At 40.1% G+C, this 115,343-nt stretch carries 115 protein-coding genes and 1 pseudogene (2 of these 116 cut by a window edge); 30 read left to right on the top strand and 86 right to left on the bottom strand.

Annotated elements, in window-relative coordinates; translation table 11 throughout:
- From CIL03_RS13535 to CIL03_RS13515, 5 genes are all read left to right on the top strand, one after another.
- A protein-coding gene (locus CIL03_RS13535; protein ID WP_094886470.1) for a GNAT family N-acetyltransferase crosses the window boundary here: on the top strand, positions 1–590 show its 3' portion. It extends 97 nt beyond the left edge of the window; 590 of the gene's 687 nt are visible here — the last part of the coding sequence; its start codon lies beyond the left edge, outside the window; its stop codon occupies positions 588–590.
- 3 nt (positions 591–593) lie between these two features.
- The gene (locus tag CIL03_RS13530) at positions 594–950 is read left to right on the top strand and encodes an EamA family transporter (protein ID WP_094886397.1); all 357 of its coding nucleotides are present in this window, start codon (positions 594–596) and stop codon (positions 948–950) included.
- A gap of 5 nt (positions 951–955) precedes the next feature.
- The gene (rffA, locus tag CIL03_RS13525; protein WP_094886396.1) at positions 956–2,089 is read left to right on the top strand and encodes a dTDP-4-amino-4,6-dideoxygalactose transaminase; all 1,134 of its coding nucleotides are present in this window, start codon (positions 956–958) and stop codon (positions 2,087–2,089) included.
- The gene (locus CIL03_RS13520) at positions 2,052–3,743 is read left to right on the top strand and encodes a DUF6044 family protein (protein ID WP_094886395.1); all 1,692 of its coding nucleotides are present in this window, start codon (positions 2,052–2,054) and stop codon (positions 3,741–3,743) included. Before rffA ends, CIL03_RS13520 begins: the two co-directional genes overlap by 38 nt.
- A gap of 99 nt (positions 3,744–3,842) precedes the next feature.
- Positions 3,843–4,121: a hypothetical protein gene (locus CIL03_RS13515; protein WP_094886394.1), complete on the top strand. Its 279-nt coding sequence runs from the start codon at positions 3,843–3,845 to the stop codon at positions 4,119–4,121.
- A 93-nt stretch (positions 4,122–4,214) separates the two neighbouring features.
- On the opposite strand, the gene ilvA is transcribed toward CIL03_RS13515, so the two are convergent.
- The 9 genes from ilvA to ilvD form a co-directional block, all read right to left on the bottom strand.
- On the bottom strand, positions 4,215–5,162 hold the full coding sequence (gene ilvA, locus CIL03_RS13510; protein WP_094886393.1) for a threonine ammonia-lyase: 948 nt from the start codon (positions 5,160–5,162) through the stop codon (positions 4,215–4,217).
- Between the two features lie 354 nt (positions 5,163–5,516).
- Complete coding sequence (gene leuD / locus CIL03_RS13505; protein WP_094886392.1) at positions 5,517–6,098, bottom strand: 3-isopropylmalate dehydratase small subunit; 582 nt, start codon at positions 6,096–6,098, stop codon at positions 5,517–5,519.
- A 12-nt stretch (positions 6,099–6,110) separates the two neighbouring features.
- A complete protein-coding gene (gene leuC, locus CIL03_RS13500; RefSeq protein WP_094886391.1) occupies positions 6,111–7,517 on the bottom strand; it encodes a 3-isopropylmalate dehydratase large subunit in 1,407 nt (468 codons plus the stop codon).
- Positions 7,518–7,532: 15 nt separating this feature from the next.
- Positions 7,533–8,639: a 3-isopropylmalate dehydrogenase gene (leuB, locus tag CIL03_RS13495; RefSeq protein ID WP_094886390.1), complete on the bottom strand. Its 1,107-nt coding sequence runs from the start codon at positions 8,637–8,639 to the stop codon at positions 7,533–7,535.
- Between the two features lie 244 nt (positions 8,640–8,883).
- Positions 8,884–10,431: a 2-isopropylmalate synthase gene (locus tag CIL03_RS13490; protein WP_094886389.1), complete on the bottom strand. Its 1,548-nt coding sequence runs from the start codon at positions 10,429–10,431 to the stop codon at positions 8,884–8,886.
- Positions 10,418–11,461 (bottom strand): ketol-acid reductoisomerase, encoded by a 1,044-nt coding sequence (gene ilvC, locus CIL03_RS13485; RefSeq protein ID WP_094886388.1) that lies wholly within the window; start codon positions 11,459–11,461, stop codon positions 10,418–10,420. The genes CIL03_RS13490 and ilvC overlap by 14 nt, the downstream gene beginning before the upstream one ends.
- A 64-nt stretch (positions 11,462–11,525) precedes the next feature.
- Entirely contained in the window at positions 11,526–12,047 is a 522-nt protein-coding gene (ilvN, locus tag CIL03_RS13480; protein ID WP_094886387.1) for an acetolactate synthase small subunit, read from the bottom strand.
- Entirely contained in the window at positions 12,044–13,765 is a 1,722-nt protein-coding gene (ilvB, locus tag CIL03_RS13475; RefSeq protein ID WP_094886386.1) for a biosynthetic-type acetolactate synthase large subunit, read from the bottom strand. The genes ilvN and ilvB overlap by 4 nt, the downstream gene beginning before the upstream one ends.
- A gap of 677 nt (positions 13,766–14,442) precedes the next feature.
- A complete protein-coding gene (gene ilvD / locus CIL03_RS13470; protein ID WP_094886385.1) occupies positions 14,443–16,128 on the bottom strand; it encodes a dihydroxy-acid dehydratase in 1,686 nt (561 codons plus the stop codon).
- 199 nt (positions 16,129–16,327) lie between these two features.
- Between ilvD and CIL03_RS13465 the strand changes: the two genes are divergently transcribed.
- The 3 genes from CIL03_RS13465 to hemQ all read left to right on the top strand — a co-directional run bounded on the left by CIL03_RS13465 (position 16,328) and on the right by hemQ (position 18,841).
- Positions 16,328–17,419, top strand: a complete 1,092-nt coding sequence (locus tag CIL03_RS13465) for a branched-chain amino acid aminotransferase (RefSeq protein WP_094886384.1) — start codon at positions 16,328–16,330, stop codon at positions 17,417–17,419.
- Positions 17,420–17,733: 314 nt separating this feature from the next.
- Positions 17,734–17,946, top strand: coding sequence for a hypothetical protein (locus CIL03_RS13460; RefSeq protein WP_094886383.1), 213 nt, complete (start codon positions 17,734–17,736; stop codon positions 17,944–17,946).
- A 151-nt stretch (positions 17,947–18,097) separates the two neighbouring features.
- Positions 18,098–18,841 carry a hydrogen peroxide-dependent heme synthase gene (hemQ, locus tag CIL03_RS13455; RefSeq protein WP_094886382.1) on the top strand — a complete coding sequence of 248 codons (744 nt, stop codon included), beginning with the start codon at positions 18,098–18,100 and terminating at the stop codon, positions 18,839–18,841.
- 81 nt (positions 18,842–18,922) lie between these two features.
- Here the strand turns inward: hemQ and CIL03_RS13450 are convergent, their stop codons facing one another.
- Complete coding sequence (locus CIL03_RS13450; protein ID WP_240508081.1) at positions 18,923–20,338, bottom strand: leucyl aminopeptidase family protein; 1,416 nt, start codon at positions 20,336–20,338, stop codon at positions 18,923–18,925.
- Between the two features lie 84 nt (positions 20,339–20,422).
- Positions 20,423–21,250 carry an aldo/keto reductase gene (locus CIL03_RS13445; protein WP_094886380.1) on the bottom strand — a complete coding sequence of 276 codons (828 nt, stop codon included), beginning with the start codon at positions 21,248–21,250 and terminating at the stop codon, positions 20,423–20,425.
- 174 nt (positions 21,251–21,424) lie between these two features.
- Between CIL03_RS13445 and CIL03_RS13440 the strand changes: the two genes are divergently transcribed.
- Positions 21,425–22,648, top strand: coding sequence for an MFS transporter (locus CIL03_RS13440; RefSeq protein WP_094886379.1), 1,224 nt, complete (start codon positions 21,425–21,427; stop codon positions 22,646–22,648).
- Between the two features lie 107 nt (positions 22,649–22,755).
- On the opposite strand, the gene CIL03_RS13435 is transcribed toward CIL03_RS13440, so the two are convergent.
- On the bottom strand, positions 22,756–22,959 hold the full coding sequence (locus CIL03_RS13435; RefSeq protein ID WP_094886378.1) for an alpha/beta-type small acid-soluble spore protein: 204 nt from the start codon (positions 22,957–22,959) through the stop codon (positions 22,756–22,758).
- A 198-nt stretch (positions 22,960–23,157) separates the two neighbouring features.
- Between CIL03_RS13435 and CIL03_RS13430 the strand changes: the two genes are divergently transcribed.
- Complete coding sequence (locus tag CIL03_RS13430) at positions 23,158–24,027, top strand: YitT family protein (RefSeq protein WP_094886377.1); 870 nt, start codon at positions 23,158–23,160, stop codon at positions 24,025–24,027.
- A gap of 67 nt (positions 24,028–24,094) precedes the next feature.
- Here the strand turns inward: CIL03_RS13430 and CIL03_RS13425 are convergent, their stop codons facing one another.
- A complete protein-coding gene (locus tag CIL03_RS13425) occupies positions 24,095–24,925 on the bottom strand; it encodes an aldo/keto reductase (protein WP_094886376.1) in 831 nt (276 codons plus the stop codon).
- Between the two features lie 16 nt (positions 24,926–24,941).
- Entirely contained in the window at positions 24,942–25,241 is a 300-nt protein-coding gene (locus tag CIL03_RS13420; protein ID WP_094886375.1) for a heme biosynthesis protein HemY, read from the bottom strand.
- Between the two features lie 717 nt (positions 25,242–25,958).
- Between CIL03_RS13420 and CIL03_RS13415 the strand changes: the two genes are divergently transcribed.
- Positions 25,959–26,414 carry an SRPBCC family protein gene (locus tag CIL03_RS13415; protein ID WP_094886374.1) on the top strand — a complete coding sequence of 152 codons (456 nt, stop codon included), beginning with the start codon at positions 25,959–25,961 and terminating at the stop codon, positions 26,412–26,414.
- Positions 26,415–26,469: 55 nt separating this feature from the next.
- Here the strand turns inward: CIL03_RS13415 and CIL03_RS13410 are convergent, their stop codons facing one another.
- From CIL03_RS13410 to CIL03_RS13330, 17 genes are all read right to left on the bottom strand, one after another.
- Positions 26,470–27,228 carry an IclR family transcriptional regulator gene (locus CIL03_RS13410; RefSeq protein ID WP_094886373.1) on the bottom strand — a complete coding sequence of 253 codons (759 nt, stop codon included), beginning with the start codon at positions 27,226–27,228 and terminating at the stop codon, positions 26,470–26,472.
- Between the two features lie 101 nt (positions 27,229–27,329).
- Positions 27,330–28,325 (bottom strand): NAD(P)-dependent oxidoreductase, encoded by a 996-nt coding sequence (locus CIL03_RS13405; protein WP_240508080.1) that lies wholly within the window; start codon positions 28,323–28,325, stop codon positions 27,330–27,332.
- 66 nt (positions 28,326–28,391) lie between these two features.
- Entirely contained in the window at positions 28,392–29,579 is a 1,188-nt protein-coding gene (locus CIL03_RS13400) for a thiolase family protein (protein WP_094886372.1), read from the bottom strand.
- 2 nt (positions 29,580–29,581) lie between these two features.
- Positions 29,582–30,742, bottom strand: coding sequence for an acyl-CoA dehydrogenase family protein (locus CIL03_RS13395; protein ID WP_094886468.1), 1,161 nt, complete (start codon positions 30,740–30,742; stop codon positions 29,582–29,584).
- A gap of 19 nt (positions 30,743–30,761) precedes the next feature.
- Complete coding sequence (locus CIL03_RS13390; RefSeq protein ID WP_240508079.1) at positions 30,762–31,547, bottom strand: enoyl-CoA hydratase/isomerase family protein; 786 nt, start codon at positions 31,545–31,547, stop codon at positions 30,762–30,764.
- A 6-nt stretch (positions 31,548–31,553) separates the two neighbouring features.
- On the bottom strand, positions 31,554–32,399 hold the full coding sequence (locus CIL03_RS13385) for a 3-hydroxyacyl-CoA dehydrogenase (RefSeq protein WP_094886370.1): 846 nt from the start codon (positions 32,397–32,399) through the stop codon (positions 31,554–31,556).
- A 12-nt stretch (positions 32,400–32,411) separates the two neighbouring features.
- Complete coding sequence (locus tag CIL03_RS13380; protein ID WP_094886369.1) at positions 32,412–33,065, bottom strand: 3-oxoacid CoA-transferase subunit B; 654 nt, start codon at positions 33,063–33,065, stop codon at positions 32,412–32,414.
- Positions 33,062–33,739, bottom strand: coding sequence for a CoA transferase subunit A (locus CIL03_RS13375; protein WP_108721254.1), 678 nt, complete (start codon positions 33,737–33,739; stop codon positions 33,062–33,064). Before CIL03_RS13375 ends, CIL03_RS13380 begins: the two co-directional genes overlap by 4 nt.
- 253 nt (positions 33,740–33,992) lie before the next feature.
- Complete coding sequence (locus tag CIL03_RS13370; protein WP_094886368.1) at positions 33,993–35,543, bottom strand: Na+/H+ antiporter NhaC family protein; 1,551 nt, start codon at positions 35,541–35,543, stop codon at positions 33,993–33,995.
- 45 nt (positions 35,544–35,588) lie between these two features.
- The gene (alr, locus tag CIL03_RS13365) at positions 35,589–36,719 is read right to left on the bottom strand and encodes an alanine racemase (RefSeq protein WP_240508078.1); all 1,131 of its coding nucleotides are present in this window, start codon (positions 36,717–36,719) and stop codon (positions 35,589–35,591) included.
- Between the two features lie 38 nt (positions 36,720–36,757).
- Entirely contained in the window at positions 36,758–37,612 is an 855-nt protein-coding gene (gene dat / locus CIL03_RS13360; protein ID WP_094886366.1) for a D-amino-acid transaminase, read from the bottom strand.
- A 27-nt stretch (positions 37,613–37,639) separates the two neighbouring features.
- Positions 37,640–38,617 carry a pyridoxal-phosphate dependent enzyme gene (locus CIL03_RS13355; RefSeq protein WP_094886365.1) on the bottom strand — a complete coding sequence of 326 codons (978 nt, stop codon included), beginning with the start codon at positions 38,615–38,617 and terminating at the stop codon, positions 37,640–37,642.
- A 123-nt stretch (positions 38,618–38,740) separates the two neighbouring features.
- Complete coding sequence (locus tag CIL03_RS13350; RefSeq protein WP_094886467.1) at positions 38,741–39,943, bottom strand: M20 metallopeptidase family protein; 1,203 nt, start codon at positions 39,941–39,943, stop codon at positions 38,741–38,743.
- A gap of 79 nt (positions 39,944–40,022) precedes the next feature.
- Positions 40,023–40,406, bottom strand: a complete 384-nt coding sequence (locus CIL03_RS13345; RefSeq protein ID WP_094886364.1) for a RidA family protein — start codon at positions 40,404–40,406, stop codon at positions 40,023–40,025.
- A gap of 21 nt (positions 40,407–40,427) precedes the next feature.
- Positions 40,428–41,873 (bottom strand): NAD-dependent succinate-semialdehyde dehydrogenase, encoded by a 1,446-nt coding sequence (locus CIL03_RS13340; RefSeq protein WP_165767962.1) that lies wholly within the window; start codon positions 41,871–41,873, stop codon positions 40,428–40,430.
- A 60-nt stretch (positions 41,874–41,933) separates the two neighbouring features.
- On the bottom strand, positions 41,934–43,286 hold the full coding sequence (gene gabT, locus CIL03_RS13335) for a 4-aminobutyrate--2-oxoglutarate transaminase (protein ID WP_094886363.1): 1,353 nt from the start codon (positions 43,284–43,286) through the stop codon (positions 41,934–41,936).
- A gap of 3 nt (positions 43,287–43,289) precedes the next feature.
- Positions 43,290–43,970 (bottom strand): GntR family transcriptional regulator, encoded by a 681-nt coding sequence (locus CIL03_RS13330; RefSeq protein ID WP_094886362.1) that lies wholly within the window; start codon positions 43,968–43,970, stop codon positions 43,290–43,292.
- A 624-nt stretch (positions 43,971–44,594) separates the two neighbouring features.
- On the opposite strand from CIL03_RS13330, the gene CIL03_RS13325 reads away from it, so the two are divergent.
- Positions 44,595–45,569, top strand: a complete 975-nt coding sequence (locus tag CIL03_RS13325; RefSeq protein ID WP_094886361.1) for a 2-hydroxyacid dehydrogenase — start codon at positions 44,595–44,597, stop codon at positions 45,567–45,569.
- A gap of 39 nt (positions 45,570–45,608) precedes the next feature.
- On the opposite strand, the gene ehuA is transcribed toward CIL03_RS13325, so the two are convergent.
- The 7 genes from ehuA to CIL03_RS13290 form a co-directional block, all read right to left on the bottom strand.
- Positions 45,609–46,379: an ectoine/hydroxyectoine ABC transporter ATP-binding protein EhuA gene (gene ehuA / locus CIL03_RS13320; RefSeq protein ID WP_094886360.1), complete on the bottom strand. Its 771-nt coding sequence runs from the start codon at positions 46,377–46,379 to the stop codon at positions 45,609–45,611.
- A complete protein-coding gene (gene ehuD / locus CIL03_RS13315) occupies positions 46,379–47,092 on the bottom strand; it encodes an ectoine/hydroxyectoine ABC transporter permease subunit EhuD (protein ID WP_094886359.1) in 714 nt (237 codons plus the stop codon). Before ehuD ends, ehuA begins: the two co-directional genes overlap by 1 nt.
- Positions 47,089–47,751 carry an ectoine/hydroxyectoine ABC transporter permease subunit EhuC gene (ehuC, locus tag CIL03_RS13310; protein ID WP_108721256.1) on the bottom strand — a complete coding sequence of 221 codons (663 nt, stop codon included), beginning with the start codon at positions 47,749–47,751 and terminating at the stop codon, positions 47,089–47,091. Before ehuC ends, ehuD begins: the two co-directional genes overlap by 4 nt.
- 106 nt (positions 47,752–47,857) lie before the next feature.
- Complete coding sequence (ehuB, locus tag CIL03_RS13305; protein ID WP_206207702.1) at positions 47,858–48,763, bottom strand: ectoine/hydroxyectoine ABC transporter substrate-binding protein EhuB; 906 nt, start codon at positions 48,761–48,763, stop codon at positions 47,858–47,860.
- A gap of 162 nt (positions 48,764–48,925) precedes the next feature.
- Positions 48,926–50,113, bottom strand: coding sequence for a M24 family metallopeptidase (locus CIL03_RS13300; protein ID WP_094886357.1), 1,188 nt, complete (start codon positions 50,111–50,113; stop codon positions 48,926–48,928).
- A gap of 372 nt (positions 50,114–50,485) precedes the next feature.
- The gene (nagA, locus tag CIL03_RS13295) at positions 50,486–51,658 is read right to left on the bottom strand and encodes an N-acetylglucosamine-6-phosphate deacetylase (protein ID WP_094886356.1); all 1,173 of its coding nucleotides are present in this window, start codon (positions 51,656–51,658) and stop codon (positions 50,486–50,488) included.
- Between the two features lie 169 nt (positions 51,659–51,827).
- Complete coding sequence (locus CIL03_RS13290) at positions 51,828–52,031, bottom strand: hypothetical protein (RefSeq protein ID WP_094886355.1); 204 nt, start codon at positions 52,029–52,031, stop codon at positions 51,828–51,830.
- A 198-nt stretch (positions 52,032–52,229) separates the two neighbouring features.
- Between CIL03_RS13290 and CIL03_RS13285 the strand changes: the two genes are divergently transcribed.
- A complete protein-coding gene (locus CIL03_RS13285) occupies positions 52,230–52,967 on the top strand; it encodes a YqjF family protein (RefSeq protein WP_165767961.1) in 738 nt (245 codons plus the stop codon).
- A 52-nt stretch (positions 52,968–53,019) separates the two neighbouring features.
- On the opposite strand, the gene CIL03_RS13280 is transcribed toward CIL03_RS13285, so the two are convergent.
- The 10 genes from CIL03_RS13280 to CIL03_RS13235 form a co-directional block, all read right to left on the bottom strand.
- The gene (locus CIL03_RS13280; protein ID WP_094886353.1) at positions 53,020–54,000 is read right to left on the bottom strand and encodes a Gfo/Idh/MocA family protein; all 981 of its coding nucleotides are present in this window, start codon (positions 53,998–54,000) and stop codon (positions 53,020–53,022) included.
- Between the two features lie 21 nt (positions 54,001–54,021).
- The gene (hxlA, locus tag CIL03_RS13275; RefSeq protein WP_338061890.1) at positions 54,022–54,645 is read right to left on the bottom strand and encodes a 3-hexulose-6-phosphate synthase; all 624 of its coding nucleotides are present in this window, start codon (positions 54,643–54,645) and stop codon (positions 54,022–54,024) included.
- A 58-nt stretch (positions 54,646–54,703) separates the two neighbouring features.
- The gene (locus tag CIL03_RS13270; protein ID WP_094886352.1) at positions 54,704–55,654 is read right to left on the bottom strand and encodes a sugar kinase; all 951 of its coding nucleotides are present in this window, start codon (positions 55,652–55,654) and stop codon (positions 54,704–54,706) included.
- Positions 55,655–55,702: 48 nt separating this feature from the next.
- Entirely contained in the window at positions 55,703–56,380 is a 678-nt protein-coding gene (gene rpiA, locus CIL03_RS13265; RefSeq protein ID WP_094886351.1) for a ribose-5-phosphate isomerase RpiA, read from the bottom strand.
- 27 nt (positions 56,381–56,407) lie between these two features.
- The gene (locus CIL03_RS13260) at positions 56,408–57,694 is read right to left on the bottom strand and encodes a TRAP transporter large permease (RefSeq protein WP_094886350.1); all 1,287 of its coding nucleotides are present in this window, start codon (positions 57,692–57,694) and stop codon (positions 56,408–56,410) included.
- Positions 57,694–58,179: a TRAP transporter small permease gene (locus CIL03_RS13255; RefSeq protein WP_240508077.1), complete on the bottom strand. Its 486-nt coding sequence runs from the start codon at positions 58,177–58,179 to the stop codon at positions 57,694–57,696. The genes CIL03_RS13260 and CIL03_RS13255 overlap by 1 nt, the downstream gene beginning before the upstream one ends.
- Positions 58,180–58,270: 91 nt before the next feature.
- Positions 58,271–59,302, bottom strand: a complete 1,032-nt coding sequence (locus CIL03_RS13250) for a TRAP transporter substrate-binding protein (protein WP_094886348.1) — start codon at positions 59,300–59,302, stop codon at positions 58,271–58,273.
- A 32-nt stretch (positions 59,303–59,334) separates the two neighbouring features.
- The gene (locus tag CIL03_RS13245; protein ID WP_094886347.1) at positions 59,335–59,973 is read right to left on the bottom strand and encodes a bifunctional 4-hydroxy-2-oxoglutarate aldolase/2-dehydro-3-deoxy-phosphogluconate aldolase; all 639 of its coding nucleotides are present in this window, start codon (positions 59,971–59,973) and stop codon (positions 59,335–59,337) included.
- A 15-nt stretch (positions 59,974–59,988) separates the two neighbouring features.
- The gene (gene hxlB, locus CIL03_RS13240) at positions 59,989–60,543 is read right to left on the bottom strand and encodes a 6-phospho-3-hexuloisomerase (RefSeq protein ID WP_094886463.1); all 555 of its coding nucleotides are present in this window, start codon (positions 60,541–60,543) and stop codon (positions 59,989–59,991) included.
- 41 nt (positions 60,544–60,584) lie between these two features.
- Entirely contained in the window at positions 60,585–61,589 is a 1,005-nt protein-coding gene (locus tag CIL03_RS13235) for a LacI family DNA-binding transcriptional regulator (RefSeq protein WP_165767960.1), read from the bottom strand.
- A 255-nt stretch (positions 61,590–61,844) separates the two neighbouring features.
- Here CIL03_RS13235 and CIL03_RS13230 point away from each other — a divergent pair, with 255 nt between their 5' ends.
- Positions 61,845–62,279 (top strand): YkvA family protein, encoded by a 435-nt coding sequence (locus tag CIL03_RS13230; RefSeq protein WP_094886345.1) that lies wholly within the window; start codon positions 61,845–61,847, stop codon positions 62,277–62,279.
- Positions 62,280–62,585: 306 nt separating this feature from the next.
- Here the strand turns inward: CIL03_RS13230 and CIL03_RS13225 are convergent, their stop codons facing one another.
- Both CIL03_RS13225 and CIL03_RS13220 read right to left on the bottom strand, forming a co-directional pair.
- Positions 62,586–64,097 carry a sodium:solute symporter family protein gene (locus CIL03_RS13225; protein WP_094886344.1) on the bottom strand — a complete coding sequence of 504 codons (1,512 nt, stop codon included), beginning with the start codon at positions 64,095–64,097 and terminating at the stop codon, positions 62,586–62,588.
- A 423-nt stretch (positions 64,098–64,520) separates the two neighbouring features.
- Positions 64,521–65,390: an N-acetylneuraminate lyase gene (locus CIL03_RS13220; RefSeq protein ID WP_094886343.1), complete on the bottom strand. Its 870-nt coding sequence runs from the start codon at positions 65,388–65,390 to the stop codon at positions 64,521–64,523.
- Between the two features lie 183 nt (positions 65,391–65,573).
- Here CIL03_RS13220 and CIL03_RS13215 point away from each other — a divergent pair, with 183 nt between their 5' ends.
- From CIL03_RS13215 to CIL03_RS13200, 4 genes are all read left to right on the top strand, one after another.
- Positions 65,574–66,266, top strand: coding sequence for a FadR/GntR family transcriptional regulator (locus CIL03_RS13215; protein WP_094886342.1), 693 nt, complete (start codon positions 65,574–65,576; stop codon positions 66,264–66,266).
- Between the two features lie 2 nt (positions 66,267–66,268).
- Positions 66,269–66,940, top strand: coding sequence for a FadR/GntR family transcriptional regulator (locus tag CIL03_RS13210; protein WP_094886462.1), 672 nt, complete (start codon positions 66,269–66,271; stop codon positions 66,938–66,940).
- A gap of 12 nt (positions 66,941–66,952) precedes the next feature.
- A complete protein-coding gene (locus CIL03_RS13205) occupies positions 66,953–67,831 on the top strand; it encodes an ROK family protein (protein ID WP_094886341.1) in 879 nt (292 codons plus the stop codon).
- Between the two features lie 555 nt (positions 67,832–68,386).
- Positions 68,387–69,064, top strand: coding sequence for an N-acetylmannosamine-6-phosphate 2-epimerase (locus CIL03_RS13200; protein ID WP_094886340.1), 678 nt, complete (start codon positions 68,387–68,389; stop codon positions 69,062–69,064).
- A 128-nt stretch (positions 69,065–69,192) separates the two neighbouring features.
- Here CIL03_RS13200 and CIL03_RS13195 read toward each other — a convergent pair whose 3' ends face one another.
- From CIL03_RS13195 to CIL03_RS13180, 4 genes are read right to left on the bottom strand one after another with little or no spacing between them, the layout of a single operon-like run.
- Positions 69,193–70,056: an ROK family protein gene (locus CIL03_RS13195; RefSeq protein WP_094886339.1), complete on the bottom strand. Its 864-nt coding sequence runs from the start codon at positions 70,054–70,056 to the stop codon at positions 69,193–69,195.
- A 12-nt stretch (positions 70,057–70,068) separates the two neighbouring features.
- Positions 70,069–71,025, bottom strand: a complete 957-nt coding sequence (gene manA / locus CIL03_RS13190; RefSeq protein WP_094886338.1) for a mannose-6-phosphate isomerase, class I — start codon at positions 71,023–71,025, stop codon at positions 70,069–70,071.
- A gap of 46 nt (positions 71,026–71,071) precedes the next feature.
- Entirely contained in the window at positions 71,072–72,238 is a 1,167-nt protein-coding gene (locus CIL03_RS13185; RefSeq protein WP_094886337.1) for a toxic anion resistance protein, read from the bottom strand.
- Positions 72,222–72,875: a 5-bromo-4-chloroindolyl phosphate hydrolysis family protein gene (locus tag CIL03_RS13180; protein ID WP_094886336.1), complete on the bottom strand. Its 654-nt coding sequence runs from the start codon at positions 72,873–72,875 to the stop codon at positions 72,222–72,224. The genes CIL03_RS13185 and CIL03_RS13180 overlap by 17 nt, the downstream gene beginning before the upstream one ends.
- A 213-nt stretch (positions 72,876–73,088) precedes the next feature.
- On the opposite strand from CIL03_RS13180, the gene CIL03_RS13175 reads away from it, so the two are divergent.
- On the top strand, positions 73,089–73,610 hold the full coding sequence (locus CIL03_RS13175) for a GNAT family N-acetyltransferase (RefSeq protein WP_094886335.1): 522 nt from the start codon (positions 73,089–73,091) through the stop codon (positions 73,608–73,610).
- A gap of 99 nt (positions 73,611–73,709) precedes the next feature.
- Here CIL03_RS13175 and CIL03_RS20270 read toward each other — a convergent pair whose 3' ends face one another.
- The 3 genes from CIL03_RS20270 to CIL03_RS13165 all read right to left on the bottom strand — a co-directional run bounded on the left by CIL03_RS20270 (position 73,710) and on the right by CIL03_RS13165 (position 75,429).
- A complete protein-coding gene (locus CIL03_RS20270; protein WP_276282951.1) occupies positions 73,710–73,844 on the bottom strand; it encodes a hypothetical protein in 135 nt (44 codons plus the stop codon).
- Positions 73,845–74,126: 282 nt separating this feature from the next.
- Positions 74,127–74,918: a DUF4367 domain-containing protein gene (locus tag CIL03_RS13170; RefSeq protein WP_094886334.1), complete on the bottom strand. Its 792-nt coding sequence runs from the start codon at positions 74,916–74,918 to the stop codon at positions 74,127–74,129.
- On the bottom strand, positions 74,902–75,429 hold the full coding sequence (locus tag CIL03_RS13165) for an RNA polymerase sigma factor (RefSeq protein WP_094886333.1): 528 nt from the start codon (positions 75,427–75,429) through the stop codon (positions 74,902–74,904). The genes CIL03_RS13170 and CIL03_RS13165 overlap by 17 nt, the downstream gene beginning before the upstream one ends.
- Before the next feature lie 376 nt (positions 75,430–75,805).
- Between CIL03_RS13165 and CIL03_RS13160 the strand changes: the two genes are divergently transcribed.
- Positions 75,806–76,567, top strand: a complete 762-nt coding sequence (locus CIL03_RS13160; RefSeq protein WP_133087834.1) for a hypothetical protein — start codon at positions 75,806–75,808, stop codon at positions 76,565–76,567.
- A 234-nt stretch (positions 76,568–76,801) separates the two neighbouring features.
- Here the strand turns inward: CIL03_RS13160 and CIL03_RS13155 are convergent, their stop codons facing one another.
- Entirely contained in the window at positions 76,802–78,760 is a 1,959-nt protein-coding gene (locus CIL03_RS13155) for a PTS fructose transporter subunit IIABC (RefSeq protein ID WP_094886331.1), read from the bottom strand.
- Positions 78,761–78,994: 234 nt separating this feature from the next.
- Between CIL03_RS13155 and CIL03_RS13150 the strand changes: the two genes are divergently transcribed.
- The 7 genes from CIL03_RS13150 (at position 78,995) to CIL03_RS13120 (ending at position 84,375) form a co-directional block, all read left to right on the top strand.
- Entirely contained in the window at positions 78,995–79,240 is a 246-nt protein-coding gene (locus CIL03_RS13150; protein WP_094886330.1) for a hypothetical protein, read from the top strand.
- 148 nt (positions 79,241–79,388) lie between these two features.
- Positions 79,389–79,865, top strand: a complete 477-nt coding sequence (locus CIL03_RS13145) for a hypothetical protein (RefSeq protein WP_094886329.1) — start codon at positions 79,389–79,391, stop codon at positions 79,863–79,865.
- A 203-nt stretch (positions 79,866–80,068) separates the two neighbouring features.
- The gene (locus tag CIL03_RS13140; protein ID WP_094886328.1) at positions 80,069–81,574 is read left to right on the top strand and encodes a nitrate/nitrite transporter; all 1,506 of its coding nucleotides are present in this window, start codon (positions 80,069–80,071) and stop codon (positions 81,572–81,574) included.
- A 277-nt stretch (positions 81,575–81,851) separates the two neighbouring features.
- On the top strand, positions 81,852–82,352 hold the full coding sequence (locus CIL03_RS13135) for a DoxX family protein (RefSeq protein ID WP_094886327.1): 501 nt from the start codon (positions 81,852–81,854) through the stop codon (positions 82,350–82,352).
- A 53-nt stretch (positions 82,353–82,405) separates the two neighbouring features.
- Positions 82,406–82,726 carry a cupin domain-containing protein gene (locus tag CIL03_RS13130; RefSeq protein ID WP_094886326.1) on the top strand — a complete coding sequence of 107 codons (321 nt, stop codon included), beginning with the start codon at positions 82,406–82,408 and terminating at the stop codon, positions 82,724–82,726.
- 520 nt (positions 82,727–83,246) lie between these two features.
- Positions 83,247–83,375: a hypothetical protein gene (locus CIL03_RS20265; protein WP_276282950.1), complete on the top strand. Its 129-nt coding sequence runs from the start codon at positions 83,247–83,249 to the stop codon at positions 83,373–83,375.
- Between the two features lie 373 nt (positions 83,376–83,748).
- Positions 83,749–84,375: a metal-dependent hydrolase gene (locus tag CIL03_RS13120; RefSeq protein ID WP_094886324.1), complete on the top strand. Its 627-nt coding sequence runs from the start codon at positions 83,749–83,751 to the stop codon at positions 84,373–84,375.
- 236 nt (positions 84,376–84,611) lie between these two features.
- Here CIL03_RS13120 and CIL03_RS13115 read toward each other — a convergent pair whose 3' ends face one another.
- A complete protein-coding gene (locus tag CIL03_RS13115) occupies positions 84,612–85,967 on the bottom strand; it encodes a hypothetical protein (protein WP_094886323.1) in 1,356 nt (451 codons plus the stop codon).
- 143 nt (positions 85,968–86,110) lie between these two features.
- On the opposite strand from CIL03_RS13115, the gene CIL03_RS13110 reads away from it, so the two are divergent.
- Positions 86,111–86,563 (top strand): hemerythrin domain-containing protein, encoded by a 453-nt coding sequence (locus tag CIL03_RS13110; protein ID WP_094886322.1) that lies wholly within the window; start codon positions 86,111–86,113, stop codon positions 86,561–86,563.
- A gap of 76 nt (positions 86,564–86,639) precedes the next feature.
- Here CIL03_RS13110 and CIL03_RS13105 read toward each other — a convergent pair whose 3' ends face one another.
- The 7 genes from CIL03_RS13105 to CIL03_RS13080 all read right to left on the bottom strand — a co-directional run bounded on the left by CIL03_RS13105 (position 86,640) and on the right by CIL03_RS13080 (position 90,542).
- A complete protein-coding gene (locus CIL03_RS13105) occupies positions 86,640–87,242 on the bottom strand; it encodes a Uma2 family endonuclease (protein WP_094886321.1) in 603 nt (200 codons plus the stop codon).
- Between the two features lie 130 nt (positions 87,243–87,372).
- On the bottom strand, positions 87,373–87,750 hold the full coding sequence (locus CIL03_RS13100; protein WP_094886320.1) for a VanZ family protein: 378 nt from the start codon (positions 87,748–87,750) through the stop codon (positions 87,373–87,375).
- Positions 87,751–87,973: 223 nt separating this feature from the next.
- Positions 87,974–88,180 carry a hypothetical protein gene (locus tag CIL03_RS13095; protein WP_094886319.1) on the bottom strand — a complete coding sequence of 69 codons (207 nt, stop codon included), beginning with the start codon at positions 88,178–88,180 and terminating at the stop codon, positions 87,974–87,976.
- 173 nt (positions 88,181–88,353) lie between these two features.
- Positions 88,354–88,530, bottom strand: coding sequence for a type II toxin-antitoxin system RelE/ParE family toxin (locus CIL03_RS19630; protein WP_108721253.1), 177 nt, complete (start codon positions 88,528–88,530; stop codon positions 88,354–88,356).
- Complete coding sequence (locus tag CIL03_RS13090) at positions 88,517–88,783, bottom strand: type II toxin-antitoxin system prevent-host-death family antitoxin (protein ID WP_094886318.1); 267 nt, start codon at positions 88,781–88,783, stop codon at positions 88,517–88,519. Before CIL03_RS13090 ends, CIL03_RS19630 begins: the two co-directional genes overlap by 14 nt.
- Before the next feature lie 129 nt (positions 88,784–88,912).
- Positions 88,913–89,830, bottom strand: a complete 918-nt coding sequence (locus CIL03_RS13085; RefSeq protein WP_240508076.1) for an LCP family glycopolymer transferase — start codon at positions 89,828–89,830, stop codon at positions 88,913–88,915.
- Positions 89,831–90,050: 220 nt separating this feature from the next.
- Positions 90,051–90,542 (bottom strand): sigma-70 RNA polymerase sigma factor region 4 domain-containing protein, encoded by a 492-nt coding sequence (locus CIL03_RS13080; protein ID WP_094886316.1) that lies wholly within the window; start codon positions 90,540–90,542, stop codon positions 90,051–90,053.
- 556 nt (positions 90,543–91,098) lie between these two features.
- Here CIL03_RS13080 and CIL03_RS13075 point away from each other — a divergent pair.
- Positions 91,099–92,013, top strand: a complete 915-nt coding sequence (locus CIL03_RS13075; protein WP_094886315.1) for a ketopantoate reductase family protein — start codon at positions 91,099–91,101, stop codon at positions 92,011–92,013.
- A gap of 223 nt (positions 92,014–92,236) precedes the next feature.
- Here CIL03_RS13075 and wecB read toward each other — a convergent pair whose 3' ends face one another.
- The 10 genes and pseudogenes from wecB to CIL03_RS13030 form a co-directional block, all read right to left on the bottom strand.
- Positions 92,237–93,334, bottom strand: a complete 1,098-nt coding sequence (gene wecB, locus CIL03_RS13070; protein ID WP_094886314.1) for a non-hydrolyzing UDP-N-acetylglucosamine 2-epimerase — start codon at positions 93,332–93,334, stop codon at positions 92,237–92,239.
- Between the two features lie 301 nt (positions 93,335–93,635).
- On the bottom strand, positions 93,636–93,773 hold the full coding sequence (locus CIL03_RS19860; protein ID WP_165767959.1) for a hypothetical protein: 138 nt from the start codon (positions 93,771–93,773) through the stop codon (positions 93,636–93,638).
- Between the two features lie 494 nt (positions 93,774–94,267).
- A complete protein-coding gene (rpiB, locus tag CIL03_RS13065; RefSeq protein WP_094886313.1) occupies positions 94,268–94,717 on the bottom strand; it encodes a ribose 5-phosphate isomerase B in 450 nt (149 codons plus the stop codon).
- A gap of 30 nt (positions 94,718–94,747) precedes the next feature.
- Positions 94,748–96,022: a TRAP transporter large permease gene (locus CIL03_RS13060; RefSeq protein WP_094886312.1), complete on the bottom strand. Its 1,275-nt coding sequence runs from the start codon at positions 96,020–96,022 to the stop codon at positions 94,748–94,750.
- Positions 96,023–96,054: 32 nt separating this feature from the next.
- A complete protein-coding gene (locus tag CIL03_RS13055) occupies positions 96,055–96,540 on the bottom strand; it encodes a TRAP transporter small permease (protein ID WP_094886311.1) in 486 nt (161 codons plus the stop codon).
- Between the two features lie 46 nt (positions 96,541–96,586).
- Positions 96,587–97,585, bottom strand: a complete 999-nt coding sequence (locus CIL03_RS13050; protein ID WP_094886310.1) for a TRAP transporter substrate-binding protein — start codon at positions 97,583–97,585, stop codon at positions 96,587–96,589.
- Entirely contained in the window at positions 97,582–98,508 is a 927-nt protein-coding gene (gene rbsK / locus CIL03_RS13045; protein WP_094886309.1) for a ribokinase, read from the bottom strand. The genes CIL03_RS13050 and rbsK overlap by 4 nt, the downstream gene beginning before the upstream one ends.
- Positions 98,501–99,499: a LacI family DNA-binding transcriptional regulator gene (locus CIL03_RS13040; RefSeq protein WP_094886461.1), complete on the bottom strand. Its 999-nt coding sequence runs from the start codon at positions 99,497–99,499 to the stop codon at positions 98,501–98,503. Before CIL03_RS13040 ends, rbsK begins: the two co-directional genes overlap by 8 nt.
- A 249-nt stretch (positions 99,500–99,748) precedes the next feature.
- Positions 99,749–101,161, bottom strand: coding sequence for a hypothetical protein (locus tag CIL03_RS13035; RefSeq protein WP_094886308.1), 1,413 nt, complete (start codon positions 101,159–101,161; stop codon positions 99,749–99,751).
- Between the two features lie 310 nt (positions 101,162–101,471).
- Positions 101,472–101,657 (bottom strand): annotated as a pseudogene (locus tag CIL03_RS13030) (hypothetical protein); the annotation flags it as partial.
- 123 nt (positions 101,658–101,780) lie between these two features.
- Here CIL03_RS13030 and CIL03_RS13025 point away from each other — a divergent pair.
- Complete coding sequence (locus CIL03_RS13025) at positions 101,781–102,782, top strand: Gfo/Idh/MocA family protein (protein WP_094886307.1); 1,002 nt, start codon at positions 101,781–101,783, stop codon at positions 102,780–102,782.
- 108 nt (positions 102,783–102,890) lie between these two features.
- On the opposite strand, the gene CIL03_RS13020 is transcribed toward CIL03_RS13025, so the two are convergent.
- From CIL03_RS13020 to CIL03_RS12975, 10 genes are all read right to left on the bottom strand, one after another.
- Positions 102,891–103,598 (bottom strand): LutC/YkgG family protein, encoded by a 708-nt coding sequence (locus CIL03_RS13020; RefSeq protein ID WP_094886306.1) that lies wholly within the window; start codon positions 103,596–103,598, stop codon positions 102,891–102,893.
- A 15-nt stretch (positions 103,599–103,613) separates the two neighbouring features.
- Entirely contained in the window at positions 103,614–105,026 is a 1,413-nt protein-coding gene (locus CIL03_RS13015) for a LutB/LldF family L-lactate oxidation iron-sulfur protein (RefSeq protein ID WP_094886305.1), read from the bottom strand.
- Positions 105,027–105,058: 32 nt separating this feature from the next.
- Entirely contained in the window at positions 105,059–105,775 is a 717-nt protein-coding gene (locus tag CIL03_RS13010; RefSeq protein WP_094886304.1) for a (Fe-S)-binding protein, read from the bottom strand.
- 155 nt (positions 105,776–105,930) lie between these two features.
- A complete protein-coding gene (locus tag CIL03_RS13005) occupies positions 105,931–106,692 on the bottom strand; it encodes a DeoR/GlpR family DNA-binding transcription regulator (protein ID WP_094886303.1) in 762 nt (253 codons plus the stop codon).
- A gap of 87 nt (positions 106,693–106,779) precedes the next feature.
- Positions 106,780–108,846, bottom strand: coding sequence for a bifunctional aldolase/short-chain dehydrogenase (locus CIL03_RS13000; protein ID WP_094886302.1), 2,067 nt, complete (start codon positions 108,844–108,846; stop codon positions 106,780–106,782).
- Between the two features lie 108 nt (positions 108,847–108,954).
- Positions 108,955–110,622, bottom strand: a complete 1,668-nt coding sequence (locus CIL03_RS12995; RefSeq protein ID WP_094886301.1) for a ribulokinase — start codon at positions 110,620–110,622, stop codon at positions 108,955–108,957.
- A 69-nt stretch (positions 110,623–110,691) separates the two neighbouring features.
- Positions 110,692–112,458, bottom strand: a complete 1,767-nt coding sequence (locus tag CIL03_RS12990) for an L-fucose isomerase (RefSeq protein ID WP_094886300.1) — start codon at positions 112,456–112,458, stop codon at positions 110,692–110,694.
- A gap of 143 nt (positions 112,459–112,601) precedes the next feature.
- Positions 112,602–113,699 carry a substrate-binding domain-containing protein gene (locus tag CIL03_RS12985; protein ID WP_206207701.1) on the bottom strand — a complete coding sequence of 366 codons (1,098 nt, stop codon included), beginning with the start codon at positions 113,697–113,699 and terminating at the stop codon, positions 112,602–112,604.
- Positions 113,700–113,747: 48 nt separating this feature from the next.
- Entirely contained in the window at positions 113,748–114,722 is a 975-nt protein-coding gene (locus CIL03_RS12980; protein WP_206207700.1) for an ABC transporter permease, read from the bottom strand.
- Positions 114,715–115,343 carry the 3' portion of a sugar ABC transporter ATP-binding protein gene (locus CIL03_RS12975; RefSeq protein WP_206207704.1) on the bottom strand. It continues 862 nt past the right edge of the window, so the window shows 629 of its 1,491 coding nt (coding positions 863–1,491); its start codon lies off the right edge, out of view; it ends in the stop codon at positions 114,715–114,717. Before CIL03_RS12975 ends, CIL03_RS12980 begins: the two co-directional genes overlap by 8 nt.

Here is a 115,343-nt window from a genome sequence, read left to right as displayed (position 1 = left end):
CAAATGAGGTGGAGGGCCACTTCACATTAAAGGTAGACCCCTTTGACAATACTGAATTGCTGAAGAAATATGGTTTTTATTATGTGGACACTTTAACAGAGCCTGTTTGCAAAAAAGAAAACCTGCAAGTTTTTTCAAGGGAAGGAATAAGCCTGTCACAGGATTTTGATCATGATGAAATAATTCAGATTGCGGAGGAGGCATTTTCTACAGGACGGTTTCACCGTGATTTTAATATCCCTTCATTTATGGCCGATAGACGGTATATGAATTGGGTAGGTGATCTGATTGAAAAAGATTTGATTGTTGCCCTGAATTATGAAGGAAAACTGGCAGGTTTTTTTGCCCATGAAGATGATAAAATTCTATTGCTTGGCATGAATAAGGAATACAGAAGCAAAGGGCTGGCAAAAGCTTTCACCAGTCACTGCGTCGAGGAACAATTCAAGCAAGGATATGATGAATTAAGAACATCGATTTCCCCATCGAATGTAGCTTCACTCAACTTATTTATTTCTCTCGGGTTTCGATTAAAAAGCACCATCGATGTTTATCATAAATTAAATGGTTCCCTTCCGGTTGGAGTGTAATAGATGGGATATTTTTATATTTTCGGAACAATATTTTTTACCGTTTACGGTCAATTAATTTTAAAATGGAAAATCGATCAATATGGTGCATTGCCGGATACCTGGATTGAAAAATTCACATTTCTTCTCCAGCTGCTGTTGAATCCATGGATCATTTCCGGCTTTCTTGCAGCATTCCTGGCAGCACTCTCCTGGATGGCAGCCATGACGAAATTTGATATCAGCTATGCCTATCCATTCATGAGCCTGTCGTTTGTGCTTGTGTTTGTACTTTCGGCATTTTTATTTGGTGAGCCGGTTTCCACGCAAAAAGTTATCGGCTTTTCACTGATTGTATTAGGAATTATTGTGATGAGGTGATAAATTTGATTCCTTTTAATAAACCCTGTGTTATTGGGGAGGAAGCAAAGGCAATCGAAAAGGTGATTACAGGACAGAATAAGCATTCCGGGAATGGTCCTTTTGGGAAAAAATGCACAAAATGGCTGGAGGATAATCTCAATTGCAAAAAGGCTCTACTCACCCCATCATGTACTGCAGCACTCGAAATGACTGCATTATTAATCGATCTAGTTCCTGGTGATGAGGTGATTCTGCCATCCTATACCTTTGTTTCCACAGCCAATGCCTATGCACTTCGCGGTGCGGCATTGCGTTTTGTTGATGTGAATCCGGATACGATGAATATTGATCCTGTTCAAATCGAAGCGGCTGTAACCGAAAATACAAAAGCTGTTGTCATTGTTCATTATGCAGGAATCTCCTGTGATATGGATGAAATCATGAAAATTGCAGTAGAAAATAATATATGGGTTATTGAGGATGCGGCTCAAGGGTTGATGAGCACCTATAAGGACCAGCCGCTTGGTACGATTGGCCATTTTGGCACAATCAGTTTTCATGAAACAAAAAATTATTCCTGTGGTGAAGGAGGAGCACTTCTGATTAATGACAAGGATTCCATTGAACGTGCGGAAATATTGCAGGAAAAAGGAACGAACCGATCCCAGTTCATCCGTGGCAGGGTCGATAAATACACCTGGCGCGATATTGGTTCCTCTTATTTATTAAGCGAAATCAACGCTGCATATCTTTTTGTTCAGCTAAGGTATGCAGATGAAATAAATGAAGATCGTTTGAGCACCTGGAAACTTTACCAAGAAGGGCTCAAAGACTTAGTGGGTGCTGGGAAAATTTCCGGGCCTTCTGTTCCAGATGAATGCATACACAATGGTCATATGTTTTATATAAAGACAAAGGATGAGGAAGAACGTTCTGGGCTGCTCGATTTCCTTGATGAAAATGGGATTATGGCAGTATCACATTATGTGCCGCTTCATTCCGCTTATGCAGGAAGAAAATTTGGAAAGTTTTCGGGCAGTGACCGGTTTACAACCGTTGGAAGTAAAAGAATTGTTCGTTTGCCAATATATTACCGAATAGGAGAAGAGGCAGTCCATCATGTGGTCAATACGATACACAAATTTTATGAAGCATAAATACTTTTTCTTGGGATTTCTTGTTCTTATCGGGTATTTGCTTCCCTATTATATCCTTGGTGAGAACACACATATCCGCGTTCATGACAATCTCGATTCCAATATTGTCTGGTATAAGCTGCTTGTTGAAAGTGGACAGATTTTCGCCCTGACAGATACAGCACTCCCGAATGTGATTAATGGTCTGCCCAGAAGTGCGCTAGCCTCTGGACTTGATGCAATGGTTTGGCTTTACATCATGTATGAGCCAATGACTGCCTATATAATCGGGCAGACAATCATGCGCATTGCGGCTCTTTTCGGGATGTATTTATTATTGAAAAATTTTATCCTGCCAACAGAAAAACCTGACTGGATTCCTGCCGGAGCAGCACTTGCATTCGCCATGCTCCCTTTTTGGCCATCAGGTATGCTGTCAATCGCCGGCCTGCCTTTGATTCTTTTTGTCTTTTTAACAATCCGGAAGTTTGGGAGGCAAACCCCAAAAGGATACTGGGCAGTACTGACTATCTTCCCTTTTTTCTCCAATTTTGTACTGACAATGGTTTTCTTTCTTGGAGTAATGGGTGTACTTTGGATCATTGACTGGATAAGGAAAAAAATGAGCAACTGGACATTTTTTACAAGTCTGGCTTTAATGACGACCATATATATAATCAAAAATTATTTGCTTATCTCTTCGATGTTTTTTGACTCAGGCTTTACATCACATCGGGAGGAACTGAGCCTAGGTCACAAGGATCTTGCGGGGACATTTGATTTATTTGTGCATAATTTTGTGAATGGACATACCCACGATATGGCTGTACATACAACGGTTATACTCCCTGTGGTCGGGATCGCCTTTCTGGTTGCTGCCTATCGGAATTTAAAACCAAAAATGCTGCTTGTTTTTTTCCTTGCAAATGCAGTGCTTTCATTGTGGTATGCTTTTTGGTACTGGGAAGGCTTGCGGGTGATCAAGGATCAGATTATGGTTGTCAATACATTCAATTTCAGCAGGGTTCACTTTTTTGATCCAGCTATCTGGTATATCTGCTTTGCCTTGGCATTGTTGGTCTTCTGGAAACATCTGCGGTTTGGGAAAGTTCTTGCAATTGCATTAATCGTAATGCAATGCTTCCATGTATTTGTATTAAATGAAGAAAATAAATACAGTCAAATAGGTACACCAACCTTTAAAGAATTTTATGCAGAAGAGCTCTTTGAAGAAATTGAGGAATCTATTGACAAGGATCAATCCGATTACCGTATAGTCAGTATTGGCATGCATCCAACAATTGCCCAGTACAATGGATTTCACACACTGGATACGTATAATAACTCCTTCCCATTGGAATATAAGCATAAGTTCAGAGAGATTGTCGCACCAGAGCTGGAGAAAAATTCCGAGATTAAAAGCTACTTTGATACATGGGGCGGCAGATTATACATGTACACTGACGAACTTGGCAAAAATTATATGTTCACGAAAAACAGTGATAAGGCGATTGAAAACCTAAATATTGATACCGAAGCACTAAAGGATTTGGGCGGGGATTATATTTTTTCAGCGGTTCCTATCGAAAATTATAAGGAGAACGGCCTTGAATTTGAAGAAAGTTTTGTAAAAGAAGATTTGCCTTGGAAGATTTGGGTTTATCGGGTGGGATGACAGCATAAATTGTTTTATGCTGTCCCGCCTTTTATTTAATCAGCACTTTCATTATTTAAAATTATAGCTTATAATTGCTTGTACAGGAGGTGAAAAAATATGGAACAAACAGAACTGCAGGCTATACTTGGTGCACTTAATGACTTTTCTAAAAAAATCGATGAGAAGTTCGAGAAAATTGATGAGAAGTTTGAGAAAATCGATCAGCGATTTGAGAATCTGGAAAATCGGATGGATGAACGGTTTGATCGCCTTGAAATTAAGCTTGATGCTAAAACTGTGGAACTGCGGGAAACACAGGAAACGGTCGACTTTCTTTCAAGTAAAACGCTTCAGCATGAGAAAAAGCTCCGCGAATTATACTCTCAGCGAACATAATATCTGCAGCTTAGCTTCATACTTCAAAAACGGCCGGAATACATGCTGACAAACGCATGAATTCCGGCCGTCTTCTTCTATCAATTGAGAATGTTATGCCGTGTGGTTCAGTCTTTCAGCCATTCTTTGTATCTTCGTCATGGTACCAATATCCATATTTCCGCCACTGATGATAACACCACAATGCCTGGATTTAATTTGTTTATGATGGGCGAACAGTGCGGCAATTGCTGCTGCACCCGCACCTTCGATTAATGTTTTGTTTCGCTCAAGCATGTAGATAATAGCTGAAGCAATTTCCTCATCTGTTACGGTTATTATGTCATCAACATATTCCCGAATTATAGGCAGAGTTTTTTTACCTGGCTGCTTAACAGCAATACCTTCCGCAATCGTGTCTACTTCCTTCAGGTTTTTCACCCTGTCGCTTTTATAACTTTGATACATGGCAGACGCTCCCTCTGCCTGAACGCCAATCACTTTCATTTTACGATTCACATATTTTGCAGCAACAGCAATACCACTGATCAGTCCGCCACCGCCAATTGGAACAAGAATCGTGTCAATACGGTCTTCCTGTCTCAACAGTTCCATAGCAATTGTACCCTGGCCTGCCATCACATCAAAATCATCAAATGGGTGAATGTAGACAGCTCCAGTCTGCATTTGCCTTTTAAGTGAAGCTTCATATGCTTCCTGGAATGTCTCACCTGTTAAGACAACCTCTGCCCCATAATTTAGGGTAGCATTTACCTTGGCAAGTGGTGTTTTCTCTGCCATAAATATCGTTGCTTTAGCACCAAGCTTCGCAGCTGCATGTGCGACTCCTTGCGCATGGTTTCCAGCAGAAGCAGTGATTACGCCTCTTTTCAGCTCTTCTTTGGACAGCTGCATGAGTTTGAACGATGCACCCCTGAATTTAAATGCACCTGTCTTCTGCTGGTTTTCCATTTTAAAATATACCTGTTTCCCAACCAAATTATTGGTCGTTTCCGATGTTAATAGTGGTGTACGGTGAACGATGGAAGAAATTCTCTCCATCGCAGTATGAACTTTTTCACCAGTTAAGCCGCAATCCCCAATGGATCCACTCTCCTTGATATGTGTAATTAATTAAGTTCTTTTGTTCTTGAATAGGAAATTATAAAATTTTTGACCTGTGGATAAATAAACAACCAAATCAGCCACGTCCGGCTCCAGCGCCCAGCGACTAGCGAACTTCCCTCACCTCCGTACGATAAAGAAGACTTGCCGATTGGTGGAACCAGAGGCTTAGTCGCACTTATACCCTTGTGGTGAAAGTCAACATCGGCTTCCTACGGTCGCCGTGTTTCCTTTATCTCCTGCGGTTCAGTCCAGTCCGTACGTCGCTAAACGGGCGCTTGCGCCTTTGTTCTATCTGGCTGCTTCATAGGCTGAAATTTTCGCTTCCTGATGCAATGTCAAATCAATGTCATCCCAGCCATTCAGCAGTTTTTCTTTATGATACTCTGGAATATCAAAATGTATCTCCTTGCCATTTCCATCCGTGATGCTTTGGTTTTCCAGATTCACATCCAATACCAATTGTGAATCTTCAGCTGCCTTCATCCATTCATCTAGCTCCGATTCAGCAATTTTGATAGGAATAATCCCGTTTTTTAATGAGTTATTGTAAAAAATATCAGCAAAGCTTGGTGCGATGATTACCCTGAATCCATAGTCCGCAAGTGCCCACGGTGCATGCTCTCTAGAAGAACCGCAGCCAAAGTTTTCACCTGCCAGAAGAATGGATGCACCCTGATATTCAGCGTTATTTAAACTGAAATCACTGCGCTTATTTCCATCATCATCAAAACGCCAGTGATAAAATAAAAATTGGCCAAACCCCGTCCGTTCAATTCGTTTTAAAAATTGCTTTGGTATAATCTGGTCTGTATCAATATTTGTTCGGTTTAATGGGTAAACCAAACCTTTATGTGTATTAATTGCTTCCATTGCTTCAGCCTCCTAACCAACCAATTCTGCATATTTTCGGACGTCTACAAAATGTCCTTCGATTGCAGCTGCTGCCGCCATTTCCGGGCTTACCAGATGTGTACGGGCACCATTTCCCTGTCTTCCTTCAAAGTTCCTGTTTGAGGTTGATGCACATCTGCCGCCTATTGGAACAACATCATCATTCATGGCCAGACACATGCTGCAGCCGGCTTCTCGCCATTCAAAACCAGCGTCTTTAAAAATAGTATCAAGGCCTTCCTTTTCAGCCTGCAGTTTAATGCTGAATGAACCAGGAACGACAATTGCTCTTACGCCTGATTTTACCTGCTTGCCCTTAACGATTGCTGCTGCTTTTTGCAGATCACTCAAGCGGGAATTCGTACAGGAGCCGATAAATACATGGTCAATTTCAATCGAAGTAATCGGCTGATTTTGTTCAAGTCCCATATATTCAAGCGCACGCTCTACGTCTTCCCTGTAGTCCACCTCATTCAGATCAGGAGTGGTTCCATTTACAGGTACACACATACCAGGATTCGTTCCCCAGGATACCTGTGGTTCAATTTCCTCGGCATTAATCGTGACTGTTTTATCATATACAGCATCATGATCTGTAGCCAGCTGAAGCCATTCTTCCGCTAATTCGTCAAAAGCTTCACCCTCTGGAACATATTCTTTTCCCTTCAAAAATTCTACTGTTGTTTCATCAGGACTGATCAATCCTGCTCTAGCTCCTGCCTCGATTGACATATTGCAGACCGTCATACGTCCTTCCATAGACAGATTCCGGACAGCCTCACCAGTATATTCAAGTACATAGCCAGTTCCAAATCGAACACCGAATTTAGAGATGATTGCCAGGATTAAATCTTTTGCTGTTACTCCTGGTCCAAGGTCACCTTCCACTTTTACCTGCATTGTTTTCGGTCTTTCCTGCCAAATCGTTTGTGTTGCCAGTACATGCTCCACTTCACTTGTGCCAATCCCAAATGCCAGTGCACCAAATGCTCCATGTGTTGATGTATGACTGTCACCACACACAATTGTTTTTCCAGGCTGTGTCAATCCTAGCTGTGGGCCGATTACATGCACAATTCCCTGATCCGGATGGTACATATCAGCTAATTTGATTCCGTTGTCCTCACAGTTCTTTTTTAATGTTTCCATCTGATTTTGAGCAACCTGATCTTTGATGACATCCCGATTTTTTGTAGGCACATTGTGATCCATCGTAGCATACGTTAAATCGGGCCGGCGAACTTTTCTGTTATTAATCCTTAAGCCCTCAAAAGCCTGAGGGGACGTTACTTCATGGACCAGATGAAGGTCTATATAAAGTAAGTCCGGACGCCCCTCTTCCTTATGCACCTCATGTTTTTTCCAAATTTTATCAACAATGGTTTCCGGTTTCCCCATTTTCTCCACCTCACTTTATGCATACATACTGCAAATACTGTTGGAAACACTTTTCGTCGTCAGGTTTTCCACTACAATTTCTGTCATTTCTGTTGTACTTACTTTTTTGCCGCCCTTGATATCCAAATCCTCGGTATGAAAGCCTTGCTCAAGTGTTTCATGAACGGCTTCTTCCACCTCTGCCGCTTCCTCTTCCATCCCAAAGGAATACTTCAGCATCATGGCAGCTGACAAGATCATGCCAAGTGGATTGGCAATCCCTTTACCGGCAATATCTGGCGCCGAGCCATGAACAGGCTCATAAAGCCCAACTCCGTCACGTCGAATGCTTGCTGATGGCAGCATTCCGAGAGATCCCGTAAGAACAGAGGCTTCGTCACTTAAAATATCCCCAAATAAGTTTTCCGTAACAATGACATCAAACTGATTAGGACGAGTGATCAGCTTCATAGCTGCTGCATCTACAAGCAGATGATCAACGACTACATCCGGATACTCCTTGCTTTTTTCATTTACAATTTCACGCCACATTCTGCTTGATTCCAAGACATTTGCTTTATCAACGGATGTTAAATGTTTGTTTCTGATTCGTGCACTCTGGAATCCTTTATCAATAATCCGCTCCATTTCTTCGCGAGTGTAATACAGGGTATCCACGACCGTCTTCCCGTTATCCCGACGTTCACTTGGCTGACCGAAATAAAGTCCGCCTGTCAATTCGCGGATGATTAAAATATCACTTCCGTTAATGACTTCCTCTTTTAATGGAGATGCATGAAGCAATGGCGAAAAGCCCTGTACCGGGCGCAAATTGGCAAACAAGCCTAATTTTTTGCGAATTCCCAGCAATCCTTTTTCAGGTCTCATATGCCCTGGAAGGGAGTCCCATTTCTTACCCCCAACAGCACCAAGCAATACCGCATCAGCCTGCTGACATGCATTAATGGTATCTTCCGGTAATGGTGTGCCAAAGTTATCAATAGCGTCACCACCAATGGCATGCTGATGAAATGTAAAGTTATGTTCATATTCACTTGCGACAACATTTAAAACCAGTTTTGCTGATTCCATTATTTCCTTTCCTACACCGTCACCTGGAAGTAGAATAATTTGCTTATTCATAAACTCCCCTCCTCATTTTAGTTATTAATATCAGATTGTTCTGAGTTTTTATTGGAAGTTGAGAGATAGCTCCGTCGGGTTGAGAGATATTCCGGCAGAGTTGGGAGATAACTTGATCATTCACCGGTTTCTCTTAACTTTTAAGGATTGTCTCTCAACTATGGGTATTTTCTCTCAACTTTTATCGACTGTCTCTCAACTTTTCATGCAACTCTCTCAACCTCAGAGCAACTTCACTTAATCGTTATGATTTAACCGCCTGCTTTAATACAGATGAATTTTTCTGTATAATATAGCGGTTAACTGCATTAATAAATGCATTTGCCGATGCTTCGATGACATCCTGTGCTGTTCCCCTGCCGTTCACCGGCTCGCCATTTACAAAAAGCTGAACTCGTGACTCGGCAAGTGCATCTTTTCCACCGCCGACAGAACTAATTTGATAATCTACCAGTTTCAGATCTTCTTCAATCAAATTATCCAATGTGCGATATAATGCTTCAACACTTCCCTGGCCGGTAGAAGCTGCTTCCACCTTTTCGCCAGATGGTTTTTTCAGAGCCACTGTGGCAGTCGGAATATTTGCAGTTCCATACTGCACCTGGAACATTTCCAGCTTATATTTATTTACTGCTGATGTATCTGTTTGAATTTCCATTAGGATTGTAAATAAATCATCATCTGTCACTTCTTTTTTACGATCGGTTAATTTTTTAAAAGAATCAAAAGCTTCCTTCAATTTTTCTTCCGATAATTGGTAGCCTAGTTCTTTAACTTTATCTTTAAACGCATGCTTTCCTGAATGTTTTCCAAGGAATAATGTGTTAGAGTTTACCCCAACCATTTCCGGTGTGATAATTTCATAGGTTGAGGCGTTTTTAAGCACACCGTCCTGATGGATTCCGGATTCATGGGAAAATGCATTTCTGCCAATTACAGCCTTATTTGCCTGAACATGCATGCCAGTAAGTTTGGCAATCAGGTCACTTGTGCGTTTAATCTCTTTTAACTGAAGACCTGTTTCATACGGGTAAAAATCAGAACGTATTTTCAAGGCTACTGCAATTTCCTCAAGTGCTGCATTCCCTGCACGCTCTCCAATGCCATTGATTGTTCCTTCCACCTGTGTCGCTCCATTTTCGACTGCCGCAATCGAGTTTGCAACAGCCATACCCAGGTCATTATGGCAATGACAGGATAGGCTGACACGATCAATATTTGGAACAGTTTCCCTGATATATCGGAAAAGCCTTCCATATTCATCTGGTGTCGTATAGCCAACCGTGTCTGGCAAGTTTATAACTGTTGCTCCCGCATCAATTACACGCTCAATGATTTGGGCCAGGAAATTCCAGTCAGATCTGGTTGCATCCTCTGCAGACCACTCAATGGTTGAAAATTTCTGCTTCGCATATGTGACCATATCAACTGCCGTGTCGATTACCTGTTCCGGCGTCTTCTTCAGTTTATAAGTCATATGAATAGGGGAAGTAGCCAGGAATAGGTGCACACTTGGTTCAGCTGCTCCTTTCAATGCTTCCCAGGCAGCATCCACATCGGATTTCACTGTTCTTGCCAGTGCGATAACTGAGGTATCCTTGATGTTATCAGCAATTGCTTTTACTGCATTGAACTCTCCTTTGGAGGAAGCAGGAAAACCTGCCTCCATTCTGTCTACTCCAAAGCGTTCCAGCTGTTTTGCAATTTCCAATTTTTCAAGCTGATTCAGATTGACCCCTGGCGACTGCTCCCCATCTCGCAAAGTTGTATCGAAAATCTTAATTCGTGACATGTTCTTTCACATCCTTTTGCTTGTTTTGTTTTCCATGCAGTGGGTTTTTTACAAAAGGCATTAAATCACGTAACTCCCTTCCGACAGTTTCGATCAGGTGTTTATTTTCCTGTGTATTGATTGCGTTGAATTGTGGACGACCTGCTTGGTTTTCAAGAATCCATCCTTTAGCGAATTTTCCTTTTTGAATATCTGAAAGAATTTCTTTCATTCTAGCTTTTGTTTCATCATTAACGACACGAGGTCCGGAAACAAAGTCACCCCATTGTGCTGTATCGGAAATCGAATAACGCATATTTTCAAGACCGCCCTCGTACAGCAAATCCACAATTAATTTCATTTCGTGCATACATTCGAAGTAAGCAACCTCTGGCTGGTAACCGGCTTCCGTTAATGTTTCAAAGCCTGCTTTGATTAAGCTTGTTACTCCTCCGCATAGTACTGCCTGCTCACCAAACAGATCTGTTTCCGTTTCTTCCTGGAAGGTAGTTTCAAGAACCCCGGCTCTGGCTGCTCCAATACCTTGTGAGTATGCAAGGGCTAATTCCTTGGCTTTTCCAGTAACGTCCTGATACACTCCGTAAAGTGCAGGTACTCCAGCTCCTTCTTCATATGTGCGGCGTACCAAATGACCAGGTCCTTTTGGTGCTACAAGAAATACATCAACATCCAATGGTGGAACTACTTGTGTGAAATGAATATTAAAGCCATGTGCAAAAGCAATTGCACTTCCTGGTTTCAGATTAGCTTGAATGCTTTCGTAATATACTTTTGGCTGTTGTTCATCCGGCAAAAGCACCATAACAACGTCTGATGCTTTAACTGCGTCCGCAACGGATAATACTTCGAAGCCATCCTGTTCTGCTTTTTCCTGTGACTTCCCTGGGCGAAGTCCAACAACTACATCATAGCCACTGTCCCGGAGGTTTTGTGCATGTGCATGACCTTGTGATCCGTATCCTACTACCGCAACTTTCTTTTCCTGTAATACCTCTTTTTGAATATCTTTTTCGTATAGTACTTTTGCCATTATTAATCTCCCTCTCCATTTATAAATTAGCTGCTTTTCCCTTGATTATTATAGATTTCCGGATTTAAACCGGAAATGAATTCACTTCAACTACTTGCTGGGATGACTGCTGCCCTCTTAGCAAAGCCGTTACACCTGTTCTCGATATTTCTTTAATTCCATAAGGTTTCAACAAAGAAATGAGCGCATCCACCTTATCTGATTTTCCGGTTACCTGAATTGTCAGGGTATCCTTGCTTACGTCAATAACTGTACCGCGGAATGGTGTAATAATTCCTTGAATTTCCGCACGGGACTGATTCCCTGCATTTACCTTAACTAGTGCCAGTTCCCTTGCAACAATTGCTTTATCTGTAATATCAGATACTTTGATTACATCAATTTGCTTGTTTAATTGTTTTGTCAGCTGTTCAAGTTTTTGGTCATCGCTGATTTCGACGACAAATGTCATTTTGGATAATCCTTCAATTTCAGATACGCCGACTGTAATACTTTCAATATTGAACTGCCGTTTGTAAAACATTCCGGTAATGCGGTTTAATACACCGCCCCGGTCCTGGACTGTACAGGTTATAATGCGTTTCATCTTGTCACCCCTATCATTTCATTGATTCCTTTGCCTGGTGCAATCATTGGAAATACTTTTTCCTTCCAGCTGATTCTGCAATCAACTACAACAGGCCCATCATAGGAGAAGATATCTTCAAGTACTGCTGGAACATCCTTCTCTTTATCCACTTTGATTCCTCTTATCCCATAACCCTCGGCAATTTTCAGGAAGTCAGGGTTTTTTGTAAGCAATGAACTGGAATATCTTTCCCCATGGAATTTTTCCTGCCATTGTCTAACCATGCCTAATGCTTCATTATTTACGATAAAAACTTTAACTGGAAGATTTAAATCATTCATAACCGCCAGCTCCTGGATGGTCATCTGTACACCGCCATCACCAAGGATTGAAATTACCGTATCATCTGGTCTTCCGATTTGTGCACCGATTGCTGCCGGCAGGCCAAAGCCCATTGTTCCGAGCCCTCCAGATGTAATCCAATTATGCGGTTTATTAAAATGATAAAATTGCGCCGCCCACATCTGGTGCTGGCCAACATCTGTGGCAACAATCGCTTCCCCTTTAGAAGCCTGGTGGATTTGTTCAATCAGCCATTGTGGTGAAATCAATTCATCGGAATGGTCATACCATAATGGATATTCCTTTTTATTTGCTTCCAATTTTTCCAGCCATTCCTTATTATCCGGTCCATTCAGTTCACCGTTCAGCAATGCCAGCAATGCCCGCTTCGCATCTGCTACAACCGGAATTTCGGTTGTAATGTTTTTACCGATTTCTGCAGGATCAATATCAATATGAGCTACCTTTGCTTCTGGAGCAAAACTGGAGATTTTTCCTGTCAGCCGATCATCAAATCTTGCACCAATGTTAATCAGCAGGTCTGCCTCATAGATCGCCATGTTTGCTGTATAAGTTCCATGCATTCCGCCCATTCCCAAGGATAGTGGATGACTTCCTGGAAAGCTTCCAAGCCCAAGCAGTGTATTGACTACTGGAAGCTGATATTTTTCTGCAAATGCAGTCAGTTCATCAGAAGCATCAGCAATCGTTACACCTGCTCCTGCTAAAAGTACCGGCTTTTTTGACTGACTCAGTGCATTTGCCAGTTTTCTGATTTGCATTGGGTTCGGATTTACCGTTGGCTGATAGCCTGGCACTTCAAAGCTATTATCATATTCCCCATCAGTTGCTCCAGCCGATATGTTTTTCGGGATATCGATCAGCACCGGTCCCGGCCGTCCGGTTGTTGCTATATGAAAAGCTTCATTTACGATTCTTGGCAGATCTGCGATATTCTGCACCTGATAATTGTATTTTGTAATAGGTGTTGTTAATCCCATCACATCCGCTTCCTGGAAGGCATCTGTTCCAATCACACTTTGACCAACCTGACCCGTAAAAATCACAAGCGGCAGTGAATCCATCATTGCATCCGTTATTCCGGTAATCAGGTTTGTTGCTCCCGGTCCTGAAGTAGCAATGACAACACCGGGCTTTCCTGTAACTCTTGCATACCCTTCAGCAGCATGAATCGTTCCTTGTTCATGACGGAAAAGAATATGTTCAAAAGGGAATTCATGACGGAACATGGCATCATAGATTGGTAAAACGGCTCCTCCTGGATATCCAAAAACTTTTTCAACCTTCGCGTCCACCAAAGCTTTAATTAATAAATCTGCCCCGGTCCCCAATTCCTCCTTCAGTTGCACTTCCTGTTTAGCCACAGCTTTCACTGCTACATACCTCCTTTAAATTTACAAACTTTTCAGAACAAATTTGTTACACTTTTCTGACACCATAAACAAAAAAGACCCTTCTCTCCCCATAAAATCTGCGTAAATCCAGAATTATTGGGGAGAAAAGCGTCATCTTTTCACGGTACCACCCAGGTTTACAGCATCCTTGCGAATACTGCCTCATTAGCTGTTGTCAGCCATCATGGATAACAGGTGCAGCGAAAAAGCACCTGGCCAAGTCTAATTAGAATCAACTGTTCAACTCAGCACTCAGGGATGATGTCAGAACAATATGTATTTCCGGGCTTCCAGCAACCCCGGATCTCTGCAAATACATGGGACATGTTCTTTTTTTCCCGTCATCGAATTACTATTATTAAATTTTTTTCGTTAGTCAGACAATTTTTTATACATTTTAAGTTGTTACTTTTGTGATTTATCAAATTGATATATTGCGGATAATCATATAATGATTTTACGAAAAGGTCAACAGGTTTATGAAAGTTTTTTAAAAGTATTTTGACACTTTAGATTTATCGGATAATTTGAATCCGCTTACATCGTTGATAGAATGAGGGAATTATTGCGATATATTGAATATTACAAATATATTACATTTTGATTTTTGAAAGTAAAATGACTCCAGCAGCAGACCGGAGTCATTTATAAGCAAGCTATTTTGTTAAAAAGTCAGTTACTGCTCCTTTGGAAGAGCAGGAGACATTATGTGCATATTTTCCTAAAATACCTTTTTTGTAAAGTTCCGGTGCTTTCCAGCCCTTACGGCGATTTTCCAATTCTTCATCGGAAACGTCCATGGAAATAACTTTTTCATCGGAATCGATTGTTACAAGATCTCCTTCTTTCAGGAAGGCAATTGGACCACCGTCCTGTGCTTCCGGAGAAATATGTCCCACAACAAGGCCATGGGTACCACCAGAAAATCTTCCGTCTGTTAATAAAGCAACTTTTTCGCCTAACCCTTTCCCTACAAGAATACTGGAAATAGAAAGCATCTCAGGCATACCTGGTCCGCCCTTAGGTCCAACATAGCGGATTACCAATACATCCCCTTCGTTAATCTCATTTGCCATAACAGCAGCAGTAGCTTCTTTTTCCGTATCATATACACGTGCAGGTCCAGTATGGCGGCTTACTTTTACTCCGGAAACCTTTGCAACTGCACCGGTTGGAGATAAATTCCCTTTTAAAACAATCAACGGTCCATCTTTTCGTTTCGGCTGATCCACTGGCATGATAACATCCTGTCCTTCTTTCAAGGACGGTGCATCAGCCAGATTCTCTGCAACAGTTTTTCCCGTTACGGTCATACAGTCTCCATGTAAATAGCCTTCTTCATATAGATATTTCATAACGGCTTGTACACCGCCAACCCGGTGCAGATCCTGCATTACATATCTTCCGCTTGGTTTTAAATCAGCAAGATGTGGAACTTTTTCCTGCATTCGGTTGAAATCCTCAATTTTCAAATCAACTTCAATGGCATGTGCGATTGAAAGCAGATGCAGAATTGCGTTAGTAGACCCGCCAAGTGCCATAACAACAGTAATCGCATTTTCAAACGCTTCTTTTGTCATAATGTCTTTTGGGAAAATTCCTTTTTCAAGCAAGTGGTAAACAGCATCTCCTGCAGCAGCACAGTCCTTCGCTTTTTCCCCGGACTCAGCAGGATTAGATGAGCTTCCAGGGAGACTCATTCCCATCGCTTCCATTGCTGAAGCCATTGTGTTTGCAGTATACATCCCGCCGCATGAACCAGCTCCAGGGCAGGCACTGCACTCGATTGAACGTAATTCATTATCATCGATATCCCCATTATTATGCTTCCCTACACCCTCAAATACAGAAACAAGATCAATATCTTTTCCATTGAGGTTTCCAGGTGCAATTGTACCACCATAAACGAAAACTGCTGGAACTTCAGAATTCGCAATTGCGATCATACATCCAGGAATATTTTTATCACAGCCTCCAATCGCAACAAGGCCATCCAAGTTTTCAGCTCCGACAACTGTTTCTATCGAATCTGCAATAACATCACGGCTCGGAAGTGAGTAGCGCATCCCTTGGGTCCCCATGGAAATACCATCTGAAACTGTGATTGTATTGAAAATCAACGGAACACCACCTGCTTCTCTGGCAGCTTTTTTAGCACTGATGGCGAGATCATCAATATGTATATTGCATGGCGTCACCTCACTCCATGTGCTGGCAATACCAATCATCGGTTTCTTAAAATCCTCATCGGTTACACCAACAGCGCGAAGCATTGCACGGTTAGGTGCCCTCATCGTACCATCACTGAACACCTGACTTTTTATACGCAAATCTTTATCCATATAAATTCACACCTTTCTTTCGGATTATTATATGCTTAATTTTTCTATAGTTCAATATATTAATTTTTTTCGAACTTGAAAATCAGTGGAATGCCATACTGGATATGGCATCCCGAAAAATCTAAATAATTTAACTCTTGCGTTAATATAAAAAATACTTTATGATAGATAGAACTTTTTACAACAAGGAGACAATGCCATGGAACAGACCATTCGTGTGGAGTTAAGTACAACTAAGAAAGAAAAGCCAAAAACGGATCAGCTGGAATTTGGAAGAACCTTTACGGATCATATGTTTGTCATGGAATATTCGGATCCATTGGGGTGGCATAATGCGGAAATTTTACCATATCAGCCGTTAATGGTTGATCCATCATCCATGATCTTTCATTATGGGCAATCAGTATTTGAAGGATTAAAGGCATATCTTACACCCGATGGCGATGCACAATTGTTCCGTCCGGAAAGAAACCTGCAACGGCTTAACCGTTCAAACGACCGGCTTTGTATTCCGCCGATCGATGAGAAATTTGCTTTAAAAGCAATCAAGCAGCTTGTAGCATTGGAAAAAGACTGGATTCCAAGTACGGAAGGAACATCTTTGTATATACGGCCATTTATTATTTCTACGGAACCTTATTTAGGCGTTGCACCATCACGCCATTATAAATTTATCGTTATTTTATCCCCTGTAGGTGCGTATTACAAAGAAGGAATTAATCCTGTAAAAATTGCTGTGGAAAATCAGTATGTCCGCGCAGTAGTTGGCGGAACCGGTGAAGCTAAAACAGGCGGAAACTATGCATCAAGCCTTAAAGCGCAAGAAGTCAGTGCAAAAGAAGGCTACGCTCAAGTTTTATGGCTGGACGGTGTTGAGAAGAAATATATTGAAGAAGTTGGCAGCATGAATGTGTTCTTTAAAATTAATGGAGAAGTAGTAACTCCTGCTTTGAATGGAAGTATTTTGGAAGGTGTTACAAGAAATTCAGTGATTCAGCTGTTAAAGCATTGGAATATCCCGGTAGTTGAAAGAAAGATTAGCATTGATGAACTGCATCAGGCCTATAAGGATGGATTGCTGGAAGAAGCATTTGGTGCAGGGACTGCTGCAGTTATTTCCCCAATTGGTCAGTTAACCTGGAATCTGGAACACCTGGTGATCAATAATGGAAACACTGGTGAATTATCTAAAAACATTTATGATACACTAACAAATATTCAGTACGGAAAAGAAAAAGATCCATTTAATTGGATTGAAAAAGTGAATGAACCAGTAAGAGTGAAGCGTTAATGCAATTAAACAAACATTAACCCCCTGTACTTCAATGAGGAAGTACCCAGGGGGTTATATTTTTTACATTAAAATATAGTGCAGTTTCCTGCCGAGGACTTTTCTTCATTTCCCACTTACATTTCCTGGGTTCCCTCAAAATCCTGTACTGCTATTCTCTCCATTTTCTATCATTGTCTTTTTTCCTATCATATCGAACGCTGGTAGTCGATTACCTGAGGACAATCATATATTTCCTTCATAATTGATATTCTTGTCTATTCATTGATGTTCACGTTGCATATTTTATAGTAAACCTGCAAAGGAGGGATTTAATGGGTTGTTATAAAAGACAAAACAATGACGTAATGGGCACTCGCGATCGCAGACGAGTTATCGAAGTAGATGACCTGGTTATTATTGCGGACAATGTAAAAGTAGTTGAAAGTGAAGAGGATAACAGGCATGATCACTGCGGAAATGTAGCAGGCGAAAGGGACAATCGAAAAAGAGGAAATCGTGGCAGCAGAAATCGTTTCAGCTGCTAGTATCGTGATTAAAAGCAGTCTTGCCGCATCAGGCAGGCTGTTTTTCTTTTTTTTATTTAATACCTGTGACATTCATCACATCCTATCACTAATTAAAAGTTTATCATGAACACTATAAACACCATTAATAAAGTACTTAGGAGTGATTGGCATGGCAGAAACTGTACAAACCTATGATGGCTGGTATTCATTGCATGATTTTAGAACAATCGATTGGGAAAAATGGCAAAAGACTAATGAAGCTGAACGCAAACAGGCTCTTGAAGAATTCCAATCACTAATCTCAGATTGGGAAACAGTGGAAAAAGAAAAACAAGGCAGTCATGCATTATTTTCAATCGTAGGACAAAAAGCGGATCTTATGTTTATGACACTTAGGCCAACAATGAAGGATCTGAACATGCTTGAAAATAAGCTAAATAAAACGGCTTTGGCCCACTATATGAAACCAGCGTATTCTTATGTATCCATTATCGAAAAAAGTTCGTATACAAAACCACAAACTGATCCATATGAGGATCCTGTAATGCTAAGTAAGCTATTTCCAAAAATATTTGATACAGAATATATGTGTTTTTATCCGATGAGTAAACTGCGCGGGGAAACTGATAATTGGTTTACATTGCCTAAAGATGAACGCGGCCGCATGATGTTCGATCACATAAAAACAGCAAAGCCTTTCACTGAACAGGTAAAGCGAATCGTTACAGGTTCTATTGGACTTGATGATTATGAATGGGGAGTAACATTATTTTGTAATGACCCTCTGCAATTTAAAAAGCTGATCTATGATACCAGATTTGACGAAGTAAGTGCAAAATATGGTATTTTTGGCTCGTTTTACATTGGAAACCGCCTGCCAAGAAGTGAAGTTAATGATTATTTTTCTATATAATTATCAAGAGCGTAAATAAGGGAAACTCTATTTACGCTCTTTTCATGTCTGCTAATCATAAAATGCCCAGATATTGTTCACCTATTTCGAAATATGCTGTGTAAAGTCAGCTAATAATCTGGCGCCGAAGCCAGTGGCAGACTTGGTGTAATAGCCACTTTCCTGGCTGCTCATTACACCTGCCATATCTACATGCAGCCATTTACATGTTTCTGGTACGAAGCGGCGCAGGAACAAGGCCGCCACAATAGAACTTGCTTCTGTTTTTGAGTTTGTATTATTAAAGTCAGCATAATCACTTGCTAAATAACTATCATATGCATCGACTAAAGGCATCGGCCAATTAAAATCACCATTCTCGTTACCGATATTTTTTATTTCAGCCGAAAGATGTTCATCGCCGAAAACACCTGCAAGTTTAGAACCAAGTGCACTCCATATCGCACCGGTTAATGTTGCAATATCAATAATATATTCAGCCTGCAATTCCCCCGCCCGAATCAGCCCGTCAGCCAGGATGAGACGACCTTCTGCATCTGTGTTGCCTGCCTGCACAGTAAGTCCATTCTTATAACGAATAACATCCCCCGGAATAACGGATGTGTTATCAGGCATATTTTCCACAATAGGAATAAGAGCAGTAACATTAACTTTCGCCTTTGATTTTTCCAGCAGCTTCATTGCACCTGCAACAGCAGCGGCTCCTCCCATGTCCATCCGCATATTGCTCAGATCTTTTCCCTTTTTTAAACTAATTCCGCCTGTATCAAATGTTACCCCTTTACCAACAAGTGCAACAAGTGGCTTTGTTTTATCACCACGATATTCAAGTTCCGCAAAAGCTGGTGCATGAACGCTTCCCCGTCCAACCGTCAGCACACCATTCATCTGTCTTTTCTCAAGCTCTTCTTTGTCAAAAATAGTCACTTCAATAGCTGTACCCGCAAACTCCCTCTCTAAAATAGCTGGAAATGTTTTCGGATTCAGCACACTCGGAATTTCATTCATCAAATCACGTGAAAATGCGGTAGCTTCTGCACGGTTTTTGCCATTCTCAACGAAAGCTAGTGTGTTTTTACTGCCATCAACTTGCAGATCAGTTTGAAAATAATCTTCTTTAGACTTATACGTTAAAAACTTGTACGACCCTAGATACCAACCTTCAACAAATGCCGTCACCACAGCTCCGGTTTGTAATTTATGAAATGCTTTCGAAAGTGCCTCTTCATTTATTGAAGACTTCTCCACTTTGTAATTTCCTAACTCACGTGCGATGGAACCAGCAGTCATTCTTACCTTTTCATATGTCTGACTTTTTTCTTCCGGCACTTTTACAACAACAAATAACTCACCATCATTGTATAATGTACTGTAGGGCTTTGAACTGTTCTGCACGAATTTTTTCAATGGTTCATTTGCCTCAATACGTTCATCAATTTCAAATAAGATAGTTGCCTGATTGCTCATGTTTCCCTTATCCCCTTTCTTTTTCTGCATTTGATTTTACTTCGACATACGAATTAATAAATCCTGCTGAAATGAAATAAATTTAAGTGGTCCCAGGCACTATTTGCCCCTGACCTAAACAAAGGTATCGGGGTTTGGTCCGCATCTATCATTTAAATTCAGTTTATCAATTTTTTCCATTTCTTCTTCTGTTAACGAAAAATCAAAGATATCAGCGTTCTCTTTGATTCGATGTTCTTTTGTTGATTTTGGTATGGTGATGACATTATGTTGCAGATCCCATCGCAAAATCACTTGAGCCGATGACTTTTGGTGTTTTTCTGCAATTTCTTTAATTGCAGCCTCATTTAAAAGACCACCACTTTTAAGTGGAGACCATGCTTCAAGCTGAATATTTCCCTTTGCACAAAAATCACGCAGCTCCAACTGTGTGAGATGTGGATGAAATTCTACTTGGTTAATCATTGGTCTAACCTGGCAATCTGACAAAAGCTCTTGCAGATGATGAACATGGAAGTTACAAACCCCAATTGCACGAACTTTACCATCTGTATAAAGCTTTTCCATAGCCTTCCAGGTTTCTTTATATATTCCTGTGACCGGCCAGTGGATTAAGTAGAGATCGAGATAATCCAGTTCAAGTTTATCCAGACTTGATTCAAATGCCTGTAATGTACTTTCGTAGCCCTGCTCATCATTCCACACTTTCGTAGTAACAAAGATCTCCTCTCTTGGAATTCCGGACTCCTTAATGGCCTGTCCAACTCCTTTTTCATTCTGATAGAAAGAAGCTGTATCAACACTTCTATATCCGTTATTAATTGCTGCCTTCACTGCTTCTATTAAAATATCCCCTTCTTCAACTTGAAAAACACCAAGGCCCATACGAGGCATTCTCACACCATTATGTAATGTGACGGTATCTTGCAGACTATTAATCATGTTAAACCTCCAATTATCAATTTATATAATTTCTATTGTATACCATCTCTGCTGATAATTTAAAACCCAACACTTCCTGGTTCTATTCGGGCAACTTTAATAATTTGAGATAATAGGCTATGATACTAGCATACACACAAATATATTCTGAGCAAATAGAAGAAAGGAAACAAAATGGGAAGTACCTCGACAAAATCAAACATGCAAAAAAATAATCAAACAGTCTACTCCATTTTATTCATTATTGGAATATGCCATCTGCTGAATGATTCTTTGCAGGCTGTTATCCCCGCGATGTTTCCTATTCTGGAAAAATCACTGGGGCTTACCTTTACACAACTGGGTTTGATCGCATTTACACTGAATATGGTCGCATCCGTAATGCAGCCTCTAGTAGGACTATACACAGATAAACGCCCAATGCCCTATGCGCTGCCAGTTGGCTTAACAAGCAGCATGGTTGGAATGCTTGGATTGGCACTAGCACCAAATTTTTGGATGATCCTATTAAGTGTCTTGTTTATTGGATTAGGTTCAGCCGTATTCCATCCGGAAGGTTCACGGGTTGCCTATCTTGCTGCAGGCAATCGCAGAGGACTTGCTCAGTCAATTTATCAAGTCGGTGGAAACTCCGGACAGGCACTTGCACCTGTTATAACGGCCCTAGTGCTTGTACCACTTGGCCAGTTTGGAGCTATCTGGTTTACATTAATTGCAGGGCTGGCTGTATTTTTCCTGATACATATCTCAAAATGGTATGCTGTACAAATTAAATTTTTTTACGGTGATACAAAAAAACAGTCAGAGAAAAAGCCTGACAAAGGATTATCTAAAGCTATTAAAGGTGCTCTCGTCGTTCTTGTTTTTCTTGTGTTTGCCCGTTCCTGGTATGCTGCAGCTATTTCTAATTTCTATGCTTTTTATACGATTGAAAACTATGGACTCACAATTGCACAATCGCAAGTTTATATTTTCACCTTTTTATTTATGGGGGCAGTCGGAACCTTCCTGGGTGGACCTTTAGCAGACCGGTTTGGCAAGCGAAATGTCATTCTTCTCTCTTTACTGGCACCAGCCCCGCTAGCGCTGATTTTACCTTATGTCGGACCCATCAGTTCGATTATTTTGCTTGCATTTATTGGCCTTTTATTAATGTCCAGCTTCTCTGTATCTGTGGTGTATGCACAGGAGCTCATCCCTGGGAAAATCGGCACGATGTCAGGGCTTATCGTGGGCCTTGCATTTGGAATGGGGGCCATCGGTTCGGTAGCGTTGGGATCACTGATTGATATTTTCGGCTTAACAATAACGATGATTGCAATTTCAGTATTGCCATTGCTCGGGCTTTTAACATATCTGCTGCCATCTGATGAAAAAGTCAGTCAGTGGTATGCATAAGCATCCCTAAATCTTTTTTAAAAAATGGTGTCCCAAATTACCTTTGGAACACCATTTTTCGTATCACTGGTCATTGCCTGAATTGGCATTCACCAGCTTCATTCTGGCTATTTGTTTCTGCCAGTCATGCTTTCCTCAGCGATTTTGATCATTCGTTTGACCATTTCGCCTCCCACCGAACCGTTCTCACGTGCAGTCGTGTCAGCTCCAAGCTCAACATTGAATTCAGCTGCAATTTCCTCTTTCATCTTGTCCACCGCATTTTCCGCACCAGGCACTAACAATTCATTTCTGTTATTGTCATCAGCCATTTTGATCACTCCTCGGGGAATTTGAACAGTGTTATTCTGTTCAGGCTTAGAATATGGATAAACAATTTAATTTATACTTTACGATCAGAGCTTAAAAGTGTGCAAACAAGCATTGTTTTTTGCTATATCACATTTACGACCTGCTCTGTATGATGATAAGATAGTAGAAGCGCTTAACTGGAAAGGAATAAAACAGTCATGAAATTTTCACAAAACCTTAATAAAACAACAATAGATTGCCTCTATATTATTTTTGGTGCTACACTTGTTGGTTTGTCCTATAACATTTTCCTGCTTCCTGCAAAACTTGCAGCAGGTGGGATCTCCGGCGTCAGTACCATTTTATTTGAAATGTTTGGTACAAGTCCTGCGATTACCCAGTTTCTTATTAATATCCCGATTTTTATTATTGGCTGGATTGCAATGGGTTCAGATTTCAGCTGGAAAACATTACTTGGAACATTTTGGGTGCCATTTATTATTTTCCTTTCCGCCGATATTCCCTACACGATAACCAACCCGCTATTAGGTGCCATTTACGGGGGAATTGTACTTGGTGCTGGGCTTGGGATTGTATATAAAGGCAATGGTTCTACCGGAGGAACAGCTGCAATTGCACAGATCGTAAAGAAATTCACTGGACTTTCCAGCGGGTATTCCCAGCTGATTGTCGATGGTTTTGTTGTCGTGTCTTCCATTATCGTTTTCAATCTGGAGCTGACTTTATTTGCTTTAATGTGTATTTACATTACTAGTAAAGCAATTGATATTGTACAGCTGAGAACATCTGCAACAAAGCTGATTTTAGTCATTACAGAAGAAGAGGAAAAAATCCAGACCATCATTCGTGAGAGGATTGACCGCGGATTAACAAAAGTACGTTCGGTCGGCGGATATTCAAACCAGGACAAAACGATGATTCTTTGTGTTACCGAACAGCAGGAAGCAGTTCAGCTTAAAAAAATCCTGCAAAAAGAAGAACCGTCAACATTCGTCATTTTTATCAATGCATCCGAAATTTTAGGACGAGGGTTCTCGTTGGATAAATATTATGGACAAAAATTGTAATGAATTTTATAAATCCATCCCATTTCGAATCACATATTGTGACGAAGAATGAGATGGCTTTTTATCATCATTCATCAAAGGAATCCGGGTTTGTGCCACTCCTGTCATTTATATTTAAATCGTTTATCCAATTCATTTCATTTGCTGGTAACCCAAAATCGAATATGTCCGCATTTTCGATAATTCGATGTTCCGTAATAGATTTAGGAATTGTAATCACGTTATTTTGCAAATCCCATTTTAAAATTATTTGTGCTGGGGTCTTTTGATGCCTTTTTGCAATTTTATTTATAGTTGGGTCGTTCAAAAGTTGCCCACGCTTTAATGGAGACCATGCCTCAACTTGTATGTTTTCCTTTTCACAGAAATCACGAAGCTCAACCTGTGTCAGGTGTGGATGAAATTCAACTTGATTAATAACAGGTTTCACTTTGCAATCTGCTAAAAGATCTCTTAAGTGTTGAATATGAAAATTGCTTACACCAATCGCACGTACTTTTCCATCTGCATAAAGCTTTTCCATTGCTTTCCATGTATCTTTATACATCCCTTTTACCGGCCAGTGGATTAAATAAAGATCCAGATATTCTAAGTCAAGCCGCTTCAAGCTGTTCTCAAATGCTTGTAACGTGCTTTCATAACCCTGCTCATCATTCCAGACTTTTGATGTAACAAAGATTTCTTCCCGTGGAACGCCGGATTCTTTAATTCCCTGTCCTACACCTTCTTCATTTTTATAGAAGGAAGCTGTATCGATGCTTCTATAACCGTTTTTCAGAGCAGTTTTCACTGAATTAATGACGACATTTCTATCTTCAACCTTATATACACCCAAACCAAATCCCGGCATTTTTACACCGTTGTTTAATGTAACAGTATCCTGCAAATTTGTGATCATATGATTTCTCCCCCTATTAATGTCTATGACTGCCTTTCGATGAATTCGTTATGACAAATCCTTCATCATTTACATAGAAATACTGAACCCAGATTCCGTCAAGAAAGTCCTCCCGTTTATCAAGAATGATATCAATATCCTTATCTGTTTTTACAATTTCGTCATCTTCTGTTGGTGTGTCAAGCTTGATTCCATAATGTGCATGATCGCCATGCAGATGTGTCACATAGACACGAATCATTTTTCCTTCCGCTTCTTCCGTTTGAAGCATTTTCTTCAGCTCTTTCGCAGCATTTCGATTAATTTTACATTTCATGTTTTTAGGCTCCCATCTTGTTTTCTAATCAATATTATCCCACGCTTTATAACGAATTAAAAATAATTCGCTTTTTCTATAGGCTGCGACGTAACTGCCCTGTTGATTTCAACTTCGGACGGATGTTTCGCGAGTTGAATGGATTATCAGGAATTGGAGTACTTCTCTGAGCCCAAATAGTCTGAAACAAGTTGCTACCAGGAACATAGAGCGCTTCTCTAAGCCCAAACAACACGATATAAGTAGACACCAGGCATATAGAGCGCCTCTCTAAGCCCAAACAACAAGAAATAAGTAGGCACCAGGCACACAGAGCGCTTCTCTAAGCCCAAACAACACGATATAAGTAGACACCGGGCACATAGAGTACTTCTCTAAACCCAAACAGCTAGAAACAAGTAGCCACTGGTCACAGAGAGGATATTTCGGTGGATAGCTGATATGATTCTGGAAGTGTGGTTATATTTCCTGTGCGGACGTTGGAATTCTCATCGTTGAATTTAGTTCGCACTTTACATCAACTGCGGAATTTATAGACATACTCCAAACAAAAATACTCTGACATAACAAACTGATCTGAAACATATCTTCTATAGGATGCCAGAAATTCACTAACAATTTTATCCATATACTTAAATGCTGCACTTTGTTAAAATAAATACAATGATAGTTTGCTAGAAAAAAGGGTACTTACCAGATAAAGGAGGGCTACTGTAAATGCCAAAAGGAATTCACCGCAAAGATGTGAACATTCCAATAGATAATGTTTGGAATTTTGTTAGTGACATGAACAATTGGGCTCCTCTGGTTCCGGGTTATATCGACCATAAAATCTTAAACGAAAAACAATCTACCTGGAAATTCAAAGGAGATACAGGGATTGTTCAAAAAACAATAAAAATGAGAATAGATATTACAAAATGGCAGGAACCGACGAAGGTCACCTTTGATTTAAAAGGGTTAAGTGATAACTTCAAAGGAGATGGTTATTTTGAAGCTGAGGCTCTCAGTGGAACATCCACAAAAATAACAGGCTGTCTGAACATTTCAGGAAAAGGCATGATGGGACCAATGATGAACACTGTCCTGAAGTCCCTGGTTCCAAAAACTGCGAAAGAATTGACGGAAGCAGTTGCTGAGAAAATAAAAGAGGAACGAGCAGTTATGAGATAATATATAAAAAACACGGTATACCACTAGTTGGCAGACCGTGTTTTAATTTTTTACATTACCCTTTATACCCCAGCTCATGCCAGATATTTTCCGCAGTCTGTTTTAAGTTCTGCAGAATGACAGGTTTTCGTTCATTGGTATAGTCACTGATTGGGATACTTACACCTAATGCCGCTACTGTTTTTCCACTATAATCATAGATTGGATAGGAAAATCCAATCGTATCTTTATAATGTTCGGAATGACTGAAAGCATAGCCTTTTGTTTTAATTTCCTCAATTTCTTTTTTTAAATCATCGATATTATCAATCGTATTTACCGTAAATTTCTTTAGTTCCAAATGGCTTAAATAGCTGTCCAGCTGCAAGTTATCCATTCCTGCCAGCAGAACCTTTGGAGCAGATCCTGCATAAAGCGGGGATCTTCCCCCAACCTCAACAACCAGGCGGACAGGCTTTGTACTATCAATTTTCTCGACATATACTGCTTCATTTCCTTCCAAAACAACCATATGAACCAATTCATTTATTTCCTCATTTAACTTTTTCATATGGGGAAATGCTGCTTTTTTATACTCCAATTGTTCACTTACATGGTTGCCTAGTGCGAGCAGTTTTAGGCTAATTCTGTATTTAACATCATGGCTTGTATTTTTCACTTTTACAAGCAGTCCGCCTTCTTCCAATGAAGAGACGAGACGGAATACGGTTGTTTTTGGATAACCAGATAGATCGGCTAATTCTATCAGGGATAATTCCTGTTTTTTCATGAAGCAGTCTAATAATTTTATCGCTTTTAACACACTTTGACTCATTGTTTTACACCTCTGCTGAAGCTCGTTTGTCTAAACTATTTTAACAAATATTGATTCAAGTTTGCTGCTTATTTAACTATTTCATAGCAAGCCTGCTCCAATCATTTTATATTAGTAAGTTCCTTCCTGTTAGCAATCGTCTCCAGCTCTTCTCCATTTATTGCTTTTGCCAGGTTTTCAGCAGTAATCATGGACATTGCCCTTGCCGCTTCCAAACTAATACCGCCAACATGCGGAGTAAAGACAATTTCGTCCAGATCAAAAAATGGGTGATCCTTTGCTGGTGGTTCATTATCGAAAACATCGATTCCAGCACGATGAATCTGTTTATTCTTCAATGCACTAACAAGGTCATCCTCATTAATTACCCCGCCACGTGCTGTATTTATAAGAACAGCTGATGGTTTCATCATTTTAAAATACTTGCGGTCAATCAACTCTTTTGTCTTATTATTTAACGGGATATGCAAACTCACGATATCACTTTTCTGGAACACTTCATCCATGGACATCGTTAGTTCGACATCCAGTGATTCTGCAATCCTTTTTCTTTCCTCATGAATGGTCCGGACATATACAATAATATCCATATCAAATCCATATTTCATAATTTTGGCTACTTTTTGTGCAATCGAGCCAAATCCAATTAACCCTAGCTTTTTCTGATAAAGCTCCCTTGTAAAATTCCCATCACGGTAACCGAAATTCCCTTGTTTGGTTTCATTATGGAATAGAGGAATATCCTTCATAGCAGCAAGAATCAGACTTACGGCATGCTCAGCTGTTGCCTGGCTGTTTACTTTTGGTGCATGCAGCACTCGAATCCCCTTCTTCGTTGCATAGGCAACATCAATATTATCAAGCCCAACCCCCGCTCCTGAAATTGCCTTTACATCCTTACAGGCATCCAGAATTGCAGGTGTAATCTTTGCAGGAGCCCGAAGTATTATTCCATCCACTTTATTTTTAGATAAAAAATCAATAATTTCCTGTTCATTAAATGTTTCAAACTTTGTAACATGTGCGATCTTATTTAAAATAGCTTCCCCGTCTGGATGATACATGGGAAGAATTTGGACAATATGAAGATCCTTCAATTAACTTTCCTCCTTTTTATTTAATTTTTTTTAGAAGAAAAAGCCGGATTTAACCGGCTTCCATTTCTATTGGAGGTACTCTATAATTGTAGAAATACCTTGCCCTCCACCAATGCAAAGTGTAACAAGGCCATATTTCTCTTTTCTTCGTTCCATTTCATGAAGCAGCTTTGTCATCAGTACTGCACCTGTAGCTCCTATCGGGTGTCCTAACGCAATCGCTCCCCCGTTTACATTCACTCGATTTATATCCATTTTTGCTTCTCTGATAACAGACAGTGCCTGCGCTGCGAATGCTTCATTCAATTCAATTAAACCAATATCATCAATGGATAAGCCACATTGCTTTAATGCTTTGGCGGTAGATTCTACCGGCCCGATTCCCATAATATCCGGGGATACACCACTTGCAGCCTGCGCAATGATTTTAGCTTTTGGCTTCAAACCATATTCCTTTATTTTTTCCTCGTTCATCATTAACACAGCTGCTGCTCCATCGTTTCTTCCACTTGCATTTCCAGCAGTTACCGTTCCATTTTCCTTAAATACCGCCCGGAGTTTCTTGAGCTGCTCTAGTGTGGATAGGCGAGGATGTTCATCCACTTTGAATGCAGTTGTCTTCTTACGTTCCTTTACTTCAAAGGGAACGATTTCTTCTTCAAAACGACCTTCTTCAATTGCAGCTGCTGCAAGTTCCTGGCTGCGTCTGGCAAACTGATCCTGCTCTTCTCGGGAAATATTATATTTTTCCGCAAGGTTTTCTGCGGTCAGCCCCATTGTCAGGTTTCCATATGTCTCAGAAGGCTGGGAGCATGGCTGACTTTCCGTATTTGGATCGAGCAAAAGCCCATTACCAGCTTTTAGGCCATATCTTGCATTTCGGATATAATATGGAGCGGTACTCATGCTTTCCGCACCACCTGCAACAACAACATCAGACAATCCAAGTTTTATCTGCATATCCGCATTATTTATCGCCTGCAAGCCAGATCCACACTGACGATGAACTGTATAGCCGGGGACGTCAACTGGCAAATCGGCACGTAATGCGGCAAGCCTCGCCAAGTTGGAGGTATCTGCACTCTGCTTCGCCTGTCCGAGAATCACTTCATCTACTTTTACATCTGCATCTGAACGCTTTAAAACTTCCCGGATGACCGCTTCACCTAAATGATCCACGGTTACACCTTTTAGCGTTCCACCCATTTTTCCAACTGCTGTTCTGACAGATCCGACAATAAAGGAATCCTTCATGCTTAGCCCTCCTTCTTCTTAAGCTCGCGGATTAATTCACCCGCAATAATATTTCGTTGAATTTCAGATGTTCCTTCATAGATTTTCGTTATTCGTGCATCACGGAAATAGCGCTCGATTGGATAATCTTTCATGTAGCCGATTCCTCCATGGATTTGAACTGCCAGATCCGCCACTTTATTGTATACTTCAGAACCGAATAACTTGGCAATTGCAGCCTCTTTGACAACTCTCATCTTTTGATCAGACATCCAGGCAACCCTGTAGGTTAATGCCCGCAATGTTTCAATTTGCATACTTATATCTGCCAGCATATGCTGAACTGCCTGCACTTCGAGGATTGGATTGCCAAATTGCTCCCGCTCTTTCGCATAGGACAATGAATGTTCCAGCAGTTTTTCGCTGGAACCAAGATTTCTTGCAGCAAGTCCGGCGCGGCCATTTGCCAATATTTTCAAGGCATTGACGTAGCCCCTTCCCTCTTCGCCAAGGACATTTTCAGCCGGAACCTCCATGTCCTCGAAAAATAGTTCTGCAGAGTGAGAACCCCGAAGTCCCATTTTCTGTTCCACACTGCCCAGTACGAATCCAGGGAAATCTTTTTCCACTATAAATGATGTGATTCCTTTTGCTCCTTTAGAGCTGTCTGTAACAGCCATTACCGTAAAAACATGACCATCAACTGCATTTGTGATGTAATGCTTAGAGCCATTTAATATATATTTATCCCCTTTTTTGACTGCCGTTGTTTTCAGATTCGCAGCATTTGAACCAGCACTAGGCTCCGTCAGTGCAAAGGCACCAATCCATTCCCCTGTCGCCATTTTCGGCAAATACTTTTGCTTCTGCTCCTCCGTTCCAAGCTCCACAATTCCAACAGTGCCAATTCCAGTGTGTGCTCCAATTAATGTTGTGTAGCCATTATGTGTTTTTCCGAGTTCCTCATAAATGGCACATTTTCCGACCATATCCAGTCCAAGTCCGCCATATTCCTCCGGGATACTTAAGCTGAATAAACCCATTTCCTTTGATTTTTCAACAATATCTTCCGGAATATGGTCGTTTTCCTCGATTTCCATGGCACGTGGTTCCACTTCATCTTTGACAAACTTTCGCACATTTGAACGTAAAAATTCAATATCTTCCGAGAAACTAAAATCCATAATCACATCACCCTGTCCTTTATCTATTTTTAAATTGTGCTTTTCTCTTTTCAATAAATGCTTTCGTACCTTCATCCTTATCTTCTGTTCCAAAAGCGACAGCCTGAGATAATTTTTCAATCCACATTGCAGTACCTTCATCAATGTCATAGCCCTTATGAACAGCGAATTTTGCAAGCTGAATTGCAACCGGTCCTTTTTTCAAAATATCTCCAGCAATTGATTCTATTTTTCTGGTAAGGTCATCCTCCGTTACAAAATGTGTAACAAGTCCGATTCGTTCTGCTTCCTCCCCATCAATTATTTTTCCTGTTAATATCATATCAAGGGCCCGGCCTTTCCCAATAATACGAGTGAGGCGCTGTGTGCCGCCTGCACCTGGAATAATACCAAGATTCAGCTCTGGCAATCCTAATTTTGCTTTGTTGCTTGCAATTCGGATATCACAGGCTAACGCCAGCTCACAGCCACCGCCAAGCGCATAGCCATTGACTGCTGCAATCGTAACCTTCGTGGAATCTTCAATTTTATTATAAAGTCCCTGCATACCTGGAATAAGTGCCTCCAGTGGTTTGCGGGTATTCAACTGCTTGATATCTGCTCCTGCAGCAAATGATTTTCCACCTGCTCCCTGCACAACAATTACTCGGACTTCATCATTGGTTTCAGCTTCAGTGAAAGCTGCATCTATTTCGGCCAGCATCTTTGCATCAAGGGCATTTCTAGCTTCCGGACGATTCAACGTAAGCCAGAAAATACCTTCCTCTATCTTCACACTCACACTTTCAAATGGCGCCACACTCATTCCTCCTTATGTATATTCATAAAAACCGCTGCCACTTTTTTTGCCAAGTCTCCCTGCTTTTACATATTTTACAAGTAATGGACACGGACGGTATTTTTCACCCAGTGTTTCGTATAAATATTCCATATTTCGAAGACGGGTATCGAGTCCGACAAGATCAGATAGTTCAAGCGGGCCCATTGGATGGTTTAGTCCGAGCTTCATCGCTTTATCAATGTCCTCAGCACTCGCGACTCCTTCCATCAGCATATTCATTGCTTCATTTCCTATCAGACAATTCATTCTTGAGGTTACAAATCCCGGGAATTCATTAACTTCCACAGCCTGCTTACTCATTTCTTCGCTAACCTGTTTAACATAGCTCACTGTTTCATCAGATGTTTCCAGTCCGCGAATTACTTCAATTAACTTCATCTTATGAACCGGATTGAAGAAATGCATGGCAACTACCTTTTCAGGACGAGACGTCTGTGCACCGATTTCAGTCGGACTCATTGTCGAGGTGTTTGTGGCCAGAATTGTATCTTCCGGACAAATTTCATCAAGCTTTTTAAAAATAGCAATCTTTAAATCTATCTTTTCAAGAACCGCCTCTATCACAAGATCGGAATCCTTTGCCGCCTCTTCCAGATTTGCTTCATAATGTAAGTTTTCCTTTGCATTGGTGTATGCTTCTTCTTTTAAAAAGCCTTTTTCAAAACTGCCATCAAGTAAATGATCAATTGCGGTTTTCGCCTTCCCTAGGATTTCGTCATTCAAATCATTTAAATAAACTTTAAATCCCGAAATTGCACAGGCGTAGGCAATTCCTTTGCCCATAACGCCTGAGCCAACAACTGTTACCTGTTTCATGAAACCATCTCCTCAGCTTTCACTTTTACTTAATTGTGTCGAATACAAGAATTCTGCACCAGTAATTTCCTTTAATTCATTAACGGTAAGATCGGATAAAATTTCGATCAGTTCCGTACCTTTTTCTGTAAATTTAAAAACAGCATGCTCTGTTATCAGCATATCGGCCTTTCTTACGCCACTGCTTGGGAAAGTCAGTTCTTTCACAAGCTTAGGACTGCCGTCTTTTGCAAGATGCCTGGATGCAATAATTATTCGCTTTGCTCCTGCGACAAGATCCATGGCACCACCAACTCCCAGTATCGTCTTTCCAGGAACAGCCCAATTGGCAATTTCCCCATACTGATCAACCTGGAGTGCTCCCATTACTGCTAAATCCACATGTCCGCCGCGGATCATGACAAAGGAGTCGGAACTGTCAAAAAGAGATGCTCCCGTATCCATAGTGATTGGTTTTTTACTGGCACTGATCAGATCCATATTAATATTTTCTTCGTCCGGAGTAGGTCCCATGCCCAGCAATCCATTCTCTGATTGCAAATAAACTTTTTTATCACCAAGATAATCCGGAATCAATGTCGGAATTCCAACCCCGAGATTAATTACTTCACCATCTGAAAGTTCCTGGGCTACACGTTTGGCAATTTTAATTCGCTCAAGACTCAACGTATTTTCCTCCTTTTTTTCACATATTTATTTTTCACAATATAATCTACATAAAGATGTGGTGTGACGATTTCCAGTGGGTCAAGCTCTCCTGCTTCAACAATCTCATCGACTTCAGCGATGACGATCTTACCAGCGGTCGCCATGACTGCATTGAAGTTTCTGCCAGTATGGTCGTAAACAAGATTCCCGAGTGTATCCGCTTTCAAAGCTTTGATTAAAGAAACATCTCCTTTGATGGCTCTCTCTAAAATATATGTCTCCCCATCGAACACCTTTTCTTCTTTACCTTCAGCAACCTTTGTACCCACAGCGGTTTTTGTATAAAACCCTCCGATACCTGCACCACCACAGCGTACGGCTTCAGCGAGTGTCCCTTGGGGAATGAGTTCAATTTCCAGTTTTCCATCACTCCATGCCTGAACTGCATCACGATTTGTTGTGAAATAGGAACCTTTTGCTTTTTTCAGGCAGCCGGACAGCAGCAGCTTTCCAAGTCCTCTACCTTCTTCTCCCAGATTGTTGCTGACAATCGTCAAGTCTTTCTTATCAGAAGCCGCTAATTCATCAATTAAGGTAAGTGGAGTTCCTGATAGACCAAACCCGCCGACAAGCAATGTGTCCCCATTGTTGATGAAGTTTAAAATATCACTTCGTTCGATTAACTTTTCCAATACTCTCCCTCCAATGGTGTAAAGTAGCTATTTTAGCAATAACTCATTATTCCGTATAATGGAATGATTGTTTTATTTTTGTATCAGTTATATTGTAATCGAAAAAACAAGTAAATACAATAGTGAAATGTAAATATTCTGAAATATGGGTGTTGTTTTTGAAAATTAAAAAGCCTTTCACTCAAAATACATAGGTTCTGAGTGAAGGCTTTAAGTATAAATTTATTTAGGAGTTAAATGCTTAACTTACCATTTATGCACCAATCTTTTTCTCCGCTTTCATATGTTTCTTCTCGTGCCTGTTCCCCAAATACCGGAGCAGGAAGAACTGAACTACAATACCAGCAATCAATAAAACATACCCATTTCCAATCAATGAATACGACAGGTATAACACTCCAGCTATTCCCGCGGGTACCATTGCGTACGGGATTTGTGTATTAACATGGGCAATGTGATCAGATTCAGCAAATATGGATGCCATTACGGTTGTATCCGAGATTGGTGAAACATGATCCCCGAAAATTGCTCCTGCAAAAATTGCTCCAATAATGATGGGGATTAAATCTTCTCCTCCCATTGTATATGCAAGCGGGATTGCGATCGGTGTAAGAATGGACATAGTGCCCCATGAAGTACCCGTAGCAAAAGAAATAAACATGCCAATAACGAAAACTAGGAATGGCAACAATGCTGCTGTCATCCAGCCTTCTGTTACACTGACTACATATTCTGCGGTACCCAGCACAGAAGTTACGGTCCCTATCGACCATGCGAGAATGATTATGATAAGTGCAGGAAGCATCGTTCTAATCCCGCCAAGCAAGGTTTCCTCAATCTTTTTAAAATCCATGCCTTGAATGAGGGCAAGTATAATGCCTACCAATGTCATTGCAAAGGCACCCCAAGTCAAGGCGATCGAAACATCGGTAGCAGCGAGTGCGTCCATTATGGAAATCCCTTCAGCTCCGCCACCTGTATACCATAACCCCCAGATGCTAACCGTAATGAGTGTTACCAATGGAAGAATAAAGTTCCAGATACTCCCATCTTTCTTATGGGGTTCACCTAAATCCTGGTCTACAGAAGATAATGGTGTTGATCCATCGGGTATTAATTTGCCTGTTGTTTTTGCACGGTGTTCTGCTTTTGCCATCGGACCAAAATCCTTGCCAAGTATTATCATCGGAACGGCCAGCAGACAAAGTATCGCATAAAAGTTCCAAGGAATCGATTGCAGAAAAGCGAAGTAAGGTTCGAATCCAATTATGCTTATACTCGCAAAGGCTGCAGCAATCAGAGATACCTGAAATCCAATCCAGTCTGATACAGGGCCGATAGTTGCAATTGGAGCAGCAGTTGAGTCAATTACGTAGGATAGCTTCTCTCTTGAAACCTTATGTTTAGCGGTGATGTCTTTTGTTGCATTTCCAACTATTACGGAGTTCACATAATCATTGAAGAAAACGATGATTCCTAAGAAGTATGCCAGAAGCTGTACTCTTTTCCCTGAAGTCAATTTACTTTCCAAAACTCTTATTAATCCATCAGAGCCACCTGTTTTAAACATAAATGCAGCCCCAATTCCAAGCAATGCAGTCATAACAAGAAATCGCGCATTCCATGGATCAATCATAACATCCTTCATCCATGTGAATGTTAAGCCGACTGCTTCGAATGGATTACCTCCGGCAGCAATCAGACCGCCTACCCAAATACTTATAAAAAGTGAAATCAGAACTCTTTTTGTAAATATTGCCAGTAATACTGCAACCAGTGGTGGAACAACAGACAAAAAATCCATAAGTAACCTCCTATTTCATAATACTGTTTAAATATGTTTCTTACATTACACATACACCCGCCTTACTCTTTCCATCAAACCCGCCAGCACTTCATCAACAATACTGTCCATCCAGCCTGCAATGTCTCGTGCGGAAATCATCTCGTCACCCTGGCTTCCCAGCAATACAACCTCATCGCCTACCTTGACATTTGGAATATTTGTAATATCAATTAGGGTCTGATCGAGGGAAATCGTACCAATAATTTTTGCCCGTTTTCCACCAACAAGCATTTCCCCTTTATTTGACAGGGCTCGCTGATAACCATCGCCATGACCAATCGGAACTACAGCAATTTTTTTGGTTGTTTCCGTAACATACTCTCCACCATATCCAACTGGTGTTTTCGGAGGAAGCTCTTTGATATGAAGAATCTTTGATTTCAGCTTCATGACTGGCTTTACTGAAATTATTTTCTCCTGGCGGGCGTCTGGCTGATAACCAAATAACGCGATGCCAGGTCTTACTATATCCAGATGCATATCACTTCTTTCAATTGTAATAGTTGAACCGCCAACATGATAAATTGGAAAGAAAAATCCCTGATCTGCTAATTTAGAAACAGTCCTCATAAATAATTTATACTGTTTTTCCGTTGTTTCCCAATCCGCTTCATCTGCACTGGAAAAATGAGTATAAATCCCTTCCCAATGAAGGTTTGGTAAATGATAACAGCTTTGGCAAAATGCAATTGCTTCATCTGGTTCAATGCCAAACCTGTGCAGACCTGTATCTATTTTCAAGTGAACTGAAATACTATTTCCTTTTTTTACAGCTGCCCTGCTCAAGGCCACCGCTAATTCCTTGGAAGAAACCGATGCTGTGAGGTTTTTTGCTGCAATTTCATCTGCCTGCTCCGGCATCACTGCACTTAAGAGATGGACCGGAACAGAGATGTCATTTTCACGAAGCAAAGCACCTTCTTTCACCGTTGTGACACCAAGGCGTTCTGCTCCGGCTTCAACAGCTGCTAGGCCGATTGGTACAACCCCATGTCCATAGGCATTTGTTTTAATAACAGCGAGGAGCATACTCTTTTTGGCAGTCAGTTTTAATGTTTTTACGTTTTCCTTAAAGGCAGATAAGTCTATTTCTGCTATTGTAGGACCCTGTGAACTGATTTCTGATCTCTGCAAGATAGGCTCCCCCTGTCTTTTAAATTATTCGCTTTTAATTATGAGCTTTTTTCAGCATGCTGCTGATACAAACTGCGAAATTCCTGGACAACTTTTTTAGTTATTTCACCAGGTTTTCCACTTCCAATAATCTTGTCATCAATTTTCAAAATAGGAATAATATCTGATTTTGTAGCTGTAATAAATACTTCGTCAGCCTTAAATAGTTCCGTAACTGTATACGTTTTCTCGTTCACCTTCAAATTTAGATCATCACAAATTTGCAAAACTTTTCGTCTTGTAATGCCATTCAAAATATAGTTATTTGCGGGGTGCGTATAAAGCTCACCGTCTTTTACGATAAATACATTCGACGCACTTGCTTCCGTTACAGTATCACCACGGTGAAGTATTGCTTCAACCGCATTATTTTCAACAGCCTTTTGTTTTGCAAGCACATTTGGCAAAAGGTTCAGTGTCTTAATATCGCAGCGAAGCCAGCGAATATCCTCTGTCAGAACAGCATTCGCACCCTGGTCCTCCACATCACTCATACGTTCTTCCTCTCTGGTATAAGCAACAGTTACAGGCATAACATCAAGTCCCGGAAACTCATGCCATCTTGGTGAAGTTCCGCGTGATACCTGCATATAAATAATTCCCTCATTCAATTTATTGGCTGCAACCAGTTCCAGAAGCTTAACTTTAAGCTCATTTATTGAAGCTGGGAGTTTCAGCTGAACTTCATCAGCACTTCTTTCCAGACGTTCCATATGCTCATCCAGCATGAGCGGAGTTCCATCGTAAACACCGATAACTTCATAGATTCCATCCCCAAATTGGTAGGCGCGGTCCTCTATATCTATCAAATTCTCCCGATCCATAATTTGGTCATTAAACAGCATTTTAGTCATGCTAAAACCTCCTAGTCATTTCCAATTTCACAAATAAAATTGCTCATTTGCTAAATCCAATAGAACTGACGTATCCACACTTGATCCACTTATTACAATTACAACTTGTGAGCCAAGCTGGACTTTATTTGTTAATATGGCACCAATTCCTGACGCAGCTGCACCCTCGATTATCATACGATGCTTATCCAGCATGAATACCATTCCATCAGCAATTGCCGATTCTTCGAGCAAAATAATTTTATCAACATAGTGCTGGACCATTTCAAACGTGTATTGGTTATTTATCCCAATCCCGCCCAGCAGACTATCAGCTAGCGTGTCTTGTTCTTTGACAATAACCGGTTTCCCTGCCCGAATACTTTCATACATGGCTGCACCACGAGCCGTTGATATTCCAACTACCTGAATTTCAGGATCGTTCTCTTTTAGAGCGACTCCAAGTCCAGAATGAAGACCTCCACCGGATAAGCCGCCGATTACTGTATCTGCTTCTGGCAGATCCTCTAATATTTCCAGACCTATTGTCCCCTGACCTGCAATAACATGTGGATCATCAAATGGATGGATGACCGTGAGTCCTTCTTTTTCAAGCTCATAGCACCGCTTTTCTGCATCATCCTGGGATTCGCCATGGATTTCTATCTGTGCACCTGACCGCTCCAATACTTCTACCTTTGCTTTTGGTACGCGTTTGGAAATGCAGACCGTTGCATTGATTCCTAGTTTATTAGAAATATAAGCAACACTCATCCCAAAATTCCCAGTGGAAAATGTTGTGACACCCTTTTGTTGTTCCTCCGGGGTTAAGCTTAAAATTTTATTGGCTGCACCCCTGATTTTAAATGATCCGCTGGGGTTAAGGTTTTCCAGTTTTAGATAAACAGAGCTTCCTGTAATCTCGGATAATTTTTCAGAGTAAAGAAGTGGGGATTTCGGAACAAAAGGCGCTATTCTTTTTTTCGCCTTCCAGATATCACGCAGGACAACAGGCTTTTCTGACATTTTATACCCCCCTTTTGAATTTATGAGTTTATTAGTTTTGACTCTTGGAAGAACCAATATCAAAAATATTCGTTAGGGACCTAAGCTTATCCGTTCTTCACTCATTCCACCGCAGCCATACGCTTAATCACCACTTAAAAATCTTCGCACTGCTTCCGCCATAATTGCCACACCGACAGGCAAAACCTTTTCATCAATATCGAAATGGGGTGTATGGAGGTCTCGGTTCAGTTCATCATCAATAGCGCATCCGAGGAAAAACATTGCCCCTGGTACGGTATTGGTCATGTGTGCAAAATCCTCGCCTCCTAAACCAAATGGCTCATCCACTATAGTAAAGTCAGGATACAGATTATTAATTGTGCGCTTTATCAGTTGATTCACGGCAGGATCATTTTTAAGTGATGGGTCTTCTGGCGTTATCTTTAAATCATAGGCTCCATCAAATACCTGAACGAGTGAAAATGCCTTTTCAAGCTCGGTATGCAGTAATTTTCGAACGTCCGGCAGATAGCTTCGAATGGTTCCTTTTAATTCCACCTCGGATGGGATGACATTGCTGGCTGACCCACCTTGGATGCTTCCAACACTGATCACTGCTGAATCAAGCGGCGAGACACGACGTGCTGCAATACCATGCAATGCCTGCAGCACCGGCCCTAGCATCCAAATCGGATCTGTTCCAAGATGAGGATATGCCCCATGCCCGCCTGTAGCAAAAATCTTTGCTTCAAACACATCGACATTAGCCATGCTGTAGCCATCATGAACCTTAACTTCACCAAGCTGGTTTTCCGGACTCATATGCAGTGCAATAACACGGTCAACTCCATCTAATGCACCTGCCTTAATCATATACGGAGCACCGGTTGACCCAAGCTCATCTGCCATCTCCTCAGCAGGCTGAAATAAAAATTTGACTGTTCCCTGAAGCTCTCCTCTTTGAAAGGACTCTCCCAAAATACGTGCAGCACCGAGGGCGATAGCAGTGTGTGCATCATGACCACATGCATGCATAATTCCTTCATTCTGAGATTTATAGTTCTTTTCATTTTCCTCCTGAATCGGTAATGCATCCATGTCCGCACGAATAGCAATGGAACGGCCGCTGCCGGATGATAGCGTCCCGATAACCGCTGTGGGATAACCTGCACCAGTTTCCACTTTCATACCGGGGATTTTTTCTAACGTTTGTGCCACAAACTTTGCTGTCGCCATTTCCTGAAAGCTCAATTCAGGAAATTTATGCAGTCTGCGCCGCCAGGAAACAAGCTGTTCTGTTTGCTTTTCGGCACGAGCCAATATCGATTTGTTTTTTGTAACCAATCCCCATCCCTTCTTTCCTGGTTTAATTGCTTCAAAAGAGTTAAGAAAGAGGGAGTCCAAAGGCGCCCCCTCCTGCTGGTCAATTTACCGCTGCAACCGCACTGATTTCTACGTTAACGCCAAGTAATTGACTCCCAACCGTAATTCGCGCTGGTTTTATTTCTACCTCTTTAAAATAAGCCTCATAAACATGGTTGAATTCTGCAACTGTTTCTTCATTTAATTCTGATAGATGGCATGTCATGTAAACAATATCTGATAAACCTGCACCTGCATCAGTAAGAATATTTTTGATATTTTCCAGACTCGCCTCTGTCTGTGCAGCAATCGAATCCCCTACTGAAGCTCCGTTTGGCTGAACACCATCCTGGCCTGAGACAAAGATCAGATTTCCTGCTTTAACTCCCTGAGAATAGGGACCACTTGGCTGTGGTGCATTCAGTGATTGTATAAGCTTTTTCAATATCTACCACTCTCCCTGAATTCATTCCATACCAATCGAAACATACTGTGATTCTACAAAAGCATCGATTCCTTCATGACCGCCTTCTCTGCCGATCCCACTTTCCTTCATGCCGCCAAAAGGAACTTGTGCAGCTGATGGTGCTCCGTCATTCCAGCCAACAATACCAAAATTAAGCTGTTCAATCAGTCGTGTTCCTTTGGCAACATTTTCCGTGAAGACATAGGCCGCCAGCCCATATGGCGTATCGTTTGCAAAAGCAGCTGCTTCCTCAAGTGATTCTATTTTTTGGATTGGTGCTACAGGACCGAATGTTTCCTCTTGCATGACCACCATTGATTGGTCAACATCTTTGATTACTGTTGGCTGATAAAAAACGCCCCTATCTTCCGTAATCGATTTTCCACCAGTTACAACAGAGGCTCCTTTATTGACTGCATCATCCACATGATGATTCACCTTATCCAGACCAGCCTGGTTTATTAACGGTCCGATATCAACCGATTCATTCATTCCATTACCTACTTTTAATTCTTCAACAGCCTTCGAAAATTTTTCCACAAACGCATCGTAGATACCTGACTGTACATAAATTCGATTTGCACAAATACACGTTTGACCAGCATTCCTGAATTTGGAAGCCATTACCCCTTTAACCGCAACGTCAACATTTGCATCATCCAGCACGATTAGCGGAGCATGCCCACCGAGCTCCAGTGACAGTCTTTTTACTTGATCTGCACTTTGGCGGATTAAAATTTTCCCGACCTCAGTTGAACCTGTAAACGTGATTTTACGTACCTTATCATTTTCCATAATCGCTTTGGCAATTTTCGATGAAGATCCGGTTACCAGGTTAATAACACCTTTTGGAAATCCTGCCTGTTCACAGAGCTCCATCAGTTTTACAGCTGTTAAAGGACTTTCACCTGATGGCTTCATAATCACCGTACATCCTGCAGCCAATGCCGGACCCATTTTACGTGTCAGCATTGCTGCCGGGAAATTCCATGGCGTAATTGCTGCTACAACACCTACAGGCTTCTTCCAAACCTGCAAGCGCTTACCTGAGACGTGTGAAGGAATGGTTTCACCGTAAATACGCTTTCCTTCCTCAGCAAACCACTCGATGAATGAAGCGGCATATTTTACTTCACCCCTTGATTCATGGATTGGCTTTCCCATTTCAAGGGTCATAATCTCTGCCAGCTCTTCCGTATTATCAAGCATAAGCTGGTGAAGGCGTTTTAAATAGCCAGCTCTTTCATATGCAGTCAGTTGAGACCATGAATGAAAGGCATTATGTGCAGCTTCAATTGCCTGATTGGCTTCCTTTTCCCCTCCTCTGGGCACTGTTCCAACTGTTTCACCATTTGCCGGATTCACTACATTAATCGTATCAAGGTCGTCACCAACCCATTCACCGTTTATATTCATTAAATAATTCTCCAGTTTCACTTCATTCATTGAACTCCACTCCTATCTGTAAAAACTCCTGCGAAAATCACATTTCATATAGAGCTTTCTTTACGATTGAGCCCCTACCAGAACAGCTTCCATCGCTTCCTCTAAAATATCCAACCCTTCATCCAGCTGCTCATCGGTAATGACAAGCGGCATGAGCAAACGAATCACATTATCATAGACGCCAGCCTTTAGTGCAATCGTTCCACGCTTATGTGCCTCTTGCAGAATTTGGCTGCTTAGTTCTTTTGCCGGTTTTTTTGTTTCGCGGTCTTCAACAAACTCTAACGCACACATCGCGCCAAGCCCTCTATAATCACCAATTACATCAAACCGGTCATACATTTCCTTGAACCTTTCCATTACCCGCTGGCCGATTATTTGAGCTCGCTCATTTATATTTTCTTTTTCCATTATTTCCAGAACAGCAATCCCTGCACGGCAGCCAAGTGGACTTCCGCAATATGTTCCTCCAAGCTCACCTGGGCTTGCATTGTCCATAACCTCTTCTCGTCCGATGACACCACTGATCGGGAGGCCTGCAGACATAGATTTTGAAATGGTAATCAGATCCGGAGCAACCCCATAATGTTCCATAGCAAAATATTTTCCTGTACGACCGAAGCCAGTTTGGATTTCATCTGCAATAAATAGAATACCATTCTGTTTACACAGCTCATATACACCCTGGACAAATGCCTTATCCGGAACAATAAATCCACTTTCACCCTGCACCGGTTCCATAATAAATGCCGCGACGAGACTAGGATCGACTTCACTGATGAAAAAGTCTTCCACCTGTTTCAGAAGAAATGCCGTATACTCCTCCTCGCTCATTGATTCCGGACGACGATAATTGTAAGGGAATGGTGCATGATAAACCTCGGGAGCGAATGGGCCATATTCATATTTATATGGTTTTACCTTTCCGGTTAAGCTCATTCCCATTAACGTGCGTCCATGAAATCCTCCGGAAAAGGAAACAACTGCCTGGCGCCCCGTATATTTTCGGGCAATCTTCACGGCATTTTCCACTGCCTCTGCACCACTGTTTAAAAACATTACTTTCTTCTTAAAATGTCCTGGAGCCAGTTCAGCAACCTTTTCAGCAAATTCAATATATGGATCATACATCATGACATTAAACCCTGTATGAATGTAACGGTCCACCTGATCATGCAGTGCTGCCGTCACTGTATCATGACTATGCCCAACATTAATTGTTCCAATTGCCCCGGCAAAATCGATAAACTGATTGCCGTCCACATCCTTGAGCAATGCACCTTTTGCTGATTCAACAAATGTTGGAATCCCGTAGCCTACTCCCCGAGGTACAATACCATGCCTCCGGTCAAGCAATCCCTTTGCCTTTGGACCAGGCAACTCTGTCTGAACGTTCGCGAATTTTCTGTTCATTTGTTAGACCTCCTCAACTTGATTATTTTCCTGACCTACACCAAGCAGCTTTTCCTCAACGTATTCGATATGGTCTCTGACCGCCCGATTTACTTTTTCTGTGTTTTTGGAAGTAAGTGCCTCGAGTAAATCTCTATGTTCATCATAAAATGATTGATGACTCGAATAGTATTTATCCAAATGGATGAGAAACGTCCGAATCTGCACCTGCAGGGAATCATAAATTTTAATTATCCTTGAGTTGCCGCACAGATTCACTATATAGCTATGAAACTTCATATCCAGATCAAACAGCTCACTCCAATCCTTCTCATCTGCCTTCAGCTTCATTTCCTCCATAAGTGTTTCCAGTTCTTGGAGATGCTCTTTTTTCAGCCGCGAAATCGCTTTTGTAAAAGCTGCTACTTCAATCAAGGTTCTTAGCTCAATGATTTCAGAGACAGCTTCATCAGTAAAATCAGCCACATAGGTACCTTTTCTCGCTTGGCTTACAACCAGCTCCTCTATTTCCAATATTTTTAATGCCTCTCGAATCGTGCTCCGGCTCACATCATAGGTTTCAGCAAGCTCGGTTTCCAGCAGCCGTTCACCAAATTGAATCTCCTTATTCCAAATTCTTCGTTTTATTTGATCCGCAATAAGCTGACTTAAAGGTTTTTGCACGATAATCTGGTTATCATCCATTTGCAGAACATCCTTTCTAAAGTCTCTTTCATCCTCGAATGTTTTATGTCGATTGTCGACATTATTTGATTCCATTATAATCCAGTGATTTTTCATTGTCAATGAATTTTTAAATAATTTTAAATTTTTATATTATATGGTTGACTTCCTTTAAAATCATAGCTAATTTAAGGGTAGATGCATGATGAAAATATGGCTGTTTTTCTATAGACTCTGACATAACTGCTCTGTTGATTTCAACTTCGGACGGATGTTTCGCGGGTTGAACAGATTATCAGGATTTGGGGTACTTCTCTGAGCCCAACAGCTAGAAAATAATAGCCACCGGTCATATAGAGCACTTTTCTAAGCCCAAATAGCCAGAACAGGTAGCTACCGGACACATAGAGACCTTCTCTAAGCCCAAATAGCCAGAATTAAGTAGCTACCGGGCACATAGAGGATATTTCGGTGGGATGGCAGATATGATGATGGAAGTAAGGTTATATTTCCTGAGCGGCCGATGGGATTATCATCGCTGATTTTATTTCGCAGTTTCTTTCTACTGCTTGCTAAACAGATTTTTCATGTAAAAACATCTTTCTTTTAGAAAACAATCATAAATAGTGACGGGAGGATTTCTGGATGAAAAAGATTATTGCATATAACCGGGTGGAAGCGCCTGTTTTAAAGGAATTGCAAAAGAAATACGATGTTCATTTTTTTAAAAACATCGATACAGGATCAGATCCTGAATTCCTGAAACAGCTGCATGAGACGGAAGGAATTATCGGTTTGGAATTGCCGGTTGACCAGGAGCTTCTGGATCGTGCTCCAAATTTAAAAATAGTCAGCAATGTTTCTGTTGGCCACAATAATCTCGATATCAGGGAATTGAGCAAGCGGGGCATTATGGCAACAAACACACCTGATGTACTCACAGACACTGTTGCAGATACAGTATTTGGGCTCCTCATATCAACTGCAAGAAGAATTCCGGAATTGGATCAGTTTGTTAAAAATGGAGAATGGATAACCGAAGCTGTTGAGCCAGAGCATTTTGGCACAGATGTGCATCATAAAACATTAGGAATTATTGGAATGGGCAGAATTGGGAAGGCTATTGCAAAACGAGCTCATTTTGGTTTTGATATGAATATTTTATACCACAGCCGATCCCGGAAACCGGATGCGGAGGAGGAATTTTCTGCAGTCTACTGCAAGCTTGATGAACTGCTAAAACAGTCAGACTTTGTTTGCCTGATTACACCATTAACTCCAGAAACGGAAGGTCTTATAGGAAAACAGGAATTTCAGCTCATGAAAAAATCGGCAATATTTATAAATGGATCTCGTGGAAAAACAATCATTGAGCAGGATTTAATCAATGCACTGCAGCGCGGGGAAATAGCAGCTGCGGGACTCGATGTCTTCGAAAATGAGCCAGTTGAGCCAGATAATCCGCTGCTGAAAATGAAAAATGTTGTGACAACACCACATATTGGATCATCCACCCATGAAACCGAATTAAAAATGTCTCAATTGGCTGCAAGGAATCTTGATGCAGGCCTGTCCGGAGAAAAGCCACCTAATTTAATTGATGAAAGCGTTTGGGAATAAAAAGAATAGCCAGAGAAAATGATCTCTCTGGCTATTTCTTTATCTTCTGAATCTGCGCAGAAAGCTTTCAAGCCTTTTGTTTTCTGAATTACCGAATACCTCCTCAGGGGAGCCCTGTTCTGCGATAACTCCCCCATCCAAAAACAGCACTCGATCCGCAATATCTCTGGCAAATTCCATTTCATGTGTCACTAAAACCATCGCCATTCTGCCTTCATGCGCAATATCCCGGATTACCTCAAGCACCTCTTCCACAAGCTCAGGATCCAGGGCAGAGGTTACCTCATCAAAGAGCATAATCTTAGGACGCATCACCAATGCGCGCGCCATCGCTACACGCTGTTTTTGGCCACCAGAAAGCTGACTTGGGTAATTTCCCAGCTTATCCCCGAGTCCCACTTTCTCAAGCATTTCAATTGACCGTTCCTTTGCAGACTTTTTATCTTCTTTTTGTACATGAATTGGTGCAGTCATACAATTTTCCAGAATTGTCATATGCGGAAAAAGATTGAAATGCTGAAATACCATTCCAATATCCCCCCGCACCTGCCGCAGATGTTTTTCATTTGCAGGAACAAGCTGTCCATTTTTCTCCATATGCCATAGATTTTTTCCATCTACAATAATTTCTCCGGAAGTGGGCTCTTCCAACGTCATGAGCATGCGGATAATTGTTGTTTTCCCAGAACCGCTTGGACCGATCACCGCAACCTTTTCTGCTTGTTTTAAATCCAAATTAATGCCCTTTAGCACCTCGACAGCACCAAATGATTTATGAACATTTTCATATCTGACAATTGGCTCCCCCATCACATCACTGCTCCTTTACTGTTTTTCACAATTGCTTTCTTATCAAAACGGCGATTCATTTTCTTTTCCAGCTTATTGATCAAAATTGCAGACGGATAGCTTAGGATAAGGAATAATATCGCAACAATGGTTAAAGGCTCAAGATATGCCCAGTGCTGAGCACCATAGCTGTTTGCCATATGCAAAATACCTACAACACCAATCGTTGATGCCAGGGGAACTTCTTTAAACATGATGATTAAATAATTCCCGAGCATCGGAATTGCAGGGGGAATCGCCTGTGGCAGAATAATTTTAGTCCACTTTTGCCGGATGGAAAAGTTTAATGCAGTTGATGCCTCCCACTGCCCTTTATCCACACCTTCAATCCCCGAACGATAGACTTCTCCAATATATGTGCTGAAATGGATTCCCAGTCCGAGAACTGCACTGGTAAACGGATCCAGCGCCATACCGATAACCGGCACCATAGGCCATGCATAAAATATAAAAAATAGCTGAACAAGTGGTGGCGTAGAGCGAATAAATTCCATGATCCAAGTGATGATCCAATTAAGAGATTTTACTGGTATTCTTCGTAAGAATATCCACAAAAAACCAAAAATTAATGCAAACAAATAACATGCAAATGTTAAACCAATCGTTATGCCGATTCCCTCGAGAACCATCGGCAATGCGTCAAAAAACGTGTCCCAATTCCAATTTCCATTCACCCGCTAGCCACCCCTTTCTTGGATATCCCTTCCATTTTGCGTGTTAAGAAAATTAATGGAAGTGCAAGAATGAAGTAGAAAATCAAAACTAATAAGTATACGGTTGGTGCCTGTGAAAGATTTGAACTTCTCAGGATATCTCCATAGTATAAGATATCTGTCATGCCAATTAACGATACGAGTGAGGTTGCTTTAAGCATTTGAATAAGATAATTTCCGAATTCCGGGAGCATCATCCGTACCGCCTGGGGAAATATAACAAGTCTCATTCGCTGAAAACTGGACATGTTTAGTGCAGTCGCAGCTTCTGTTTGGCCTTTTGCAACAGACAAAATAGAACCACGGACAATTTCAGACATATAGGCACCGTAGTTTAGCGATATTGCTAATACACCTGCCCAGAAGTCACTGCCGAGATCAAAACCAAATAGAATCGGGAGAGCATAATACAGCCAGAAAAGCTGGACAATTAATGAGGTTCCGCGAAAAACCTCAACATATAAGCCGGTTAATTTACGAAGGATAATATTATTGGAAAGCCTGCAAAACCCGGCAATAAATGCCGTCAGATAACCACAAACGATCGATGCAATAAGGACAGTAATCGTAATATTAATTCCCTGCATGAGTACAGGAAAAATTTCACTGAACGCGCTAATAGAAATCACTCCTTTATATCTTAATCACCAAAGGGCCCGCCTCCCTGGGCGAGGGAGCCGGACCCTTTGGAGTTTATCAAGCAATAAAGTTATAGAGTCTTAGATATTATACTTCTCCGTTACATACCATCTCTGCTGTAATATCGGATTCTACCATATTCATTTCTTCGCTGAATCCATTTTTCTCCAGAAGCTCCGCAACAGTGCCATCTTCTTTTAATTCAGCCAGCTTTTCATTGTAAGCTTCACGAAGATCATCATTATCCAGATGGAATGCAGCTGCACCATAGCTTGGTACACCTTCTACATCCGGCTGTTCAAATGATTCAACAAATTCAAGCTGGTCTGAACCTGCAGACTCCAATGCCATTTTAATTGTCATTTCTGTTCCTGTTGTTGCATCAGCTCTTCCAGATTCAACTGCTGAGAATGTTGCAGGAATATCTGGAGCACTTTGAATTTGGCTTGGATCTACTCCTTCAGTTTTAAGAAATTCATTTTCTGTTGCACCGGCCATAACGGAAACCGTTACATCTGGATTGTCAGCAATATCTTTGTAGCTTTCCAGTCCAAGCGGATTTCCTTTTTGCACGATTAGCCCTTCCCCGTATTTCATTTCAGGTTCACCGAATGCTGCGTTTTCACAGCGGTCTGGATTAATTGCCATTCCTGCTGTAATAACATCAAACTTACCTGCTTTCAGTCCAGGTATAAGCTGTCCGAAATCTGAAAGCTGGGATTCCATATCATCGATTCCAAGCTCGGCAAAAACTGCTTGCGCAATATCAACTGCTGCCCCTTTCAGTTCCCCGTCTTCCTGATAGGCATACGGTTTTTCATTGGCAAAACCAACAGTAACTGTACCAGCTTCCTGCAATTCTGCCAATAATCCTCCAGATGACTCACCACTGTCGCCCCCTTCACTACTTGCAGCCTCATCATCTGAACTGCCACATGCAGCCAGTGTAATAAAGGCCAGAAACAATACAGCTGTAAGTAATTTTTTCACCACTATATGACTTCCTTTATATTTTTTCAAAAAGCTGCCATTTATCATGCTTGTATCTCTTTTGACAGCCTTTGAATTAGAATTTTTAAATGACAACCTGAAACGTTAGGATAATATGTATCCAGGAAGGGAATTTCCTCCCCCTCCCTTTTATAAACGTATACGTTAAGCCAATCGAATATTAGGTTTAATCATTAGCTCACGTGGAAAATCTGCAAATACTTCACAGCCTTTTTCTGTAACACGGAAGGACTCACTTATCTCAACACCCATATTTTCCATCCAAATTCCAGGGATTAAATGAAATGTCATATTCGGCTGCAATACTGTTCGATCGCCTGGTCTGAGACTCGCAGTATGCTCTCCCCAGTCAGGAGGATAATTGAGACCCATGGAATATCCCATGCGCGATTCCTTTTTGATGCCATTTCTTTCAATAACCCTGCGCCAGACCATCTCAAGCTCTTCACAGGTGATGCCTGGCTTAACTGCGTCAAGTGTTGTATTGATTCCTTCGATTACAACATCAGATACATACTGCATCTGCTCGGTTGGCATCCCTATAACAGCAGTTCTGGCAAGTGGTGAATGATAACGTTTATAACACCCTGCTAATTCAATAATTACAGGGTCCCCCTGGTTAAAATGGTCATCGGTCCAGGTTAAATGGCATGCAGAGGTCTTATCACCTGTTGGCAGCAATGGAACAATCGCCGGATAATCACCGCCAAATTCCTCTGTTCCGCTAATTTGGGCATGCGCCACCGCTGCTACCACGTCACATTGCCTGACTCCTGCATCAATCGTCTCAAAAGCCACCTGCATGGCATTTTCTGCAATCTTTGAAGCTTGCTTTATATAGGCTATTTCCTGATCTGATTTGATAATTCGCACCCAATTCACCATGTTAGTCCCATCAACAAAAGTCGCATTTGGAAGTCCATGGACTAATCGCATATAACACATGGCCGTGAAGTAATATGCATCAAGCTCCACTGCAATGGTTTTATTATCCTTCTTTTTTTCTTTGAGCAAATCACACACAAAGTCCATCGGATGCCTGACCGTTGATTGAACATAATGATCCGCATATGGAATGATATGATCTGCGTCAAGCCATGTCGTGTGCATGGCTGCACTTGCATCCTGTCCCCTGCCAATCCATATCGGCTGATCCTCATCTATCGTCACCATAAGCACCTGGTGAACGTAGAATGACCATGCATCATATCCGGTTAAATAATTCATATTAGCTGGATCTGTTACCAGCAATACATCAATACCTGCATCTGCCATCCGCTGCTTTGTTTTTGTCAGCCTCTCATGAAACTCAGTAATAGGAAAAGTTAACAACACTATCTCTCCTCTCGTACACTTTTCTTTTTGTAAGGGTTTTCATTGATGTGCAAAAATAGTGTTTTTGAATTGACTGTATTTACTGGTGCTATGTATAAGCATGGTGTGGTTAGAAGGATATCAAGATGAATGAAGTTATTCTTTCATCTAATATAGCTGTGATTTATTGTATTGCTTTATTGCAGTAAATAGAAGAATTTCCAAGTTCTGTCGATTGTCGACATTATCTTAATTCTATTATAATTCATTGTTTTTTCGGTTGTCAATGATTATTTTAATTATTTTAAATTTTATATTATTTACATACTGGGCAGTGTCTGTAAACAAATAAAAAAGCACACTCTCGCCATAGAGTGCACTTCTTCATTCTTATTCATTTTTGAACCCAATCACACCGCCACAAATGGTATAACTAATATTCAGCTTATCATCAACTACCAGCAAATCTGCATCTTTACCTGGTGCAATGCTTCCTTTGCGGTTGAAAACTCCAATTTGTTTTGCCGGGTTTATGGAAGCCATCTCGATTACATTTTCCAAGGATACACCTTCCAGCTGAAGCATTTGTTTAACTCCATCTTTCATTTTCAGAATGCTTCCCGCTAATGACCCGCTTTCCAGTAATGCACGATCCTCTGAAACTTTTACAGGCTGCCCGCCAAGTTCATACTCACCAGGCGTCAGACCTTTTGCACGCATGGCGTCGGTTATTAAAATTAACCGCTCACTTCCCATGGCATTATAGATAATCTGGAGCATTTCCTGTTGAATATGGATTCCGTCTGCAATCAGTTCCCCCTTGAGCTCTTTCAATTGAAAACCTGCCCCGACAACTCCTATATCACGATGATGAATCCCGTTCATAGCGTTGCAGATGTGGGTCAGCTGACGGACACCATGAGAAACCGCTACCTTCATTCCTTCAAAATTTGTTCCCGTATGTCCTGCCGACACATTAACACCAGTTTCATATAAATAACGGATAAACGAACCATCTGTATCGTGCTCTGGTGCCATGGTAATTGTTTTAATTTTCCCGGCTGCCAGAAGCTGCCACTTTTTGAACTGTTCAATATCTGGTTCCATTATATATTCAAGCGGCTGTGCCCCTTTTTTACTCTTCTCAATAAACGGCCCTTCGAGATGTATCCCGAGTATTTCAGCCTGCCCTGGTTTATTTTTAAAGTTTGCTGCATTCACTAGGGCATTTTCGATATTTTCAGGTGATTGCGTAATTGTAGTAGCAAGAAAACTGGTTGTACCTTCTGCAGGAAGCAGATCTGCCATTGTGTTCAGGGCTTTTTCTGTTGCATCCATTGTATCGGCTCCATGCGCACCATGGATATGGCCGTCGATAAAGCCTGGGATAACCGATAAATCAGTTCCATCAATTATTTTAGTTCCTTCCGGGAGCCTGTCCGGTTCTTTTTGAGATATAGATGTTATTTTACGATTTTCAAGCAGTATATACGCTTCATCTTTCATATTTTCCTCTGTATATATCTTTGCATTTTTTATTAAAATTGGTTCAATTTCTTCCATTAATCCCCCGTCCTTTCAGATAGCTTTACTATATCGCTTCGCATTTTTGATGTCAATTCACGTTAATAGAACAGACTGGAAATGCTTCTGTTACAAGGGTAATGGACAACTGTTTGCCTACCAGTGCATACAAAAAGCCTGTATTCAATTTTAGAATACAGGCTTTTTGTTATCTGCGGTTGTTTCTGTTATTTCTGTTATTCCTATTGTTATTATTGTTGTTGTCGTTATTGTTATTATTGTTATCAAAATCTATATCGTTAAATTCATTTTCATTGGCGAATTCAACGTTGTTCACATCCTGATTTTCCTGATTTTGATTGTTGTTATCATTTCTGTTCCTGCGGTTGTTGCGGTTATCGTTGTTATTCATGACTGACCCTCCTTTTTTAGTATAAAGTCAAATACAAAAGATACTTTGCCCCCGTTGTAATATAAAATACATCATTTTTATATTTCTTATTGGATAGAGTTTAAAGCCTTAAAAAAGGAGGGTCTCACATTCCGTTAAGAACGGATAAAATGTATGATGAAGCTTATACTAAAACAAAGCCATGACAGGAGGCAGAGCATGTACAAAGACATATTACGTCATAAAGACCATCGGGAATATCAGCTTCCACAAGGCCCCTGGATAATGATGCAAAAGTGGGAGCATTTGCTTTTTATGCATTTTCCTGTCAAGGAAGATCTTATAGAAAGACATCTGCCTCCAGAACTGGAACTGGACACGTATGATGGGAATGCCTGGATAAGCATCATCCCATTTAAAGTACGTGCAATGAGAATGAGAAAAATGCCGCAACTTCCTTATTTCGGCTATTTTTTAGAATTAAATGTACGCACATATGTTAAAAAGGACGGAATAGCAGGTGTGTATTTTTTTAGTCTTGATGCCAGCAAGCTTCATGCAGCTGCCGGTGGAAGAATAGCGACACTGCCTTATTACTATGCAAAAATGAATTTGAAAAAAAAGCAGGATGAAATTATCTTTTCCAGTATGCGAAAAGGAAAAAGTGAGGTTGGCTTCATGGCCAATTATCATCCAGTTGGAGATACCTACCATCCGGATAAAGGAAGTCTTGATTATTGGCTGATGGAGCGTTATTTTCTATATTCCTATCGTAATGGTACATTATTCAGAGGAGATATTCATCATAAAAAATGGGAGGTGCAGAGAGCTGAAGCAAATGTGAAAAAACAAACAATGACGCCTTTTCTGGGGGGAAATTCATATACCGCAAAGCCTATGCTCCATTATGTGCAGTCAAAACAAGCCTTATTTTGGATGATAAAGCGGAACTTCTAAGAACTTTTTCATTTAAAAACCAGCATGAAACTTTCCATGCTGGTATCAGCTACTAATCAGCTGCAAATATAATCCCATTTTCTTTTCTCACTTTTTCTGTAATCTCCAGTACCTCCGCACTTATTTTTCGCAGCACATCGTATTTCTCTTTATCATTTTTCTCGATGATCCGAACAAACTCCTGAATTTCATAAAACATATCCAGCTTATCCTGGCTTTCCCCAACCTCAATTTCCTCTAAGGAATGAATGTTCTTCTGTACTACTTTTGAAAAAGATCCCATGCTATCTATCATGAAGGTTCCGGTTTCGCCATGTATTTCAGATGGATTATAGGAAGTAGTTATTTTTGAACATAAAATCGTGCACGTAAAACTCGGGTAACGCAATACAAGCGTTCCACTTCCGTCAACACCAGTATCAATAATCACAGGGGAATATGCCGCTTGTTCCGGTTTTCCGAATAATGCAATGGCGGCTGCAAGCGGGTAGACACCTAAATCCACCAGTACCCCACCCGAAAAGTTCAAGGAAAAAATATTGGGCTCCTCTCCTTTTATTACATTATTATAGCGGGAGGAATATTTAGAATAATTCAGTACTGCACTTCGCAGTTTTCCAGCATGATGAAGATTTTCCTTTAATGCTTGGAATTTTGGCATGTGTATATTTCGCATTGCTTCAAATAGGAAAACATCATTTTCCTCTGCAATTTGATATGCTTTTTTCATTTCCTTGCGATTTGAAAACATAGGCTTTTCACAAATGACATGCTTATTATGCTTAAGAAATAGCATAACCTGTTCAAAATGAAGAGAATTTGGAGAAGCAATATAAACACAATCAATGGAATCACTTGTTGCCATTTCTCGAAGATTTGTGAAATAACCTGCTGCACCATGTTTTTCTGCAAATTCTTTTGCTTTTTGTTCCGAACGCGAATAAACTGCCTGCAGTTTAAGTGAGCCCTGCTCTTTTGCAGCTTCAATAAAGTCACTGGTAATCCAGCTTGTTCCTATTGTGCCAAGATTCATAAAGCACCTTCCTTTTTTACACTAAAGATTCATAATCTCTTTCATCATAGCAGCTGTTTCATGGGGGTTTTCGGATTTGGTAATTGCACTTCCAACAATTACGGTATCAGGTTTTTCCTTAATTATTTCAGGCAATGTATTCAAATTAATACCACCTGCAACTGTAACCTGAAAGTTGAAGCCTTTCACAAGCGAAAACAGCTCTGTATTAAATACACCCTTTTGCTGCTTGTCTTTACCAACATGCAGGCTGACAAGATCCACGCCTAACTCATGGAGTTGCTCCATCCGTTCTCTCGAAGATACTTCCAGTAAATCAATCATCACTTGTTTGCCAGTCTGCCCTGCCACCTGCAATGTATCTTTAATTGTCAGATCTGAAGAAAATGCCATAACTGTTGTAATATCTGCACCTGCTCCGAATGCCTGTAATGCCTCATGTTTCCCCGCATCACATGTTTTCATATCAGCAACAATCTTTTTATCAGGATACAGCTTTCTTAATTCCCTGACAATAGACATGCCATATTCCTTAATCACACCAGTGCCTACTTCAATCAAATCAATAAACTCTTCTGTTTCCTGCACTAAATGAAGGCATTCATTCCATGTTAAACGATCAAGTGCAAGCTGTAATTTCATCATCCCACCTCATCTCCAGTAATAGACCAAATCGAACTGAACATCTAAATTAGGGCTAAGGCTATCTCTCAATACGCTCAATTTCACCAAGCCGGCCCTGTACATCCTCATAATACGGCAGCCCTTCATTATCACCTTTTACTCCTACAACCATGGAACCAATGGTATTAGCAAAATTCATTGTTTTTTCCAGTGGCCAGCCTTTAGTAATGCCATACAATACACCTGCATTGAATCCATCACCAGCACCAACCGTGTCTACAACCTTTGCGGCTTTTACAGAAGCGGCTTCGATCATTTCGCCATTATGATAACCTACGGATCCCTTCTCTCCTTGTTTTATAGCAATATAGGAAATTCCAAGATCTTTTACTTTTTCAATGATAGCTTTCGGATCGCTTTCGCCAATAATAATATCCATTTCTTCATCCCCTGCCAGCAGAATATCAACATCCGGCAAAATTCTGGATAAAGCTGCACGTGCTTCGTCTTTTGTCCACATCCGCAGTCTGATATTTGGATCAAAGGAAATTTTCAAACCATGTTTTTTTGCCAGCGCTATCGCCTGATCCACAATGGCAATGTTCCCAGGAGCAATAGCAGGATAAATTCCGGTTAAATGCAATATTTTTGCTTCTTTAAAATACTTCTCATTCAAATCATCTGCTGTCAATGTAAGTGTCGGAGATTTATCACGGTAATAAAATGTCCGGACACTGCCATCTTCCATGATTTCTTTGAAGTTAAGGGATGTTGGATATCCATCAACTAGTTCAACCTGTGATACATCAATTCCTTCCCCTCGAGTAAAGGTTTGAATATACCTGCCGAACTCATCATTTCCGAGCCTTGAAATCCAGCCTGCTTTCAGTCCGAGTCTTGCACATCCAATAGCCAGATTCAGCTCCGCACCACCTATTTTCTTTTCAAATGTGTTAACAAATTTCATCGGACCTGTAGATCCCGGATTAAAGGTGACCATTGCTTCACCTATCGTAATTACATCATACATTTTTTTACCCCCAACTTCGAACAGTTATGCCTATTTTGTTAGAAACCTCTATTTTGTTAAAATTTCAATTCCATCCTGTTTGGCTATTATAATTTGATCGGCCATATTGATAAATAAACCTGTTTCAACTACCCCGGTTAGCAGCTTTAATGATGCATGCAGTTCTGCAGGCTTTTGTATCCCGGGGAATTTACAATCTAAAATATAATTGTCATTATTTGTTACGAAGATCTCTCCATCCAGATGCCTCAACTTAGGTTTCCCACCTAAGTTTGATATATTTTCTGCAGTTAATTCCCAGCCAAATGGTGTGACCTCGATTGGTAAAGGAAATTCGCCAAGACGTGTAACAATTTTAGTCTCATCAACTATGATTATCAGCTGTTCTGCCTCACCATCTACAATTTTCTCCCTTACAAGCGAGCCGCCACCACCTTTTAGCAGCTGCAAGTCACTATCCACTTCATCCGCACCATCAATTGCTATGTCAATTTTATCCACAGATGAGAAGTCAGTTAAGGGAATCCCACATTCGGCTGCGAGACGCTCTGACTTGAATGAAGAAGGAATTCCTTTAATGTTCAATCCTTCTTGAACACGTTCTCCTAACCTTTTTATCATCCAGTTGGCTGTTGACCCGGAACCCAGGCCAACAACCATCCCTTCCTTTACAAAATTCGCTGCATGCTCAGCAACTGCTTTTTTACTTCTTTCCATTGGATCCATATAATAATCAAACTCCTTCTATACTAATTAAAACAATGATGGATTAATCATTTTCGGCAGATAAAAGGCGATATCTGGGAAGAACGCAATGAACAATAATACGATCAAAATAATCGCTATATATGGAATGACCGTAACAAATGATCTTTCAATGGATAGATTCCCTATTTTAGCCGCAAGCAATAGACATAATCCATATGGCGGTGTTACAAGTCCAATTGCCAATGTAATAACAACAATTAACCCTAGATGTACCGGTTCAATACCAAATTCAAGAGCAGTTGGCAGGATAATCGGCACAAAAAGAATCATTGCAGGAATCGCATCCATAAATGTACCTACGAACAGGAAGAATGCAATGATGATTAGTATAAACAACCATTCTGCCCCAACATTATTGGTAAAGAATTCCTGTGCCATTGCTCCAAGCTGATAGTAACTCATCAATTCACCCAGTGCACTTGCAGCAGCAAGGGCAAATAGCGATAGCGAGCTTAATGCCAATGTATCCACCAATATTTTTGGCAAATCTTCCAATTTTAATGTTTTATAATAAAACATGCTGATCAATAACGTATAAAGCGAAGCTACGGCAGCTGCCTCTGTTGCTGTGAAGAAACCAGAAATTATCCCCCCAATAATAATAACAACAGTAAGCAATGCTGGGATTGTCTCCATCAGCAGCTTCAGAAATTTGGAGAATTCCGTTCTGGCAGTTCTTGGATAATTTCGTTTCACTGCCAGAATATAAATGAAAATCATCATACCAAGTCCAATTAAAATACCTGGTACGATTCCACCCAGGAACAACGCTCCAATCGAAGCATTTGTTAAACCAGCGAAAATAATCATTGGAATACTTGGAGGAATTACAACACCAACCGTGGAAGATGCTGCTGTCACCCCAACAGCCGTTTCCTTATCATACCCCTGCTTCACCATATTTGGAATTAATATTTTCCCAACACCCGCTGTATCGGCCTGTGATGCACCAGATACACCGGCAAACATCATAGAAACAAGAACGTTGGTATGTGCCAGGCCACCTCGGATGGGTCCGACAATTGCCATAGCAAGATCAATTAACTTAACTGATATTTTACCTGAGTTCATTAGATTGGCGGCTAGAATGAATAATGGTACAGCCAGCAGTACAAAGGAGTCAAGTCCATTTACAAAACTCATCGGCACAGTTGCTTCAGGTGTATAGGGAATGCTGAAAATGCCAATTAAAGCTACGATGCCAATAACAAATGCTATGGGTACTCCAATTAACATTAAAACTATGAAAAGACCAATCAGTAATAATCCCATTATTCATTTACCTCCCTTACTTTCAATAGTTTAATATTTTCCATCAAATGGGAAAGTGAATAAATGATCATACTTCCAGCCATTATAGGAATCGAAATCCACACATATCCCATTTTCATCTCTGGGATGGATGCCCAGGTGTAGTTCCAAAATTCTGTTACAACCTGCATTCCATACAAGAAGATAAAAATATTGAATAAAATTAATACACTGTCATTAAAAATTGTCAATGATGCCTTCTTTTTATTTTGTAATTTTCTTTGAAATAAATCAAAATTAAAGTGTTCCCTGCGGTTCACCATAACCGCAGCTCCCATAAAGATTGCCCATATGAACGAATAATTTGCCACTTCCTCCGTCCAGATTACCGCGATACCTAAATATCTTGTTATAATTTGAATGATAATAACTGTAAAGAAAACAACTAAAAACAAAACACCAAGTGTTAACTGGATCTTTTCCAGTATTCCAATAAAACGTTTCACAGGTAAAACCTCCTCTTTTCGTAAAGCCTGAAAAATTCCATTAAGATGGCAAGCATGGATAAAACCATCTTCAGCAGTTCTATCCAGAATATTATTTTTGTTCTTCTGCCAGATCTCTAATATCCTGCAATAAATCCACTGCTTCCATTTCTTTTGCAGCTTCATCCTGAATAGGTTTAGCTATTTCGATAAATGGTTCACGGTCGATTTGATTTACTTCCGCTCCATCTTCTATAGCCTTTTCCTTATATTCCACTTCCTGTGAATTATTTGCTTCTCTTTCAGCTTTCACCGATTCTTCAGCAGCCTTTAAAATAATTTCCTGATGCTCTTTCGAGTAGGAATCAAATTTTTCTCCATTAATTAACAGAAATCTGGTTGTGTAATCATGTGCCGTTTCTGTTATATATTTACCGTTAGGCGTTGTATGATGGTTTTGCTGAACAAAGAATGGGTAAGCGTTTTCGGATGAATCAACAACATCCTGCTGCAATCCTTGATAAAGCTCTCCCCAAGAAATAGATGAAGGAATTGCACCGGCAGTTTTCCAGAAATCAGCGATTACTCCGGACGTCTGTGTTCTTAGAGACATACCCTTGAGATCATCGATTGACTCCAGTGGTTTTTTTCCATAATAATGTCTGACACCTGCTGTCCAATATCCCAAAAGCTTAAAGGAATTATCGGATTTTTCATTAATGATATCAGCCATTTTTTCGCCAACTTCTCCATCTACGGCTGACTCCCAGTGTTCATAGCTTGTAAAAATATAAGGAATTGAGAATAAATCTACTTCTTTTATTCCTGTCTGAGTCATAAATCCAGGAGATACTACCACAACGTCGGCTGCTTTAAGCTGAAGCTTCTCCACAAGCTGTGATTCCTCTGTGCCTATTGTTCCTGCATGCACTTCTACTTCAATGGAGCCATTTGATTCTTCTTCTGCCACTTCTTTAAATTTCAGCAATCCAGCCTGGTATGGACTGTCTGGTGAAGTTTGATTATGTGCTGCCACAATTTTTATTTTCCCGTCTTCTCCTTCTGTCCCGTCATTGCCACAGGCAGACAGCAGAACTGCAATAACCAATCCAAGTAAAATGTAAACGGTTTTAGTTTTTTTCATGTTGATTAACTCCCTTCTTTCCCTTTAATTTTCTAGGAATTTATTTCCTTCAACTTGGAAACATATTGCTTCGCTCTTTCGGTAAGCCGTTGATAATCTTCGTCTGTTTTCAGTTTGGCTGCATTGACTAGATTACTGCCGATTCCTACAGCCACACTACCCTTTGAGAGGTATTCATTCATATTTTCCAGTGTTATACCGCCAGTTACCATTGCCTGTACATGTGGAAGTGGTCCCAGAATATTTTTAATGTAATCAGGTCCAAATGCATCTGCAGGAAACACCTTAACCATCTCTGCTCCATGCTCATATGCTTTTAAAATTTCAGTCGGTGTTAAAACCCCTGGTATATTTAAAATTCCATAGCGATTTGTCAGCTTTAATGTCTCTGTGTTTAATGTTGGAGATACAATGAATTTAGCCCCTGCCATAATCACTGATCTTGCCGTTTCCGGATCCAGTACTGTACCTGCGCCAATGATAATCTCGGCATTCATATGATTAACTGCCGTTTCAATTACTCGTCCAACTTGGGGGGTTTCCGCAGTAATTTCAACAGCTTTTACCCCACCATCAGTAAGGCTCTTCAATATCGGCACAATATTCTTTTCATCTGCCTTGCGAATAACAGCAACTATTTTATTTTCCTTAATTGAATCAATAATCTTCACTTAAAAACCCTCCATTTATTCTAAATTGGCATGCTTTTTATTTAACTTTGAATGTTGTACTTCTGGCATTTGCTGCAGTAAATAAACGACTACCGCATCTAAAAGAAGATGTGCCGATTGATCGAATTGACTGCCAAGCGGCTGAATAGTATTGGGTTCTGATGCAAGCCGTTTCTTTGTTGCAGCTGGGATTCTTACTATACAATCACTGCCTTTTCCTATAACAGAATCAGGGTTTGTTGTGATTAGTGCTGCTTTTGCATCAGCTTCCTTCGCCTTTTTTGCATATTGTGTTAAAGAACCTGTTGAACCCGAACCGGAAATAATAATTAATAAATCGTTTGGTTCGATACTCGGTGTGATTGTCTCCCCGACTACATAAGTGGAATAGCCGCTATGCATTAGCCTCATTGCAAAGACTTTGCCAACTAGTCCAGAGCGTCCTGTTCCTGCAACAAAAATCCGATTGGCTGCCTGAATCTCTTCTGCTAGCTGAATAGTTTCATTTTCACTAGTTTGCTGCAGTACTTCTTTAATTTCATTGGCAATTGTGTTAATTATTTTTTCCATAGAATGTCGTCCTCCAATTGATAATTTCATATTCTTTCTTCCTACACAGAAGTTCGTTCAATTAACTTTGGTTCAAATCGGTATACTCTTGCTTCTTCCTGTACATTTTTGTTTCTTATGAGGTAAAGCAGTAATTCCGCTGCTTTCTTTCCCATTTCGAATGCCGGCTGCGCAATGGTAGTCAGTTCAGGATTATAAATACCGGCAAATGAGACATCATCGATTCCTATGAGTGCCAGATCATGTGGTATGTTAAACTGTTGCGCTTTTACAAACTGTAAAATTTCAACCAATACCCTATCATTAAGAGCCAAAAGAGCTGTTGGCGGGTTAGCCTGTTTAAAAAGCTGTTCCATCATTACTTGAATATCCGCAATCTCTCCACTTGCCAGATACTCTGGATAAAATGTCATCTGCTGTTTTTTTAGAGCTTTTTTAAATCCATCGACACGCTCTGTTCTTGGTGTAATATTTTTCACTATCGGTGGAGAAATCATGCCAATCCTCGTATAACCCTTTTTAACAAATGTACGTACCGCCAAATCTGATGCTTTCTCATTATCCAGTAAAACAGAGCTGACTGATATTCCGGGAACCATCCTGTCCATAAATACGATGGGATAATTTTGTTTAACCAGATCTTTATATAAATCCACATTACCACCTGTTGGAAAGACTATTATCCCATCCACCTGCTTGGCACGCAGCATATCAATATAACGTTTCTCTTTTGCAGGTTCATCATCTGCGTTGCAAACAATGACATGGAAATTAGATTCATTACAATAATCCTCGATTGCGCGGATAACCTGTGTAGAAAATACGTGTAAAATATTTGCAACGATAACACCGATGGTCATCGTAGACTTTTGTTTTAAGCTTCTTGCAACAATATTGGGGCTGTAACCCAATTCATCAATTGCTTGCTCTATTCGTTTTTTTGTCTTTTCTGCCATGTAATCATATCTTTGATTTAAAAACTGGGATACTGTGCTTTTTGATACCCCTGCTTGTTTGGCAACATCTGAAATCGTAACTGCTTTCATAATTCATTCTCCTAAGATTCTTAAATGAAATTTATACTAAACCGATTTACTAAACCGATTTAGTGATAGTATAAAATAACTGTAAGCGTTTTACAAGTCTTTTACTCAGTAATTTATTTCCAGTAGTGAAATAATTTGTTATAAAAACAGACGTGTCCAATATATTGCGATTGTTTTTTTATATAGTAATCACATTGAAAATTTCATATAGAATCAATTATAATAAGTAATATCATATTAATAGAAGGTGCTTAAATGAAATCAAAAGAACAGCATGAATCAAAACTGAAAAAAATGAACCCTGTTAAATTGATCAAAGGAAGCAAAAAACACTTTTCCGAAAAAAAGTACGTTGAAAAACTACTAAAATATGCAAGAAAAATAGGCATTAAAATATCCTACTATAGTTTATTGTTATTTTATACCTTTAAAAGTCCATCAACACCAAAATCAGCAAAACTAACGATTGCCGGTGCACTTGGCTATTTAATTTTGCCAATCGACCTCATACCGGATGCCCTGCCGGCAGTTGGATTCACAGATGACGCAGCAGTAATTATTTCAGCATTATATCAAGTAATTTCAAGTATAGACGATACCATGAAGCTGCAGGCACATAACCGAATGCAAAAACTATTTGGACAAGATTATGATACAGAGGAAATAGAAGATAAGTTTAAACCGGAATAATTTTTACAGGAAAGAAATCACACGCTTAAATGTCATGCGATTTCCGTGGAAGTCGCGCGAGCCATCCTTAAAGTTGCGCACTCCCCATTTCCAAGTGGTATTAAGCGACTTTTGAGAGTTCGCGCGACTTTAGATTAGTATCGCAAGACTTCTTGTCCGAATCGAGCTACTTTTGGGGAGAACTGCGAAGCTCTCCGGATTGACCCACCACGGTGTTACGATTTGTAACATATCCCTTAAGAAAGCTCTATCAAAATGAAAAAAATCGGGTAAACACCACCTGCGTGTTTACCCGATTTTCTAATATTAAGCTTTCACTTCTTCCCTCACATACTCCTCATTCTTCGTAAAGATAGTAAGACCAGTTATATTTTTACCGGAATTAGGGAAGAAAAAGCTGGCAATATATCCAAATCCGAATGATGTAAAGAACGACACCATACTTACAGCAAATGGGGTTAGATCAGTTTGCTGGATAAAGTATGAAGCAATTGCACTTAGGAATAGACCAATTAATACTCCTGGGGCATTTGCACGTTTCGTGAAAATACCGAGTGCAAAAATACCTGCGATTGGAACACCGAATAATCCGGTTATGGCCAGGAACAGATTCCAAGTTTCGGCCCGGTTTGTTGAAACTAGATACAATGCTGCAGCCAGTCCAAGGATACCTGCAATGATAATCACCCATCTTGCCAAAGCAACATCATTTGATTTCTCTTTACTGAAAAATCTTTGTTTAAAGTCTACTGTGATACAAGCTGAAATACTGTTCAGACTTGATGAGATCGTTGATTGACAAGCTGCAAAAATTGCTGCAATCAATAAGCCGGCAATTCCAACAGGCAATGAGGTTACAATAAAATATGGTACAATTGCGGAAGTGTTGAATCCTGCAGGAAGTGCTTCCACATTATTGTAATAGCTGTAAAGTACTGTTCCCATACCATAAAATATCGGAATTGTAATTAAAGCAAGAACCCCGTTTGTCCATAAAGATTTATTCGTTTCTTTGATGGAACCTGTTGTCTGATAACGCTGTACAACATCCTGACTTGCTGTGTATTGGTGCAGGTTATTGAAAATGGAACCGAGAAAGATAATTGGAATTGCTGCAGCTGCTGTTCCAAACTGGAAATTACTCGCTGTAATCAGCTTATCTTCATTTATTGCATCATTTATTACAGTTGAAAATCCGCCATCAACTGCGTAGATACCCAGTACCACAACTAGAATTGCCCCGCCAAGCAGAAGGATGCCCTGGATAACGTCACTCCATATAACACCTTCCATCCCACCTAAGAATGTGTAGATGATACATAAAGCTCCGACAGCCGCGGCAATCAATACTGGATTAATTTCTGAAACGGACGTAATCGCCAAAGTTGGCAAATAAATTACAATAGCTACACGGCCAATATGGAATAAGACAAATAATAAACTTCCGATTACCCTTAGCGATGGCCCAAATCTTTCCTCAAGATATTCATACGCTGTTGTTACATTCAATTTTCTGAAGAAAGGTATATAGAAATAAATCAATACAGGAATAATTGCGAATATTGCAAGGTTCCCTGCCGCATAGGACCAGTCTGTTAAAAATGCCTGCTCTGGTGTCGACATGAACGTAATTGCACTTAATGTTGTCGCATAGATACTGAACCCTGCCGCCCAAGCAGGAATCTTACCACTTGCTTTGAAAAATGCATCCGTGTTTTTCCCGGCCTTTTTCGTAAAATAAAGACCCACACCCAGCATCGCAATCAGATATACGATTAAAACAATCCAGTTTACTGCACCAAGACCTACTTTATCCATTATTTTTCCCCCTTGTTGATATAGATGTATAATTTAGATGCTATGGGACATGGGGACAGGTAAGTTGTCCCACCGTGGTGTTTTGGGGACAGAGGACCTGTCCCTGTGTCCCACGTCCAGCTCCAGCACGTTCGTTCCTGAATAGAAAATTATAAAATTTTTGACCTGTGGATAAATAAACAACCAAATCAGCCGCGTCCGGCTCCAGCGCCCAGCGACTATCGAACTTCCTTCACCTCCGTACGATAAGTCAACATCGACTCCCAACGGTCGCCGTGTTTCCTTTATCTCCTGCGGTTCAGTCCAGTTCGTACGTCGCTAAACGGGCACTTGCGCCTTTGTTCCTGAATCCGCTTAAAAAGTTATTATTCAAAAAATTAATGTCACCAGAGAAGCATGACAAATGCCTCTCTGATTTAATTATTACAAATTAAAATCTTCTACAAGTTTTTTCACAGCTTCTTGTTTTGCTGGATCAAACGAGCTCATTGGCTTCTTAACTGTTCCCGCATCAATGCCCTTCACTTTTAATACCTCTTTCAAAGTCTGGTATAATCCCAGCTCCAGAACCTTTTCAATAATATCATTCATAACATGCTGTACTTCATATGCTTTAGCAACTTCGTCTTTTTGTACAAGATCAAAAATTTGTTTTGCAAGTTTTCCATGAATGTTATAAGTGCTGCCAATCGCACCATCCACACCTGAAATCGCTCCATAGATCAGCATTTCATCAAAGCCAGAATAGATCAGTTTATCGGGATATTTCTTCCGCAAGCGCTCCAGCATAAAGAAATTACCGTCCGTATATTTAACACCAATTACTTTTTCGTTTTCAAAAAGCTGATCAAATTGCTCCAATGTCACGGATACACCTGTCAATGCAGGAATCGCATAAACAATCATGTTGTTGCCTGTTGCTTCTATAATTGCATCATAATAATTTTTAATCTCATCAAATGTAAATTTATAATAGAATGGCGTAACTGCAGAAAGACTATCATACCCTAGCTCTGTTGCGTACTTACCAAGCTCTATTGCTTCATCCAGATTGATAGAACCAACCTGTGCAATTAACTTAACTGCACCATTATTTTCTTCACTTGTTATCCGGAAAATTTCCTTCTTCTGCTCAGTTGTCAGCATAAAGTTTTCCCCGGAGCTTCCGTTTACATATAAGCCATCGAGCTGCTGTACATCAATATTATTTCTGATGATTTCGCGCAATCCCTGTTCTTTTACCTGTCCATTTTCATCATAGGGAACAAGCAAAGCTGAAAATAGACCCTTCATAGAAAATTCCTCCTTGATTCATATTGCGAAAATGTATCTGCAAAGTTATAATATTGTCAGACCAATTTTTATTTCTATTTCATCATAAAAGTGTTTTCAAAAAATGTCAACAATTTTTAGTAAGGGGTTTCATTCCAGTACGAAAATCTGTGTTATGATGAAGAAAAACAAGAGGGGCTCGACATGGGAATACAAAAGACTTCACTGGTGAATATTGTTATTGAACGGATAAAAGGTTTCATTTTGGAAAACAATTTAAAACCAAATGATAAATTTTTAACAGAAAAAGAACTTACAGAACAATTGAAGGTTAGCAGGACTGTTATAAGAGAAGCATTAATCTCGCTTCAGGCTGTGGGGATTTTAATGATCAAACCTGGTGGCGGCATCTACATTGCGGATACAAAGCTCGGATCGATTAATACAATTTTGAAACATCATTATGATACATATGGTGTCAAAATTAGAGAATTAATCGAAGTTCGAAAAGTCATCGAGCTTGGGGCTCTGAGACTGATCATTGAAAAGCGGGTTCCGCTGGACATCCAGCAGTTGAAGGAAGCAAATGAATCCTATTATCAAACCATTTTAAACAATCAGGACACGAAAAAATATGACCGCACCTTCCACCAATTGCTAATTAAAGCAACAGATAATGATACGTTTTACAATTTCAGCGAAATTATTCATGAGTATTTTGCCCTTGTAAAGATTGATTTAATTGAAAATCAGGAAGCACTTATAAAATCCTATAAGCAGCATGACGAAATAGTGGATGCCATTAAAGTTAAGGATTTGGAGCATGCGCAGAAAGTCATGACTGACCACTTTGAGCCAATTTTTACTTTTATTAAGCAGATGGAGGAAGAATCGTGAAGATGGACCCAATCCAGATGACAGAAAGAACATCGCTTAAAAAAACGGTCATCCAGGAAATCAAAAAATATATAATCGATCAGCAGTTAAAGGCTGGCGACAAACTTCCGACAGAGCGGAAATTCACCGAGATGTACGGTGTGAGCAGATCTGTCGTCAGAGAAGCTTTAAGCTATTTGGAAAATACAGGAGTTGTCACAACCACACAGGGTAAAGGCGCATTTATAAATGAATCAAATATCGAAAATCTCCTGAACAGCTTTTTCTTCCTCTGGCAGGTTAATGACGGAAAAATACAGGATATATTAAGTTTAAGAATTATTTTTGAGACAAGCGCCATGGAAGAAATTATTCGGCATAATTTAACGGATGAATTAACAGAATTAAAGCAGATGGTCGAGGACAGCAAAAACAGCAAATCACCAGAAGAGTTCAGGGAAGCAGATATTTCGTTCCATAAGCAGCTCCTGAAGGCAACCAAAAATCAGCTGTTTATTCAAATGACAAACATGATTACAAGCTATTTTTTCGAAACAGAATATATTAAAATGACAATGGAAGAATATAAAAAAGCAACAGCGGAACATGAAAAAATTGTGGAAGCACTGATTAATGGGAAGGCTGAACAGGCAAAGTCATTGCTCACCAGACACATTCAAAACACAAAAGTGTAGGAGGAACGCCATATGGGACATTATTTGTCAATTGATATTGGTGGTACATACATCAAATATGCCCTGATGGATGATCAGCATAGACTCGTTAATCATCAAAAAATGACAACACCTGAAAACATCGGGTATGCCATTTTTAAACAGATTGATGCAATAACAGAAGCTGCTGCTGATAACTATAAAATTGATGGAATCGGAATCAGCACCGCCGGAATTGTTGACAGGGAAAAAGGTGAAATAATTTATGCTGGCCCAACAATTAAAGATTATAAAGGTACAGCATTCAAAGCATGGCTGACTGAAAAATACAAACTGCCGGTTCATGTTGAGAATGATGTGAATGCTGCACTGCTGGGAGAAATTTGGAAAGGTGCTGCAAGGAATCAGGATAATGTTTTCTGCATCACACTTGGCACCGGTATTGGTGGTGCCTTTTATAATCAACTATTGATTGATGGCTTTCATCACCAGGCAAATTCTGTCGGCTATTTGTTGTACGACCCCGAAACCCGTACAAACTATGAACAACGCGCATCGACAACTGCATTAAATAAAATGATTGCAAATGAATTGGGAGAAAGCTTTTCAGCAAAAATTGTTTTTGAACGAGCGAAAAATGGAGACGAAACCTGTTTTTCCATCATTAAAGCCTGGACTATGGAAGTCGCAAAAGGATTGGCACAGATCATCTTACTGACAGACCCAAGGTGCATCCTGATTGGCGGCGGTGTTTCCGTACAAGGCGACTATCTCCTGGAACTGATCCAAAATCAACTCGAAACCTTTTTACCCAACAGCTTCCTGAAGACTGAGCTGAAAATCGCCGAATTATTCAATGATGCAGCATTATATGGTGCGGTGTATCCATTTTTTAATCGGGATATTAGTTGAAAGTTAGATAGTAGATTTTAGATTGGAGGACTAATCTGTTAGATGCTGTTCATAGTTTCTATAAAGTGCGACATAATTACTGTTTGCTATAAGTATTTGCTATAATCGCCGTTCGGGATCGCTGCGGGCGGATGCTTTCCGCGGGCACGGCCTCAGCCTCCTCGAGAAAACCACTCTGCGGGGTCTTCGGACTCGTGCTTTTCCCGCAGGAGTCACCGCCCTCCGCTCACCCGAACTGGTAAGGTGGTTCTATGCTTTATTGATTACTATTGCACTTTATCGGCAGTAAACTGAATACTAGCGGAGGAAATACACGCAGACTCCTGCTGGAAAGCGAACGATGAGACCCCACAGGGAGCGTACTTTGCGACCGAGGAGGCTCATCGCGAGCCCGAGGAAAGCGTATTGTATTTCCGCAGCGGTGGCTGAATTACCATTTAAAGTTATGTCGCAGTTTCCATCAACTGCGAACCAGATAGCACGATATTTATAAGTATGGTCCCATCTAAGAATTTTTATAAAATAAAAAGCAACCTAAATAGGAGGAAATAAAATATGCTCGAAAAAGTAAAAGGAAATTTGATTGTGTCTTGCCAGGCATTGCCAGATGAGCCGCTCCACAGTTCATACATTATGTCAAAAATGGCTTTAGCAGCAATGGAAGGTGGAGCAAAGGGCATTCGCGCCAATTCAAAAGAGGATATTATTGAGATAAAAAAAGCAGTTAATCTGCCAGTTGTTGGCATTGTAAAACGTGATTACGAAGACAGTCCTGTTTTTATTACTGCAACCCATAAAGAAATTGATGAACTGATTGATAGCGGATGCGAAATGATTGCACTCGATGCAACAACAAGAAAGCGTCCAGACAATATCGAACTTGCAGACCTAGTCAAGTACACACGAGAAAAAAATAGTGATATTCAGCTGATGGCAGACATTGCTACACTGGAAGATGCCGTTCAGGCGGAGCAGCTGGGATTTGACTGCATTTCCACCACTCTGCATGGCTATACCGAAGAAACAGAAGGAAAAAAGCTTTTCCATGATGACTTTAAATTTTTAAAGGATGTTCTGGAAAAAGTGAATATACCAGTAATCGCTGAAGGTAATGTAATTACACCGGAAATGTATAAACGCTGTATGGAACTTGGAGCATATTCCAGTGTCGTTGGCGGAGCGATTACAAGGCCGAGGGATATTACAAAGCGATTTGCAGGTATGATGGAATAAAGGAAAAGCTGCTAACAGCACGATTGCTGTCAGCAGCTTTTTTAGTTTTATGAATTTGGATATATTAGCAGAAATACTAATGAGAATATCCAGTCTTCCAGCCAAGATATCCGTTTTATCCAAGTCGCCTAAAGCACAAGTGCCAGACTCCCCTTAAGCCCAGCCTCCGAACCAAGCCCCGGAAGCACAATATAGTCATCAACATCTTCAATTACTTCATCTTTCTTTATATAGCCATTCAATAGCTTCGAAAATTGCTCTCTAACCTTATCGATTAAACCTGGATGATTTAAAACACCACCGCCGAAAATTATTTTCTCCGGGGAATATGTGAGGAGTGCGTTAATTGCAGTCTGAGCCAAATAATAAGCTTCCAGATCCCAGGCCGCTTTATCCTGTATGTCCACACCTGCTTTGCCCCATCTTTCTCGCATCGAAGTCCCCGAAGCCAGTCCCTCCAGACAATCACCGTGATATGGACAGCTTCCTTTAAAATCGTCATCCGGGTGGCGTTTCACAAACATATGGCCAGCTTCTGGATGCAATAGCCCATGCACCAGTTTGCCACGGACAACAGCTCCGGCTCCGATTCCTGTTCCTACCGTAAAATACACACAGGAATTCATACCCTTCGCTGCTCCCCATTTCATTTCAGCAAAAGCAGCTGCATTGACATCGGTATCAACCGCAATTAACATATCATCTGAAAAATTCTTCTTTATTTCATCAAGCAAAGGGAAGTACTTCCAGTCCGTTTTCGGTGTTTCCAGTATCGTACCATAGTCGGGCTGATCTTGGCTTACCTGGATCGGACCAAAGGAACCAACCCCCATCCGCTCAATCTGTTTTCCTTCAAAAAACTGAAAAACATCCTTCATCGTTTCTTTCGGTGTTCTTGTAGGGATACTTATTTTTTCAAAAATCTCACCATGTTCATTGCCAATCCCACAAACAAATTTTGTACCCCCAGCTTCAATTGCGCCAATAATCATCCATTCTTCCCCCTAAGTATGTGAAACCACTAATTGCCCATTTCCAGAGATTTCATATTCCTTCAGTCCATGAGGCAAAATAAAATGGCTTCCTTTCGTTGCTTGAAATGTCTTGTCCCCAACTGTTATTTGGACACTTCCTTCAGTCACACTTACTTGTAAAAAGTCATGATCCATTGTACGGCTCACCCTGCCATTCAAATCCCAATGATACACCGTAAAATAGTTTTCCTCTACCAGCTTTTTAATTTTCAAATCCCCAGCAAGTTCTTCACTTTGTTCACTTTCTGCTTGACGGTGCGGTACTGTCGTTACCTCTTTCGCTCTCTCTAAATGTAATTCTCTTGTATTTCCAGCTGCATCCTTTCGATCATAATCATACACACGATAAGTAATATCCGAGCTTTGCTGTGTTTCCAGGATAACAATGCCTTTTCCAATTGCATGAATGGTACCACTTGGAACATAAACAAAATCTCCGGCCTGTACCTTTTTATACTGAAGTAACTGATCCCATTCACCGTTATCCATCATGCTCTCCAATTCCTCGCGGGACTTCGCATGATGACCTAACACTAGCTGTGCTCCGGGCTCTGCCTGCAGCACATACCAGCATTCTGTTTTTCCATATGGCTGTCCCTCGACCTCACGGGCAAACTGATCATCTGGATGCACCTGAACAGACAAATCATCATCTGCATCCAGTATTTTCACAAGCAATGGATACTCCTCTTTATTTTCAGGTGATTTATTAAATAATTCACCGTGCTTCTCCCATGCATCCGCCAATGTTTGGCCAGCGAGCGGGCCATTTACAATTTCGCTCTGACCATTCGGATGTGCAGAAATTACCCAGGCCTCACCAGTTTTATCCGATGGAATATCATAGCCATATTCCGTCCGGAGCTTCTCACCGCCCCAAATTCGTTCCTGAAGTACAGGCTTTAAGAAAATTGGTTCATTATACATCTGTCAAACCTCCATAATGTTGTGTGAAATAAGCAGTTATTGATCATCAGCCTTTAAATTCAAGCATTTTTTGTTTCAATTCGTCCTCCATACCAATTAATTCCTGTTCAGCCTGGTTGCGTTTCTCTCTGCCCTCTGTTTGAATTCTTAGTGTTTCTTCTATAGTGGAAACTAAATGTTCCTGCGTTTTCTTCAATGTGTCAATATCCACAAGTCCCCGCTCATTCTCTTTTACAGTTTCAATTGTATTGGATTTCAGCATCTCTGCATTTTTCAGCAATAGATCATTAGTCGTTTTGGATACTTGTTTTTGTGCTTCAACAGCATTGCGCTGGCGCAGCAAGGTTAATGCAATTGCAACCTGATTTTTCCATAACGGGATGGCTGTTAGAATAGAAGCTTGAATTTTTTCAACCAAGGCTTGATTTGTATTTTGAATAAGCCGTATTTGCGGCGCACTTTGCATGGTTATTTGCCGGCTTAATTTTAAATCATGCATTCGCTTGTCAAGCCGCTCCGCAAATTGCAGCATGTCATTTACTTCCTGGTAAACCATTTGATTTTGACTTGCTTCCGCTTTATCTTTTAGCTCTGGAATCGTCTTTGTTTCCAGCTCCTGAAGCTTAACTTCACCAGCAGCAATATAAATATTCAAGGCATCAAAATAATCTCTGTTTTTATCAAACATCTGATCAAGCATGCCATTATCTGTAATTAACGCATCTTTGCTGCGCTCCAGCTTCACACTGACCCGATCAATTTGTGCACCAGTTTTCTGGTATTTGGAGAGGATTTCATTTACAGAGCTCGAAATTCTGCCGAACATCCGTGAAAATATCCCACGTTTCTCAGGCTGCAGCTCTTCTGGATTTACTTGCTCCAGTTTTTTCATAAGATTTTTTAAAATATCACCAATTTCACCAACATCCTTATTTTGAACATGGTCAAGCATGGAATGGGAAAAATTCAATAGTTTGGACTGTGCTTCTGTTCCGTAAGCTGTAATCGACTGGGAATCACTTGGATCGATTTGATCTGCCAGGTGGATTGCCTTTTGTCTGCTTTCTTCCGGCAAGATGTCGATCACTTTTTGGGGCTTGTCCTTTTGTGGCTCAGAATCATTCAATGATGCATCGATTTCCGTCTTGCCAAAGGGGTTTGATAGTAAATCATCAATTTCTTCAGAACGGTTGAATTCATTTTGTTCCTTCATTCAGGGCACTCCTTTCATTCTTTGTTCTGTTTAGCGAGTGCTTAGCCACATCGAGCTCAAAATGCAATGTGTCCATATCACCCTTCAACATGTGATGTAAATCTTTTTTCACCGTACTCCCTACCGTTCGGATTGTCTGTTCAGTTTCCAGTAACGATGTTGTCATCTCCCATGACTTTGCAGGCTGTGAGGCTAGGTACACATGTTTTTCCGTTAATTCGACAAGGGAATCCAAATGGTTATAATAAAATGCTTCAGCCTGATAAAAGCGCTTCGGTTCCTTTTTTGTGTTCGAGTAAATTTTTCGAACGGTACGGATAATTTCTATGTTTTGTTTTGCATGATCAAGCGTTTTTACCTTCATCAATGCTTTTTGCAGACGGGATATTTTATCCTTCGCTTCTTTCAGGTTGTCCCTGATATATTTATATTCCCTTCTGCTGAGGCCATACTTTTTCAGGTTGCGGATATATGTGATTTGCTTTATTGAAATATAAATTACTGTCCCGCCACCCAACGCATATAAACCAGAAAGAAGGAACGTTTGGCTAAAAGCAAAAAAAGCAAGCAGCCATGTCAGTACAGCAGTCGAGGAGGCCGCAGACAGCCGCAGCATAAATTGAAAAAATCCTTTCATATCTTCCAGCTCCTATTTAAAATATCCTAATTAAAGTGGGTCATTTTTATGAGGTATCTTCTATTCTTACGACAAACTTAGTCAAAAGGTTTCATCTATATGGCAGAAAGCACGTATAGCATCTCTGTGCTTCCTTTGATTATATGTTATAATTCGGGGTGTTGTCGAATGAATTGCTAGTTGAGAATAGATTAAGAATTGCGAGGTTTTCCTATGGAGCATTTTCCATTATATATGACTCATGATTTAACTGAAATACCGAGCTATCCACTCCCAAGCGGGTATCAATTTCGTTTTTTTGGTGCTGAAGATGATGATAATAAATGGGCTAGAATCGTTACAGCAACAGGTGAATTTTCTAAAGAAACAAAAGCCCTCAAGCGGTTCAATCAGGAATTTCTGCCATATTTAGAAGCTGTTAGGAAGCGGATAGTTTTTCTAGAAACAACTTCTGGTAAAACTGTGGGAACTGCGGCTGCTTGGTTTGGTGAATGCAATAATGGGACAATCGGCCGTCTGCACTGGATCGAAATCCTGCCCGAGTTTCAGGGTAAAGGACTAGGCAGACCACTAATTACAGAGGCAATGAAACTGCTCGCACTTTACCATACTCAAGCCTATTTAAAAACACAAACAACAAGCCGTGCTGCCATCCATTTATATAAAAAATTAGGATTTAAACCAGTGATTAGTAAGGATGCCGATCGGAAATTCTGGAAACAATTTGAAACATAGTTAAAAATTAGTAATCACAGCCTTTCGTATAATTTCTTTTTCAATTCTAATAGTGGTAACTATATTTACTGAAACTTACAAATTAGCAGTCCCTCTTTATCATTTTTTATTTACTTCACCTTCTAATTTTGCAATCCTCTCCCCCATTCTTTTATTCTCTTTTTTCACTTTCTCAAGTTCAATATATGCTAGTATCGCTAAAGAAGCCGCGCACAAAGCTAAAATCCAGGACATTATATCATCCACCTCCCAAAAACACTTATGTAATTCTTCTGCACCATCGGCTCAATAACTACCTACTTCAACACTAACATAATATTCCGGAAATAATAGTGGTATTTTTTTAAGTGAAAAGACGATCATTGCTGATCGTCTTGTTTAACTCCTGAACACCATGAAGCCAGGCAGCGAGCTGTATTTATTATCCCTTATTGCCTTCCGTAACTCCTCAAGATCAAGTTTCTTCATTTTAAATGTTACTTGGTTAACACGCGCAACTTGTTCTATTAGTTACGATTATAACCCTGTAAAATCTATAGAATCAGCAATTTTAATTATTTCATCCTTTCCAATACCATGAGTGGTTATTGTAAAGAAATGATTGTCAATTACAATATGAAGGGAACTATAGTAAGAAGAAGTGTCGCCTTCTAAAAGCAGATAGGATGGAAACCCATTAATTTCAATTTCCTCTAGTTTTTCATCTTTATACATCACATTTTTAATCTTCTCAGTAACAGTTTCCGTATCTTCGTTAATTTCCTCCTGAACATAGTTAAAAAATAATTCTTTTGTTTCGACATACTTAACTTCCGCTGTAACGTTTCCATCTGGATGTACAAGTTTTATAAACTGAGGGCTGTTAGACGCCTCGGATGGAATATGTGCCGGAAGACGAAGATCTAATTCCTTTAAAAGTTCTTCTTCAGTTACTTGTGATTTATTTAGTTTTGGTATTTCTTTATTTTCATTTTTATTTTCATTTTTCTCCTCATGATTATCTGCTTCACCTGTAATAAGGCTATTATTTGTTTGATTGCCAGGTGTATTTGCTGTTCCATCCCCATTATTATAAATCATGCTGTCTGATAAAAAGTTATAGCCAAATAATAATAAAGCAATCATTACTCCTATACTGGACATATATTTAAAACTATTAAATAGTCTGGATTTGTTCTTTTCTCTATCTATAGTTAACATAACCTTACTTTGGATTTTACTTTTTCTTTCCTGATTCCACACGATATCCCTGTCTAATTGTTCTAATGCTTTGTCAAAATAGGATCTATCATTAAATTGATCTCCCATTCAAAAACCCCTCCTTAACAAGCTGATTTTCCAAAGCAGGCAATGCCCTATATAGGGTTGTTTTAACCTTGCCCTCTGACCAATTTAAGATATCACTCGTTTCTTTGATACTGAAGCCTTTTATTTTTCTGAGAATGATTACTTCCCGGTAAGGTCGTTTAAGGCTGCTTAATGCTTTATACAATTCTTTTGAGTTTTCTTTTACCTCTACAATGTCTTCAGGCAACGGATCAGAATCTTTATGTATCAGAATAAAATCCTTGAGAAGTTTTATAGGTTTATGTTTTCTTATAGCGTCTACAGTGATATTCCGTGCAATGCTAAACAGCCATGTCCTGGGTTTTGCCTTCCCTTCAAACGAACAATAATTTTTGTAAGCTTTTATAAACGTTTCATGTGTTAAATCTTCCGCTTGCTGATAATCATGAACCATCATAAATATAAATTTAAATATTGAATTACTGTAATGATAGTACCATTCTTCAACATCTTTTTTTATGCTGTCAGACAAAACAACTCAGCCCCCCCTTTGCTATTTAAAACTCATTAGTTAGACGTATATAACATTAAAAAGTCACAGGTTTTATTTCAAACTTTAAATTAAACGAAATAGGAGCTGCCATAACGACAACTCCTATACTTATTATACAGGTTTTCTGCACTCATACTTTTAATTTTTATCGTATTTTCGCAAGTTCTTTTAGTCCCCAACGGTATCTTCCCAGGATTTTTAACAGTGATGTAATAATATCAAGTGATTACTCAGCTATCTTGTGTGATTGCTGAAAATAGAAAAGTTTAAAAGAACTGCACTCTATAATTGAACAAAGAATTATGTATTATTTCATTTCAAGATCGAATAATAATTTTGAGGTGCTAACATGTACATGTTTCGAAGTTGTTTACTTGTTATTCTTAGTTTATTAATGGTACTTGGTGCTATAACTCCAATGTCAAATGTGGAAGCATCTGTTACCACAAAAAATTCAGAAAAGGAAAAGGAAAATGAAGAATTAAAAGAAATTATAAAGAAACTTAGACTCCGAATAAAGACACTGGAGCCTCCCGAACCTGTAGATATTCAAGACCCGCCATGGAGAGAGTTATCTTTCCCGGCAGAATTAGAACCCATTTCAGATATAATTCATAACGGTGCAAATATTCCTTTCGATCTAATAGTGAATAAACCTGATTATGAAAGACCTGCCTACGAAGAACATTGGCACAGTTTAGGTGGTGGAAGATGGAGTTATGTTCCTGATAGGATACATTATGCACTTCACCGTTTGTTTACTAACTATGACATTGGACTTTCTTCCTGGTATGACTTTGAACATAATATTGGTTTTTCCATTCCAATGTTCCAGGATGAAGAAGCACTCAATTTGTATATTGTTACTTTTCAAACGGAAGTGACCGATGTATATACAACCGGAAACCAAGTTGTAGTTGCCGGTAATCCAAAAAGAAATGGCGTACAGGTAATTACAATCACCACAGCAGATATAAAACCTTCTGATACAGAAGAAAATATACTTATTCAATTGTCGACCCGGGATGGGCATGAAATGGATTATTCTATTATTTCGTATGTTCCACCAGATTTTTGGGCGAAACAAAATGAAAAGTTAAAGGAACGTGAACGTTAAAGATGCGTTGAGTCTCTGTTTATGCAGAGATTTTTAATTACTAACTCCCAGCTAATTGCAATACAATTTTAAAAATAAAAAACAGTTACTAAGCAGCAAAAAAGTGCTAAAACCATCGAGTCTTAGCACTTTTTTAATATATTTCGTTTTCCCCGCATAATCAAAAATAATTTAAATTATTTTCCCCTTTTTAAGCCACGTTTTAAGAATTAATTGAGGGACACCCAATAATATCTACTGCACTGTATCCAGCAATTTATAAGCTTCTTCTTTTGTTTTCACATTCAGCAGCTGCTCTCTGAATGTCTGGTCCATCAGTTTGCGGGAAAGCATTTGCAGGATTTTCAAATGTGCATCTCCTGCTGCTGCTTCTGGTACAGCGATCATAAAAATTAGCTTGGCATCCGTGCCGTCAACACTCATCCAGTCAACTCCATCCTGCTTCATTCCAAATGCAACTGTTGGACGTTTCACAGCATTTGATTTGCCATGCGGGATGGCTATATTCATTCCAAGCCCTGTTGTACTTTCATTTTCTCTTGCAAATATAGCTTCCTTATATTCTTCCGGTGAATGCAACACGCCAGCTGCATCCATTTTTCGAATCAGTTCATCAATGACGTCGTCCCTTGTATTTCCTGCCAGTTCTGTTTCGATTAAATCAACATTCGTTATATCAGTCAGTTTGTTGATTTCCACTTCTTCTGTCTTGGATTCTTCCTGCTCTATTACTGGAGTGACTTCATTTTCCTCCGTTTCATCACCATTCATACCATCGGCAACTGGATCCAGCATTTCTGCTTCAACATCTTTTTTCAAGAGATTAATCATAAGCGCAGTCACGATAACACCAACAATCGCAGCAATAAAGAACATCAGCACATTATCTACCGCTCCCAGCACTGCAACAATTGGGCCACCATGTGCGACGCGGTCACCGACATTCCCAATCATAGCGATGACTGAACCTGTCATAGAACCGACCACGATACTTGGAATAACACGGAGCGGATCCTGTGCAGCAAATGGAATCGCACCTTCTGTAATCCCAAACAGTCCCATAGTAAATGAAGCTTTTCCAGCCTCACGCTCAGCAGGCTGATATTTTTTCTTGTTTAAAAATGTCGCAAGTCCCATTCCAAGCGGTGGAATACAGATCGCAACCGCAATCGGCCCCATAATCTCGTAGTTTCCTTCTGCAATCATGGCCGCACCAAACAGGAATGCCACCTTATTGAATGGACCACCCATATCCACGGCAATCATCCCGCCAAGTATGATGGCAAGTAAGATGGAGCTTGCTCCCTGCATACTCTGCAGCCAATCAGTCAATGATTCAAAGACCGCTGAAACCGGTCCACCTACCACATAGATAAATAATAATCCCACAATCAATGTAGCTATAATCGGAATAAAGATAATTGGCATAACCGGCTGAACTGCTTTTGGCACTTTAATTTTCTTGATTGCCAACGTCACATAACCAGCTAGAAAACCAGCGATAATTCCACCGATAAAACCTGCACCAGCTTCACTTCCATAAAAACTTCCCGTTGCAGCAATATATCCACCAATTAAACCAGGAGCAAGTCCAGGACGGTCAGCAATACTCACCGCGATAAAACCGGCTAGAATCGGTACCATAAAGCTAAAAGATGCTGCTCCGATACTGTTAATTTTACTCCAGAATGAATCTTCCGGAATGACAATACCTCCAGGAGTCTGCTCTCCACCAAGTGTCAAGGCGATTGCGATTAGCAATCCACCTACAACGATGAATGGGATCATATAAGAGACCCCGCTCATCAAATGCTTATAAATCGGATTTTCTTTTTCCTTCTTCTTATTCTTTATTTCTTCGGCTGATTTCAAACCAGCTTTATAGACAGGAACATCCCCAGTTTTAATACGATTGATCAGTTCCTCCGGGCGTCTGATTCCATCTTGGACACCCGTGACAAGCAGCTTCTTTCCAGCAAATCTTTCCCTGGATACTTCCTTATCACTGGCAATAATAATACCATCAGCTTCTTCAATATCCTTATCCGTCAAAGCATTTTCCACACCGATTGAGCCTTGTGTTTCAACCTTTATGTCAATGCCCATCTCAACTCCAGCTTTTTGCAGGTTTTCGGCAGCCATATATGTATGCGCAATGCCGACCGGACAAGCTGTAACCGCTAATACTTTCATCATTTGTCCTCCTTTTTTAGAGAATGTCATCCTTTAGTATATACCCCATTTTTATCTTTACTAATTAGTTTAAGGAACATTAGAAAATGTGGGTTTTGACATTGCAATAATAACCATTTTAAAAACGACCCCTATAAAATGGAACCTATCATCGAATAATTTGATGTTTAGACAATCGAAAAATAAGGTATAGCTGTAATAATGCAGAAAACAGCAGTTTGGAGGCATCATCCAATGAAAAAGCTAAATGCACATGAAGCCAGTTTAATAAAAGAGATCATTGATGAAAATAATGCAACTTTTGAAATGGAAAACCAGCTCTACAATGTCTCCATGATCAAAGCATCGATGAAGAAACTGCCAAAAGAAGCATGCACAAAAAAACAGCAAAGGTTTGAACAGACGAAACAAAACATCTTAAATGGCGAAAGTTTTTCTATCGATGAGGTCGTTGAAATGATGGACTGCGGAGCATTATAAAAATACGTTTAAGTTACCAGCACCCAAGTATGGTGCTTTTTGTATGGAAAAATTTAAAACGATTCAGCCGAAATGTCCTAGCTCACAGCCTCTATATATATCCTTGTGATATAATTTACCCGAAAAACTTAACATTATGGAGGCTCCTATGAACAAGTGGTTCTTCTTCAATCTATTTCTCCTGCTTACTTCCTTATGGAAAGTCATGACAGGCTACGGGTTCCCAACGATACAAATACATATTCTACTAGGAATTACAGGGGTTTTTTTCATATTATTTAACTGGACACGCCATGCAGTATTCTCAACAATACGCAATTCAACTGACCGCAGAATAAAGATTAAATACGCGAATTTTTCCAAAAAGGCTATGCCGTTTCATCGCTGGACAGGCACCACTGCTTTAATTATCATATTATTTCACGCCGGCTTTGTACTGAACCGCTTTGGAATTCACCTGGAGAACCCAAAGATAATAAGCGGACTCCTTGCAGGCAGTGTGCTTGCAGGTGTTGTAATCAGCGGCTGGATGCGCCGAATAAAGCCATCCGGAACAAAACGAATTGCCCATTTACGACTTGGATTAACGATGTTTTTTCTCATATTGCTGCATGTAATTTTGTAACACGATTTATCAGATAATTCATTTTATATCAGGGTGACGGAAAAGTTTAAAGAGAAAATCGATTCTCTTTAAACCTTTTTTATTTTGTTTATCAGCCTGATATCAGTTGCAATGTAAGCCTTCCCACCTTACTATGATATTAAGAATATAAAATAGGGTATATGTAAAAAAACATCAATTTTAGAAAGGAATTAAACTTACGTATGAACAAACCAAACCTGCAATTGTCTTTGCAAACATCAAGTCTTTTTGTTGGATTTATGGTCTGGGTTTTAATCTCTTCCTTAATGCCTTTTATCGAAGAGGATATTGCCCTGACAGGCGGACAGGCTTCTTTGGTTACAGCTATTCCGGTAATTTTAGGTTCCCTGCTCCGAATTCCTATAGGATTTTATACGGATCGCTTTGGTTCAAGATTTCTTTTTTTAGTAAGTACGCTTATTCTTTTATTTCCGGTATTTTATATCAGTATTGCCGACTCTTTTATCGATCTGGTTATTGGCGGATTGATACTCGGGGTAGGTGGTGCCACCTTCTCGATCGGGGTAACCTCGCTCCCAAAGTACTTTCCGAAAGAGAAGCATGGATTTGTTAACGGAATTTATGGTGTTGGTAATATTGGTACGGCCATTACAACGTTTACAGCGCCGATGATTGCCCAGAGCATTGGATGGGAGAGTACGGTTCGGTTATTTATTATTCTTCTGCTTGCATTTGCTGCACTGATCTTTGTTTTAGGTGACAGAAAAGAAGAAAAATCTAAAGGTTCGATGGCCGAACAGATTAAAGGTGTTTATAAAAATACGACATTATGGTTTCTCAGTCTTTTCTATTTCACTACATTTGGTGCATTTGTCGCCTTTACGATGTTCCTGCCAAGCTTTCTAGTTGATAATTTCGGACTGGATCCAGTTGACGCAGGGATCCGGACTGCTATCTTCATCGCTATCGCAACATTGCTTCGTCCAATTGGAGGACTGCTTGCTGATAAATTCAATCCATTCATTATTTTAATGTTTGTCTTCATTGGAGTAACCTTTTCCGGTATTTTACTGTCATTTTCCCCTGGCATCCAGTGGTACACGGTCGGAGCACTTGCCGTAGGAATTACAGTCGGAATTGCCAATGGTACGATTTTCAAACTTGTTCCATTATACTTTTCCGGGCAGGCCGGTATTGTCAATGGGATTGTTTCTGCTATGGGTGGTCTTGGGGGATTTTTCCCGCCGCTATTATTAACCATAGTAAGCAGCATCACTGGGCATCATGCCATTGCATTCATGCTGCTTTCTGAATTTGCTCTTGTAAGCTTTGTCATCGTAATTTTCATGTACTATCAGGACCGGATCAGTATGGAAAAACAAATTATTGAAGGTACTGCTGAAGGAATTATGGTGACAAACAAAAATCTGGACATTCAACAGGTCAATCCATCATTCACCCGAATTACAGGCTATTCCAAAGAGGAAGCACTTGGACAAAAGCCGAATTTCCTGCAATCCGGCCAGCATGACAAGTCCTTCTATGAGAATATGTGGGCCAGTATTAAACGAGATGGTTACTGGGAAGGTGAAATTTGGAATAAACGAAAAGATGGTGATGTTTATCCAGGCTGGATTACCATTACTGCTGTAAAAAGCAACGCAGGCGAGATTAAGCAGTATGTTGGAATTTTTAATGATATCTCAAAATCAAATTTTGCTCCCTAAACGATAGAATTTATTTTAGTATCAGACGATTCTTCAATTGCTTTGGAGAATCGTCTTTTTGTATTGCCACAGCTTTTCAAGAGATGTTTAAAATTCTGTCATATCTTTGTTACTAAATTTAGAAAACGTGATAATAATCACTTTTGTTAGAAATATAGGTGATATGCTCTAATTAGTAAGAGGAACGAAGATAGTTGGCTTACATAACTTACCGACAGCGGCTTCTATCTTTGTGAATCATTACACAATTATATTGAAATAAAAGGAGCTGGGAAAAATGATTATGAACTTTATACGAAGCAATCGATTTATAGCAGGCATGTTGGCTCTATTACGAATATATATTGGCTATCGCTGGGTTAGCGCTGGGTTTGGCAAGATGACCAGCGGCGGCTTTGAGGCTGGAGGATTTATCCAGATGGCAATGGAAAGTTCCACGGTACCTGGCTGGTGGGCAGCGTTTCTTGAGACAGTTGCATTGCCAAACCAGGGATTATTTTCATTCCTGGTAATGTGGGGAGAATTCTTAGTTGGGATTGCACTGATTTTAGGCATCTTCACAAATTTCGCTGCATTTATGGGAATCTCCATGAATTTATCCTTCTTGTTCAGCGGTTCAGGCTTGATCGATGCACAAATGGCAATAGCTGCAGTATTCTTGGTCATCACAGGAAGCAATGCAGGAAGATATGGTCTGGACAGATGGATATTGCCATTTTTGAAAAATATGATGACTAAAAGCAATAAGAAACAGGAAGACAAGGTTGTTATTGTTTAAATAATTATAGCAGGATGAACATACATACAACAATGCAGAGGAGGAATCCAATTATGGAAAAACGTTCAATTAAAGAAGCAATGGAATTCAACGAAGATCGATTCAGCAAAGTGGATGTTTTTAAAACGAAAAACGGCACCCTATTCATGCTGAATTTCCTGCCAAATCAGCAAATGCCCGCACATAACCATCCAGGATATGAATTGTATTTGCATGTTACTAAAGGAAGCGGAACTTTCACAATTGACGGCAATGACGCAGAAGTGGAAAAAAATGATGTTGTTCATGTTGCTGGCGATGAACAACTTTCCTTCAGGAATACTGGTGAAAATCCAGTATCAATCTACGTCACTATGAGCAGGGTAAAGGAATAATCAAACCAATTTATTCACATTTTTTTTGCAAAATAACACATACTGATGAAAAAGGAGGTTATTTTGTGGCAAAGGATAAAACAAAAACGAAGAATAAAAGCAAGAAAGAACTGAATGAAATGAAGAGTGAAAATAAATATAGAACGAACCGCCCGCCGGGAAACTAAATATCCCTAAAGTCTAATCCGCATTTGCAATGGCATGTGCGGATTTTATAATGGGGTATAACTTCAAGAACAAAGCCCTGGCTGTATCGCTCAACTTCGGCTTGTTTTGTTCGACATGCAAGAAAAGAAAATCGCGCGAGGTCGATGGTAAGTCGCGCGAGATGTAAGCAGATGAGAATACCGCGCGACTTTTCCGGGGCTTCGCGCGACTTCACCTGAGCCTCGCGCGACTTTTCCCATTTCGAAAAACAAATAAGAAAAGCAGATAATAAAGACAGGTTTTTTATTCCTGTATTCCAGACAAATATATTCTCTTTTCATGCAAATAATAAACAGCGAAAGGAGGAGCTGCCTTGAAAATTAAAGGTTCAGGTGAAAAAATTGAAGAAACTGCAGAAAGCTTAATTAAAAAGGGAATTCCTGCAAAAACTGCGGCATATGCCTCATCGATGGGGTATCTCAGGCAAATGAAAAAGAAATAGAAGGCATAAAAAGGAGCAGAATTAATTGCTCCTTTATTTTCTAGGATTATCTCACGCATCAGTCTTTTCAAATATAAACAGGACGAGGTTCCTGACCCCTTGTCACGCTCCTTTGGAACTTTTGCTGAAATATTATTATGACCCGCGGTATGAATATGGATCCACTCAATATACAGCGGATAAAAGGGTCATTATTCAGGCGGAAGATACAGAGCAAGCTGTGAAGAAAATAGAAGAGTTTATCTAGGAAGTGCGAAGTAAGTTTCGTGCTCCTTTTATTTTTAGTATTTCGACGCTTCTTTCCCGCTAAACAGAACGTATATTTTGTAGTAAACTATTGGAGGATTATTTTTTAAAAAAAGGAGCAGCATTCATGAATGGTACAGCACATGCAGCAGTCGGAGGAGCGGCAGGATTCATTGTCGCAAACACGATTCAAACAAGCACTTCTGCAACATTAATTCTTGTCGGTCTTGGCGCCGTTTCTGCTTTAGTTCCCGACCTCGATATTGACGGAAAACTTCGCGGAAAGATTACGTTATCTCATAAGATGCTTCGGACAATCGCACAGTTCATCGGTATTTTGATGATTTTTTATAGTTTTTATGAGGGAACAGATACAAGAAGACTTTTGGGCATAGGGCTTGGACTCGGCATTATAATCATAGCTTCCAGGCTAAAGCAAAAACATATGCTGACACTTACAGGAATTGGGGTCCTGGCAGGCGGGGTTTCACTTCAGGAAAGCTGGCTGATCCTGTTTGGCATCTATATTTTAATTGCATCTATCGTCTCACATCGAAGTTACACCCACTCCATTCTCGGGGCTGTTTTCTTCGGATATATTGCTTCAAAGCTTGAGACATCGCTTGGAATGGATGGAATTTATTATACGTGCCTTATCGGATATATCAGCCATCTGGTTACAGACAGTAAGCTTTTGCCTTTTAATAAACGGGGAATTAAGCTGTTTCTTCCTGTTTCGTCGAAGGAAGTGTGAATTTTCAAGATGAAGATTTGGAGTTGAGAGAGGGTTTCCTAAAGAAGTTGAGAGATAATCGTGTAAATACAGTTTTTCTCTCAACCTTTAGGCTTAAAGCATATTTTTAACTTCAGGGTGTATGCATCTGCAAAAATATTTTCTTCAATTGTACATTTTATTTATTTTTTACCGGTAAAGAATAGGGAGCAATTCTGCTTAATATCAACTTTCTCCTCCCGCCTATATCCCCACAATCATACCTTATCCAATTCATCCAAAAATGTAGGCCTGCGCTTATATTTTTCCTTTAGCTCCTCCTTCAATTCCAAAAACTTCGAATCTCCAAAAGCAGCTTTATATTCTTTGATCACCCGGCACACCGAGCGATATTTTTTTCTATCGCCGGCAGGTTCAGCCTGATACCGAATAAATTGCTTAAAAAGTTCATCCGCTTCTAACGCATAATTATTCAGAAGATAAGGATACAAATGCTGGATTTGATAGATGTCTTTTTTACAAAGATGAAGTAATTTATCCGGACGCTTTTCATCTTTTGCTATTTCAGCATATATACCTTTCAAACCCTTTTCTTCAAATATCTTGAAGATTTCTTCCACTTTCACTTTCCATTCTTCCGGATCATAAAGTTCCTTTAATTCATTATAAGCTTCAAAATCATTGCTATACACAAATTCCAGCAATAATCCCCGCTGCTTTTTGGTATCCCCAAGCGCTTTATATGCCTGAAGTTCATACTTTTTCCATTGACTTACCAGCCCGGGGTATTGTTTATCCTGTGCCTGCCCCTCCTTGCAAAGTTCAACAGCTGCTTCAAAACTTTTATCCTTTAACGCAATCTCAATTGCCTTCTCCCTGAACGGACGATATTGCAAATTACTATAAATAAATTGCTTGGCCTTTTCTAACTCCTGATTTACTTCAAAAATTTCCAGTTGCAGCAGCTTTATTTCTTTAACTTCATAGGTTTTTGACCAGGTGCTATCAGAAATACCCTCAAGCAATTCGCCCAGACGCTTTTCAAGCTTCTCTCTCATGGATGTATGAATAGAAAAAATCGCACCAATCCTCAAAAGATCATACCGCCATTCGCTCCAGCCATCATAGCGTTTATGTGAAGATTCTTTCATAATATGCTGAAATAATTTTTCCTGCTGGCGTTTCTCATCTGTTTCAATTGCTTCAGAAGCTGCATCACTGATAAGGGTGAGACTTTCGTTAATAATGTTCCCCACCTCTCCTCCGGAGTCATCGGCATATTGCAGCATAACCACCACAATGGAAAGCACAGCAATTCCCATGCGCACGGCCATTTCCTCTTCACCTGCAGCCAGCTTTCCTCGCCCTTTCTCAAGTACCATTTCAGCACCCTGCAGGGAAGGGCCGACATTCCTCCACATGATGAAACCTTTGCTTTTGTATCGATTGATATATTGCCGGATCAGCTTTTTGCTTTCTTTGATTTCATCCGTATTAGTGGAAAGCTTATATTCCAGCATTGTTTCAATATTTTCATCAGTTTCTGCTAATTGAACCAGCAATTCAAGCAATTCACTTTTTGTAAGCTTTGAGATTTTTGTTTTGAGATTCATATTGTTCCCTCCTCGCAGGACATGCGGGGCCAAGGGATCAGTTATCACCCATGTCCCACTCAAGATGCAGCACCGGTTTATATATATTATAATTACAATATACTAAAAAATCACGTTATCAAACACCATAAGGAGGAGCTGCAATGGCAAAAAAGGGAATTAATCGCCATGAATCACTTAAACCATTATCACGTCATCACATGATCGGGCTGCATGTGGCACTTAAGCTAAAGCGGGCTGGAACGGAAGATAGCCGCTGGTCCGTTGAAGAAATTAAACAGGATACAAAGGAATTCTGGGATCCTGATGGACAGGAGCATTTTCGGGAGGAAGAGGAAATTCTTTTACCTGCCTATTCTCTATTTGCAGATATTGAAAAGCAGCCGGAGATCACCGAAATGCTTCTGGAGCATGTGAAAATACGCGCCGGGATGGATGAAGTTCTCAATACGGATACTGTCAACCTTGCTCAGATGCATAAGCTGGGTATACTGCTGGAGGCACATATCCGAAAAGAAGAGCGTGTTGTTTTTCCAATGATTGAAAAAGCATTGCCGGAGGAAATGCTTGTTGAGCTTGCACCTTATTTGGAGTAGGAGGGAGAATGGGGCAGGTCTTCTCTTCACCGAAACCCCGGGCAGGACAAGGTACCCGGCCTCTCATTCCAGAAATCTATTCCAACTTAGGGATACGTTCCATGATGTCTGTCATAGTGAATGAAATGCATGGAATGTTGGGAGAAGTTATTTGTTCTTCTTTTTGAAAAACATTGATGGGCTCGTATTGATCATTGCTGAGGGAATATTGTTCAAGAATGCCTGCTTTCGGCTCAATAATCCAATATTCTGGAATACCGAAACGGGCATAGACTTTGAGTTTATCAATCTTATCGCGCTTTAATGTAGAAGGAGAAAGAATCTCAACAACAAGATCTGGCGAACCCACTACACCGCGATTGCTTAAAATATCCATACGTTTGCGGTGAATAAGTACAAGGTCAGGCTGCCGAACTTCACTGTCTGCCAGTATTACATCAACAGGTGCAGATAAAATAATGTAGTCTGATTCACAGCTTCCCGCAATATTTTTTTGCATTTCAAAGCTGATTATCTGGTGGCTTACAGATGGCGCAGGGCTCATTAACTCCAATTGGCCATCAGCTAATTCATAACGGTTTCCATCATCAATTGTGGCATAATCATCATAGGTGAGGTTGCTTTCTTTAATTAGATCATGAGCCGGTTTCTTACCAGTACTGTCTTTTCTCCCATTCATGATTTCACCTCCAGACTGCTTGTTTCTCTTATTATATCCCCAAACAAGAAATATTCCAACAACTTTAATATTAGTTAGGAAGGTATAACCTTATTAGGTATTTAGGTTTTTTCCTGAAAAAATGTGCACACTACCTTTGATTAGATGCAACTTTTCGAAAAACACCTATCCAATAGGCGGTTCCAAGTACAACGATAGCCCCGGAAACATCAGCAAGCAGATCATAGAGTTCGGCTCCCCTCCCAAAGAACACCTGCATTATTTCTGTTGCCATCGCAATTGTAACTACAGCTGCAATGATGTATCCATTATTTATGAAAATAGCTTTTAGTAAATAAGTTAGTACAAAGAACATGGTAAAATGACCTGCAAATTCAAATGTACTTATACTGCCAATTGGATAAACAATAAACATATTTCCCCAGGCAGGACTCAAAGTAAAAACAAAGCTTATATCGCCATTATTAAGCAGCGCATGAACATCTTCTGTACAAGTTCCTATAAACATAATGATTATCCATATGATTAGTAAAAAGATCAAAACAGTTACGACTTTCGAATTTTTATAACATTATGGACAAATTAAGAATGGATTATCCATTGCAGAACAAGGGATTAGGCGTTTCATACAATCCCTAAATAGAAGAGAAAACTTTCATACCCGATACGTGAACCAATTTAACATGAGTTTCCTATATCGAACAGCAAAGGCCAAGGTCAATACCTTGTCCCTACTCCACAGGTTCCATCTCCACTTTCACTTCCTTCAAAATCCGATCCAGCTCAGCAATTAATTTATTTCGCCACTCTTCTTTATCCAGCTCATAGTTCTCAATCAACCCATCTGCATACTTTTGCAATTCCTGAACCCGCTTCGATTTCTCTGCCCGAACAAATTCATGCAACTGGACTTTTGCAGATTCAATTTCCAGTCGCAACTCTTCTTGTAAGGTTGTTCTTCGTGTCAGTAAAACAAGAAAGGTATTCCTGCTGATAGTTTTCCATATTTTGTTTTGTATACTTCAGGGCTGAACCTTTAAAAGAAGTTAATACATCTTCACTCGTCTTGAATGCTGATTCCTTTAGCTCAATCGCCACATCCTGTAATTTACTATGTTCCTCTGCAAAAAGGGAAATTCTTCAAGCTAATAATATTTGTCTCAATATTTTGTAAAAGTTTATCAGCTGCACTTGGATTATAAAGATCATTAGTGATATAGTTATAAATCTCATCTAAGTCTTCATATGCTTTCAGTGTAAACTTGAGTGTGTATTTATCTTCCACCATGTTTTTTCTTTAGATCTTCAAACACCATTTCCCCATCCAAAAGATCTTCCCCATTTTTAATTTGTGTTTCTGCCTCAGCTAATTTTTGGTACAACTCTAACTTTGCTAATGACTTTTCATAAGTTTCCATACTCATAACAACCATATCTCCGTAACCATTTTTCGTTATAAAAACAGGTTCATTAGTTCGATGGCATAACTCAGAGATTTCCGTAGTATTTCTTAAATCCTTTATAGGACGAATTTCAGGCATAATATCATCCCTCCACATTATTATAACATAATTATAGCATCATTATGCCCATTAAACAATAAGATTCACATCTTCAAAAAACCAGCTCATTCAAATTTCGAATAAGCTGGCTGCTCTTTTGATTATACCTTAACCATCAATCATCCCTCTTACTTTCTCCACTTCCTCATCTGACACCATCAAATAATAAATGCCATCAATCATTGTGCCGGTTCCTTTCATCTGATAATCAGCAAATTTTTTCGTTGTATCCCTGTAGTCAGATAAAAGCTGTTTCATATCATCAAAGTCCATATTTGTGGCCATATTATTTCCAAGTACATCAATCACACCATTTATTTTTGGAACCGATGCAACAGATGCACCTTTATTCACAATTCCTTGTATAACTTGTCTCTGGCGTTTGGTTCTGCCGAAGTCCCCATCCGGGTCCTGTTTTCGCATGCGCACAAAATGCATGGTTTTATCACCATCCATTTCCGTCGGTCCAAATCCAAAATCATATTTTCCGTCATTCCAGGTGATATCATTGTAAACGGTAATTGTCCCAAGCTGATCAACAAGTTCCTCGAGTCCCTCCATGTTCATGCGGACGTAATAATCGAGATTGATAGCCAGGAAGTTTTCCACAGTTGTGACAGCCATGTCGCTGCCGCCGAAAGCATAGGCATGATTAATCTTGTCATCGAAGCCTTTTCCTGCAATTGCAGTACGTGTGTCCCGGGGAATGCTGACCAATTGCATTTCTTTATTTTTTGGATCCAGCGACAGCACCATCATTGCATCCGAACGGCCTTTGTCATTATCACGCTCATCGACACCAAGCAGCAAAATATTCAGCGGCTCGACATCTTTTATTTTAACTTTCGTAGCTTCGGTATCAATCGCTTCAACGGGGTCATGCATTTTATCATTTACTGTATTTTTTGCATTACTGTAAATAGAATAGGCATAGCCACCTCCACCCAGCAGTAGTACAAGTATAATTACCAGCGGGATCTTAATCCATAATTTTTTTGACTTTTTTCGTTCTTTTCTGCTTACCATCTTCACTCTCTCCATATCCCTTTAAAATAATTCTTTTTATGACAGATTTTCCTGTTACTATCTTACTACTAGTTTTAGAGATTTAAAAGGTATTTTAGGTAATGTAAAAAATTATATTTCTTTGCATTCAAGAAGCCTGGTTAAGATAGAAATAATCCCGAGCATCAAAAAACGCCTTCTCCCCCTGAAAAGACGTTTTCTCCTTTTATACTTTTAAATCTTAAAACAGTTGCCGGAATATCTTTTCTCCCAATTTCCCCCTAACCTGACTTTCCCATTGTTCCACGGTACCAATTGAGACGTTCTCCAGCTCGGCGATTTTCTTTACCGGCATTTTCTCTCTCAAGCAATAATCCAGCCATTTCCACTGAATTTCAGTCAATTCGGCTTGAATAAGCTTTCGCAAAAATGGGTTATCTATTCGCTTAATATGCATTTTAAGCGCTTCCATTTCTCTGTTAACAATAGCTGCATAATGTTGATTCTTCATATTATCTCTGAGCAAATTTTTACGGATCGTATAATTGAAATAAGTAGATAAAATGCCTTTATCAAGCCGATATGTCCTGTACGCATTCCACAGCCTATAAAAATCAATCTGATAGAATCCCCGATGTGGATCCTCCATGTTTAATTTACAAATATAATAATGTGTCCTTCTCACATTTTGTTCGAAAATTTCTTCATAGCTAAACTCTAACTCTTTATTCATGTCACATACCCCCGTAGCTTATTTAATACCCTTTGTTCTCTTATAATCGCAAATAGTATCTTTTAAGTGTAGTCAACGTTTTTTTCATACTTGAATCTCCTTCCTTTTTAGAAACACTTGTTCTTTTAATGTATCAAAAAAATAACCCTCATTCTGAATAAAGGTAACAATTCAGATGAACAAGTTATTCCCGGTACAGGTTGATAAAATAGCAGGTTATTGGGAGTTATTTGATCAATTAATAAACAATTATGTATCCTCTGCAAACTACTTATGAACCACTAATACACTCCTTTTTAAATTTATAGTATTTTCATACTAATTACATTTTACTAAATTTTTCCAATAATAGTTTGTTTAATTTTGTCAAATTTGTGAACACTTTATAACCATATGAATATTTTTGTCATAGAGAACACTTTGCAATAGAAATCACCAAAGATTCCACAAGCAAATATAAAATCACCAAATAATGATATAATTATATAAAATAAGCATCATAGCAGCGCAATTAAAGAGTTTACCTAATTTTTCAGAAGCTGAGGAGGATTCACACATGGAAATCAAAAATGTTTCAATCATTGGACTTGGTGCTTTGGGGATTCTGTACGGACATCATTTATCCAAAAAAATACCAAAAGAGAATCTGCGAATTATTGCAGACAAGGGTCGTATAGAGAAATACAGAAGTGAGGGAATATACTGTAACGGAGAGCTTTGTGATTTTCAGTATGTGACCCCAGATGAATCCGTGGAACCAGCGGATTTGATTATTTTTGCGGTGAAATACAGCGGTTTGGATAATGCGATCAAGGGGGCAGAAAACCATGTTGGCGATAACACTATCTTTTTATCCACATTAAATGGTATTTCCAGTGAAGGTGAAATCGGTGCATATTATGGATTCGATAAGCTTTTGTATTGTGTTGCACAGGGGATGGATGCGGTGAAGGAAAAGAACCAGCAAACCTATGACAATTTTGGAATCCTCTGCTTTGGTGAAAAAGAAGGGATTGATACGCCAAAGGTGGAACAGCTCGCAGATTTCTTCAAAGAGGTAGAAATGCCTTTCGAACTGGATGCAAACATGATCAGAAGACAGTGGGGAAAATTTATGCTGAATGTCGGGGTAAATCAGACAGTTGCCGTATTTGAGAGTGACTATGGTGAGATTCAAAAGGATGGAAAAGCTCGGGAAATGATGATTTCAGCTATGCGCGAAGTAATGACTCTGTCCAAATATGAAGGTATTGATTTAACCGAAGAGGATCTGCAGTATTGGCTGGATATTGTAGATACGCTAAGTCCGCGTGGCAAGCCATCCATGCGCCAGGATATGGAAGCAAAACGAAAGAGCGAATTGGATTTATTCGCAGGTACTGTGGTTGAACTTGGCAAGAAGCATGGGGTTGGGACACCTGTGAATGATCAGCTTTACCTTAGAATTAGTGAGATCGAGCGGGGGTTTTAGGCGAGAACACTTGTAAACCGGATATTGCATGGAGTTGTACGACAACGACAATTTCTTCTATATAAACAATTATAAAAACAGAAAAACCACAAATTGCTAAAAGTAAATAGATTAGCAGTTTGTGGTCTTTACTATATCATCCCAAAAATATTATATAAAAATTATTATACTGTAGCCCCGCAAAATGAAAGACGCCCAAGATTTTACAATGACTTAGCAGATGCTAATCCTGCTCCAATACATCCGCAATCCGCTTACTAGCAAACCCATCTCCATACGGATTGCTTGCCTTACTCATTTTTCTGTATGCATCTTTATCATCAAGCAGTAATTTAAAATTATTATATATATTCTCTTCATCTGTCCCCACTAATTTCAGTGTTCCTGCAGCTTCTCCTTCTGGGCGCTCTGTGGTATCACGCATAACCAGCACAGGCTTCCCTAAGCTTGGAGCTTCTTCCTGGATGCCGCCGCTATCAGTCAGTATTAAGTAAGATTTAGAAAGGAAATTATGGAAATCCAGGACTTCCAATGGTTCGATGATTCTCACTCTATCATTATTTCCCAGTATTTCATTCGCGGCTTCCCGAACAGCCGGGTTCATGTGAATAGGATAAACCGCCTTTATATCCGTGTATTCGTCAACAATCCTTTTGATTGCCTTGAACATATTTCGCATTGGCTCACCAAGATTTTCTCTTCGATGAGCAGTTATCATGATAAGCCTGCTGTCTGACGCCCATTCAATTTGCTCGTGAGAATAATCATTCTTAATTGTCGTATTAAGCGCATCTATAGCGGTATTACCAGTTACATGTATACTGGAGGAAGCTTTTCCTTCTTTTAAAAGATTCTCTTTGGACATTTCAGTTGGGGCAAAATTGTATTTCGCAACGATTCCTACCGCTTGGCGATTGAACTCTTCAGGGTATGGTGAATAGATATTGTATGTTCTTAATCCTGCCTCCACATGTCCAACTGGAATTTGCAGATAAAAACAAGCCAGCGAAGTTACAAATGTTGTTGATGTATCACCATGCACTAAAACTACATCTGGCTTAACCTCTTCAAGAACTTCCTTCATTTTATCTAATATATTTATGGTTACATCAAACAATGTCTGTTTGTCTTTCATAATTGATAAATTATAGTCCGGGACAACATCAAAAGCATCTAAGACCTGTGTCAGCATCTCTCTATGCTGTCCTGTAACAGTAACAACTGTTTCTAACTTTTCCCGTGTTTCAAGTTCTTTTACTAAGGGGCACATCTTTATTGCTTCAGGTCGGGTACCGAAAACAACCATTATTTTTTTCTTCATTATATTAATCATCCTTATCTAATTTTAAAATGCCTATCCTATATAAAACCCATCTGTTTTCATAGCTACCATTATACATGAACCATTCGACTTCAAACAACAAAATCTGCAAGCTTTAAAATACTTTACTTTAAATTAATCTTGAATGTTTGTATTAAGAATTGGCAGGCTACTATTTTTATTAAAACGTTTACCAAATACTTGATAGGGACAGGCACCTTGTCAACTGTCCATTAGACGCTGCGGTTATTGTTAATGAAGCAATCAAAAAGGACAAGGTGCCTGCCTCCTTGTCCCCCTCTCATTTAATTATTGTTTTCTGCTGAATATACTCCCTCGCCTCGTCCGTTTCTTTTTCTTTTATTTCATAATGAACATCCCATATTTCATTCCGATATTCGGTAATCCGATCGATTCGTTCATCGCATCCACTTTCCACAGTCGCCACTTCCCAGCCATGTTCTCGGTTTTTTTAAACTCGCTCATTAATTCATCCTAATCTGTTATCCTAATTTCCTCATAATAGTTTGATTTTCCCTGCAATTTCATTATAAGTTCGGTTTAAAGAATAAGACATGGGAGCAAATAATAAATTTTGACGAAAACTTATAGCATGCCTATTAGTAAATGACTGCCACACTCAAGTAATTATAGAGTTTTGTTAAAAAATTATTTATGTATCATGTTCTTGAATAGTGAACAACAGGTAAAAAATCAAAAATCCTATTGAGATATTATTTCAGGATCCCCTCATTTTCTCACTTTAACCAGACTGAGAGCTGCCCTCGAATGTTGTTAAATACTAACTAATATGCATTAAATTAAAAAACCGAACTGGAGGGTAACTGACCCCCTTCCAATTCAGTTTTACAAAAGGTTCATCAAATTCTGGGAATTCACAAGTAACTAAGTCACTCCTCTGTAACTTCTTTGTTACATATTTCCTGCATCCATTTCTTCCAGCATTTTTACACGTCTTCTAAATTCTTCACTTGTGCTGAATTCCGCCTGTAGGAATTTTTCAACCAATTCCATCGCCAGCTTATCACCAACAATTTGTGCACCAATTGCCATTACATTCACATTATCGTGTTCAACACACTGATGGGCACTGTAAATATCATGTCCAACTGCAGCACGGATTCCAGGTACTTTATTCGCAGCAATGCTGGCTCCTACCCCCGTTCCACAAACCATTATCCCCCTGTCTGAATCATTATCAGCGACAGATTGGCATACTTTTTTTGTGATTACCGGAAAATCTACCGGTTCCGGATCGTATGAGCCAAAATCAGTCACCTCGTGCCCCTGTTCTTTCAAGAAATCTACTATTGGCTTTTTCAATGGAAAACCTGCATGATCAGATCCAATTGAAATTTTCATAAATAATTCTCCTTCCAAACTTTAATATAATTATCTAAGCAGTTCTGGCAGCCATAAGGTTAACTTAGGGAATAGAACTACAAGTAATAGCACCAGTACATTTGCCACAAAAAACGGCATGACTTCTTTAATAACCTCACCTATCTTTTCCTTACTGATTGAGGTTACAATAAATAGTACAACCCCGATTGGTGGAGTTAGTAATCCAAGTGTCAGATTAATAACAACTATCATTGTTAATTGAATTGGATCAACCCCCAGCATCTCCCCCAAGGTTAAAACTGTAGGCAGAACAATAACAATTGCTGCAATTGTTTCCATTACAGCTCCGACCATGAATAATACTAAATTTACCAGTAGTATAGCAATAATCGGAATAACCGTAATCATCAATATTGACTCTGAAACCAGTTGTGGAATTCTTTCGTTAGCGATAATCCATCCATACGTTGCAGCAAACCCAACAATAACTAGTACCGTACCAGTAAAAACTGCTGTTTCAATACATGAATTATAAAGATCTTTAAATTTAACATCCCTGCGAATAACAAACCCTAGTACAAGTGCCGCAAAGACACCCATAGCACCAGCTTCTGTAGGGGTAAACAATCCACTTAGTATACCAAATAACACAAAAGCAATTACGATTAGCTCCCAGATACAATCCTTAAAAGTTGTCCATACTTTTTGAAGCTCAAGTCTATTTGATTTTGGAAATTTCCGGCGTACTGCAATAACATATGCAGTGATCATCATCGCCACGCCCATCAGAATACCTGGTAAAACTCCTGCAAGAAACAGTTCATATACTGATAAACCAGCAGTTACCCCTGCAATAATAATATTTATACTGGGAGGAATAATTGGTCCAACTGTAGAAGATGCACCTGTGACAGCTGCTGCATATGGTCCAGGGTACCCTTCTTTTTTCATTGCTGGTATTAACGTTTTACCCAGCCCAGCTGTATCAGCAACCGCTGTTCCTGAGATACCGGCAAATAACATACTAATCCCAATATTCGCCACACCCAGTCCTCCACGGACAAAACCCACAATAGAAACGACGAATGAAATAAGTCGTCTTGTTGCACTTCCAGAGTTCAATATTGCAGCCAGCAATAAATAAAATGGGATGGCCAGTAAAGAGAATGAAGTTAATTGGGTTGTTATTCTCTGAGCCACCAGTACTGAAGGAATGTCGTTCAATAAAATATATAGCAACGAAGATAAACCTATAACGATAAATATTGGAAACCTTAAAATCAATAGAACTACAAAACTGATTATCATAACCAATAATGCCATAATATTCTTCCCTCCTTTATTTTAGAAAATGACTATACCGATTTCTTTAATTTCCTTAAATTCTGGAAGGAACGAATAAATAATTTTGTATAATAATAAAACATAATTGTCATTCCTACAAAAATACTACTTTGATACCAGAACATTGAAATATCCAACCTGGCAGAAAAGGAAAATCTTCCACTCCATGCAAGATCAATACTAATAACCGCTATAAAAATTAGAAAGACACATACAATTCCATATACAACTACTTTAAAAATGTTCTGCAGTCTTTCCGGAAATAAGTCGAAAAAATAATCCATACTGAGGTGGGAATCGTTACCTGCAGCAATAGCTGCTCCAATATTTGTTAACCAAATAAGTAACAGGGTTGCCACTTCCTCCCCGCTCCACACAGGAATCCTGTCTAAAAATTGTCTAGCAAATACTTGAACAAACATAATACTGACTAAAGCAATAACTATGATAAAAGCTAGTGCCTCGAGAACTTTCATAAGGCTGATTTTCCCTTTCATAGTTTGCCCTCCCTTTTTGAAAGGAAGGGGACAGGCCCCTCCCTACTTATTTTACGCTGTTAACTTTCTCAATCCACTCCTGCATCAAATCATCATAACCGGAATATGCCTCAGAAGCCTTTTCTGCAAATTCAGAAGTGTCTACCTCACTAATTTCAGTACCGGCTTCTTCTAAACCAGTCATCGCTTCATCCAGTTCCTTTTTATGCAGCTCACTCTCAAACTCTTGTGTTTCTTTTGCAGCCTCTTGAACTGCTTCCTTCTGTTCATCACTCAATTCACTCCAGATATCTTCACTTACTAGCATATACGCGGCCTGGAACTGGTGATTGGATAGAGTAATATAATCCTGTACTTCATAGAATTTGTCGGAATAAATTTGTGTCAGCGGATTTTCCTGTGCATCAATAACATTTTGCTGCAATGCAGAATACACTTCAGAGATTGGCAAGGTTACAACTCTTGCTCCCATTGCTTCAAATGCCGGTGGGGCTGTTGGTGATTCTGGAACTCTGATATTTACACCTTCTAAATCATCTACAGAAGTTATCGGACTATTACTCGAAATCTGTCTTGGTGCTCTCATGAAGTAAGTTAATGGCCTGAAACCTTCCTCGATCATTAGATTATCTAATTCTTCTCCATGCTCACTTGCTAAAAAGTCTCCTAAATGGTTTTCATCTTCAAATAAATAAGGAATACCAAAAATACCAATTTCCTCAACCCAGCCTGATACCGGTTCAAGACTTACTGTTCCACCCATCGTTCCATTCTTCATTCCCTCAAGAGCTTCCCTTTGCGTCCCCAGTGAAGCCGAGTCATGAACGTCTATTACAACACTTCCATCTGTCTTTTCATCAACTAATTCTGAGAAGTGATTTACTGCTTCTACCCAAATATGACTCGCCGGCTGGTCCAAAGAATATTTGATTTCCACAGGATCTGAGCTGCCTGAACCATCTGAATCTGCAGAATCTGAACCACAAGCCGAAATGACCGCAACCATAACTAGTAAACTAATAAATAATAGAAATTTTTTTCTCATTTTTTCTCCTCCACATTCTTAAAATTAAATTCCTTTACTTCTTTAAAAGTAGGCATGCCTGTCTGGGCACCTAATTTTGTTATAGATAAACCCGCCGCTGCGTTAGCATAATTTATTGCTTCAGATATATTTTTCCCTTCAGCAATTGATACAGCAAAAGCTGCGTTAAATGTGTCTCCTGCTCCGGTTGTATCTGTAACTTCAACTCTGCAGGCCTCATAGTGTCGCACAGATTGGTTCTCAGAACTACCGTAAGCAACCCCCTTGTGACCACGTGTTAAGATGACGTTTTTTGAACCTATTGCAAATAACTGTTCAATTGACCGGTCGATATCTTCTTCATCGGTTAGAACTTTGATTTCCGTTTCATTTGGTGTTATGTACGTTATCTGCTGAAGCAGTTCTTCAGGAAGCGGGAGAGCAGGTGCCGGATTCAGAACGATTGGTACATTGCCTTTATGTGCAACACTTACAGCAGCCTTCACTGTTTCTATTGGAATCTCTAATTGTAATACAATTACATCTGAAGCCAATATTACATCTGCCAGAGAATGTACATATTCTGGATTTAACTCATGATTAGCACCTGGGATTACTATAATTGCATTGTCCTTTTCTGCCACAACAATATTAGCAATCCCAGATTCAACAATTTCACTGGTAAATATGTGCTCAACATTCACATTTTCAATTTGTAAGTTCTCTTTAATCTGCTTTCCATAGTCGTCATCACCGACACATCCAATAAAAGTGACGTCTCCTCCTAACCTGGCAGCAGCCACTGCCTGATTCGCTCCTTTTCCGCCGGGGAAGTGCTGGAAATCTTTTCCTAATAAGGTTTCACCTAGTTTAGGAAATGAATTCGTTTGAGTCACCAAATCGATGTTTGCACTGCCAATCACTGTTACTTTTGGTTTATTCATTTATCTCCCCCCTTTTATCGGTGGATTCTCGATGAATTAATGTTACGTCAAATTCCTTAAAGAGGGATTCTTTTTTGCCAACTTCAATTTCATTAATTAGTAATTTTGTTGCTGCTTCCCCCATTTCGTAAACTGGCTGTTTGATTGTACTCAGCTGCGGAATTATCAAATCTGTTAAGCTTATTCCATCAAAACCTATTACAGCAATATCGTCAGGCACTTTCCATCCTATTGAACGGATTGCTTTTAAACACCCTATGGCTATTAAATCATTGGAAGCAAATATCCCATCAATACTGGAATCCATCTCCAGAAGTTTCTTCGTTGCTGTGATTGCTTCTTTAGTATTGTAGTTTGCGTGGATAATAAGATCACCATCATACCAGTTACTATCCCTTACGACTGATTGATAGCCTTTCAAACGATCAACAGCCGTCAGCACATTTTTAGGTCCCGCGATATGGGCAATTTTTTTACAGCCCTGTTTTAATAAGTGCTTTGTCGCCATCACAGCACCACTGAAATTATTTGCTGTAATACTCGAATGATTAGGGTTAACTCCTCTGTCCAGTAGGACCATCGGAAGATCAGTACCCTTTAATCTCTCTTCTGTGTAGCTGTCAGATGCTAAAATAATCCCGTCTGCATACTTTCTTTCGAGCATTTCAATATGCTCCATTTCCTTTTCCAATAGACCATTTGAATTACATAAGATCATTGTATAACCATTCTGATTTGCAACTTCTTCTACGGCCTTAGCTAGCTCTGGGAAAAACGGATTTGTTATATCTGGTAAAATAAGCCCCAAAGTTTTTGTCTTCTTATTATTGAGACTGACAGCAATTGCATTGGGTGAGTAATTCAATTCTGATATTGCTTTATTTACCTTTTCCAGAGTACTTTTTTTTACATAGCCGTTTTTATTGACCACTCTAGATACAGTTGCTACAGACACTCCTGCCTTTTTTGCTACATCCCTAATATTTGCCATTTTCTTTATACCTCTTTGTGTAACCGGTACCATATTGAATTAAAAAAATATACCTCCTTTTCTGTAACCGGTTACATGTTTTCTTGTATTTTATTATAGTTACATCGTTTCATTTTGTCAATAACAATCTTTAAAATTCTGAATAAGAGTAGTTACAGAAGGTTTTCTTAGATGGGGAGAATTTGAGATCCCCTTTTTTCTTCTCATTTAATTACTTTAAGCTTTTTTAGTAGACACCAGAATTCCCCTCTACTTCCCCCATATACGCAACTGCACATAAACCTGCACCATCACATAAAGAACAGAGGCATATTTCCAATTGAACCGGATACCGTTTTTAAATGCATTAAGCCCATTCTCACTGCTCAGGACGATGAGTGGCATAATTAACGGAGAAAGCAGAATGGAAATGGCACTGCCCGAAGTGATTGCCAGAACAATTACTTCAGGTGGATAATTCAGCGGGATCGACTCGAGAATCCCTCCAACAAGAACCATCACCGTTAGTGGACCCAATCCGAAAAAACCCAAAATAATGATAATAAATGGTAAAAAGTAAAGTACATTCAGGAACGGGATGGCTTCCTGAATTGCGTAAATCCCACGCACAACCTGTTCAGCAAAAGCAGTTTGATTCAGCGAAAAAATTAAAATCCCTACTGCGAGCATCATAGAAATCTGATATGCCAGGCGGTCTATGTCTCTCGTTACATAGGAATAAACTTCCTGTGTGAACAGCTTTGTTTTTCTTTTCAGCATATAATATACAAGCATCCACACCAGAACTACCAATGGAATCAATACGAGCAATTCCACATCCACAAATGCATAAATAAAAAGAATGGAACCAAACAGAGACAAAAATAGAATGATAAACTCGATGACATTTCGTTTTACTTTCTGTTTATCCGTTGTATGACTGCGCACATCATCAAATTCTGTCTTCAATGCTGCGGTAAAATCAACATTGTAGCGTTTTCCCTCAAAATGTGAGAACACCAAAGCAATGATCATTGCGACTAATGATATACCTGCCCCCTGCAAAATAGCCAGACCGAGTGAGGCATCCATTACCTCAATAACAAAGGCAAAACTGGGGATACTCAAAACCCATATGGAAGACAGCGCGAAGCCACGGAGTATCGCAGTGCCTTTATAATGCTCCCATGCCTCTCCTTCCTCATTTTTAAGAACCCCATTGACAAACTGGTACATCATCGTAATCGAACCAAACAAGAGAAAATAGGAGATAATCTGAGTAAAGAAAATCATACCGAAATAGAATTTGCGGCTTGTATCAAGCAAATGATGAGCAAAACTCATAACTGATTCAATGTATGGCTCTTCCCGGAGCACCCAGCTGATCATTGGTATAACCACAAGTAAACCAATTATATTCCGCATCTCCAAAAATCCATTAAAAAGTCCATCCGTGAGTGAATGACCCGAGGAGATGAATATGATTGTACCAGCAAGAAAAAGCCCAAAAGGCATTTTGATTCGCAGAATACGCCTTTTCCCTACCGCAAAAACAAAGATCACAAAGCCCGCAGCCATTAAAGCAATAATGGGGTATTTATTTGGATAATAATAGGATATAAAATGCAATAACGTATAAAGCACAATGGAAATGCGCAAACCCCAATTTTCTATTGTCTGCATGAAGAAGTGCACTCCTAACATAGTTTCCAGTCAAACCCTTTCTATTACTATAGCATGAAACGGTACGGGACGTAGGGATAGGTTCACTCGTATCTTCAATGGTTTACTCCACCCATAAAAGTGGAGAAAAACATATTTAGTTGCGCGCGATACATCCAGTGACGGAACATTAGGACCTACCAGCCGCGTGATAAAGCAAATTCAATTTCCGGTACCACTTTTGGGTGGATATAATCATTGATGGCCGTGATTTTCGTAATTTCTTGTTTTTCTTTTTCTGCATTATGTGTATGATTGGCAAGCTCTTTAATCAGATTTTTATTCCTTCTCCTCCTAATTGCCAGCTATAATTCTGGTAATCTCTCTTATACCGTAACTTTATTTTTGCCAGCTCTACAGCAAGATCGATGATCATATCGTCCTGGCCACCGACAATGTCCCTTTTACCCAGTTCAATCAAAATATCCCGGGAATCGACGTTGAACTTCTTAGCTGCATACAACCTATTCCCTCATCCTCCTTAATTTTCTATCAATACCAAATTATCACTACTCTTTCAAATATAAAATGCTATACTGATAGAAGTAATAACTTTTTGAATTTTTATTAGGAGGATTTTATGTCAAAAGTATGTTGGGGAGTCTTAAGTACGGCTGAAATTGCACAGAAAGCATTAATTCCAGCCTTTGAGAGAGCAAACAATGCGAAGGTAACTGCAATTGCTAGCGGGAGCGGTTTGAAAAAAGCAGAAGAAACTGCTGAAAAATTTCAAATCCAAAAATCATATGGCAGCTATGACGAACTGCTGGATGACCCTAAAATTGATGCAGTATATATTCCATTGCCCAATCACCTGCATAAGAAATGGGTAACGGAAGCCGCCCGCAAAGGAAAACATATTTTATGTGAAAAACCAGCGGCATTAAACACGGAAGATATAATGGAAATGAAAAAGACCTGCGCGGAAAATGATGTTCTTTTTATGGAGGCATACATGTATCATTTTCATCCGCAGCATAAACGAGTAAAGGAAATTATTAATTCCGGTGAAATTGGTGAGGTGAAATTCATCCAAGCAGGGTTTTCTTTTCTCCTTGAAGGAACTGACTCCAACATCCGGCTGAGCAGTGAAAAAGGCGGAGGAAGTATTTATGACATTGGCTGCTATGCCATCCACTCCATCAGAAATACACTTGAAATGGAACCAAAAAGTGTACACGTGCATGCGATTACGGATCCTATATACAAGGTGGATACGGATGCTGTGGCATACATGCAATTTCCAGATGGGATACAGGCTTCTTTTGTTTCGAGTTTCAGTTATGCTATGCACAACAAATATGAAATATACGGAACAGAAGGAAAAATAGCAGTCCCTCGGGCATACCGGCCGGATTTAAATGGGGGAGATGGCGTTATTATAGTTGAAAAATCAAACAATACAAGGACAGAAACGATTAATGCGGATCAGTATAAGAATGAAGTGGAACATATTTCTAAAGTCATTTTAAAAGGCTGCAGCACTTTGAAACATGATTTTGATAACACTATTCAAAACATGAAGGTTATCGATGCATGCTATGAATCTATTCAGAGGAATAGTGCAGTGGAATTAACATAATTACAATAAATTAACGCTAATTCAGATATAATTATCCATTAGCGTTAATTTTTTAAATAAAAGAGACAATCACCAAAAGCCAGCACTTTTGGGATGTCCCTTTTTTCTCTAATCATCCACTACAATATACGTTGCTGCAACCGGACCATGAACTCCAACAATCAGTTTCATTTCAATATCAGCACTATTGCTGGGTCCTGTAACAAAAGAAACACAAGAAGATACCGGGTTGCCATTCACATTTTCCTGATGGATTCTTTCCGCTGCCTGGGTCATCCTTCTCACAATTGTACTTTTTGGAATAATAGCGATATAGGTTTGTGGAAGAAGACTGATCGAACGGCCATTATATTTATCATTGAATAACGTCACCGTTCCGGATTCTGCGAGCGTAATGTCGCTGAATGTGATTCCCACATCAGCCCGCTCGGCAAAGATTTTATTCTCTTCCCCATTTTCTTCATCCCATATCTGGACTTCCATCCCATCGGCTTCGAATTTTTTATAAATGGAGCCCACTCCGAACTCGGATATTCTGTTTCCTCCAGCAGAAATAATCGATTTCGCCTGGTATTTTTCAAGAGCACTCTGCAGTACCTCTGCAAGCCCCTCTTTATCTGTTCTTACAAAATCAGTATGGATCTCTTCACACTGTTTTTCCAGCACACCTACCAGTTCGTCCAGAGTCGCACCCTTTAACACCCGATGCTGAGGCTGGACCTTCCATTCCGGTTTTTCTACACCTGTCACTTTCCGTTCCCGCCCAAGTTTTGATGCTAAGTTATCCAGAAAAGACTCACGATTCTTGATTGTCACGATTGGTCCACCTCCCTATTTCGCCCTTTTGCTATACCAGCTGCGGAAACTTTCCCTAGCAGGAAGCGGAAAATCCCGATTGTCTGTCCATCCTTTTAACGGACCAGGACCATTCTTAATTGTTTCATTCTTTGAAAATGGCTGTAGTGCTGGACGGGCAGCAGCTGCACTCATTTTATACGCTGCTGGACTTGATCCCCATTTGGCAAAGCCTTTCATGGCAATTTGCTCCGTGACCGGTGACATTCCTTCTTCTTCAACGATAATTTGCCGGTGTCGGATCAGTTGTTCATGAAGTGGTATCTTAACTGGACAAACTTCCGTACAGGCACCACATAATGAAGAGGCGTACGGTAATTCCTTATGGTCTTCATATCCATCCAATAGGGGAGTCAATACTGCTCCGATTGGTCCCGGGTAAATCGATCCGTAGGCATGACCTCCGACATGGCGGTATACTGGACATACATTAATACACGCTGCGCAACGAATACAATGCAAGGCAGATTGAAATTCTGTACCAAGAATTTTTGATCTGCCATTATCAACTATTACTAAGTGAAATTCTTCCGGCCCGTCTGTTTCGCCAGCTAGCTTTGTTCCGGTGATAGAAGTTACATAGCTTGTCAGTTTTTGTCCTACGGCTGCGCGTGTAAGCAGACTGACAAGAACATCCAGTTCCTCCCAAGTTGGAACAATCCTTTCCAAGCCCATCACTGAAATTTGAGTATCTGGCAGGCTTGTAACCATTCTCGCATTCCCTTCATTCGTGACAAAAGTGACTGCACCCGATTCAGCAACTGCAAAATTGCAGCCGGTTATCCCTATATCAGCATCCAAAAATTCTTCGCGCAGCTGTTCCCGCGCAAATAGCCCGAGATCTTCAGGCTTGTCAGATCCAGAGTAGCCCTTTTTTTCTTTAAAAGTCTCCTGGATTCCCTCTTTATCTTTATGAATAGATGGAGTAACAATGTGGGATGGCGGATCTTCATCCAATTGTAAAATCCATTCCCCGAGATCCGATTCGACGATCTCAGCACCTGCAGCTTCAACGGCTTCATTCATTCCAATTTCTTCCGTCACCATCGATTTGGACTTTACTACTTTTTTCGCATTCTTTTTGCGGATCACTTCCTGAATATAGGCGTTTGCTTCTTCTTTAGTTTCTGCAAAAAACACATTGCCCCCACGTTTTTCCACATTATCACTGAGCAGCTGCAAATAGTAATCGATATTTTCAAGTGTATGTGTCCGGATTTCCTCTCCTTGTGTTCGCCAGTCTTCCCAATCGCCGAGTTCATCAGCCCGATTTTGTCTCCCGGTTCGGAACCGGCCTTGTGCTGAGGCCACAGCATTACGCATAAAACTGTTGTCTACACCTTCCCTGACTCGTTCTTCATAGGATTTTCCGCTAATCTTTATACCCATTATCTATCCCTCCGTTCGGTTGGCTTTCATTATTAATGGGAATTCAAAATTTCAGCAATGTGCTTGATTTGGACATATTTCCCTTCACGCTGCATCATACCACCGATATTTAACAGACATGCCATATCGCCGCCAATCAAATATTCAGCTCGGGTTTCCGAAACATGCTGGGACTTTTCTTTAGCCATTTCTCCTGAGATTACTGAATTTTTCACAGCAAATGTACCACCAAATCCGCAGCAATCCTCTTTAATCGGAAGTTCAATCAGATCAATCCCTTTAACATTTTTTAAAAGTTTCAGCGGTGCTTCCTTAACACCTAAAATTCTCGTCATGTGGCAGGATGGATGGTATGTAACTCGCCCATTAAACTCCGCTGCAACATCCTCAATACCAAGAACATCTACAATAAATTGTGTTAGCTCAAATGACTTTGAAGCTAACTCTTTCGCAGGCCTCTCCCACTGCGGGTCATCTTTAAATATTTTCGGATATTCACGCAACATTCCGACACAAGAACCTGATGGACCGACAACATATTCAGAATCTTTGAAAGCGCGTATCATTTGTTTCATAGATTCCTTGGAATCTTCTAAATAACCACTATTGAATGCAGGCTGTCCACAACACGTTTGTGCTGCCGGAAAATCAACCTCGCATCCCAGTCGTTCCAATACTTCTACCGCATGTTTCCCAACCTCAGGGGTTACAATGTCACACATGCATGTAATGAAAAAGGAAACTTTCATTGGGCTCATCTCCATTTCCGGGACAGGGGGACGGTTCCATTGCCCCAACGTTTGTTATTACTGGATTCAGTTCTGTTTTTGTTTTAGTCAGGAAGCATTCGATCCCGTTTAACACTCGCTTCCAAAAGCCGGAACTTGTGTCATTACCTTTCTGCCTATACTTTTATTAAGTGCAGGGATTTTTCTTCAAGCTGAAGGATAATATCACTGTCCGCTTTACTATCCGTAATAATATGATCAATCAATTCCAAACCGCAAATATGAGAAAATGCCTGAACATCGAACTTGCTGTTATCAATCATAATATAAATTGTATCCGCACTCTGAATCATCTTTTTCTTCATTCGAGCCTGTTGTTCATTTGAATCACTGATTCCACGTTCAAGATGGAGGCCCTTACATGAAATGAATGCCTTATTGACGTGATACGCATCCATGGATGTTTCTGCCAATGGACCGACAAAAGAAAGCGATTTAGACATCAAGTTTCCACCAGTTGAGATTACTTCAATTTGCTTTTTATTGCTTAACTCCATTGCGACTTTTAAAGAATTCGTTAACACAGTTAGTGGGATGTCTGGCAGTGATTTAGCCATATACCATGCAGTGGAACTAGCATCAAGAATCACTTTATCTCCTTCTGTAATTTGCTTAGCTGCTTCGAGAGCTATTTCCCTTTTCTCATTTACATTCATTATTTCCCGTTCAAAATAAGGAACTTCCAAGGAATCGGATATATTGATATATATCGCACCACCGTGGCTTCGCGATAGCTTCTTTTCCTTTTCCAGCTTTTCCAAGTCACGGCGTATTGTTTCCTCCGTCACTGAAAAGATACTGCTTAATTCTGTTACACGAATACTTTTCCGTTCATTTACTAATGCTACAATTTTTTGATGTCTCTCAGCAACAAGCATTGTCAACCCTTCTTTCGCTAACTATATTTATGTATTGAGTATACAATAGACTCCCTTCAATCTAAAAGGGAATCCATTGTATAAAACTTATCTTGTGAATGCTGCGGCAACTCCACCATCAACGGTCACCATACAGCCTGTTGTCTTCGCAGCTTTTGAGGAAGCTAAAAATGCGATAGATTCTGCAATGTCCTCTGGTAAAATATTAACATTTAATATGGTACGTTTACGGTAATGCTCTTCCAGATCTTCTGCCCCAATACCGTATGATGAAGCTCGTTCTTCTTTCCAGTTTGAATTCCAGATTTTTGATCCGCGGATAACTGCATCAGGCAATACAGAGTTTACCCGGATGCCATGTTTCCCACCATCTGCTGCAACTGTTCTTGCAAGATGCACTTCTGCAGCTTTTGCAGTACTGTACGCTGCTGCATTTTTTCCTGCATAGATGGAGTTTTTTGAACCGACAAATATCATGTTTCCGCCAATTTCCTGATCTTTCATCAGCTTAAATGCTTCACGTGCAACAAGGAAATATCCCGTTACTAATACATTAATATTCAAATTCCATTGCTCCATTGTTGTTTCTTCAAATGGGCTGGAACTTGCAAGACCTGCATTATTAACAATAATATCAAGTCCTCCATATTTCAGGACGGTTTTTTTAATTGCTGCGATTACTTCATCTTCTTTTGTAACATCCATTTTAACTGCTAATGCACGGTTTTCTCCATACCGCGAATTAATTTCGGCAGCAAGTTCACTTGCCCCTTCTAAATTAATGTCAGCAACAACAACATGAGCACCTTCTGATAATAGACGTTTACATGTTGCACCACCGATACCTCCAGCACCGCCCGTCACAAATGCAACCTGACGGGAGAACTCTGCCTCTGGTGGTGCAAGACTTAATTTATACAGTTCTAATGGCCAGTATTCGATAGCAAATGATTCTGCTTCATTCAGCGATACAAAGTTTCCAAGAACTGTAGATCCGCGCATAACGGATACAGCACGGTGATATAATGATTTGCTTACATTTGCAGCTGACCAGCTTTTTCCTGTATTGATCATGCCAACCCCTGGAATCAATAGAACGCGTGGAACTGCCTCAACAATCTTGTCCCCTTCGGATTTGTTCCGTTCAAAATAAGCAGCATATTCTTCCTTAAAGGCTGAAATGCCTTTTTTAACACTTTCAATTAAACTTTCAACATCTTTACTTTCTGGGTCCCACTCTATATACAATGGCACTCGTTTTGTATGCACAAGGTGGTCTGGACATGCAGCACCAATTTGAGATAATTCTTTCGCACCCTTGCTATTTACAAATTCAAGAATTGATTCACTGGCATCATTAGTAACAATCATCTTTTTATCTTCACTTACTTGACCGCGAATCACCGGCAAAACTTGTGTGAGAATTTCTTCTCTATGCTCTTTATTCAGTGCTTCATATTTCGCTCCACCGAAAAGCTCTTTTCCTTCAGCTTTCGCTTCAATATAATCCTCTGCTTCCTGAATGATAGAGATGGTTTTATCATAGCTTTCCTTGGAAGTTTCCCCCCACGTGACAAGTCCGTGTTTTTCCATAATGACAAGATCAGCACCTGGATTATTTTGAACTCCTTCTGCAATCATTTTTGAAAGTTTAAAACCTGGACGAATGTATGGCACCCATACGAAACGATCACCATATATTTCTTTTGCTATTTCCTGGCCATTATCAGCACAAGCAATGCTGATGATAGCATCTGGATGTGTATGGTCGACATGCTTGAACGGAAGAAATGCATGCAATAAGGTTTCAATGGAAGAACGAGGATGTTTCGAATCAATCATGCAATGTCCTAAATAATTGACCATTTCCTCATCAGTCATATCCGCTTTTTCCATAAGTGGCTTAATGTCAGCTAGGTTTAATCCGGTAAAATTCTTAGCCTTCATTGTCGCAAGGTCAGAACCGCTGCCCTTCACCCACATTACTTCGATTTCATCACCTTTAAAGTCCGTTTCTGTTGTTTTTGTTGAAGTATTTCCCCCGCCCCAGTTACAGACGGAACGATCCTGCCCTAATAAGTTCGACCGATATACAAGTTCTTCTAGTCCTGTATTAAAGCTGCCTTTACTGTCATCCCAATAATTTTGCACCATTTTATAACCTCCTATGTAGTAGTTTGTTTTCATCATATCATATATCTGTTTTCTTTTGAATATTTATTTATTTATTTGTTTGTCTTTGTTTTTATTTGGGATATTTTTTTACAACTGTGTTGATTTAATAGCCTGCAAGTTTTTCATTACTTTATTTTCTTTTCCAAAATAGTCATAAAGTTTGTCGAATTCCTTATATAGTTTTTCATAAACTGCTGCATTTTCAGGGATCGGTTTTATTACATTTTCTTTTACACGCGCCATTTTATCAGCGGCATCCATTATATGATCGAATCCGCCATTTGCTTCACCGGCAGCAACTGCCCCGAACATGGCCGCTCCAATTGCCGGTGTATGATTTGAATCAGCAATTTTGATTACACGGTTGGTTACATCCGCATAAATCTGCATCAGCAGCTTGTTTTTATTTGGCAGCCCGCCACATGCGTATAATTCATTAACTTCCACTCCACTATGATGGAAGGTGTCAACAACTTTTCTTGTTCCAAATGCTGCAGCCTCAAGAAGTGCACGGTAAATTTCTTCCGGTTTTGTCTGGAGTGTCATTCCCAGCAGCAGTCCACTCAAGTCAGCATCTACCAATGTAGTTCGATTTCCATTCCACCAATCCAATGCCAATAAGCCGGATTCACCAGGTTTTAAGTTAGAAGCTTTCTTCTCCAGCCATTGATGTATTGACACGCCAGCCTTATCTGCCGCATCCTTTACATATTCAGGAACTGCCTGGTCCACATACCATGCAAAAATATCCCCGCCGGCAGGCTGACCTGCTTCATACCCGTAAAATCCTTTGATAATGCCATCCTCAACAACACCGCTGATGCCATCTACAAATACTTCTTCTTTCCCCAGCAGCATATGGCAAATGGAAGTCCCCATGGCCATGACCATTTTTCCAGGCTCGACAACTCCCATGGCCGGAACGGACGCATGGGCATCAATAACCCCAACAGCAACTGCGGTACCCGCATTCAGGCCGGTAATCGATGCCATTTCCTCGGTTAATTCTCCAGCCTTTGTTCCCAGTGGAAACACTTCCCCGCGCAGTTTCGTTTCAGCTAAATTTTCAAGACCTGGATCGAGTTCTTTGAAAAATTCCTTACTTGGATAGCCATCCTGTTTATGCCAGATAGATTTATATCCTGCTGCACAGCTATTTTTAACTAGGTTATTCGTCAGCTGTGAAACAACCCAGTCTCCCGCCTCTACAAAGCGGTCTGTTTTTACAAAGATATCATTTGCTTCATCATATATTTGCCATATTTTCGCAATCATCCATTCCGAGGAAATTTTACCGCCATATCGCTGCAAAAATTCTTCTCCTCGCTTCTCTGCAATTTCATTGAGTTTTGTTGCTTTATTCTGTGCTGCATGATGCTTCCAAAGTTTCACCCAGCTGTGTGGATTATCCTTAAACTCTGTCTGATAGCACAGAGGTATTCCGTCTTTATCAACTGGAAGCATGGTGCAAGAGGTAAAGTCTACACCAATCCCAATTATTTGATCTGGATTTATACCGGACTTTTGGATTATTTCTGGTATTGCTTTTTCCAAAACATCTACATAATCATTCGGATGCTGCAATGCCCAGTCTGGCTCTAATCGGACATTCGTTCCTGGCAAACTATCATCAATGACACCATGCGGATATGGAACGACATGATCAGCGATTTCCTTTCCATTTTCAAGTGAAACAAGTACCGCCCTGCCGGATTCTGTGCCATAGTCCACTCCGATTGCATAGGATTCCTTCATTGTACCTTCCTCCTTCTTTACGAAAATGAAAAGGCTGCCGTCAAACAAACAACGACAGCCCTTATTTACTTATTTATACAATGGTCCGAAATTACCGCATGCACGGAAATCTGCAGACTCAATATTTTGTGTTCCAAACATAGACCATACATGTGGACGGAAAACTCGTGATTCATCAACATTATGCATGTTTACTGGAATTCTCAGCATAGACGCGAGTGTCAGAAGATCTGCACCGATATGTCCGTATGAGATTGCTCCATGGTTAGATCCCCAGAAATCCATTACGTCGTAAGCACTTCGGAATGCCCCTTCACCTGTAAGATTTGGAGCAAACCATGTAGTTGGCCATGCCGGATCTGTTCGATGATCAATTGTTTCATGAACATCCTCTGGCAGTTCAACTGAATATCCTTCAGCTATTTGCAAAACAGGTCCCAGCCCTTTGACCATGTTCAGACGTGTCATTGTCAAAGGCATTTCGCCCTTTGTTGTATAGCGTGTTGAGTAGCCGCCGCCACGGAAATATTGCTTGTTAGCTGGATGGAACGTTGTATTTTTCATCATTGCATCCACTTCTTCATCTGTCACTTCCCAGAAAGGCTTGATAACAGGTTTTCCATCTTTTGTTTGCTGACCAGTTCCATCCAAAGCAGAAGCACCTGAATTTTTCAGATGGATAAGACCATTCGCTGCTTTCCCAGTCAGTTCATGGCCGGTAACACGTTTAACCGCTTCAGGGCTCCAGTATGTGCGTACATCGGCAAAGATCTGTGAAGTATTAGTCAACAGGTAGTTGAACAGCATAGCTACACCATTATTATTATCATTCTCTGTTGCCATAACATATGGTGCGCGTTTGCCATTCCAGTCGAATGAACTATTCAGCATTGTTTCCATGTAATCCCCATTTGGGAAATGGTCTGTCCATTGACGCTGCCCTTGGAAGCCGGACAATATAGCATTATGACCCATTGCTTCCTCTTCATATCCAGCTTCAGCCAATTTCTCATTGCCTACCATTAGATCACGGCCTATTAGTGACATTTTTACAACTGTTTCCCAATTCTTTTCAGATTCTTCTTCCGTGAATTTTAAATCATCAGGATTGGTATCAAAGCCTACTTTAGCATTCTCTTTTGTCCATTTTAACGCTTTTTCATATTCTACTTTGTCATAGATTTCTTCGTTAATACGACGGACAAACTCAGTCATATCAACGTACTCATTCCGCATTCCCAGATATTCCTGGAAGAAGTCATCTTTAACGATCGAACCAGCTATTCCCATGGATACATTACCCATAGACAGGTAGGATTTGTCTTTCATCAATGCAACTGTTAATCCGGATCTGGCAAATTGCAGCAATTTCTCCGTTACTTCTTCTGGAATTTCCTCATCATCTGCTTCTTGTACATGCTCCCCATAGATACCGAATGCAGGGACTCCTTTTTGAGCATATGCTGCCAGAACAGCAGCCAGATAAACCGCACCAGGGCGTTCAGTTCCATTAAACCCCCATACCGCATGCGGCATTTTATTATCCAAGTCCATTGTTTCTGTTCCATAGCACCAGCATGGTGTTACAGTAATCGTCAATCCAACATTCTCCTGATGGAATTTCACTTTACAGTCTGATGCCTCTTTTACACCGCCAATTGTTGAATCCGCTATAACACATTCGACAGGGTCACCATTTGGATACTTTAACGAATCTTGAATTAATTTGGCAACATTTTTCGCCATATTCATTGTTTGTTCTTCCAATGATTCCCTTACTCCACGTCTTCTTCCATCAATTGCTGGTCTTATACCGATTTTTGGCATTCTAGTCATACTTATCCACTCCTGCTAATGATATTTTTGTCTTATCCTGGGAACAACCGGCCAAAAGTGCCTCCATCTGCCATCTGCTGATTTATTATCAGGTCAGTGAAAGCACCCTTTTTGGACGATTGGCTTTCTAATCCAATTACTTTTTATTCATATACAAGATCAGTAATTTCATCTGAATCGACATTTTCTGCGTTATACCATTTTGCACCTGTATCAACATCAGAAACTTCTTCACCATTTGCAGCTTTCACAGCTAAATCCACCGCATTATACCCAATGGAAACCGGGTCCTGTGTAATTGAACCATAGAAACGCTCTGAGCGAATGGCATCCAATTGCAGTGCACCAGAGTCGAATCCTACAGCAATTACTTTATCCGGACCAATTTTCCCGCCAGATAATGCACTATCTGCATTAATAATTGCTTTTGAAGCAAACTCATTTGAGCCATAAATTGCAATTAAATCGTCTTTATTTAATAATGTTTGTGCTTCTGTTTGTCCAGCGGAATCAGTCAATTCTGCCGGAACTCTTGTTTCAATAATTAATTTTGCGTCATCTTCAGATACATCATTTTTCAATTTTTCATGACCTGTAACAGAAACAGTACCTTCACCAAGCTCACCTTCTGCAAGTTCTACCATTTTATCGATAAAACCGACAGTACGTTCAGTAATAGATAACGAATTTACTTCCTGAGCTACAACACCGATACGCACGTCACCATCTGCTTCTGCGACTTTATCTTCAATTGCAGGATACATATTCTCTGCTGCTAATTCACCTGCAGCATAGTTATCTGTGGATGCGTTAGCGTCGATTGCACCCTCAGGAGCATCTGGAACACCAGAGTCAAACCCAATAATCGGAATATCTTTATCCACAGCTTGGCCAATAGGGCCTAGAAGTGCGCTTGTATCCAATGCTGCTAAGGCAATAGCATCTGGATTTTTATTTACTGCGTTTTTCATCATTTCAACCTGTTCAGCGATTGCGGACTCATCTTTTGGTCCAACGAAGTTAAGTTCTACATTATTTTCTTCAGCTGCTTCTTCCGCACCTTGTTTAACGGCACGCCAGAAATCATGCTGGAATCCCTTCGCTACAACTTCAACTGACATTTCCCCTTCACTGCTGCCTTCACCAGAAGCCTCCGTATCAGAATCACCACATGCAGCCAGCAATCCTAATAATGGAAGCATTACAAACACTAAAAATACTTTAAAAAAGTTCTTTTTCATTTTATTTCCTCCTCTTTTTTTATAATGATCGCCTTTTTAGGCATTCATTTACAATTTTTTTCGGCGGCGAACGTCGAAGTATACCGCGATGATCAATACAATACCTGTAATGAATAATTGATAGTGCGGCTGTAAATCGATATATGGCAATCCGACTTTCAATACACTCATGATGAATACACCAATGACCGTACCGAAGATGGTTCCAATACCACCGCTAAGTGATGTACCACCAATTACTACCCCTGCAATTGCGTCAAGTTCAAAACCTGCACCTTCGCCAGGAAGAATTGTAGTATATGTTGCGGCATAAGCAATACCAGCAATACCAGCGAAAATCCCGCTGATTACGTAAGCTATCGTTTCCCATTGGTTTACATTCACACCAGAAAGTCTGGTTGCTTCCCTGTTGCTTCCGATAGAAAAGATATAGCGGCCAATCTTCGTTTTATTCAAGACAATCGCAGCAAGGACTGCAAATAGGCCCAGCACAATGATTCCTATTGGAAAATTATTCTCTAGCCGGAAAATATTTTTATAAAATCCATCTTCCGTACCTCTTAATGGGAATGTGACACTCTGTACATTTGACACAATAGAACCTAGACCCTGAGCAATCATCATTGTACCTAATGTTGCGATAAAGGAAGGAAGCTTGAACCTTGCAACAAGCACACCATTGACTAGGCCGAACAATCCACCTATCGAAATAATCGCAATAAGAACGAGCCACATCGGCAGCCCCATTTGATAGAAGACGCCTCCAATGATTGCCGAACACATCATAACAGTACCAATCGACAGGTCAATTCCGCCGGTTATGATGACAAAGGTTACCCCGATTGCCAGGAAACCAATATAATAGGAGGCATCAAAGATACTGACAAGTGTATCTGTTGATCTAAAAGCTTCACTGGATATTGCAAAGAATATGTAGATTGCAATTAAAGCCAGTACTGCAATAAACTTTTGTGAACCGATTACATTTCCAAATGTCTGTTTTAATCCATTATTATCATTCAAGTGTGTCTCCCCCAATTCTCGCTGTAGCATAGTGCAAAATTTTCTCTTGTGTAGCTTCTTCAATTGGTAATTCTTTTACTTTTCTGCCTTCACACATGACAACGATCCGATCGCTCATTCGCAATATCTCCGTTAATTCCGAGGAAATCATAATGATTGATTTTCCTTCTTTAGCAAGCTCATTCATCAAGCTGTAAATTTCACTTTTTGCACCAACGTCAATTCCTCGTGTCGGCTCATCAAATATCAATATGTCACTGTTATGCTCCAGCCATTTTGCAATAACCACCTTCTGCTGGTTACCGCCAGATAAATTTCTTAATAGCTGCCTCGTAGAGCTTGTCTTCACCTTTAAATCGCCAACATATTTTTCACTTACTTCGTGAATCCTTTTATCATCGATAATCAAGTTCTTCACATAATTTTTAAGTGATGGCTGCACAACATTGTCTGCGACGCTCATCCCTGTAACAATACCGAACTGTTTTCTATCTTCTGACAAGTAACCGATTCCATTATCAACCGCATCCTGAGGCTTAGATATCGATGCCTTCTCGCCATTTATATAGATTTCCCCGCTTTCCTTTGGATCAGCTCCGAATATCAATCTGGCAACTTCTG

The organism is Virgibacillus indicus (assembly GCF_002266285.1).
Taxonomy (GTDB): Bacteria; Bacillota; Bacilli; order Bacillales; family Amphibacillaceae; genus Virgibacillus_K; species Virgibacillus_K indicus.
The sequence above is the reverse complement of the archived record's forward strand: the minus strand, read 5'-3'. Positions and strand labels throughout refer to the sequence as shown.

Excerpts from the sequence above, each read along its gene's own strand:
- CIL03_RS13530 (WP_094886397.1), top strand. The coding sequence starts at position 594 with ATGGGATATTTTTATATTTTCGGAACAATATTTTTTACCGTTTACGGT.
- CIL03_RS13520 (WP_094886395.1), top strand. The coding sequence starts at position 2,052 with ATGTGGTCAATACGATACACAAATTTTATGAAGCATAAATACTTTTTC.
- CIL03_RS13515 (WP_094886394.1), top strand. The coding sequence starts at position 3,843 with ATGGAACAAACAGAACTGCAGGCTATACTTGGTGCACTTAATGACTTT.
- ilvA (WP_094886393.1), bottom strand. The coding sequence starts at position 5,162 with ATGGAGAGAATTTCTTCCATCGTTCACCGTACACCACTATTAACATCG.
- leuD (WP_094886392.1), bottom strand. The coding sequence starts at position 6,098 with ATGGAAGCAATTAATACACATAAAGGTTTGGTTTACCCATTAAACCGA.
- leuC (WP_094886391.1), bottom strand. The coding sequence starts at position 7,517 with ATGGGGAAACCGGAAACCATTGTTGATAAAATTTGGAAAAAACATGAG.
- leuB (WP_094886390.1), bottom strand. The coding sequence starts at position 8,639 with ATGAATAAGCAAATTATTCTACTTCCAGGTGACGGTGTAGGAAAGGAA.
- CIL03_RS13490 (WP_094886389.1), bottom strand. The coding sequence starts at position 10,431 with ATGTCACGAATTAAGATTTTCGATACAACTTTGCGAGATGGGGAGCAG.
- ilvC (WP_094886388.1), bottom strand. The coding sequence starts at position 11,461 with ATGGCAAAAGTACTATACGAAAAAGATATTCAAAAAGAGGTATTACAG.
- ilvN (WP_094886387.1), bottom strand. The coding sequence starts at position 12,047 with ATGAAACGCATTATAACCTGTACAGTCCAGGACCGGGGCGGTGTATTA.
- ilvD (WP_094886385.1), bottom strand. The coding sequence starts at position 16,128 with ATGGATAAAGATTTGCGTATAAAAAGTCAGGTGTTCAGTGATGGTACG.
- CIL03_RS13465 (WP_094886384.1), top strand. The coding sequence starts at position 16,328 with ATGGAACAGACCATTCGTGTGGAGTTAAGTACAACTAAGAAAGAAAAG.
- CIL03_RS13460 (WP_094886383.1), top strand. The coding sequence starts at position 17,734 with ATGGGTTGTTATAAAAGACAAAACAATGACGTAATGGGCACTCGCGAT.
- hemQ (WP_094886382.1), top strand. The coding sequence starts at position 18,098 with ATGGCAGAAACTGTACAAACCTATGATGGCTGGTATTCATTGCATGAT.
- CIL03_RS13450 (WP_240508081.1), bottom strand. The coding sequence starts at position 20,338 with ATGCAGAAAAAGAAAGGGGATAAGGGAAACATGAGCAATCAGGCAACT.
- CIL03_RS13445 (WP_094886380.1), bottom strand. The coding sequence starts at position 21,250 with ATGATTAATAGTCTGCAAGATACCGTCACATTACATAATGGTGTGAGA.
- CIL03_RS13440 (WP_094886379.1), top strand. The coding sequence starts at position 21,425 with ATGGGAAGTACCTCGACAAAATCAAACATGCAAAAAAATAATCAAACA.
- CIL03_RS13435 (WP_094886378.1), bottom strand. The coding sequence starts at position 22,959 with ATGGCTGATGACAATAACAGAAATGAATTGTTAGTGCCTGGTGCGGAA.
- CIL03_RS13430 (WP_094886377.1), top strand. The coding sequence starts at position 23,158 with ATGAAATTTTCACAAAACCTTAATAAAACAACAATAGATTGCCTCTAT.
- CIL03_RS13425 (WP_094886376.1), bottom strand. The coding sequence starts at position 24,925 with ATGATCACAAATTTGCAGGATACTGTTACATTAAACAACGGTGTAAAA.
- CIL03_RS13420 (WP_094886375.1), bottom strand. The coding sequence starts at position 25,241 with ATGAAATGTAAAATTAATCGAAATGCTGCGAAAGAGCTGAAGAAAATG.
- CIL03_RS13415 (WP_094886374.1), top strand. The coding sequence starts at position 25,959 with ATGCCAAAAGGAATTCACCGCAAAGATGTGAACATTCCAATAGATAAT.
- CIL03_RS13410 (WP_094886373.1), bottom strand. The coding sequence starts at position 27,228 with ATGAGTCAAAGTGTGTTAAAAGCGATAAAATTATTAGACTGCTTCATG.
- CIL03_RS13400 (WP_094886372.1), bottom strand. The coding sequence starts at position 29,579 with ATGAAGGATTCCTTTATTGTCGGATCTGTCAGAACAGCAGTTGGAAAA.
- CIL03_RS13395 (WP_094886468.1), bottom strand. The coding sequence starts at position 30,742 with ATGGATTTTAGTTTCTCGGAAGATATTGAATTTTTACGTTCAAATGTG.
- CIL03_RS13390 (WP_240508079.1), bottom strand. The coding sequence starts at position 31,547 with ATGAGTGTGGCGCCATTTGAAAGTGTGAGTGTGAAGATAGAGGAAGGT.
- CIL03_RS13385 (WP_094886370.1), bottom strand. The coding sequence starts at position 32,399 with ATGAAACAGGTAACAGTTGTTGGCTCAGGCGTTATGGGCAAAGGAATT.
- CIL03_RS13370 (WP_094886368.1), bottom strand. The coding sequence starts at position 35,543 with ATGGATTTTTTGTCTGTTGTTCCACCACTGGTTGCAGTATTACTGGCA.
- dat (WP_094886366.1), bottom strand. The coding sequence starts at position 37,612 with ATGACTAAAATGCTGTTTAATGACCAAATTATGGATCGGGAGAATTTG.
- CIL03_RS13355 (WP_094886365.1), bottom strand. The coding sequence starts at position 38,617 with ATGTCAGAAAAGCCTGTTGTCCTGCGTGATATCTGGAAGGCGAAAAAA.
- CIL03_RS13340 (WP_165767962.1), bottom strand. The coding sequence starts at position 41,873 with ATGAATGAAGTGAAACTGGAGAATTATTTAATGAATATAAACGGTGAA.
- gabT (WP_094886363.1), bottom strand. The coding sequence starts at position 43,286 with ATGAACAGAAAATTCGCGAACGTTCAGACAGAGTTGCCTGGTCCAAAG.
- CIL03_RS13330 (WP_094886362.1), bottom strand. The coding sequence starts at position 43,970 with ATGGATGATAACCAGATTATCGTGCAAAAACCTTTAAGTCAGCTTATT.
- CIL03_RS13325 (WP_094886361.1), top strand. The coding sequence starts at position 44,595 with ATGAAAAAGATTATTGCATATAACCGGGTGGAAGCGCCTGTTTTAAAG.
- ehuA (WP_094886360.1), bottom strand. The coding sequence starts at position 46,379 with ATGGGGGAGCCAATTGTCAGATATGAAAATGTTCATAAATCATTTGGT.
- nagA (WP_094886356.1), bottom strand. The coding sequence starts at position 51,658 with ATGGAAGAAATTGAACCAATTTTAATAAAAAATGCAAAGATATATACA.
- CIL03_RS13290 (WP_094886355.1), bottom strand. The coding sequence starts at position 52,031 with ATGAATAACAACGATAACCGCAACAACCGCAGGAACAGAAATGATAAC.
- CIL03_RS13285 (WP_165767961.1), top strand. The coding sequence starts at position 52,230 with ATGTACAAAGACATATTACGTCATAAAGACCATCGGGAATATCAGCTT.
- CIL03_RS13280 (WP_094886353.1), bottom strand. The coding sequence starts at position 54,000 with ATGAATCTTGGCACAATAGGAACAAGCTGGATTACCAGTGACTTTATT.
- hxlA (WP_338061890.1), bottom strand. The coding sequence starts at position 54,645 with ATGATGAAATTACAGCTTGCACTTGATCGTTTAACATGGAATGAATGC.
- CIL03_RS13270 (WP_094886352.1), bottom strand. The coding sequence starts at position 55,654 with ATGTATGATGTAATTACGATAGGTGAAGCAATGGTCACCTTTAATCCG.
- rpiA (WP_094886351.1), bottom strand. The coding sequence starts at position 56,380 with ATGGATCCAATGGAAAGAAGTAAAAAAGCAGTTGCTGAGCATGCAGCG.
- CIL03_RS13260 (WP_094886350.1), bottom strand. The coding sequence starts at position 57,694 with ATGGGATTATTACTGATTGGTCTTTTCATAGTTTTAATGTTAATTGGA.
- CIL03_RS13250 (WP_094886348.1), bottom strand. The coding sequence starts at position 59,302 with ATGAAAAAAACTAAAACCGTTTACATTTTACTTGGATTGGTTATTGCA.
- hxlB (WP_094886463.1), bottom strand. The coding sequence starts at position 60,543 with ATGGAAAAAATAATTAACACAATTGCCAATGAAATTAAAGAAGTACTG.
- CIL03_RS13235 (WP_165767960.1), bottom strand. The coding sequence starts at position 61,589 with ATGAAAGCAGTTACGATTTCAGATGTTGCCAAACAAGCAGGGGTATCA.
- CIL03_RS13230 (WP_094886345.1), top strand. The coding sequence starts at position 61,845 with ATGAAATCAAAAGAACAGCATGAATCAAAACTGAAAAAAATGAACCCT.
- CIL03_RS13225 (WP_094886344.1), bottom strand. The coding sequence starts at position 64,097 with ATGGATAAAGTAGGTCTTGGTGCAGTAAACTGGATTGTTTTAATCGTA.
- CIL03_RS13220 (WP_094886343.1), bottom strand. The coding sequence starts at position 65,390 with ATGAAGGGTCTATTTTCAGCTTTGCTTGTTCCCTATGATGAAAATGGA.
- CIL03_RS13215 (WP_094886342.1), top strand. The coding sequence starts at position 65,574 with ATGGGAATACAAAAGACTTCACTGGTGAATATTGTTATTGAACGGATA.
- CIL03_RS13210 (WP_094886462.1), top strand. The coding sequence starts at position 66,269 with ATGGACCCAATCCAGATGACAGAAAGAACATCGCTTAAAAAAACGGTC.
- CIL03_RS13205 (WP_094886341.1), top strand. The coding sequence starts at position 66,953 with ATGGGACATTATTTGTCAATTGATATTGGTGGTACATACATCAAATAT.
- CIL03_RS13200 (WP_094886340.1), top strand. The coding sequence starts at position 68,387 with ATGCTCGAAAAAGTAAAAGGAAATTTGATTGTGTCTTGCCAGGCATTG.
- CIL03_RS13195 (WP_094886339.1), bottom strand. The coding sequence starts at position 70,056 with ATGATTATTGGCGCAATTGAAGCTGGGGGTACAAAATTTGTTTGTGGG.
- manA (WP_094886338.1), bottom strand. The coding sequence starts at position 71,025 with ATGTATAATGAACCAATTTTCTTAAAGCCTGTACTTCAGGAACGAATT.
- CIL03_RS13185 (WP_094886337.1), bottom strand. The coding sequence starts at position 72,238 with ATGAAGGAACAAAATGAATTCAACCGTTCTGAAGAAATTGATGATTTA.
- CIL03_RS13180 (WP_094886336.1), bottom strand. The coding sequence starts at position 72,875 with ATGAAAGGATTTTTTCAATTTATGCTGCGGCTGTCTGCGGCCTCCTCG.
- CIL03_RS13175 (WP_094886335.1), top strand. The coding sequence starts at position 73,089 with ATGGAGCATTTTCCATTATATATGACTCATGATTTAACTGAAATACCG.
- CIL03_RS20270 (WP_276282951.1), bottom strand. The coding sequence starts at position 73,844 with ATGTCCTGGATTTTAGCTTTGTGCGCGGCTTCTTTAGCGATACTAGCA.
- CIL03_RS13170 (WP_094886334.1), bottom strand. The coding sequence starts at position 74,918 with ATGGGAGATCAATTTAATGATAGATCCTATTTTGACAAAGCATTAGAA.
- CIL03_RS13160 (WP_133087834.1), top strand. The coding sequence starts at position 75,806 with ATGTTTCGAAGTTGTTTACTTGTTATTCTTAGTTTATTAATGGTACTT.
- CIL03_RS13155 (WP_094886331.1), bottom strand. The coding sequence starts at position 78,760 with ATGAAAGTATTAGCGGTTACAGCTTGTCCGGTCGGCATTGCGCATACA.
- CIL03_RS13150 (WP_094886330.1), top strand. The coding sequence starts at position 78,995 with ATGAAAAAGCTAAATGCACATGAAGCCAGTTTAATAAAAGAGATCATT.
- CIL03_RS13145 (WP_094886329.1), top strand. The coding sequence starts at position 79,389 with ATGAACAAGTGGTTCTTCTTCAATCTATTTCTCCTGCTTACTTCCTTA.
- CIL03_RS13140 (WP_094886328.1), top strand. The coding sequence starts at position 80,069 with ATGAACAAACCAAACCTGCAATTGTCTTTGCAAACATCAAGTCTTTTT.
- CIL03_RS13135 (WP_094886327.1), top strand. The coding sequence starts at position 81,852 with ATGATTATGAACTTTATACGAAGCAATCGATTTATAGCAGGCATGTTG.
- CIL03_RS13130 (WP_094886326.1), top strand. The coding sequence starts at position 82,406 with ATGGAAAAACGTTCAATTAAAGAAGCAATGGAATTCAACGAAGATCGA.
- CIL03_RS13120 (WP_094886324.1), top strand. The coding sequence starts at position 83,749 with ATGAATGGTACAGCACATGCAGCAGTCGGAGGAGCGGCAGGATTCATT.
- CIL03_RS13115 (WP_094886323.1), bottom strand. The coding sequence starts at position 85,967 with ATGAATCTCAAAACAAAAATCTCAAAGCTTACAAAAAGTGAATTGCTT.
- CIL03_RS13110 (WP_094886322.1), top strand. The coding sequence starts at position 86,111 with ATGGCAAAAAAGGGAATTAATCGCCATGAATCACTTAAACCATTATCA.
- CIL03_RS13105 (WP_094886321.1), bottom strand. The coding sequence starts at position 87,242 with ATGAATGGGAGAAAAGACAGTACTGGTAAGAAACCGGCTCATGATCTA.
- CIL03_RS13100 (WP_094886320.1), bottom strand. The coding sequence starts at position 87,750 with ATGTTTATAGGAACTTGTACAGAAGATGTTCATGCGCTGCTTAATAAT.
- CIL03_RS19630 (WP_108721253.1), bottom strand. The coding sequence starts at position 88,530 with ATGGTGGAAGATAAATACACACTCAAGTTTACACTGAAAGCATATGAA.
- CIL03_RS13090 (WP_094886318.1), bottom strand. The coding sequence starts at position 88,783 with ATGCCTGAAATTCGTCCTATAAAGGATTTAAGAAATACTACGGAAATC.
- CIL03_RS13085 (WP_240508076.1), bottom strand. The coding sequence starts at position 89,830 with ATGGTAAGCAGAAAAGAACGAAAAAAGTCAAAAAAATTATGGATTAAG.
- CIL03_RS13080 (WP_094886316.1), bottom strand. The coding sequence starts at position 90,542 with ATGAATAAAGAGTTAGAGTTTAGCTATGAAGAAATTTTCGAACAAAAT.
- CIL03_RS13075 (WP_094886315.1), top strand. The coding sequence starts at position 91,099 with ATGGAAATCAAAAATGTTTCAATCATTGGACTTGGTGCTTTGGGGATT.
- wecB (WP_094886314.1), bottom strand. The coding sequence starts at position 93,334 with ATGAAGAAAAAAATAATGGTTGTTTTCGGTACCCGACCTGAAGCAATA.
- rpiB (WP_094886313.1), bottom strand. The coding sequence starts at position 94,717 with ATGAAAATTTCAATTGGATCTGATCATGCAGGTTTTCCATTGAAAAAG.
- CIL03_RS13060 (WP_094886312.1), bottom strand. The coding sequence starts at position 96,022 with ATGGCATTATTGGTTATGATAATCAGTTTTGTAGTTCTATTGATTTTA.
- CIL03_RS13055 (WP_094886311.1), bottom strand. The coding sequence starts at position 96,540 with ATGAAAGGGAAAATCAGCCTTATGAAAGTTCTCGAGGCACTAGCTTTT.
- CIL03_RS13050 (WP_094886310.1), bottom strand. The coding sequence starts at position 97,585 with ATGAGAAAAAAATTTCTATTATTTATTAGTTTACTAGTTATGGTTGCG.
- rbsK (WP_094886309.1), bottom strand. The coding sequence starts at position 98,508 with ATGAATAAACCAAAAGTAACAGTGATTGGCAGTGCAAACATCGATTTG.
- CIL03_RS13040 (WP_094886461.1), bottom strand. The coding sequence starts at position 99,499 with ATGGCAAATATTAGGGATGTAGCAAAAAAGGCAGGAGTGTCTGTAGCA.
- CIL03_RS13035 (WP_094886308.1), bottom strand. The coding sequence starts at position 101,161 with ATGCAGACAATAGAAAATTGGGGTTTGCGCATTTCCATTGTGCTTTAT.
- CIL03_RS13025 (WP_094886307.1), top strand. The coding sequence starts at position 101,781 with ATGTCAAAAGTATGTTGGGGAGTCTTAAGTACGGCTGAAATTGCACAG.
- CIL03_RS13015 (WP_094886305.1), bottom strand. The coding sequence starts at position 105,026 with ATGGGTATAAAGATTAGCGGAAAATCCTATGAAGAACGAGTCAGGGAA.
- CIL03_RS13010 (WP_094886304.1), bottom strand. The coding sequence starts at position 105,775 with ATGAAAGTTTCCTTTTTCATTACATGCATGTGTGACATTGTAACCCCT.
- CIL03_RS13005 (WP_094886303.1), bottom strand. The coding sequence starts at position 106,692 with ATGCTTGTTGCTGAGAGACATCAAAAAATTGTAGCATTAGTAAATGAA.
- CIL03_RS13000 (WP_094886302.1), bottom strand. The coding sequence starts at position 108,846 with ATGGTGCAAAATTATTGGGATGACAGTAAAGGCAGCTTTAATACAGGA.
- CIL03_RS12995 (WP_094886301.1), bottom strand. The coding sequence starts at position 110,622 with ATGAAGGAATCCTATGCAATCGGAGTGGACTATGGCACAGAATCCGGC.
- CIL03_RS12990 (WP_094886300.1), bottom strand. The coding sequence starts at position 112,458 with ATGACTAGAATGCCAAAAATCGGTATAAGACCAGCAATTGATGGAAGA.
- CIL03_RS12985 (WP_206207701.1), bottom strand. The coding sequence starts at position 113,699 with ATGAAAAAGAACTTTTTTAAAGTATTTTTAGTGTTTGTAATGCTTCCA.